Annotated in this window: 98 protein-coding genes and 3 tRNA genes (2 of these 101 only partly in view); 40 read left to right on the plus strand and 61 right to left on the minus strand. The window is 70.7% G+C overall.

Translation table 11 applies throughout. From position 1 onward, the window contains the following. Nucleotides 1-4,272, plus strand: partial view of a non-ribosomal peptide synthetase gene (locus QRN49_RS00190; RefSeq protein ID WP_284753180.1) — the 3' portion only. Its footprint begins 2,055 nt before the window's first position; the window shows 4,272 of its 6,327 coding nt (coding positions 2,056-6,327); the start codon falls outside the window, past its left edge; the stop codon is at nt 4,270-4,272. Nucleotides 4,273-4,297: 25 nt separating this feature from the next. After that, nucleotides 4,298-16,693: a non-ribosomal peptide synthetase gene (locus QRN49_RS00195; RefSeq protein WP_284753181.1), complete on the plus strand. Its 12,396-nt coding sequence runs from the start codon at nt 4,298-4,300 to the stop codon at nt 16,691-16,693. Nucleotides 16,694-17,265: 572 nt separating this feature from the next. Here QRN49_RS00195 and QRN49_RS00200 read toward each other — a convergent pair. Next, entirely contained in the window at nt 17,266-18,627 is a 1,362-nt protein-coding gene (locus tag QRN49_RS00200; protein WP_246552853.1) for a pyridoxal phosphate-dependent decarboxylase family protein, read from the minus strand. A gap of 105 nt (nt 18,628-18,732) precedes the next feature. Here QRN49_RS00200 and QRN49_RS00205 point away from each other — a divergent pair, with 105 nt between their 5' ends. Together QRN49_RS00205 and QRN49_RS00210 are read left to right on the plus strand one after the other, a co-directional pair. Next, the gene (locus tag QRN49_RS00205) at nt 18,733-19,569 is read left to right on the plus strand and encodes a metallophosphoesterase family protein (protein WP_111032386.1); all 837 of its coding nucleotides are present in this window, start codon (nt 18,733-18,735) and stop codon (nt 19,567-19,569) included. Continuing rightward, nucleotides 19,566-20,231 carry a 4'-phosphopantetheinyl transferase family protein gene (locus tag QRN49_RS00210; protein WP_220035337.1) on the plus strand — a complete coding sequence of 222 codons (666 nt, stop codon included), beginning with the start codon at nt 19,566-19,568 and terminating at the stop codon, nt 20,229-20,231. Before QRN49_RS00205 ends, QRN49_RS00210 begins: the two co-directional genes overlap by 4 nt. A 94-nt stretch (nt 20,232-20,325) precedes the next feature. Here the strand turns inward: QRN49_RS00210 and QRN49_RS00215 are convergent. The 4 genes from QRN49_RS00215 to galU all read right to left on the minus strand — a co-directional run bounded on the left by QRN49_RS00215 (nt 20,326) and on the right by galU (nt 23,346). Beyond that, nucleotides 20,326-20,401, minus strand: a tRNA-Ala gene (locus tag QRN49_RS00215). Nucleotides 20,402-20,474: 73 nt separating this feature from the next. Beyond that, on the minus strand, nt 20,475-21,590 hold the full coding sequence (locus tag QRN49_RS00220; RefSeq protein ID WP_284753190.1) for a hypothetical protein: 1,116 nt from the start codon (nt 21,588-21,590) through the stop codon (nt 20,475-20,477). Nucleotides 21,591-21,708: 118 nt separating this feature from the next. Further along, nucleotides 21,709-22,368 carry a GNAT family N-acetyltransferase gene (locus tag QRN49_RS00225; RefSeq protein WP_110865431.1) on the minus strand — a complete coding sequence of 220 codons (660 nt, stop codon included), beginning with the start codon at nt 22,366-22,368 and terminating at the stop codon, nt 21,709-21,711. A gap of 87 nt (nt 22,369-22,455) precedes the next feature. Continuing rightward, a complete protein-coding gene (galU, locus tag QRN49_RS00230; RefSeq protein WP_027466560.1) occupies nt 22,456-23,346 on the minus strand; it encodes a UTP--glucose-1-phosphate uridylyltransferase GalU in 891 nt (296 codons plus the stop codon). 114 nt (nt 23,347-23,460) lie between these two features. On the opposite strand from galU, the gene QRN49_RS00235 reads away from it, so the two are divergent. The 3 genes from QRN49_RS00235 (at nt 23,461) to mscL (ending at nt 24,909) form a co-directional block, all read left to right on the plus strand. After that, complete coding sequence (locus tag QRN49_RS00235; RefSeq protein WP_111024332.1) at nt 23,461-24,045, plus strand: 5-formyltetrahydrofolate cyclo-ligase; 585 nt, start codon at nt 23,461-23,463, stop codon at nt 24,043-24,045. A 1-nt stretch (nt 24,046) separates the two neighbouring features. Beyond that, nucleotides 24,047-24,337 carry an FmdB family zinc ribbon protein gene (locus QRN49_RS00240; protein WP_027466562.1) on the plus strand — a complete coding sequence of 97 codons (291 nt, stop codon included), beginning with the start codon at nt 24,047-24,049 and terminating at the stop codon, nt 24,335-24,337. A gap of 77 nt (nt 24,338-24,414) precedes the next feature. Further along, the gene (gene mscL / locus QRN49_RS00245; RefSeq protein WP_194654442.1) at nt 24,415-24,909 is read left to right on the plus strand and encodes a large conductance mechanosensitive channel protein MscL; all 495 of its coding nucleotides are present in this window, start codon (nt 24,415-24,417) and stop codon (nt 24,907-24,909) included. A gap of 87 nt (nt 24,910-24,996) precedes the next feature. Here the strand turns inward: mscL and QRN49_RS00250 are convergent, their stop codons facing one another. Continuing rightward, nucleotides 24,997-25,581 carry a CDP-alcohol phosphatidyltransferase family protein gene (locus QRN49_RS00250; RefSeq protein WP_071244104.1) on the minus strand — a complete coding sequence of 195 codons (585 nt, stop codon included), beginning with the start codon at nt 25,579-25,581 and terminating at the stop codon, nt 24,997-24,999. Between the two features lie 302 nt (nt 25,582-25,883). After that, nucleotides 25,884-29,708, minus strand: coding sequence for an AAA family ATPase (locus tag QRN49_RS00255; protein ID WP_502868946.1), 3,825 nt, complete (start codon nt 29,706-29,708; stop codon nt 25,884-25,886). A gap of 185 nt (nt 29,709-29,893) precedes the next feature. On the opposite strand from QRN49_RS00255, the gene QRN49_RS00260 reads away from it, so the two are divergent. The 4 genes from QRN49_RS00260 (at nt 29,894) to QRN49_RS00275 (ending at nt 33,580) form a co-directional block, all read left to right on the plus strand. Continuing rightward, on the plus strand, nt 29,894-30,766 hold the full coding sequence (locus tag QRN49_RS00260) for an HpcH/HpaI aldolase/citrate lyase family protein (protein ID WP_017887994.1): 873 nt from the start codon (nt 29,894-29,896) through the stop codon (nt 30,764-30,766). Nucleotides 30,767-30,776: 10 nt separating this feature from the next. Continuing rightward, nucleotides 30,777-31,244, plus strand: a complete 468-nt coding sequence (locus QRN49_RS00265) for a DUF6264 family protein (RefSeq protein WP_284753204.1) — start codon at nt 30,777-30,779, stop codon at nt 31,242-31,244. 142 nt (nt 31,245-31,386) lie between these two features. After that, entirely contained in the window at nt 31,387-32,634 is a 1,248-nt protein-coding gene (locus QRN49_RS00270) for an FAD-dependent oxidoreductase (protein ID WP_284753205.1), read from the plus strand. Between the two features lie 67 nt (nt 32,635-32,701). Continuing rightward, on the plus strand, nt 32,702-33,580 hold the full coding sequence (locus QRN49_RS00275; RefSeq protein ID WP_194624078.1) for an aldo/keto reductase: 879 nt from the start codon (nt 32,702-32,704) through the stop codon (nt 33,578-33,580). A gap of 93 nt (nt 33,581-33,673) precedes the next feature. Here the strand turns inward: QRN49_RS00275 and QRN49_RS00280 are convergent, their stop codons facing one another. After that, complete coding sequence (locus tag QRN49_RS00280; protein ID WP_111089059.1) at nt 33,674-34,162, minus strand: hypothetical protein; 489 nt, start codon at nt 34,160-34,162, stop codon at nt 33,674-33,676. Further along, entirely contained in the window at nt 34,162-34,569 is a 408-nt protein-coding gene (locus QRN49_RS00285; protein WP_071404030.1) for a hypothetical protein, read from the minus strand. The genes QRN49_RS00280 and QRN49_RS00285 overlap by 1 nt, the downstream gene beginning before the upstream one ends. A 148-nt stretch (nt 34,570-34,717) precedes the next feature. Between QRN49_RS00285 and QRN49_RS00290 the strand changes: the two genes are divergently transcribed. Beyond that, complete coding sequence (locus QRN49_RS00290) at nt 34,718-35,683, plus strand: NAD(P)H-quinone oxidoreductase (protein ID WP_284753213.1); 966 nt, start codon at nt 34,718-34,720, stop codon at nt 35,681-35,683. On the opposite strand, the gene QRN49_RS00295 is transcribed toward QRN49_RS00290, so the two are convergent. The 7 genes from QRN49_RS00295 to QRN49_RS00325 all read right to left on the minus strand — a co-directional run bounded on the left by QRN49_RS00295 (nt 35,680) and on the right by QRN49_RS00325 (nt 42,829). Further along, entirely contained in the window at nt 35,680-36,456 is a 777-nt protein-coding gene (locus QRN49_RS00295; protein WP_284753215.1) for an amino acid ABC transporter ATP-binding protein, read from the minus strand. The two genes, QRN49_RS00290 and QRN49_RS00295, sit on opposite strands and share 4 nt — an antisense overlap. Continuing rightward, a complete protein-coding gene (locus QRN49_RS00300; protein WP_110862374.1) occupies nt 36,453-37,331 on the minus strand; it encodes an amino acid ABC transporter permease in 879 nt (292 codons plus the stop codon). The genes QRN49_RS00295 and QRN49_RS00300 overlap by 4 nt, the downstream gene beginning before the upstream one ends. 4 nt (nt 37,332-37,335) lie before the next feature. Next, a complete protein-coding gene (locus tag QRN49_RS00305; RefSeq protein ID WP_110865420.1) occupies nt 37,336-38,157 on the minus strand; it encodes an ABC transporter substrate-binding protein in 822 nt (273 codons plus the stop codon). Nucleotides 38,158-38,459: 302 nt separating this feature from the next. Then, on the minus strand, nt 38,460-39,191 hold the full coding sequence (locus QRN49_RS00310) for a DUF3800 domain-containing protein (RefSeq protein ID WP_284753219.1): 732 nt from the start codon (nt 39,189-39,191) through the stop codon (nt 38,460-38,462). Between the two features lie 25 nt (nt 39,192-39,216). Then, nucleotides 39,217-39,714 (minus strand): cupin domain-containing protein, encoded by a 498-nt coding sequence (locus QRN49_RS00315; RefSeq protein WP_253183664.1) that lies wholly within the window; start codon nt 39,712-39,714, stop codon nt 39,217-39,219. Continuing rightward, on the minus strand, nt 39,711-41,096 hold the full coding sequence (locus QRN49_RS00320; RefSeq protein WP_284753225.1) for an amidohydrolase family protein: 1,386 nt from the start codon (nt 41,094-41,096) through the stop codon (nt 39,711-39,713). Before QRN49_RS00320 ends, QRN49_RS00315 begins: the two co-directional genes overlap by 4 nt. Then, nucleotides 41,093-42,829, minus strand: a complete 1,737-nt coding sequence (locus QRN49_RS00325; RefSeq protein ID WP_284753227.1) for an adenosylhomocysteinase — start codon at nt 42,827-42,829, stop codon at nt 41,093-41,095. Before QRN49_RS00325 ends, QRN49_RS00320 begins: the two co-directional genes overlap by 4 nt. An 81-nt stretch (nt 42,830-42,910) precedes the next feature. Here QRN49_RS00325 and QRN49_RS00330 point away from each other — a divergent pair, with 81 nt between their 5' ends. The 6 genes from QRN49_RS00330 (at nt 42,911) to QRN49_RS00355 (ending at nt 47,146) form a co-directional block, all read left to right on the plus strand. After that, on the plus strand, nt 42,911-43,180 hold the full coding sequence (locus tag QRN49_RS00330) for a glutaredoxin family protein (RefSeq protein WP_017888006.1): 270 nt from the start codon (nt 42,911-42,913) through the stop codon (nt 43,178-43,180). A gap of 135 nt (nt 43,181-43,315) precedes the next feature. Then, on the plus strand, nt 43,316-44,320 hold the full coding sequence (locus QRN49_RS00335) for an amidohydrolase family protein (protein WP_284753231.1): 1,005 nt from the start codon (nt 43,316-43,318) through the stop codon (nt 44,318-44,320). Between the two features lie 42 nt (nt 44,321-44,362). Further along, the gene (locus QRN49_RS00340) at nt 44,363-45,211 is read left to right on the plus strand and encodes a fumarylacetoacetate hydrolase family protein (protein WP_111054059.1); all 849 of its coding nucleotides are present in this window, start codon (nt 44,363-44,365) and stop codon (nt 45,209-45,211) included. Then, nucleotides 45,211-45,996 (plus strand): SDR family NAD(P)-dependent oxidoreductase, encoded by a 786-nt coding sequence (locus QRN49_RS00345; RefSeq protein WP_284753234.1) that lies wholly within the window; start codon nt 45,211-45,213, stop codon nt 45,994-45,996. The genes QRN49_RS00340 and QRN49_RS00345 overlap by 1 nt, the downstream gene beginning before the upstream one ends. 100 nt (nt 45,997-46,096) lie before the next feature. Beyond that, complete coding sequence (locus tag QRN49_RS00350) at nt 46,097-46,774, plus strand: FadR/GntR family transcriptional regulator (RefSeq protein WP_110862381.1); 678 nt, start codon at nt 46,097-46,099, stop codon at nt 46,772-46,774. Between the two features lie 96 nt (nt 46,775-46,870). Beyond that, on the plus strand, nt 46,871-47,146 hold the full coding sequence (locus QRN49_RS00355) for a GlsB/YeaQ/YmgE family stress response membrane protein (RefSeq protein WP_284753238.1): 276 nt from the start codon (nt 46,871-46,873) through the stop codon (nt 47,144-47,146). 91 nt (nt 47,147-47,237) lie between these two features. On the opposite strand, the gene QRN49_RS00360 is transcribed toward QRN49_RS00355, so the two are convergent. From QRN49_RS00360 to QRN49_RS00400, 9 genes are all read right to left on the minus strand, one after another. Then, complete coding sequence (locus tag QRN49_RS00360) at nt 47,238-48,200, minus strand: aldo/keto reductase (RefSeq protein ID WP_284753240.1); 963 nt, start codon at nt 48,198-48,200, stop codon at nt 47,238-47,240. Next, entirely contained in the window at nt 48,197-48,559 is a 363-nt protein-coding gene (locus QRN49_RS00365; RefSeq protein WP_284753242.1) for an L-rhamnose mutarotase, read from the minus strand. Before QRN49_RS00365 ends, QRN49_RS00360 begins: the two co-directional genes overlap by 4 nt. Then, complete coding sequence (locus QRN49_RS00370) at nt 48,559-49,884, minus strand: alpha-L-fucosidase (RefSeq protein WP_111030695.1); 1,326 nt, start codon at nt 49,882-49,884, stop codon at nt 48,559-48,561. The genes QRN49_RS00365 and QRN49_RS00370 overlap by 1 nt, the downstream gene beginning before the upstream one ends. A 50-nt stretch (nt 49,885-49,934) precedes the next feature. After that, on the minus strand, nt 49,935-50,825 hold the full coding sequence (locus QRN49_RS00375) for a carbohydrate ABC transporter permease (protein ID WP_111092779.1): 891 nt from the start codon (nt 50,823-50,825) through the stop codon (nt 49,935-49,937). Next, a complete protein-coding gene (locus tag QRN49_RS00380) occupies nt 50,818-51,792 on the minus strand; it encodes a carbohydrate ABC transporter permease (RefSeq protein ID WP_111032368.1) in 975 nt (324 codons plus the stop codon). Before QRN49_RS00380 ends, QRN49_RS00375 begins: the two co-directional genes overlap by 8 nt. A 108-nt stretch (nt 51,793-51,900) precedes the next feature. Further along, nucleotides 51,901-53,136: an ABC transporter substrate-binding protein gene (locus QRN49_RS00385; protein WP_246521235.1), complete on the minus strand. Its 1,236-nt coding sequence runs from the start codon at nt 53,134-53,136 to the stop codon at nt 51,901-51,903. Nucleotides 53,137-53,180: 44 nt separating this feature from the next. Then, a complete protein-coding gene (locus tag QRN49_RS00390) occupies nt 53,181-54,518 on the minus strand; it encodes an enolase C-terminal domain-like protein (RefSeq protein ID WP_284753250.1) in 1,338 nt (445 codons plus the stop codon). Between the two features lie 240 nt (nt 54,519-54,758). Next, nucleotides 54,759-55,352 (minus strand): TetR/AcrR family transcriptional regulator, encoded by a 594-nt coding sequence (locus QRN49_RS00395; RefSeq protein WP_284753252.1) that lies wholly within the window; start codon nt 55,350-55,352, stop codon nt 54,759-54,761. Between the two features lie 77 nt (nt 55,353-55,429). Beyond that, on the minus strand, nt 55,430-57,490 hold the full coding sequence (locus QRN49_RS00400) for an MDR family MFS transporter (RefSeq protein ID WP_502868947.1): 2,061 nt from the start codon (nt 57,488-57,490) through the stop codon (nt 55,430-55,432). Between the two features lie 217 nt (nt 57,491-57,707). On the opposite strand from QRN49_RS00400, the gene QRN49_RS00405 reads away from it, so the two are divergent. Then, a complete protein-coding gene (locus tag QRN49_RS00405) occupies nt 57,708-58,097 on the plus strand; it encodes a hypothetical protein (RefSeq protein WP_110893574.1) in 390 nt (129 codons plus the stop codon). A 34-nt stretch (nt 58,098-58,131) separates the two neighbouring features. On the opposite strand, the gene QRN49_RS00410 is transcribed toward QRN49_RS00405, so the two are convergent. Then, complete coding sequence (locus QRN49_RS00410; RefSeq protein ID WP_284753256.1) at nt 58,132-59,589, minus strand: SPFH domain-containing protein; 1,458 nt, start codon at nt 59,587-59,589, stop codon at nt 58,132-58,134. Nucleotides 59,590-59,764: 175 nt separating this feature from the next. Continuing rightward, a complete protein-coding gene (gene nadE, locus QRN49_RS00415) occupies nt 59,765-60,592 on the minus strand; it encodes an NAD(+) synthase (protein ID WP_284753258.1) in 828 nt (275 codons plus the stop codon). Nucleotides 60,593-61,047: 455 nt separating this feature from the next. On the opposite strand from nadE, the gene QRN49_RS00420 reads away from it, so the two are divergent. After that, a complete protein-coding gene (locus QRN49_RS00420; RefSeq protein WP_284753260.1) occupies nt 61,048-61,485 on the plus strand; it encodes a MarR family winged helix-turn-helix transcriptional regulator in 438 nt (145 codons plus the stop codon). A 213-nt stretch (nt 61,486-61,698) separates the two neighbouring features. Continuing rightward, the gene (locus QRN49_RS00425; protein WP_284753263.1) at nt 61,699-63,126 is read left to right on the plus strand and encodes an MATE family efflux transporter; all 1,428 of its coding nucleotides are present in this window, start codon (nt 61,699-61,701) and stop codon (nt 63,124-63,126) included. Between the two features lie 214 nt (nt 63,127-63,340). Here QRN49_RS00425 and QRN49_RS00430 read toward each other — a convergent pair whose 3' ends face one another. The 3 genes from QRN49_RS00430 to argG form a co-directional block, all read right to left on the minus strand. After that, nucleotides 63,341-63,940 (minus strand): copper resistance CopC family protein, encoded by a 600-nt coding sequence (locus QRN49_RS00430; RefSeq protein ID WP_284753266.1) that lies wholly within the window; start codon nt 63,938-63,940, stop codon nt 63,341-63,343. Between the two features lie 41 nt (nt 63,941-63,981). Next, a complete protein-coding gene (locus QRN49_RS00435; protein ID WP_155896891.1) occupies nt 63,982-64,149 on the minus strand; it encodes a hypothetical protein in 168 nt (55 codons plus the stop codon). Between the two features lie 255 nt (nt 64,150-64,404). Next, nucleotides 64,405-65,847 (minus strand): argininosuccinate synthase, encoded by a 1,443-nt coding sequence (argG, locus tag QRN49_RS00440; RefSeq protein WP_042540079.1) that lies wholly within the window; start codon nt 65,845-65,847, stop codon nt 64,405-64,407. A gap of 506 nt (nt 65,848-66,353) precedes the next feature. Here argG and QRN49_RS00445 point away from each other — a divergent pair. Next, nucleotides 66,354-66,707, plus strand: a complete 354-nt coding sequence (locus QRN49_RS00445; RefSeq protein ID WP_284753272.1) for a hypothetical protein — start codon at nt 66,354-66,356, stop codon at nt 66,705-66,707. A gap of 217 nt (nt 66,708-66,924) precedes the next feature. Continuing rightward, complete coding sequence (locus QRN49_RS00450; RefSeq protein ID WP_284753274.1) at nt 66,925-69,393, plus strand: AAA family ATPase; 2,469 nt, start codon at nt 66,925-66,927, stop codon at nt 69,391-69,393. 134 nt (nt 69,394-69,527) lie between these two features. Here the strand turns inward: QRN49_RS00450 and QRN49_RS00455 are convergent. Beyond that, nucleotides 69,528-69,602, minus strand: a tRNA-Arg gene (locus tag QRN49_RS00455). Between the two features lie 13 nt (nt 69,603-69,615). Then, nucleotides 69,616-70,719 (minus strand): epoxide hydrolase family protein, encoded by a 1,104-nt coding sequence (locus QRN49_RS00460; RefSeq protein WP_284753276.1) that lies wholly within the window; start codon nt 70,717-70,719, stop codon nt 69,616-69,618. A 215-nt stretch (nt 70,720-70,934) separates the two neighbouring features. Between QRN49_RS00460 and QRN49_RS00465 the strand changes: the two genes are divergently transcribed. After that, entirely contained in the window at nt 70,935-71,627 is a 693-nt protein-coding gene (locus QRN49_RS00465; RefSeq protein ID WP_284753278.1) for an HAD family hydrolase, read from the plus strand. Between the two features lie 90 nt (nt 71,628-71,717). Here QRN49_RS00465 and QRN49_RS00470 read toward each other — a convergent pair whose 3' ends face one another. The 6 genes from QRN49_RS00470 to QRN49_RS00495 all read right to left on the minus strand — a co-directional run bounded on the left by QRN49_RS00470 (nt 71,718) and on the right by QRN49_RS00495 (nt 77,665). After that, on the minus strand, nt 71,718-72,863 hold the full coding sequence (locus tag QRN49_RS00470; RefSeq protein ID WP_284753281.1) for a TIGR03364 family FAD-dependent oxidoreductase: 1,146 nt from the start codon (nt 72,861-72,863) through the stop codon (nt 71,718-71,720). Between the two features lie 147 nt (nt 72,864-73,010). Beyond that, the gene (locus QRN49_RS00475) at nt 73,011-73,847 is read right to left on the minus strand and encodes a CPBP family intramembrane glutamic endopeptidase (RefSeq protein WP_284753283.1); all 837 of its coding nucleotides are present in this window, start codon (nt 73,845-73,847) and stop codon (nt 73,011-73,013) included. Continuing rightward, nucleotides 73,844-74,746, minus strand: coding sequence for a CPBP family intramembrane glutamic endopeptidase (locus tag QRN49_RS00480; protein WP_284753286.1), 903 nt, complete (start codon nt 74,744-74,746; stop codon nt 73,844-73,846). Before QRN49_RS00480 ends, QRN49_RS00475 begins: the two co-directional genes overlap by 4 nt. 170 nt (nt 74,747-74,916) lie before the next feature. After that, nucleotides 74,917-75,411, minus strand: a complete 495-nt coding sequence (locus QRN49_RS00485; protein WP_027466591.1) for an HNH endonuclease — start codon at nt 75,409-75,411, stop codon at nt 74,917-74,919. Nucleotides 75,412-75,764: 353 nt separating this feature from the next. Next, complete coding sequence (locus QRN49_RS00490; protein WP_284753290.1) at nt 75,765-76,727, minus strand: C40 family peptidase; 963 nt, start codon at nt 76,725-76,727, stop codon at nt 75,765-75,767. A gap of 242 nt (nt 76,728-76,969) precedes the next feature. Then, entirely contained in the window at nt 76,970-77,665 is a 696-nt protein-coding gene (locus tag QRN49_RS00495; protein ID WP_284753292.1) for an iron-dependent transcriptional repressor DtxR, read from the minus strand. Nucleotides 77,666-77,849: 184 nt separating this feature from the next. Between QRN49_RS00495 and serC the strand changes: the two genes are divergently transcribed. Further along, nucleotides 77,850-78,965, plus strand: a complete 1,116-nt coding sequence (serC, locus tag QRN49_RS00500) for a phosphoserine transaminase (protein WP_209129886.1) — start codon at nt 77,850-77,852, stop codon at nt 78,963-78,965. 82 nt (nt 78,966-79,047) lie between these two features. On the opposite strand, the gene QRN49_RS00505 is transcribed toward serC, so the two are convergent. Both QRN49_RS00505 and QRN49_RS00510 read right to left on the minus strand, forming a co-directional pair. Then, nucleotides 79,048-79,803: a DUF3027 domain-containing protein gene (locus QRN49_RS00505; protein WP_284753296.1), complete on the minus strand. Its 756-nt coding sequence runs from the start codon at nt 79,801-79,803 to the stop codon at nt 79,048-79,050. Nucleotides 79,804-79,807: 4 nt separating this feature from the next. Next, complete coding sequence (locus tag QRN49_RS00510) at nt 79,808-80,185, minus strand: cold-shock protein (protein ID WP_017888041.1); 378 nt, start codon at nt 80,183-80,185, stop codon at nt 79,808-79,810. A gap of 55 nt (nt 80,186-80,240) precedes the next feature. On the opposite strand from QRN49_RS00510, the gene QRN49_RS00515 reads away from it, so the two are divergent. From QRN49_RS00515 to QRN49_RS00535, 5 genes are all read left to right on the plus strand, one after another. After that, nucleotides 80,241-80,540 carry a hypothetical protein gene (locus QRN49_RS00515; RefSeq protein WP_128780559.1) on the plus strand — a complete coding sequence of 100 codons (300 nt, stop codon included), beginning with the start codon at nt 80,241-80,243 and terminating at the stop codon, nt 80,538-80,540. 28 nt (nt 80,541-80,568) lie between these two features. Beyond that, nucleotides 80,569-82,335 (plus strand): helicase-associated domain-containing protein, encoded by a 1,767-nt coding sequence (locus QRN49_RS00520; RefSeq protein WP_282818704.1) that lies wholly within the window; start codon nt 80,569-80,571, stop codon nt 82,333-82,335. Between the two features lie 48 nt (nt 82,336-82,383). After that, a complete protein-coding gene (locus QRN49_RS00525) occupies nt 82,384-84,081 on the plus strand; it encodes a DNA repair helicase XPB (protein ID WP_284753303.1) in 1,698 nt (565 codons plus the stop codon). A gap of 51 nt (nt 84,082-84,132) precedes the next feature. Further along, nucleotides 84,133-84,828 carry a response regulator transcription factor gene (locus QRN49_RS00530; RefSeq protein ID WP_017888045.1) on the plus strand — a complete coding sequence of 232 codons (696 nt, stop codon included), beginning with the start codon at nt 84,133-84,135 and terminating at the stop codon, nt 84,826-84,828. 66 nt (nt 84,829-84,894) lie between these two features. Next, complete coding sequence (locus QRN49_RS00535; RefSeq protein ID WP_284753304.1) at nt 84,895-86,592, plus strand: sensor histidine kinase; 1,698 nt, start codon at nt 84,895-84,897, stop codon at nt 86,590-86,592. Nucleotides 86,593-86,750: 158 nt separating this feature from the next. Here the strand turns inward: QRN49_RS00535 and QRN49_RS00540 are convergent, their stop codons facing one another. The 7 genes from QRN49_RS00540 to QRN49_RS00570 all read right to left on the minus strand — a co-directional run bounded on the left by QRN49_RS00540 (nt 86,751) and on the right by QRN49_RS00570 (nt 92,661). Then, nucleotides 86,751-87,623 (minus strand): endonuclease domain-containing protein, encoded by an 873-nt coding sequence (locus QRN49_RS00540; protein ID WP_284753305.1) that lies wholly within the window; start codon nt 87,621-87,623, stop codon nt 86,751-86,753. 270 nt (nt 87,624-87,893) lie between these two features. After that, a complete protein-coding gene (groL, locus tag QRN49_RS00545) occupies nt 87,894-89,516 on the minus strand; it encodes a chaperonin GroEL (RefSeq protein ID WP_017888048.1) in 1,623 nt (540 codons plus the stop codon). A gap of 257 nt (nt 89,517-89,773) precedes the next feature. Beyond that, nucleotides 89,774-89,977: a cold-shock protein gene (locus QRN49_RS00550; protein WP_017888049.1), complete on the minus strand. Its 204-nt coding sequence runs from the start codon at nt 89,975-89,977 to the stop codon at nt 89,774-89,776. A 193-nt stretch (nt 89,978-90,170) separates the two neighbouring features. Then, a complete protein-coding gene (locus QRN49_RS00555; RefSeq protein WP_111224438.1) occupies nt 90,171-90,782 on the minus strand; it encodes a LytR C-terminal domain-containing protein in 612 nt (203 codons plus the stop codon). After that, complete coding sequence (locus QRN49_RS00560) at nt 90,779-91,090, minus strand: DUF3263 domain-containing protein (RefSeq protein ID WP_241660403.1); 312 nt, start codon at nt 91,088-91,090, stop codon at nt 90,779-90,781. The genes QRN49_RS00555 and QRN49_RS00560 overlap by 4 nt, the downstream gene beginning before the upstream one ends. Nucleotides 91,091-91,186: 96 nt before the next feature. Continuing rightward, the gene (locus QRN49_RS00565) at nt 91,187-92,188 is read right to left on the minus strand and encodes a DUF2332 family protein (protein ID WP_284753308.1); all 1,002 of its coding nucleotides are present in this window, start codon (nt 92,186-92,188) and stop codon (nt 91,187-91,189) included. Next, entirely contained in the window at nt 92,188-92,661 is a 474-nt protein-coding gene (locus tag QRN49_RS00570) for a GNAT family N-acetyltransferase (protein ID WP_284753309.1), read from the minus strand. The genes QRN49_RS00565 and QRN49_RS00570 overlap by 1 nt, the downstream gene beginning before the upstream one ends. A 65-nt stretch (nt 92,662-92,726) precedes the next feature. On the opposite strand from QRN49_RS00570, the gene msrB reads away from it, so the two are divergent. Continuing rightward, the gene (gene msrB / locus QRN49_RS00575) at nt 92,727-93,134 is read left to right on the plus strand and encodes a peptide-methionine (R)-S-oxide reductase MsrB (protein WP_027466599.1); all 408 of its coding nucleotides are present in this window, start codon (nt 92,727-92,729) and stop codon (nt 93,132-93,134) included. A 37-nt stretch (nt 93,135-93,171) separates the two neighbouring features. Next, nucleotides 93,172-93,247: transfer RNA gene (locus QRN49_RS00580), tRNA-Thr, on the plus strand. Between the two features lie 106 nt (nt 93,248-93,353). Here QRN49_RS00580 and QRN49_RS00585 read toward each other — a convergent pair. The 3 genes from QRN49_RS00585 to QRN49_RS00595 all read right to left on the minus strand — a co-directional run bounded on the left by QRN49_RS00585 (nt 93,354) and on the right by QRN49_RS00595 (nt 96,185). Then, nucleotides 93,354-94,061, minus strand: a complete 708-nt coding sequence (locus tag QRN49_RS00585) for a DUF3800 domain-containing protein (protein ID WP_284753312.1) — start codon at nt 94,059-94,061, stop codon at nt 93,354-93,356. 253 nt (nt 94,062-94,314) lie between these two features. Beyond that, nucleotides 94,315-95,346 (minus strand): aldo/keto reductase, encoded by a 1,032-nt coding sequence (locus tag QRN49_RS00590; protein ID WP_111032335.1) that lies wholly within the window; start codon nt 95,344-95,346, stop codon nt 94,315-94,317. A gap of 53 nt (nt 95,347-95,399) precedes the next feature. Beyond that, nucleotides 95,400-96,185: an alpha/beta fold hydrolase gene (locus QRN49_RS00595; RefSeq protein WP_111029066.1), complete on the minus strand. Its 786-nt coding sequence runs from the start codon at nt 96,183-96,185 to the stop codon at nt 95,400-95,402. Here QRN49_RS00595 and QRN49_RS00600 point away from each other — a divergent pair. Next, a complete protein-coding gene (locus QRN49_RS00600; RefSeq protein WP_284753315.1) occupies nt 96,184-96,987 on the plus strand; it encodes an NAD(P)H-hydrate epimerase in 804 nt (267 codons plus the stop codon). The genes QRN49_RS00595 and QRN49_RS00600 overlap by 2 nt on opposite strands. A 19-nt stretch (nt 96,988-97,006) precedes the next feature. On the opposite strand, the gene QRN49_RS00605 is transcribed toward QRN49_RS00600, so the two are convergent. Continuing rightward, nucleotides 97,007-98,149 (minus strand): glycerol dehydrogenase, encoded by a 1,143-nt coding sequence (locus tag QRN49_RS00605; protein WP_284753317.1) that lies wholly within the window; start codon nt 98,147-98,149, stop codon nt 97,007-97,009. Nucleotides 98,150-98,263: 114 nt separating this feature from the next. Between QRN49_RS00605 and ypfJ the strand changes: the two genes are divergently transcribed. Further along, complete coding sequence (gene ypfJ, locus QRN49_RS00610) at nt 98,264-99,157, plus strand: KPN_02809 family neutral zinc metallopeptidase (RefSeq protein WP_284753320.1); 894 nt, start codon at nt 98,264-98,266, stop codon at nt 99,155-99,157. A gap of 103 nt (nt 99,158-99,260) precedes the next feature. Here the strand turns inward: ypfJ and QRN49_RS00615 are convergent, their stop codons facing one another. Next, nucleotides 99,261-100,193, minus strand: coding sequence for a DsbA family protein (locus tag QRN49_RS00615; RefSeq protein WP_284753322.1), 933 nt, complete (start codon nt 100,191-100,193; stop codon nt 99,261-99,263). A gap of 243 nt (nt 100,194-100,436) precedes the next feature. Here QRN49_RS00615 and QRN49_RS00620 point away from each other — a divergent pair, with 243 nt between their 5' ends. After that, nucleotides 100,437-101,537, plus strand: a complete 1,101-nt coding sequence (locus QRN49_RS00620; protein WP_071244017.1) for an ABC transporter ATP-binding protein — start codon at nt 100,437-100,439, stop codon at nt 101,535-101,537. 84 nt (nt 101,538-101,621) lie between these two features. Continuing rightward, nucleotides 101,622-102,932 (plus strand): DUF4032 domain-containing protein, encoded by a 1,311-nt coding sequence (locus tag QRN49_RS00625; protein ID WP_262131242.1) that lies wholly within the window; start codon nt 101,622-101,624, stop codon nt 102,930-102,932. A gap of 190 nt (nt 102,933-103,122) precedes the next feature. Here the strand turns inward: QRN49_RS00625 and rlmB are convergent, their stop codons facing one another. The 4 genes from rlmB to QRN49_RS00645 all read right to left on the minus strand — a co-directional run bounded on the left by rlmB (nt 103,123) and on the right by QRN49_RS00645 (nt 107,338). After that, on the minus strand, nt 103,123-104,133 hold the full coding sequence (gene rlmB / locus QRN49_RS00630) for a 23S rRNA (guanosine(2251)-2'-O)-methyltransferase RlmB (RefSeq protein WP_027466607.1): 1,011 nt from the start codon (nt 104,131-104,133) through the stop codon (nt 103,123-103,125). Nucleotides 104,134-104,161: 28 nt separating this feature from the next. After that, the gene (cysS, locus tag QRN49_RS00635; RefSeq protein WP_284753327.1) at nt 104,162-105,571 is read right to left on the minus strand and encodes a cysteine--tRNA ligase; all 1,410 of its coding nucleotides are present in this window, start codon (nt 105,569-105,571) and stop codon (nt 104,162-104,164) included. A 32-nt stretch (nt 105,572-105,603) separates the two neighbouring features. Further along, nucleotides 105,604-106,794, minus strand: a complete 1,191-nt coding sequence (ispD, locus tag QRN49_RS00640; RefSeq protein WP_259589032.1) for a 2-C-methyl-D-erythritol 4-phosphate cytidylyltransferase — start codon at nt 106,792-106,794, stop codon at nt 105,604-105,606. A 61-nt stretch (nt 106,795-106,855) separates the two neighbouring features. Continuing rightward, the gene (locus tag QRN49_RS00645; RefSeq protein ID WP_017888066.1) at nt 106,856-107,338 is read right to left on the minus strand and encodes a CarD family transcriptional regulator; all 483 of its coding nucleotides are present in this window, start codon (nt 107,336-107,338) and stop codon (nt 106,856-106,858) included. 141 nt (nt 107,339-107,479) lie between these two features. On the opposite strand from QRN49_RS00645, the gene QRN49_RS00650 reads away from it, so the two are divergent. Further along, the gene (locus tag QRN49_RS00650) at nt 107,480-108,136 is read left to right on the plus strand and encodes a hypothetical protein (protein WP_128780543.1); all 657 of its coding nucleotides are present in this window, start codon (nt 107,480-107,482) and stop codon (nt 108,134-108,136) included. 96 nt (nt 108,137-108,232) lie between these two features. On the opposite strand, the gene QRN49_RS00655 is transcribed toward QRN49_RS00650, so the two are convergent. Then, nucleotides 108,233-108,913, minus strand: coding sequence for a response regulator (locus QRN49_RS00655; protein ID WP_027466611.1), 681 nt, complete (start codon nt 108,911-108,913; stop codon nt 108,233-108,235). Further along, entirely contained in the window at nt 108,910-110,076 is a 1,167-nt protein-coding gene (locus QRN49_RS00660) for a sensor histidine kinase (protein ID WP_071404724.1), read from the minus strand. Before QRN49_RS00660 ends, QRN49_RS00655 begins: the two co-directional genes overlap by 4 nt. Nucleotides 110,077-110,222: 146 nt before the next feature. Between QRN49_RS00660 and phoU the strand changes: the two genes are divergently transcribed. Together phoU and QRN49_RS00670 are read left to right on the plus strand one after the other, a co-directional pair. Continuing rightward, complete coding sequence (gene phoU, locus QRN49_RS00665) at nt 110,223-110,891, plus strand: phosphate signaling complex protein PhoU (RefSeq protein ID WP_027466613.1); 669 nt, start codon at nt 110,223-110,225, stop codon at nt 110,889-110,891. A gap of 50 nt (nt 110,892-110,941) precedes the next feature. Next, nucleotides 110,942-111,490 carry a P-loop nucleotide/nucleoside kinase family protein gene (locus QRN49_RS00670; protein WP_284753334.1) on the plus strand — a complete coding sequence of 183 codons (549 nt, stop codon included), beginning with the start codon at nt 110,942-110,944 and terminating at the stop codon, nt 111,488-111,490. A gap of 181 nt (nt 111,491-111,671) precedes the next feature. Here the strand turns inward: QRN49_RS00670 and QRN49_RS00675 are convergent, their stop codons facing one another. Continuing rightward, a complete protein-coding gene (locus tag QRN49_RS00675; RefSeq protein ID WP_111029059.1) occupies nt 111,672-112,418 on the minus strand; it encodes a phosphoglyceromutase in 747 nt (248 codons plus the stop codon). 44 nt (nt 112,419-112,462) lie between these two features. Here QRN49_RS00675 and QRN49_RS00680 point away from each other — a divergent pair, with 44 nt between their 5' ends. After that, a complete protein-coding gene (locus QRN49_RS00680; RefSeq protein WP_214518640.1) occupies nt 112,463-113,236 on the plus strand; it encodes a class I SAM-dependent methyltransferase in 774 nt (257 codons plus the stop codon). Nucleotides 113,237-113,251: 15 nt separating this feature from the next. On the opposite strand, the gene ygfZ is transcribed toward QRN49_RS00680, so the two are convergent. After that, on the minus strand, nt 113,252-114,334 hold the full coding sequence (gene ygfZ, locus QRN49_RS00685) for a CAF17-like 4Fe-4S cluster assembly/insertion protein YgfZ (protein ID WP_284753339.1): 1,083 nt from the start codon (nt 114,332-114,334) through the stop codon (nt 113,252-113,254). Further along, nucleotides 114,334-114,904: the 3' portion of a heme-binding beta-barrel domain-containing protein gene (locus QRN49_RS00690; RefSeq protein ID WP_027466617.1), read on the minus strand. The gene runs 32 nt beyond the window's last position; only the last 571 of its 603 coding nucleotides appear in the window; its start codon lies beyond the right edge, outside the window; its stop codon occupies nt 114,334-114,336. Before QRN49_RS00690 ends, ygfZ begins: the two co-directional genes overlap by 1 nt.

Genomic DNA, 114,904 nt, shown 5'->3' on the forward strand with positions numbered 1-114,904 from the left:
CGGACCAGCATCAGGGCCACCACGGACGGGTACGAGCAGGTCATCCACAGCGCCCCCACGACGTCGTTCGCTTCGTACGACATCGCGCGCCCCGGGCTCGCCGACGACGTCATCGCGGCGGACCGGTCGAGCCTGTTCGACCTGGGGACCGCTCCACTCGCCAGACTGACCTGGATCACGGGAGTCGACGGCACGGCCCTCGTGCTCACGTACCACCACGTGATCCTCGACGGACCAGCGCAGGACGCTCTCGTCGCCGAACTCGTGGCCGAGCACGACAGGATCGCCGCCGGGGTGGTGGCGCCCGACGCGGACGCGACGAACGCAGCCGTGCGCGAGGACGTCCTCGCCCACACGTCCCGGTTGCGGGCACTCGCCCACGCAGCCAGGACCGGCACCGAAGCCGCGTCCTCGTACTTCCGCGACCTGCTCACCGGCCTCGAACCCGATCGTTCGCTCGCGCTCTTCCGCTCACGCACCCCGGACGGCGCTCCGATCGGTTCCGTCAGCGTCGCGGTGCCGCCCGCGGTGGGCGGCGCAGCGGAAGCACTCGCCCGAGCAACGGGGGTCACGGTCTCGAGCGTCGTCGAGGCGGCCTGGGGTGTCCTCCTCCGCCAATTCTCGGGCGTCGACGACGTGGCCTACGCAAAGGTCGTGACACGCCGGGACCTGCCGATCGCCGGCACGCCCGGGGCAATCGGTCCGTTGTTCGCGACCATCCCGGCGCGTGCCCGGGGCATCACGGACGAGAGCGTGCACGACCTCGTGCGCCGGACCCACGCGCAGTCGATCGCGTCGACCGAGCACGCGACGTTGCGACTCGAGGACGCGATGCGGGCGGCCGACCAGCCAGCCGGCCAGCTGCAGACGCTCTACCTCTTCGAGAACCACTCGGCCTCACGCCGTCGCAGCGGGGAGGCGGGCGTCGTCCTGCGCCCCGGGAGCACGGAGCAGACGGGTTTCGACCTGACCCTCGTCGCTTCACGGTCGTCGGACGGGCTGCGCCTCACCGGCCTCCACGACGGCATGATCATGGGGTCGTCCGACGTCGCGTCGCTCCTGCGGCGGATGGTCGCGGTGCTCGACGCCATGACGGCCGCGGGGTCCTCACCGGCGCGACTCCTCCCGGTCACCACGCCCGGCGACGAGGACGTCCTCGCCCGGGACACGTTCGTCCTGTCTCCCAGCCCACATCCGCGCATCGAGGAGGTGTTCGACCAGGTCGCGTCGCGGCACGCCGACCGGTGCGCCCTGCGGCACGGCGACAGGACGCTGAGCTACTGCGAACTCGATGCCGCCGCGCATCGTTGCGCCGAGGCCCTCCGCCGAGCCGGAGCGTCAGCCGGGGACGTCGTCGGCGTCGCGGCTCGGCGCGGGATCGAGCCGATCGTCGCGATGCTCGGCATCCTGCGCCTCGGTGCCGCCTACGTCCCCGTGGACCTCGACGCTCCGCTCGACCGCCTCGAGCACGTCGTGCGCGGCAGTGGCCTCCACGTCCTCGTCACCGACCCCGTGACCGCCTCGCACACCGGTGCCGCCCACGTCAGGACGCTGGGCATCGACCTCGTCACCATCCGGCTCGACGCCGGTGTCAGCGAAGGAACCGACGAGGAGGGCCGCGAACCGCTCGCCCGCGAACCGGGACCGTCCGTCGATGCGCCCGCCTACATCATCCACACCTCCGGGACGACCGGGCTGCCCAAAGCCGTGAGCGTGCCCCACCGCGGTGTCACCCGCCTCGTCATGGACCCGGCCTACAGCCGGCTGCACGGGGACCAGACGGTGCTCCAGACCGTGGCCCTCACCTTCGACGTGTCGACCCTCGAGATCTGGGGAGCACTGCTCACGGGTGCGACCCTCGTCGTCGCCGACAAGGAAACGCTCGTCGATGCGGTGGCGCTGCGGGCGGCGGTGCGTCGCGAGCGGATCTCGTGGATGTGGCTGACGACCTCGTTGTTCAACCTCCACGCCGACGCCGACCCACACCTCTGGGACGGGATGGACGCGGTGGTCGTCGGCGGCGAGAAGCTCTCCGAACGGCACGTCCGCGCGTTCTTCGCCGCGAACGACACGACGGTGCTCATCGACGGGTACGGGCCGACCGAGGCCACCACACTCGCGACCAGTCACGTCGTCGAGCGCGACTTCGTGACGATCCCGATCGGACGGCCGATCCCCCGGACGGGCGCGCACGTCGTGTCGAGCGGCCGTGTCGTCGGTTGCCTCCTGCCCGGGGAACTCTGGATCACCGGTGACGGAGTCGCGCTCGGGTACGTGGGTGATGCCGCCCGGACCGCTGCGTCCTTCGTCCCCTCGCCCGCCGGCGACGGGACGGCCTACCGGACCGGCGACGTCGTCCGGCGCAACCTCGACGGCACCCTGGAGTACCTCGGCCGCGTCGACGACCAGGTGAAGATCCACGGCCACCGTGTCGAGACGGACGAGGTCGCCGCAGCCCTGCTCACCGGCAGGGAGGTGACGCAGGCGGCAGTCCTCGTGCGGACCGGGGCCACCGGTCGCTCCGAGCTCGTCGGCTTCGTCGTCGCCACGGACGTGGCGGAGTCGACGCTGCGGGGGCGACTCGTCGCAGCCCTGCCACCCCACGCGGTACCCGCACGCATCCACCTCCTCACGGACCTGCCACGGACGTCGTCCGGGAAGACCGATCGGTCGAGGCTGCTCGCCACGGCGGCGGAACGCGACGCGGTGCCGGCGAGCCCCGACGGTGCCGACGGTACCGACGGTGCGGGGATCGAGCGCCTGTACTCCGTTGCGACCGGCGCAGTCGCGGTCGGTCCTGACAGTGACTTCTTCTCGCTCGGCGGCGACTCGCTCACCGCCATGCGACTCGTGCACCTGCTGCGGAGCGGGGGCGCCGACGTGCGACTGCGCGACGTGCTCGCGGCCCCGACCCCGCGCCTGCTGTCGGAGCTGCTCGACGCCCGTGCGTCGACCGTCCGGACGCCCACCGACGACGGCGCGACCACGTCGACCGCAGTGGACTCGAAGCCGTGGGCGACGGCCAGGGGCGCCGTCGCTGCCCACCTGCGGGACCCGGACTCACGCGCCCACAACGTGCCGTTCGCGCTCCTCGTCGACGGCCAGGTCGACCTCGCGGCGCTCCGCAGGCGGGTCAACGCCCTGATCCGTCACCAGCCGATGCTGCGGACCAGGTTCACACTCGAGCGACGAACAGACCGTGCCACGGAGTGGCTGCGTCAGGAGACGCTCCCGGCGAACGGTGCCACCGCGGTCGACGTCTCCCGTCGCACGGTCACCGAGCCGTCTGCGTGGACCACCGAGTCGATCCACGATCACCTCCGCCGTGCCGCCGTGCCGTTCGACCTCGCTCGCGGCCCGCTCGTCCGTGTCGAGGTCGTGTCCGCCTGCGGTAGCGACCTCGTGGTCGTCGACGTCCACCACAGTGTCTTCGACGGTACGAGCCTCGACGTCTTCCTCGCAGCGGTGAGTGCGGATGCAGATCGAGGGGTGCGCCGCACTGTGACGGCGCGCCCGTCCGATCCGGACACGACCGATCTCGAACACTGGCGGGCACGGTTCGCCTCGCTCCCCGCTCCGGTGGACCTCGACCTCGCGTGGGAGCGGTCGGACAGCAGCCTCGGGACCACGAGCACGACGCTGGCGCCGGAGACCTCGGATGCCGTCCGCACCAGGTGCGCAGCGCTCGGTATCACCGAGTACGCACTGTTCGCGAGCGCGGCCGCAGTCGTCCTGCAGCGGTACACGCTCGCCGAGGACCTGGTCGTCGGCATGCCCGTCGACCTCCGTCGTGGGCCATCGGACGCCGAGAGCATCGGCATGTGGGTGTCGACGCTCCCCGTGCGGATCCGGGTGTCCGACGACCACACGGTGAGGCACCTGCTGACGACGGCAGGGGCCGAGGTCCTCGACGCGCTCGACCACGCGAGTACTCCGCTGGACGTGATCCAGACCGCGATCCAGGCCGAGCACCCCGGCGAGCGCGTCGACCTCCTGCACGCGATCGTCGCGGTACGTCGAGCCGGTCTGACGTCAGTCGACCTGGGTGGGGTGTCCGCACGGCTCTTCGGCCCCGTCAGCATCGAGGCGAAGACCGATCTCGAGTTCACGGTCGAACTGGACGGGGCCACGCACCTGGTCGGCATCGAGCACCGTCGCAGCGCGGTGGACGACGACACGGCAGCCGGGATGCTGGAGCAGCTCCTGACGCTCATCGCAGACCTCGCATCAGCGGACCCCGGCTCCGACATCGGCGCACTGGCCGGCGCGTGACGCGTCGAGCACCACGAAGGAGATCATGAGCACCATCGAACGCATCTGCTCGCACATCGCGGCCACGCCTGCGAGCACGGCGATCTCGCAGGGGACGACGAAGATCACCTACGGCGAGCTCGGTGCCGCGGCGAGCGCCCTCGCGCGTGCCATGCGAGAGCGCGGCGTCGGTGCGGGGTCTCGTGTCGCGATCACCGGTTCCCGGTCGCCGCGGCTCGTCGTCGCCCAGGTCGCCTGTCTGCTCGTCGGCGCGGCGTTCGTGCCGATCGACGCTGCCGCGCCGGCGGCCCGGCGGGCCGACCTGGTGCGGCTCGCTCGACCGGATGCGATCGTCGATGCCGACGCCACGCTCTCGGCGGACGAGTACGACGCCCCGGTGATCACCTTCCCCGCCAGCACGTCCAGGGGTGGCACGGTGCGCCCGCCCCGTACGGATCCTGATCGACCCGTCTACGTGATCTTCACCTCGGGTTCGACCGGACGACCGAAGGCGGTCGTGGTCTCCGACCGGGGGCTGGACAACCTCGTGTCCGCCTTCGTCGGTCCCCTCTTCGACGCGCACGGGGTCTCGACCGTCGGTGTCGTCTCCCCGTTCACGTTCGACGCGTCCATCAAGATGACCTACGGTGCGCTGACGACCGGTCGGACGCTCCACATCATCACCGAGGACGAACGCGACGACGTCGCCACGATGGGTGGGCGGCTCACCGCTGCCGGCGTGGACGCGTTGGACGGCACACCGTCCTACCTCGCCGTCCTCGCCGCGCAGGACCCCGCGACTGCACCTGCGTTGGCCTGCATCCTCGTCGGTGGGGAGCCGCTGTCGGCCGAGCTCGCCGATGCCCTCGCTGGGTGGTCCGGCGCGCAGGTCGTGAACGTCTACGGTCCGACCGAGGCGACGGTCGACGCGACCTCCCACACGCACGTCGTCGGCGCCGCCCGCGTGCCGATCGGGGCACCGATCGCCGGCGTCGACGTCCGCATCGCACGGGGCGGGCGGCTCGTCGCGGTCGGGCAGCCCGGCGAGATCCACATCGGCGGTGCCGGAGTCGCGCTGGGGTACCTCGACGACGCGGACCTGACCGCGGAGCGCTTCGTCGTCGACCCGTTCGGCCCTGGCAGCGGACGCTTCTACCGGACGGGGGACCTCGGGCGGAAGCTGCGCGACGGCACCATCGAGTACCTGGGTCGGATGGACGAGCAGCTCAAGGTCCGGGGCCACCGCGTCGAGCCCGTGGAGATCGAACGCGTGCTCGCCGGCATCGGTCCGATCGTGTCAGCCGGCGTCGTCGTCGTGAAGCACCGTGGGACACGGCTCGTCGCGGTCTGCACGGCACCGGTGGAGCTCGACGGCGAGGCCGTCATGGCCGCCGCGGCCGACCTGCTGCCGACCTACATGCTCCCCACATCGGTCGTGCAGGTCGACGCCCTCCCGCTCAGCGCGAACGGCAAGCTCGACCGCAGGACCCTCGCGGCCGTCGCCGTCGACCGCCTCGGGTCGGATGACGACTCCGCACCCGCCGTGGAACCCGTCACCGATGCCGACCGAGCCGTGCTCGCTGCCCTCCGTGAGGTGCTGCCCGCCGATGCCGTCGACGGCGCCCACCTCGGCTCGTCGCTCGTCGCCCTGGGCGGGGACTCCATCTCGGCGATCCGCCTCGTCGCGGCCCTGGCTCGCTCCGGGTACCGCACGTCCGTCCGCAATGCCCTCGCGGCGCCGTCGCTCGTCGCCCTGGCTGCCGAGTGCGTCCGGATCCCACGTACTGCTGCTGCCGCCACGATCGACCAGGCCGGCCCGGTCCACCCGACGCCCGTCATCACGGACTTCTTCTCGCGCGGCCTCGCTGAGCCGCGGCACCACCACCAGTCGATCCTCGTTCCCCTCTCGGACGACGAGCACGAACGCGTGCCCGCCGCACTCGACGCGTTGCTCGACCGACACCGTGTGCTGGCGGCGGCGGTGACGGACGGACGCCTCGTCGTGCCCGCCGACGGCGAGGTCCCACCGATCGTGGTGGCCGGGTGGGACCTGACCGGCCGGACGCCTGCCGACGTTGCGACCGAGGCGGCGCGTCGAGCCACGGAGCTCATGGCCGGCCATGCGTGGACCCGTGGACCGCAGCTCCAGGCCGCGGTCCTCGTGTCCGACGACGTCCGGGCCGGTCACCGCCGGCGCGAGCTCTTCGTCGCAGCGCACCACCTCGTCGTCGATGCCATCTCCTGGAGCACGATCGAGCGCGACCTCCGTGCGGCGCTCGCGGATCCGGCTGCTCGAGCGGTCGAGCGGACGGGCACACCGTTCCGCGCCTGGGCGGAACGCCTGGCAGCGTTCGGACGCTCGCCGGAGGCCGAACGTGACCGCGCACTGTGGCAGGCGACCATGCAGCGCGCCGCGGGTTCCGGAGCCGCTGCGGCGATCGAGGCGGCGCGCGGGAGCACGATCGACCAGCCGGAGACCACGACACCTCGGCGGAGTGAACGGCTGTCGTTCGACGTGGCTCAGGTCCCCGCCCTGGCGCCCGGTCGCCGGGACCGCGGCACGGCACGGCCGGAGGAGGTCCTCATCGCCGCGGTCGCCCGAGCGGCGGAAGCGACGTGGGGCGTCGCCGAGGTGCCCCTGCTGATCGAGTCCCACGGGCGACCCGACGACATCGACGCGTTGGCGGACTGCGACGTCACGTCGACGGTCGGGTGGTTCACGACCGTCTACCCGGTCGTGGTGTCGGCCGGCCCCCGGACCAGCGCACTCCGAAGTGCGCGCTCCGCACTCCGCCGCGTCCCCCGCGGAGGACTGACGGCCGAACTGCTCTTCCCGGGGGCGGTACGAGGTTCAGGCGTCGGCGTCGTGAACTACCTCGGTTCCCTCGTCGGGGGCTCCGGCCTGAACCCCCTCGGCAGCGTCTCCGACCCCGGCAACGCCGAGACGCACCCCTTCGTCGTTGATGCGTGGCGGCAGGGAGACGAGTTCGTCGTGGACGTCTCCCTCCGCATCGACGCCCTCGGAACAGCTCCGGCAGAGCGATTCGTGACCGAGCTCCGTTCGGCTGTCGTGTCGACCGGGACGGACCGGACGAGGACCGAAGACCTGGGCGCCGTGCCCGCGGACCACGGTGAGAACGACCTGACCATCGCCGAGTTCGACACCCTGCCAGGGGACGCCGGGGAGATCCTGCCCGTCAGCAACCTGCAGGCAGGCCTGCTGTTCGAGCACCTCGCCAGCGCCGACGAGGCGCACCGCGAACACGTCGTGCAGGTGTCCTACCGGCTCGATGCGCCCTTCGACGCCGATCGTCTCACCCGCACCGTGCAAGCGCTGTTCGACGACGTCCCCGCGCTGCGCACGACCTTCCACTGGGAGGGACTCCGCGAGCCGCACCAGGTCGTCCGGCGGCACGTCGAACCGATCGTCCGCATCACCGACCTGACCGGGGTCGACGAGGCGACGTGCGCCGACCGGATCGCCGCGATCTCGGCGGAACGACGTGCCCAGACCTTCGACCTCGGCACCCCGACGCTCTTCGTGACGGATGTCTTCGCGACCGACAACTGCGTCCGCGTGACGTTCACGCACCACCACATCATCCTCGACGGATGGTCACTGGCCGAGGTCGTGCGTCGGTTCACCGCGCACCACCACGGTGCCGGTGCCCTCGAGCCCGTCCCGAGTACGAGCGACCACCTCGCGTGGACGCGCACCCGGGACGCCGACGTCGCGCGTGAGTACTGGGGGCAGATCTTCTCCGGTCTCACCGCGGGGACGACGGTCCAGAGCGCACGTGGGCTGGAGACCGCCATCGCCGGGCGATCGCGGAGCGGAGCCGGAGCGACGCCGGCGGCGGGCGACCCGACGCGGATCGAGGTCCGGTCCGACACCGCGCTCGCGGTCCGGGTGTCCCGTGCCTTCGCTCCGCTCGGCGTGAGCACCTCCAACGTCGTCGAAGCGGCACTCGCGACGGTCCTGGCCCGGATGAACGGCAGCCGTGACGCGGTGTTCGGGGTCGTGCTGTCCGGTCGCGACGCGCCCGTCCGCGACGTCGAACGCATGGTGGGGCTCTTCATCAACACCGTGCCACGACGTGTGCGGGTCGACGGGTGCGCACCGGTGTCGAGCCTGGCGCTCTCGGTGCGCGACCAGGCGCTCGCGTCGGCCGAGTTCTCGACGGGTCCGTTGTCCGCGGCGCTCGCGGAGGCCGGACCGGACAGCGCATTCGACTGCCTGTTCACGTTCGAGAACTACGAGGGCTCCGATGCCCGCGACGCCGACGTCCTCCGGTTCGACGGCGCCGTCGAGCAGACGAACTACCCGCTCACGGTGACGGCTGAGATCGACGGCGACGAACTGCTGCTCACCGCGATCCGGGACCCGCGCGTGCTCGATGACGCCGACGCCCACAGGATCTTGCGCGCGCTCCGCCGGGTCTTGGAATCGTTCGCCGACGCGCCGGACCGCCCCGTGTCGTCCGTCTCGTCGGTACCCGTCGTTCTTGGACCAGGCGGACCAGAAGGAACCAGCGGAACCAGCGAGACCAGCGAGACCAGCGAGACCAGCGAGACCGGACGTATCGACCGCACCGACCGCCCGCGGGACACGCTCGCGACGGCGTTCGCCGACAGCGCGCGCACACACGCACGCTCGATCGCCCTCGTCGACGCGACGCGGACGCTCACCTACGAGGACGTGATGGCCCGCGCCACCAGGGTCGCCCGGCTCCTCCGCGCGAGCGGGGTCAGCAGTGGCAACGCCGTCGGTGTGGCGGACCTCGGGGTCGACGGCATCGTCGCGATCATCGGCACCGTGCTTGCCGGGGCGGTCTACGTCCCGCTCGACGCACGGACGCCGACGGCGCGGGCCCGGCTCATGTTCGAGCAGGCCGATGTCCACGTCGTCCTCGCCTCCCAGCCAGGAGCACACGAACGGGTAGCAGGACTCTCGTCGGCCGGCCTGGTCGTGGTCGATGCGAGCGACGACGCGCGGCGCGATGCGGACGAAGACGAAGACGCAAGCAACGCGAGTGACGGCGAGCACGCCCCAGTCGACGACGTCGCCCGGCAGCCCGAAGCGGACACGACCGACAGCGACGGTCCCGCTTACGTCATGTACACGTCGGGCACGACGGGGACACCCAAGGGCGTCGTCGTCCCGCACCGAGCGGTCCTGCGGCTCGCAGTCGGGAACACGCACCTTCCGTTCGACTCGTCCGACGTGGTCATCATGACCAGCTCGCTCGCCTTCGACGCGTCGACCCTCGAGATCTGGAGCACGCTCCTCAACGGCGGGTCGCTCATCGTCGGGGACCGCGACGAGGTCCTCGACCCGGATCGCGTGCGTGGGGCCATCGCACGTCACGGCGCGACGACCATGTGGCTGACGGTGTCGCTGTTCAACCAGTTCGTCGCGGAGGACGCGACCGTCCTCCGCGGACTGCGGCGGCTCGTGACCGGCGGTGAGCGGGTGAGCGCCGACCACGTGGCACGCGCCTACGCCGCCTGCCCCGACCTCGTCGTCCTCAACGGCTACGGTCCAACCGAGAACACGACCTTCACGACGGTGCACGCGGTTCCGCGCGGCGTGCGGGCCCGCGACGAAGTACCGATCGGCACGCCCCTGCAGGGCACCTCCGTGATCATCCGGGACGTCGACGGACGCACCTGCGGCGTCGGTGAGCCAGGAGAGCTCGTCGCCGCCGGGGCAGGGGTCGCCCTCGGCTACGTCGGCGACCCCGACGGGACCGCCGCGGCCTTCGAACCCGATCCGGACCGTGCAGGACTCCGCTACCGGACGGGAGACCGCGCCCGCTGGCTGGACGACGGCACCGTCGAGTACCTCGGTCGGACCACGTCGGACTCGCAGGTGAAGGTCCGGGGCTTCCGCGTCGAGATCAGGGAGGTCGAACGCGTCCTCCGCGCCGTCGACGACGTCCGCGACGCGGTCGTGCGGCCGCACGTCGAGTCGAACCTGTCGACGGCGCTCGTGGCGTACGTGGTGGTGCACGGTGCGCTCGACCAGGCACGGATCCGTGCAGACCTCGCGGAACGCCTCCCCGAGTACATGGTGCCGGCCTACCTCGTGGCGCTCGAGGCACTCCCCCTCACCACGAACGGCAAGATCGACGAGACGGCGCTGCCGGAACCCGTCGTCCCGGTCGCCGGGCAGACCGGAGGCACGGCCCGGGTCTGCGCGGGCCGTGAGGACCCGGCGCTCACCACCACCCTCGACGCCTTCGGTGCGGCGCTCGGCCGGCCGGTGTCGCCGGACGAGAACTTCTTCGAGCTGGGGGGCGACTCGATCAAGGCGATCCGTGTCGTGTCCGTGATCCGCCAGCGTGGGTTCACGGTCTCGGTGAGCGCAGTCATGCGGGCGATGACGGCGCGGCGACTCGCGACCGGGCTCAGGACACACGTCGTCGACGCCCGAGCGGACGTCGCCGAGGGCCGGGTGATCCCGACGCCGATCGTGACGGAGTTCGAGCGGTGGGACCTCGCCGACCCGAGCCACTTCAACCAGGACGTCACGGTGGAACTGACCGGGGCGACCACGGCGCAGATCCGTGCCGCGTCGGACGAGCTGTGGACACGACACGGCGCGCTCCGGGCGGTGTTCACCGCCGGCGCGCTCGTCGTCCGGCCGGGTACGGCGACGTACCCGTTCGCCGAGTACGCCGTGGACGACGTCGATGCGGACGACGCGCTCCACGAGCGCGCCTCGGCACTGCACAGCAGCTTCTCGCTGGCGGACGGACCCCTCTTCGGCGTCGTCGTGATCCGGTCGGAGGTCAGGGTCCGCGTCGTGCTCGCCGCCCACCACCTCGTGGTCGACGCCGTCTCGTGGGGGATCCTGACGGACGAGCTCGTCGGCTCGGTCCGCGAGCGGATGTCCGGGGTCGCCGGCGGCTCCCGACGCTCCACGACGACCCTGCGGTCCTTCGCGGACAGCCTCGCCGAGATCGGCCGGCACCCGTCGCCTCGCGCGGACCGGTTCTGGCAGGAGGTCGACCGTGCCGCCGCGGCAGCACTCCCGCGGTTCTCGCCCCGAGCTGACGCCGAGGCGCAGGCCCAGGTACGTGGTCGAGCCCGAGCCACGGTCCAGCTGGAGCGCACGCTCGCCCCCGGTCCGACGCAGGATTCGGTCCGTGCCGTCATGCGGGCCTACGGCGCGTCCGGTGAGGACCTGCTGCTCGCGGCGCTCGCCCGGGCGTTCGAGCGGATCACCGGGCAGACGCAGATCGCGGTCCGTCTCGAACGCCACGGCCGCTCCGAGACTCGAGGACTCCCCGCAACCGACCGCACGGTCGGCTGGTTCACCACGATGTACCCGCTGGTCGTGACGGCGGTCGCCGATCCGGGTGACGCCGTCGCCGCGGTCAAGGACGCCGTGCGCGCCGTCCCCGAGGACGGCGTCACCTACGGCCTGCGCCCAGCTGGGTACGCCGACATCACCACGCCGCTCACCGTCAATTACCTCGGTGACCTCGGCCGATCGACGGTCGACGGCTTCGGCAGCACGGTCTTCAACAGCGCCGGGACCTCCGTCTCGCCGACGAACGCCTTCCTGCCCGGGGTTCGTGCGAACGCGATGATCCTCGACTCGCGCCTCGTGCTGCGCATCTCCCACGAGACCACGGTCGCGTCCGAGGCCCAGGTCGAGCGACTCGCCGACGCCTGGCTGCGAGAGGTGGAGGCGATCGGCGAGCACTGCGCCGGGATCGGTCCCCGCATCCGCACCGCAGCCGACTTCCCCGACGCAGTCGAACTGACGCGCCACGACATCGACGTCATCGAGCGCTTCCCGGAGCACGTCGAGGACGCCGTGGAGCTGACGCCGCTGCAGGAGGGGATGCTCGTGCACAGCCTCGCGGGCGGAACCGACTACGTCGTCCAGCAGAGCTACCTCGTCGCCGACCCTCTGCGTTCCCTGCTCACACCGTCGCGGTTGGCGACCGCCGCTCTGGCGGTCGCTGCTCGGCACGATGCCCTGCGTTCGGCGTTCGTGACCGACTCGTTGTCCCGTCCGCTCCAATTCGTCCTCGCCGAGCGCGACGTCCCGGTGGCGTGGGACGACCTCCGCGGCCGGTCCGCGACGTCAGCGGACATCGACGGGCTGCTCGCGTCCGACGTGGCGCACGGGTTCGACCCCGCGACGGACCCGCTGCTGCGCATCCGGGTCGTGCGGTCCGACGCCACCGACTCGACCGGGAGCGCGGTCGGCGAGGAGACGCGGCTCGTGCTGATGATGCACCACCTCGCCGTCGACGGCTGGTCGCTCTCGCACATCCTCAGCGAGCTGGTGGACGGGTGCCGCAGCCTGGCAGCCGGTGCGTCAGCGGCGACGGTGCTCGACCGCGCACGGGAGCGCCGGTCCGCCACGGCCCAGCCGCGTGACCAGGTGCGGTGGATCCGCGACCAGGACGACGGTGCGTTCACGGCGTTCTGGGCGGACACCCTGGCCGGCTACGAAGCGACAGCAGAGTTCACCTCGGCTGGCCGGTCACCCGTGCTCGACGCCGGCGCCGCCCCCAACTCCACCACCGACCCCTCGGTCGATGCGCACGGTGTCGGTCGTCTCGAATCCGCGACGGCCTCCGATCTCCGGCGGCGCCTCGACGCGGCGCACGCCTCGTCCGGCATCACCGTGTCGAACCTGGTGCACGCCGCGTTCGCGCTCGTCCTCGGGCGGGAGAGCGGCTCCGACGACGTCGTCTTCGGCTCGGTCGTCTCGGGCCGCGACCACGACGTCAGCGGACTCGCCGACGCCGTCGGACTCTTCATCAACACGATCCCGGTCCGGGTGCAGCTCGCACCGCACCTGTCGACGGACGACCTGCTCCGGTCCGTCCGGGACCAGGCCCTGGGGAGCGCAGACCACGCGTACGGTTCCCTCCGCACCGTCGAGGACGCCGCCGACCTGCACGGCTCGGTGCGGTGCCTGCTCGCCTTCGAGAACCACGAGGACCGGGACCCGGCGGCCCTCGGCCTGCGCTTCGACCAGTCACGTGAGCAGACGAACTACCCGGTGACGGTCGCTGTCCGACCGGTGGGTGACGATCTCGCGATCACGGTGCTGTACAACAGCGGCACCATCACACACAGCGATGCGGAGCGGATCCGGGGACGGCTCGAACTCGTGCTCGAACAGTTCGCGACGGACACGACCCGCCCGGTCAGCGCGATCCGCACCCTCGACGATCTCCACGAGCACGAGGTGCTGTGGTGCTTCGGGGCGAACGAGGCGCCCTACGACCGTGACCAGACCGTCGTCGACGCCTTCCTCGCCCACGCTCGGGTGCACCCGACCGACGTCGCGATCGTGATGGGCGAGGCGGAGTACGACTTCGCGACGGTGGCCGACGCGGCACGCGCGGTCGCCGTCGCGGTGGCCGCGCGGGTGCCCCGTGGCGGACGGGTCGGGCTCCTCACGACACGCGGACCGCGAACGGCCGTCGCGATGATCGGCACCATGATGGCCGGCTGCGCCTTCGTTGCGCTGGACGTCGATTCGCCGGACGCGAGGCTCCTCGACGTGTTGGCGGATGCCGCGCCCGCCGTGGTCCTGACGGACGGGGACGTCGCGCACGACACCGCGCTGCGCGTCACCGCGGAGACACGCGTCATCCGCCTGGACGGTGTCCTCGAGGACGGACCGGGCGGCGGAGCACTGGATCCCGACCGCCTCCCCGCTCCGGACGACGTCGCCTACTGCGTCTACACGTCGGGCTCCACGGGCAGGCCGAAGGGCGTCGTGCTCACGCACCGGGGGCTTGCGAACCTCCGCGCGCACCTCCGGCAGACGTACGCACCGCAGTCGTCCGACCGCGTCCTGCAGTTCGCGAACAGCGTCTTCGACGCCTCGGTGTGGGAACTCACCCTCTCAGTGCTCAGCGGTGCGGCGCTCGTCGTCGTGCCGAAGGAGATGCTCTACGAGACCGATCTCCTGGAAGCGGAACTCCGACGGACCGGGGTGACGCTCGGGCTCCTGCCGCCGCACTACTACGTGCACCTCGACTCGGTGCCGATGCGGATCCTGACGACCGGCGGCGGCGCGTCGAGCCCCGCCGTCGTCGAGAAGGCTCGCAACGCCGGAGTCCGCTACGTGAACGCATTCGGTCCGAGCGAGACCACCGTGCTCGCGACGGGGTGGGAAGACCCGGGCGACGGACCCGTCCCGTCGCGCATCCCGATCGGGCGACCAGTGGCGAACACCCACGTCGTCGTCGTCGTCCACGAGGGCTCACACGTGCGTCTCTGCGGCGTCGGCGAGGTCGGCGAACTCTGTGTCGCCGGGGACGGCGTCGCCCAGGGGTACCTCGGCCTGCCGGAGGAGACGGCCCGTGCGTTCGTGCCGAACCCGTTCTCGGACGGGCCCCTGTACCGCACCGGAGACCGTGTGCGGTGGCTGCACGACGGCACGCTCGACTTCCTCGGCCGGATCGCGGACAGTGGCCAGGTGAAGGTCCGCGGGCACCGGGTCGAGGTCGCGGAGGTGGAAGCGGGGGTCCGCCGCGTCCCGGGTGTCCGCGACGCCGTCGTGGTGGCGTCCCCGACCGAGGACGGCGCGACGCTGACGGCCTACGCCGTGTTCGACGACGCACGGGAACCGGTCCTCGTCCAACGTGCGCTGCGTGACCTGCTGCCCGGGTACATGATCCCCCAGGCCGTCGTGCCCATCGACGTGATCCCGTTGAACCGTTCCGGCAAAGTCGACCGCTCGGCCCTGACGACGGCCGACACGAGCCGCACGAGCCGCACGAGCCGCACGACACCACAGCCGACCGACATCGACGGGTCCGGCGCCGGACACGCCCGCGGCGACGACGCACGCCGGACGTCGGTCACGACCACCGCGGAACAGGCCGTGATCCAGGTGTTCCGCCAGGTGCTCGTCCGCCAGGACGTCACGCTCGACGACAACGTCTTCGAGATCGGTGGCGATTCGATCAAGGCGATCCGGATCGTCTCGGCGCTGCGCGCGGCTGGTTTCACGACCACAGCACGGGACGTGATGGGTGCCATGACCCCCCGGGCGATCGCACCGTTGCTCCGGACCGCTGCCGGTCCTCGCGCATCGCAGGGCGTGGTGACCGGGGTGGTGGGCGGAACGGCGATGGTCGAACAGTTCTTCGCCTGGGACCTCGCCGTGCCGGACCACTTCAACCAGGACCTGCTGATGGAGATCGGTGTCGGTGCGCGGCGCGCGACGATCGAGCAGGTCGCGGCGGCTCTGTCCGCTGTCTGGTACCACCACGACGCGCTCCGGGCGGTCGTCCGGGCGGACCGGCTCCACCTCCGCGACGTGGCCGAGGCCGGTGCCTTCCCACTCGAGTGCGTGGAGACGTCCGCCGACGGCCTCGACGGGGTGCTGCAGCAGGGCGGTGACCGTCTGCACCGGGGCCTGGACCTCGTCGCCGGCCCGCTCGCCCGCGCGCTGCTCGTGTCCACGCCGCACCGGCAGTGTCTGGTGATCGTGGCGCACCACCTCGTCGTCGACCTGGTCTCGTGGCAGGTCATCGCCGAGGACCTCCGTACGGCGCTCGACCAGGCGGTGGCCGGCGAGGACATCACGCTGCCCGCCAAGACGGCGTCGTTGCGCGAGTGGGCGGATGCGCTGGAGGTCTTCACCACCCACCGCGCCACCGAGACCGACACCCACTGGTCGGCGGTGCACCGTGCCCTCCCAGGAGCGGACCTGCGTGTCGAGGTGCCGACCCCGGAGACTCCGGCGGCATCGGCCCGGACGGAGGCGTTCGTGCTCGATGCGGCGGCGACGACCGCCATCGTCGACGACGGCACCCGGGCGTACTCGTGCTCCGTGGAGGACCTGGCGCTCACGGCCCTCGGGGAGGCTGCGAGGCGTCTGACCGCGCAGGAGCGACTCAGCGTGCGGTTGGAGAGCCACGGTCGGCTCGAGCACGACATGCTGCCTCCTGTGGACCGGACCGTCGGGTGGTTCACGTCGGCGTACCCCGTCGTGCTCGAGACGACGGGGGACCTGACGCAACGCGTGCTGCAGACGAAGGAACTCGTCCGCGCGGTCCCCGACCTCGGTGTCGGCTACTCGGCGGCAGCTCGTGTTGTCGACCGAGCCGACGTGACGCTCACGCTGAACTACATCGGGTCGGTCGGGGGCCGGGATGCCGCGCGGGGCAGCACGGTCGGCACGCCGTCGGCGGAGGGCAACCGGGCGTTCGGCGGGGTCTCGGTCGTCGTCGGCGTCGAGGGTGACGTCCTGCGCGTGGTGACGGCGGTCGACACCACGGTGACGACCGACCGGTGGTTCGAGGCGTTCGTCGGCGCGCTCCGGGCAGGCCTCGAGGACCTGGCCGCTCACTGTCGACGGCAGGACGGGGTCCACCGCACCACGTCGGACCTCACGAGCACCGACCTCGACGACGACGATCTGGAGGCCCTCAACGCGCTCTTCGGCTGAGGGCGATGCCGACACCGCGGCCGGAGCACGGCTCCGGCCACGACGCCCCGGCCGCCGCCCGCCAGCCGGGGGCGCGCAGCCACTGGCGAGCAGCCAGCGGCCGGCCCCTACCGGCGAGCGCTCACCGCCCACCAGCCAGCGGCCACGCCGACCGGCCGACACGCACCGCCCCGACACGCACCGCGCAGCGCTCACCGCCCACCGCCCACCGCCCACCGCTCACCGGCCGACCTCCCACGGGTCCGGATCACCACTGACCGCCGACCGCCGGATCGCGACCGCCGCTCACCGGCCGACCCCCCACGAGCCCGGAGCACCGCCGACCGCCCACCCCCGACCGCCGACCGGCCGCCAACCGCCAACCGACGACCGCCAACCGACGACCTCGAACGGCCTTCCGCAAACCGCCCACGGCCCACGACCCCGGCCCACGACCCCGACCACCGCGCACTGCGCTCCACTCGCCACTCGCCGGCCGACAGCGCCCGGCCGCCTGACAACCGCCCGGTCAGCCACGGCGCAAGAGTCAACGGCCAACGGTCAACGGCCCCCGACCGCCACCGCCACCGCCCTCACCTGGAACGCGGCTCGTCCAACGTGTCCAGGATCCGCAACAGCAGCTCGACCGTCGTCCGCGGGTTGATGATCGCGAAGCGGAGGTGCGGACGTCCGTCGGTGGAGGTGGGCGCGACGAACCCGACCTGCTCGGCGAGCAGCGTCGCGCTCCACGCCGCGTAGTCGCCGTGGCCCCACCCGGCCCGCTCGAACGCGACGATGGAGAGCTGCGGATGCCGGATCAGGCGGAGGTGGGGCCGTCGCTCGATCTCCTCGGCGATCGTGCGCGCGGTGGTGATCGTGGAGGTGATGGCGGCACGGTACGCCGCGGCTCCGTGCGAGGCGAGGGAGTACCAGAGGGCGAGACCGCGTGCGCGCCTGGTGAGGTGCACGGCGTAGTCGGCGGGGCTGGGCTCGACGTGTTCCGCCGTCACGTCGAGGTAGGGGGCTCGCTGCGTGTGGCTGCGGCGGGCTCCTTCGGGATCCCGGTAGATGAGCGCGCAGGCGTCGTGCGGGGCGAAGAGCCACTTGTGCGGGTCGACGATCACCGAGTCGGCGTCCGCCACCCCGTCGAACAGGGGTCGGGTCAGGGGCGACAGCATCCCGGCGAGTCCGTAGGCGCCGTCGACGTGGAGCCAGAAGTCGTGTCCGGGGCGGAGGCCCGCGATCCCGGCGATGTCGTCGACGGTCCCGCAGTTGGTGGATCCCGCGGTCGCGACGACGGCGAAGACGGAGTCGCCGTGAGCGTCGAGCGCTGCCCGGACGGCGGGGCCGCGCATCGATCCGTCGGTGTCGCAGTCGACCAGCACGACGTCGACGTCCATGACGTGTGCGGCGCTGACGATGGAGGAGTGCGCCTCCCTGCTGCACACGACGCGCCACCGGTCCGGGGCGACGGGGGTCCGGCGGCGTGCCCGGTCCCGGGCGGCGACGAGAGCGGAGAGGTTCCCGAGGGTGCCACCCTGCACGAACGTCCCCCCGGAGCTCGTGGGGAGGCCGAACTCGTGGGCGAGCCAACGGATGGCCTCGTCCTCGGCGAAGACCGCACCGGATGACGTCTGCCGGAACCCGGCGAAGATCGACGACGCCGTGACCGCCAGGTCGAACGCGATGGCGGCACTGGTCGGGGCTGCGGGGATGAACGACAGGTAGCGGGGGTCGTCGGCGGCGATGCACGCTGGAGCGAGCACGCGCGTGAAGTGGTCGAGGACGGCACTCGTCCCGTGTCCGTCCTCGTCGATGGTGACCTCGCTCCGCTCGGCGAGGTCGCGGGAGGACAGGACGGCACCGAGCGGCAGGTCGTCGTCGAGGAGCCGGTGGCGGACGAGATCGAGGATCTCGTCGACCGTCCGGACCGAATCGTCGCTGATCGTGTGCATCCCCGCCCCACCCGCCGTTGATCGCTGTCCTGAGAGACTACTCATCAAGTCCGCACCCTACCGGAGCGGTGTGGCGGGTCGGGTCGCGCACTACTGTGGATCCGTATGGCCGACATCCTCGCGATCAGCGACCTGCACGTCGGCTACGCCGGCAACCACGACTTCGTGTCCCGGATCGCGCCACGATCAGCCGGCGACTGGCTGATCGTCGCCGGGGACGTCGCGGACCGTCTGGACCAGGTGGTCTCGACGATGCGGACGCTGCGGGAGCGCTTCGAGACGGTGATCTGGGTCCCCGGCAACCACGAACTGTGGTCGCTCCCGGGTGACGTCGGGGGTCTCCGAGGAGTCGCACGCTACGACGCCCTCGTGGCGGCCCTGCGGTCGGTGGGTGTCGTCACGCCGGAAGACCCGTACCCGGTGTGGCCGGGACCGGACGGGCCGCTCGTCGTGGTCCCGCTGTTCCTGCTGTACGACTCCTCGTTCCGCCCTCCGGGAGCACGCTCCGCCGCCGAGGCACTGACCATCGCGGAGCAGGCGGGGGTCGTGTGCTCGGACGAGTTCCTCCTGCATCCCGACCCGTACCCGAGCCGTGCCGCGTGGTGCGCCGCACGCGTCGCGGCCACGCGTGCGCGGCTCGACGCACTGCCCCCGGGCAGCCGCACGGTCCTCGTGAACCACTTCCCGCTCGTGCGGGCGCCCACGGACCGGTTGCGCTACCCGGAGTTCGCCCTGTGGTGCGGCACCGAGGAGACGGCGGACTGGCCGATCCGGTACCGCGCCGAGGCGGTCGTCTACGGGCACCTGCACATCCCCGTGACGGACCGCATCGACGGCATCCCCCACCACGAGGTGTCCCTCGGCTACCCGGACGAGTGGGGAAGCCCCGGGGCGTCGGCGCGTCGGGTCGTGCGGGTCGTCGGTCCCGGAGCGGGCGCGTGACCGGGGCGCTGCGCGGTCTCCTGCCGCACGAGGTCGAGGTCGAGGTGACGACGACGGACGAGGGCGCCGAGTCGCCGTTCGCCGAGGAGCGCGTCGTCGTGTCGCGTGCGGTCGCGGCGCGGCGGGCCGAGTTCGCGACCGTGCGCGCGTGCGCGAGGCGGGCACTGGGCCGGTTGGGGGCCCCGGTGGGCCCGATCCTCCCCGGCGCCGACCGGGCACCCCGCTGGCCCGAGGGCTTCGTCGGCAGTCTGACCCACTGCGACGGGTTCCGGGCCGCGGCGGTCGCACGGGCGTCCGACGTCGTGTCGCTCGGCATCGACGCCGAACCGCACGGCCCGCTGCCGGACGGTGTCGAGGAACTGGTCGCCCTGCGGCAGGAACGCGACCGGCTGACGTCCCTGGCTGCCGGGTCTCCGGACGTCGCGTGGGGTCGGGTGCTCTTCAGCGCGAAGGAGAGCGTCTTCAAGGCGTGGTCCCCGTTGACCGGTCGGTGGCTGGACTTCTCGGAGTGCGAGCTCGTGATCCAGCCGACGGGTACGTTCGACGCGTCGTTCCTCGTCCCCGGGCCGGTCGTCCGCGGCCGGCGCGTCGACGGGTTCGACGGCCGCTGGGCCGTGCAGGACGGACTCGTCGTCACCGCGGTCTGCCTGATCACCGGGTGACCGCGGAGCACGCGAGAACGCGGGTCGACGCTGGGCGAGCAGGTCCGGGAACGACGACGGCCCCGGGAGACCCGGGGCCGTCGTCTGGACCACTTGGTGGAGCTAAGGGGATTCGAACCCCTGACCTTCTCATTGCGAACGAGACGCGCTACCAACTGCGCCATAGCCCCAAGTGCTCGACCACACTAGCACCCTCGTTCGGCCCAGCCGAAATCGCAGGTGGGCCTTCGGGCGTGCCGCGGGTCAGACCGCGCGGCGCCGTCGCATGATCGCGTCGAGGTCGGCCTGCTGGTAGGCGTCGTCGTCGAGAACACCCATGCCGGCCCACTTGCTCGGCGGCCCGGCGGGCTCGTCGGCGGGAGCAGGAGCAGGAGCAGGAGCGCCAGGAGCAATGCCGGCCGACGCAGCAGGGGCCGCGGGGGCCCGGAGCCCGAGCCGTTCGGCCAGACGCCCCTGGTCGTGCGCGGACAGCGACGCCGCAGCCTCTTCGAGCTCGGGTCGCATCCGCGACACCCGCGCCAGCGACGGGTCGGACTCCCCGGCGCGGATCGCGGCAGCTTCGGCCTCGGCTTCCGCCTTGGCCGCGGCGACGCGCTCCTTCAGACGGGCAGCGAGTTCCGCCGACGACTCGGGCGACGCGGCCGGAGCGGCCGGCCGCTCCACGTAGAGGGGTTTCGGAACGTGGTTCGGGGTCCAGGAGCGGTCTGCTGCAGGCTCGGCGGGCTGCTCGGTCGACAGGGGCGGCGCCGGGTCCGTCCAGGCGGTGGCCGGCCGGGAGGCGCGGGTCGCGCCCGTCTCGGCGGCCGCGAGACGCTGCTTCCGCGCCGTCGCCACCTGGTGCAGCTGGGCCAGGACCGCTGCGGACCCACCGGCGGCGACGAGTCCGGCGACACCGACGAGCCAGAGTGACGGTGCCGCGACGAAGACCACGAGGGCGATGACGACGCCGAGCGTGCCGAACAGGGTCGCCCCAAGCCGGGAACGGCGCATGCGCATCGCGGTCAGGGCCGGCACGGCGGACGCCCGCTCGAGCACCGGAGCCTGCTCGGCCAGGCGGCGGGTGATCTCACGCTGCCGCGCGGCTTCGTGGGCTCGGACGATGGCGGTGCGCTTGGCCTCTTCGGACCGGGCGACGCGCTGCGCCTGGGCGAGGGACTTCGCGTTCATCTCGATGCGGACCTCGTCCGGCAGCTCGGCGGTCTGCGCGAGGATCCGGAGGGTCTGCTGCAGCCGGATGGCGTTCCGCTCCGTGGCCAGGTACTGGCGGCGGGCGGCCCACGACGGCATCAGGTAGACGAGCCAGAGGACGGCCGCGACGAGCAGGACGATGCCGCCACCCCACGAGCCGATTCCTGCCATGCGAACACGGTAGGGGCGGCGGTTCCCGAGTCGCGTCATTGCCGGACGCGTGTTGCGCGTGTCGGGGCGGAATCCGTGGGAGGCGAGCCGCGCCTCCAGGCCCGTCAGACGTGGGACGTCAGATGCGGGGCGTCGTGTCCAGCGGCATCGCCGCCTCGTCGCGTGCGGCGAGCGGCACGGCCCCCACGCCGGGCGGCACCTGCCCCTGCACCCAGCGCTCGAGGACGCCCCCGCGGACCTCTTCGGCCACCAGCGCGAAGCAGAAGTGGTCGCGCCAGTCCCCGTTGATGTGGATGTAGCGGCGACGGAGTCCCTCGTACCGGAAGCCGAGCTTCTCGACGACGCGCAGACTCGGAGCGTTCTCCGGCCGGATGCAGATCTCGATCCGGTGCACGCCGAGCGAGCGGAAGCAGTGGTCGACGGCGAGGGCGACGGAGATCGGCGTCACATTGTGGCCGGCGGCGTCCTCGACGACCCAGTAGCCGATGGAGGCGCTCGCGAGCGAGCCGTAGGAGATGCCGGAGACGTTGAGCTGCCCGACGAAACGGCCGTCGAGTTCCATCGCGAACGGGAGTCCGAGTCCCGCGCGGGCGTTGGCCTGGAGCGCGCGGATGCTGCCCCGGACGTCGGTGGAGACGTGTCCGGAGGGGTTCGTGGCCTCCCAGGTGCGGAGCCACGAGCGGTTCGTCGCGAGTGCCGCGTCGAGGTCGCGGGTGTCGCGGAGCCGGAGGGGCCGGATGGTGACCCGCCCGTGGGACAGGGTCGGGATCGTCGTCATCGCTGGGTTCCTCCGGGGTCCCGCCCCGGTGCGGGACGGGGTGTCCCGCCCGGGTCCGTGATCACCGGACCCGAGCGGGATGGCCGACTATTCGCCCGCGTTGAACTCCTTCAGCCACGACTTGAGGTCGGGGCCGAGGTCATCGCGGTCCGAGGCGAGCTGCACGATCGCCTTGATGTAGTCGAGTTTGTCACCCGTGTCGTACCGGCGTCCACGGAACACGACGCCGTACACGCCGCCGGTCCACTCTTCGGCGCTCGCCATCTTCATGAGCGCGTCGGTCAGCTGGATCTCGCCGCCCTTGCCCGGCTCCTGCTTCTCGAGGACGTCGAAGACCTCGGGACGGATGACGTAACGGCCGATGATGGCCAGGTTCGAGGGCGCCTCGCCCTGCGGGGGCTTCTCGACGAGGCCGGTGATCTTCACCACGTCGTCGGTGTCGGTCGGCTCGACCGTGGCGATGCCGTACAGGTGGGTCTGCGACTCGGGCACCTCGAGCAGGGCCACGATGGTGGCGTTCTTCTCGCCCTGGACCTCGATCATGCGCTGGAGCAGCGGGTCACGAGCGTCGATGATGTCGTCACCGAGGAGCACGGCGAACGGCTCGCGGCCGACGTGCATCTTCGCGCGGAGCACCGCGTGGCCGAGGCCGAGCGGGTCACCCTGTCGCACGTAGTGCATGTCGGCGAGGTCCGTCGACTGGTTCACCTTCTGCAGCTTCTCGTGGTCGCCCTTCTTGCGGAGGGTCTCCTCGAGCTCCGACACGTGGTCGAAGTGGTTCTCGAGCGCGTTCTTGTTGCGCCCGGTGATCATCAGCACGTCGGTCAGCCCGGCACCGACAGCCTCTTCCACCACGTACTGGATGGCCGGCTTGTCGACGACGGGGAGCATCTCCTTCGGCATCGCCTTGGTTGCGGGGAGGAAGCGGGTACCCAGCCCTGCGGCCGGGATCACCGCCTTCGAAATCTGGAAGCCCATGCTCAGACCGTATCCGATCCCCCTTTCGAGGGCATGTCGTCGCTCCGGGGGACACGGGACCCCGCGTGTTCCCGGCGGGAAGCCGCAACGGCTCCCCTCGGTAGACTCCTGCGCATGATCGCCGATCTCGGGAACGAGAAGCGCGCCCTGCGAGCCGAACTCCGGCAGCGGCGGCGCACCCGGACCACGACCGAACGCGACGCGGACACCGAGACCCTGACCGCGACCCTGCAGCGCTTCGTCGAGGAGCGCCAGGTGACGTCCCTGGCCCTGTACCTGTCCGCACCGGACGAGCCGAACGTCCGGCCGTTCCTGAACTGGGCGTTCGGGCAGGGCATCCGCGTGCTGCTGCCGATCACCCGCGAGGACGGGCTGCTCGACTGGGCCGTGGGCGACGGCGAGAGCGAGACCGAGAGCCTGCTCGGCCTGCCCGAGGTCGTCGGCGAGGTCCTGTCCCCGCTCGCGATCAACGACGTCGACGCGATCCTCGCCCCGGCGGCGGCGGTCGGGCACGACGGCGTCCGCATGGGCTGGGGGCGCGGCTACTACGACAAGACCCTCGGGTCAATGGCGAACCGTCCGCCCGTCTATGCTGTGATCTTCGACGCGGAGTACCTCGACGAGGTCCCGCGCGAACCCCACGACGAACCCGTTGACGGCATCATCACGCCGTCGCGCATCATCACGTTCCGGAGCTGACGTGCCCACCTACTCGTACCGTTGCACCGAGTGCGACAACGCGTTCGACATCAAGCAGTCCTTCTCCGACGCCACCCTGACGGAGTGCCCGGTCTGCGGCGGCGTCCTGCGCAAGGTGTTCTCCCCCGTCGGCGTGACCTTCAACGGCGGCGGCTTCTACCGCACCGACTCCCGCCCGGCCCCGAAGTCCGAGGGCTCGTCGAGCACCCCGGCGAAGTCCGAGCCGAAGAAGTCCGAGCCGGCGAAGAAGGCCGAGTCGAAGCCCAGCGGCTCGAAGCCCGCCGCGTCCTGACGCGGTCTGCGCTCTCCGGATAGGTTGGGGCGCGTCGCCACTCGGCGGCCGTCCTCGACCCGGAAGGAGACCCTCGCATGAAGGGCTTCAAGGAGTTCCTGCTCCGCGGCAACGTCATCGACCTGGCCGTCGCAGTCGTCATCGGTGCGGCGTTCACCGCGATCGTGACCACGATCGTCAACGCGCTCATCAACCCGCTCATCGGTGCGGTGTTCAACGCTTCGAGCCTGGACACGGCGCTCGTCTGGAGAATTCCGACGGTGTCCGGCGGCAGCGCCAAGATCCTGTTCGGCGCGATCATCGGCGCCGTCATCAACTTCGTCATCGTCGCCGCGGTCGTGTACTTCGCGCTCGTCGTGCCCGTCAACCACCTGAAGAAGGTGGCGTTCGAGCGCGTCAAGAACGACGAGCAGCAGACCCCGCAGGACGTCCCCCCGACCGACGTCGAGGTGCTGCTCGAGATCCGCGACCTGCTCCGCCCGCAGAACGGCGGCGCGACCAGCACGGGGGCGCACATCGCCCCGTCGAACGCTCCCGAGGGGCCCGGCATCGGCGGCTCGACGAAGCTCTAGCGCGCGACGGAACCAGGTTCCGGGCACAACACCGCGGAGATCCGCGGTGCTGTGTCCGGAACCTGGTTTCGTTTGCGAGGGGGCCCGTCAGGCGGCGGGCACCGCGCGGCGCTTCGCGAACATCGCGACGGCGTACTGCGCACCGGCGAGCACGTGCCCCGCGGTGCCGAGGTACACGAACACCAGGGCCACGACCCGGACCCACGGCGCGTTCTCGTCGACGGTGTGCACCGCGGAGAACAGCAGCACCGGCAGCCCGACGAACAGCAGGGCCGAGCGGATCTTGCCCGTCCACGTGACGTCGAGGTCCGGGTTGCCGTGGAACAGCACGCTCGACAGGACGACGAGGACCAGGTCGACGAGCACGACGACGGCCACCACCCACCAGGGCAGCAGGCCGACGAGCACCAGGGACAGCACGATCGCGATGATCGCCAGGCGGTCGGCGACGGGGTCGATCGCCTTGCCGAGCTTGGATCCCTGGTCGAACCTGCGGGCGATGAAGCCGTCCGCCCAGTCGCTCACGCCGATCACGACGAGGGCGACGAGCGCCCACCCCGGGTGGCCGGCGACGACGAGGCCGATGAACACCGGGATCAGCACGAGGCGGAACAGCGTGATCAGGTTCGGCCAGGTCTGCCAGTCGGGGCGCTGTCGCGCGGTGTCAGTCATCACGGGCCAGGCTACCGGTTACCAGTGCGGGGGGACGTCGCGCCGGAGCTGGTCGTCGTTCTCACCGTCGCGGTGCCGCGCCGGTTCCGGCGGCGGCGTCGGGTCGTAGCCCGCCACCGGCTGGGTGGTGACGCGTCTGCGGCGCCGCACCGGGCCTCCCGGCTGGTCCGCCGTCTCGCCTCCGTCAGCGGCGGGACGGACGGGAGGCGCGGCTGACGACGCGTCGTCGACCCGCGTCCACGTGCCCACCAGCTGGTCCGTCTCCGGCGTCACCGGACCGGCGGGCCGCGAGGCCCGGCGGCTCATCGGCGCGCGGGGATCGGCGGGATCGAGATCTCCTGCGTGGCGCCGCGGTCGACCCCGAGCACGGACGCGACGGTGTCGGCGACGCGGTCCGGGTCGGAGAACAGCTGGAACGCGTGCACGCGCACGTAGTGCCAGCCGAGTCGGCGGAGCACCTCGGGACGCAGGCGCAGGGACTCGCGCAGTGATCCCTTGACCAGCGACGCATCGGTCTCGATCGTGACGCAGACCCCGCCGTGCGCGGCGACGAGGCCGAGCTTGCCGCGGTGTCCGAGCGCGACCGGGATGCCGCGCATCTCGAGGCGACGTGCGAGGTCGACGAGCAGGGGGTCGGAGTCGTCCGGCACGTACTCGGCGGTGGTGCGGGCACGCACCTCGGCCAGGATCTCGGCGAGGGCGACGGTGCCGTGGCCCATGCGCTCGGCCTCGATGTCCGACGGCTGGAAGCAGGTGACGATGACCATCGAGCGACGCGCACGGGTCATGGCGACGGCCAGCAGCCGCTCGCCTCCGGGCTTGCCGAGCGGACCGAAGTCGCGGAGCACGCGGCCGTGCGGGGTCCGGCCGTAGCCGATGGAGAACACGACGCGGTCGCGGCTCTGCGCCACCGACTGCTCGAGCGTCGCCACGATGAACGGCTCGGCGCGGTCGCCGATGACGAACTCGGTCAGGTCCTTGTGGCCCTGGGCGGCGGTCAGCACGGCCTGCTCGACGCGCACGGCGTGCTTCGCCGACGCGGTGATGACCATGAGCGACTCGGTCGGACGGGTGCGGGCGTGGTCGATGACGAGCCGGACCACGCGGTCCACCTCGGCGTCGACGCTCTCGACGGCACCGGACTCGGGGTCGGGCACGGCCTTGCCGTCGCTGACGTAGTCGAGCGCGATCGAGCCGTGGCCGAGGAACGAGCCGGCCCACGGCAGGGACTCGATCTTGCCGCCGTAGAAGCGACGGTTCACGAGCTCGGCCAGGTCCTCGCCGCCGGCACGGTACGACCGCGACAGCGACAGGGTCGGCAGCAGGGTGGACAGCTTCGCCAGGGCGGAGTCCGCGTGGAACGCGTCGAGCGTGCCCTCGTCGACCTGCAGCGCCCGGTGCTCGGGGTCCACGGCGATGCGGAACGGCGACGGCGTCTGGGTGACCGGGTCACCGAAGACGACGGTCTGGCGGGCACGGCGGACGGCACCGACGGTCTCGGCGATGGTCACGGCGCCGGCGTCGACCAGGATCACGGTGTCGAACGGCATGGTGTCGGCGATCTGCGGCACCTCGTACGGGCTGGCGAGCCAGACGGGTGCGATCGACCGGGACAGGTGCGGTGCGGAGTCCTGCAGCAGGCGCGAGGTGATCGCGCCGTCGCGGAGCTGGGTCTTGAGCGCCGTCGCTTCTTCGGGCCAGTCGACGAGACCGACCTTCCAGTTCTCGGCGAGCTGCCACGCCAGGCCCTGGGAGACCCCGGCCGCGTGGGCGTCGTCCACCAGGCGGAAGTCGGCCTCGACCCGGTCGAGCATGTCGGTGTTGGCACCGAGCAGGGCACGGTCGGACTCGAGCATGGTCTCGAGGGCGGACTGCCACCAGGCGAGCTCGAGCTCGGCCGGCACCTGCACGTCCGGCACGTGCCGGTTCGCCAGATCGGTGATGAGCGGCTCGAGCTGCAGGTCGCGCAGGGTCTGCATGAGCTCGGTGCGCTCCTGCAGGTTGTGCAGGACGTCGGACTCGGCGGCGAGCTCGGCGATGGTCGGGACGAGCTGGTCGACCGGGGTGTTCGCGAGCTGGCGGTCACGCTCGGTGCGGCCCAGCGGCTCGTCGAGGCGCGCGAGGTCCTCGGCGACGTTCGAGAACAGCACCTGGACGTCGGCGATGCCGGTGGGCACCTCGGGGTTCACGCCGGCGGCGACGTAGCGCTGCCAGAGCACCCGCTGCTGCTGGACGCGGGTCAGGGCCTCGTGCAGGTCGGACACGTGCACGCCCGGACGGACGTACTCGCGGGCGAGCTTCTTGAGCCGGCGACGGTTCGTCGACGACATCGGGGCACCCTCGCCGCGGGGCGCGGTGGCGGCCACGAGCTCGGACACCGAGCGGTCGAAGACCACCGGCAGGAAGCGGTCGAGCGTGTCACGGATCTCGGTGAGCAGGCGCAGGTAGATGCCGAGCTCGTTGATGGTCGTGAACTGGCGCATGTGCGTCGAGCTCACCAGGTCGTGGGCGCGGCGGAGCAGGGTCGGCAGGCCGTCGGCGTCGAGGTCCTTCGCGATGCGGTGCGCGCGCTGGGCACCGTCGCTCGAACCGAACTTCGCGCCGTACCAGGGCGAGTCGTCGGGGCCGTAGCGGAACTCACCGAGGTTCGCGGCGCTGACCATCGTCTCGGCGACGCGCGAGCGGCCCTCGACCATCGAGGCGACGGACTGCTTCGACAGGCGCGCGGTGGTCGACGGGGCGACGGGCAGCAGCGACAGGCGCGACAGCTCCACCAGGCAGTCGAGCACCGAGACGCCGAAGTCGGGGTCCTTGCGGGTGAGCGAGCCCCGGTAGTCCTTGAGCACCTTGCGCAGGCGGACCAGGGCGTCGTCGACCTCGCGGAGGTTCGGACGCGCGGCCTTCTCGTTCCGGGCGATGGCACGGACGACGTCACGGCGCAGGGTCGACGGCGTGACCGCGACCCCGGGCAGCTGGACCTCGCCGAAGCGGGCGGCGATGCCCCGCAGGGTGGCGCGGCGCGGGCTCACGACGAGCACGCGCTTGTTCGCGGCGACCAGGCCGCCCAGGGCGTTCACGATGGTCTGCGTGCCACCGGTGCCTGGAAGGGTCTTCACGACGATGGAGTTGCCGGCCGTGATCTGCGCGATCACGTTCTCCTGCTCGTCGTCGGCGTCGAGCAGGAGCGTGTCGGTCTCCGGGCTGCGCTCGTCCGACGGGGTCTGCTCGACCGGGTGGTAGGACTGCTCGACCTGCCACTTCGCGCTCGGGTTGCCGGCGAGGGCGTCGAGCACGGGGTGCGACAGGTCGCCGGTGTCCTCGACCATGCCGGTCGCGACCTCGGCGAAGGTGGACACCACGAGGCGTGCGTGCACCGAGAAGCCGGGGATGTGCGCGGTCAGGCCACGCAGGCGGTCGATGACGGGGTTCGGCGTGAAGGAGCCGTCCTGCTGCGCGAGGGCCACGAAGGACTGCGCGTCGAGGATGACCCCGAACTGCTCGTGCAGGGCGTCGGCGAGGCCCGGGTTGAGCACCGGTTCGCCGAGCAGGCGCACCTCGAAGTCGCGTCCGTGCCGGCGGATCGCCAGCGGGCGCAGGAGCACCGGGCCGCGGAACTGCTCGTCGCCGTGCTTCCAGTCGGCCATGCCGATGCCGAGCTTCACGGCGTCGATGCCGCGCACGGTGGCCAGCTCGGTGCCCTTCGCCTCGACGTGTCCGGCGGCCACGCGGGCGGCACGGAGCGCCACCTCGTCGCGGATCAGGCTGGACAGCAGGGTCGTCTTGCCGGTGATGAACTGCGCGAGACCGCCCGGGTGGGTGGTCGAGAGTTCGATGCGGGCGCGCGGGTGGTCGCTGAAGTGCGTGAGCGGGCTCGTGCCGCCGACACCGGTCAGCTGGGTGCGCCAGCCGTCCCACGTCGGTTCGGCCGCGTTGCCGGCCTGCAGCCGCGGGTCGCCGAGGCTGATCGCCTGCGGGCTCGTCATCTGCAGCTCCGGGCGGAGCGTGCGGTCCGGCTCGTCGGTCCGTTCCTGGTCCACGTCCTGCTGCTCGTCTCGGTCGTCGTCGGGGCGCGCGCGGGCACCCTCGACGGGGACGTCGTCGTTCACGTCGTCCTCACCGTCGGTCACCCTGTCCGCTCGCCACACATCCGACACTGTAGGCGGAACCGGACGGCCTCTCTGGCAATGAACCGAGGTTTCGGGGTTTCCGCACGGACGTGACCGCCGTGCGGCCCGACGTGCGCCACCGTCCGACCCGACGTGCGGCGCGCCCGATCCGACGGCAGCCCCGTCCGGTGTGGTACCAACGGGGCATGGCCATCGACGACCGCACCGCTCCGTCCGCCCCCACGCCGAACCGGCGTCGATCGGTCCCCGCCGAGATCTCACGGTCGTGGCTGCTGGTGTCCGGCACTGCCACCGACCGGTTCGACAAGTCCCAGCGCTCCCGCGCCGACCAGATCATCCTGGACATCGAGGACGCCGTCGATCCCGCCGCGAAGCCCTCGGCCCGGCAGGGCGTCGCCGCCTGGCTGGCCGGCGGTGGCGAGGCCTGGGTGCGCATCAACGACGTCACGACGGACTTCTGGGCGGACGACGTCGAGGAGCTCCGCGGCCTGCCCGGGCTGCAGGGCGTCATGCTCGCCAAGACCGAGTCCCCCGCCCAGGTCACCGACACCTGGCACCGGCTCGGTGGCCAGACGCCGGTGATCGCCCTGGTCGAGTCGGCCCTGGGCATCGAGGAGTCCGTGTCGATCGCCAAGGCGCAGGGCGCGTTCCGCCTGGCCTTCGGTTCCGGCGACTACCGCCGCGACACCGGGACCAGCGCCGACACGCTCGCGATGGCGTACCCGCGGTCGAAGCTGGTCGTCGCCTCGCGCGTCGGCGACCTGCCGGGCCCGATCGACGGCCCCACGGTCGGGTCGTCGCACCCGATCCTCCGCGAGCAGTCGCAGGTGGCCGTGTCGCTCGGCCTCACCGGCAAGCTCTGCCTGGACACCGAGCAGCTCCCCGTCATCAACGAGGTCATCTCCCCCACCCCGACCGACGTCGCCTGGGCGCAGGACTTCCTGGACGACTTCGAGGCCCGCGGCCGGGTCATCCGCGACGGTTCCGACCTGCCGCGGCTCGGTCGGGCGCAGAAGATCCAGCGGCTCGCACAGGCGTTCGGGGTCGAGGCGCGGTAGGACTGCACGCATGACCTGGTCCAACGTCCCCGGCCCTCCGCCGCAGCCCTCCTCCGGCCCCACGGACGCGCAGCGCGCGGCGTGGGAGCGCGGTGGCACCACGTTGTTCCCGCCGGCGAAGCTCGCCGACCGGATCTCGACGGTGCTGCTCCTGGTGTTCGGTGCCGTCATGACCGCGATCACGGCGGTCGTCGGCATCGTCGCGATCGCCTCGGCCACGGCGGAGTGCGACGCCTCGTCGGGCTGCACGCCCGGCGGGTACTTCGGTGGCGCGGCCATCGCGGTCGGTGGCGCCTTCGTCATCGGGGTCGCCACGATCGTGCTGTCGATCGGCGCGTGGATCCGACGGAAGCCGTCGTGGTGGATCGCCGCGATCGGCTTCGTGCTCGCGATCGTCGTCATCGTGTGGGGCGGGGTCGTGTTCGCGAACGCCGTCGACAGCGGTTCTGCCTCGTCGTCGGTGTCCGCCAGCGCCTGACCGGCGCACCGACACCGCCCTTGCGACCGGACACCGTCGTCCGACGCGTGTCGGGTCGGAGAACGCGTGTGCGTTCCGGACTGGAGGCGCGGGGCGGGGGCCGCCACGCGCCTCCAGTCCGGAGCGGGGTAGCGTCCCGGGCATGGTGACGGTGTCGCGGACGACGGTCGCGGTGGTCGGTGGCGGCCCCGCAGGGGTCGTCCTCGGGCTGCTGCTCGCCCGTGCCGGCGTCGACGTGCGTGTGCTCGAGCGGCACGACGACTTCAACCGGGACTTCCGGGGCGACACGGTGCACGCCTCGACCATCCGGCTGCTCGACGAACTCGGCCTCGGTGCACCGTTCCGGGCGCTGCCGCAGTCACGCCTCGACGACTTCTCGCTGCCGATGCCGGACGGGTCACGACTGCTGCTCGGTGACTTCTCGCGTCTCGCACCGCCGTACGACCACGTGGCGATGGTGCCGCAGTGGGACCTGCTCGACCTGCTCGTGACCGCCGCCCGTCGGGAACCGTCGTTCCGCATCTCGATGGGCCTCGCCGCGACCGGGCTCATCGAGGAGAACGGGGTCGTGACCGGAGTCCACCTGCGGCCGCGGGACGGGACCGGCGAACCCGAGGAACTCCGCGCCGACGTCGTGATCGCCTGCGACGGGCGGAACTCGGTGCTGCGTCGCGCCGCCGGGCTCGTGCCGCGAGCGTTCCGGGTGCCGTTCGACACCTGGTGGTTCCGGTTGCCCCGGCACCCCGGGGACGCGGCGAGCGCCCTCACCCCCGCGTTCTCGGACCGGGACGTGCTGCTGAGCTTCCCGCGACCGGACTACCACCAGGTCGCGTACTTCGCGCCGAAGGGCTCGGACGCGGCCCTGCGCGCCGCGGGGGTGAAGGCCTTCCGGGCCCGGGTGGCGCGGCTCCGACCGGACTTCGCGGACCGGGTCGACGCGATCGCCTCGATGGACGAGGTGCACGTGCTCGACGTCCGGATGAACCGCCTGCGCCGGTGGTGGCACCCGGGGCTGCTCTGCATCGGGGACGCCGCACATGCGATGTCGCCCGCCGGCGGGGTCGGCATCAACCTCGCGGTGCAGGACGCGGTGGCGACCGCGACGATCCTGGTACCGGCGCTCCGACGGGGGCTCCGCGGTGGTGGCCTCGACCGGGCGCTCGCAGCCGTCCAGCGTCGCCGGACCCCGCCCGCAGCCCTGGTGCAGGCCGCGCAGGCGGTGCTGCACCGGGTCGTGTTCGAGCGGGCCTTCGCCGGGCACCTGCAGGACGGTCCGCCGCTGCTCCCGGTGCTGCTCGCGCGCTGGGTCCCGCCGGTCCGGGGCCTCTACGCCCGCGGCATCGCGTTCGGCCCGCTGCCGGAACACGCGCCGTCGTGGGCTCGTCGGTGACGAAGGCTCGTGGCGCGTCGGTGCGGGAACTGGGCGTCGGCGTCGGGGGCGGGCGCATGCTGGGCCGATGAAGCAACGAGTCATCGGAGACGTGTCCGTCAGTGCCGTCGGTCTGGGCGGCATGCCCATGTCGATCGAGGGCCGACCGGACGAGCGTCAGTCCATCGCCACGATCCATGCAGCGCTCGAGAACGGTGTCACGCTCATCGACACCGCCGACGCCTACCACCTGGGCGGCCACGACGAGGTGGGGCACAACGAGGAGCTCATCGCGCGGGCCGTCCGGGAGTTCCACGACGACACCTCGGACGTGCTCATCGCGACGAAGGGCGGACACCTGCGTCCCGAAGCCGGCAACTGGGCGCAGAACGGGCACCCGGAGTACCTGAAGGAGGCGGCGAAGGCCTCGGCGAAGCGGCTCGGCGTCGAGCAGATCGGCCTGTACCAGTTCCACCGCCCCGACCCGGCGGTGCCGTACGCCGACTCGATCGGGGCGCTCGCCGAGCTGCTCGACGAGGGCGTCATCCGGATGGCGGGCATCTCGAACGCCGACCCGGACCAGATCCGCACCGCGAACGAGGTCCTCGGCGGACGCCTGGCGTCGGTGCAGAACCAGTACTCGCCGAAGTTCAGGTCGAGCGAGCCGGAACTCGAGCTGTGCGACGAGCTCGGCATCGCGTTCCTGCCGTGGAGCCCCCTCGGTGGCATCGGGAGCGCGGCGGACCTCGGCACGGCGTTCGAGGACTTCGCGTACATCGCCCGCGACCGTGGGGTCACCCCGCAGGTCATCGCCCTGGCGTGGGAGCTGCAGAAGAGCGACGTCGTCGTGCCGATCCCCGGTGCGTCGCGGCCGCAGTCCATCCTGAACTCGATCACGGCGCCGACCGTGCGGCTGCGGCCGGAGGATGTCGCACGCCTCGACGCCTCGCAGCCCGCGGCCGTCTGACGCCCGTTCCCCCGACGGGGGAAGCACGACGCCCCGCCGCTCCTGGTCCAGGAGCGGCGGGGCGTCGTCGTGCGTGGCCGGGCGTGCGCCCGCTCAGCTCTTGGCGGGGCAGACCGCCGAGACCTGGTCGAGCGTGGTCTGCACCTCGGACTGGGCCTTCGTGACCTCGGTGGAGTCCTCGGCCGCGCCGGAGCGGATGGCCGAGCTGTAGCCCTTGGCCGCGCCGGAGAAGTCCTCGAACGTGTCGTGCACCTGGTCGTTCGAGACCTTCGTCAGCGCCGAGTCGATGCGCTGGACGAACTCGTCGACGAGCGCCGCACGGGCCTTCGGCTCGGCCGGGGCAGAGCTGGAACCCTGCTCCTTGAGGAACGACGCGAGTTCGTTCTCGAGCAGCGAGCAGGCTTCCTGCTTGGTCTGGGCGGGTGCTGCTGCGGCGGTCTTCGAGGCCGACGGTGCGCTGGACGAGCCCGAGTCGCCCCCGGAGGAGCCGCCGTCGGACGAACCGCCGTCGCCGCCCGAGCAGCCGGCGAGCAGCGTGAGCGCGAGGCCGGCGGTGGCGAGCGCGGTGAGGGTACGGCGCATCAGGAGTTGCACTCCTTCTGGAACGCGTTGCCGGCGTCCTGGACCTTGGTGCTGGACTTCGTCAGGGCCGAGACGTCGGCCGACTGCGGGTCGTCGGCGATGTCCTCGATGTCGTCGACCAGGTCGCCGTAGGCCTCTTCGAAGGCGTCGCCCTTGGCCTTCAGGTCGTCGTCCGACAGGTCGTCGACGCCGTCGGAGATCTTCTCGTCGAGCTCCTTGAGCTTCGTGACGGCGGCGTCCGGGTCGGACTGCAGGTTCGCGGCCTCGGACTGGACGCCCTGGGCGGCCGACTTGACGGTCTTCTCGAACTGCGTGCACTGCTCGGCCTTGGACGGTCCGGTCGAGCAACCGGCGAGCAGCGTGAGTGCGAGGCCGGCGGTGGCCAGCGCGATGAGCTTCTTGGGCATGGTGGAGAGTCCCCCTCGATCTGTCCGCACTCCCCCGGATGAGGTGCAGATCCGTCATCGAGCGTACAGGGAACATCCACAGGGAGACCGGCCGGGTTGTGGGAGCCCGGCAGCCGGCCGGAGGCGGGTGGCGCGTACCGTCGAGGGCATGCGAGCCATCACGTTCGACGACGCTTCCATGTCCGTCACCAACCTGCCCGACCCGGAACCCGGTCCGGACGAGGTCCTGATCGAGGTCGCCGCGGCCGGCGTCAACAACGCCGACCTGCAGCAGCGCGCGGGGAACTACCCGCCGCCGCCCGGGGCCTCGGAGGTCCTCGGGCTCGAGGTCTCCGGCACCGTGCGGGCCGTCGGTGCGGGCGTCACGACCGTGGCGGTGGGCGACCGGGTGTGCGCGCTGCTCTCCGGCGGCGGGTACGCGTCGCTCGTCGTCGCGCCGGTCACCCAGGTGCTGCCGGTGCCTGAGGGCGTCGACCTGGTCGAGGCGGCCGGGCTGCCCGAGGCCGCCTGCACCGTCTATTCCAACATCGGCATGCTCGCCGGGCTCCGGCCGGGGCAGACGCTCCTGGTGCACGGCGGTACCGGCGGTATGGGGTCACACGCGGTGCTGTGGGCGAAGGCCCTCGGTGCGACGGTGATCGCGACGAGCGGCGGCGACCGCAAGGTCGCCGCGTCCCGTGAGCTCGGCGCCGACCTGGTGGTCGACCACCGCACCGAGGACTTCGTGGAGCGCGTCATGGCGTTCACCGACGGTGTCGGCGTCGACGTGGTGCTCGACGTCGTCGGTCCGTCCTACCTGGAGCGGAACCTGCAGGCCCTCGCCCCGAACGGGCACATCGCGGTCATCGCCTCGGGCAGCGGCCGCACCGCCGAGCTCGACTTCGGGGTGCTGATGCGGAAGCGCGCGACGATCAGCGGCACGACCCTGCGTGCACGGCCGCTCGCCGAGAAGGCCGCGATCGTCGAGGCGGTCCGCTACAACGTCTGGCCGCTGGTCGCCGACGGCCGGGTGCGCCCGGTCATCGACTCGGTGCTGCCCCTGGCCGAGGTCGAGGAGGCCCACCGCCGCGTGCGCGACGGCGAGGTGATCGGCAAGGTGCTGCTGACGCCCTAGGCGTGCACGCGGGCGAGGAACTCGACGAGCGCCGGGTGCTGCGGGTGGTCGAGGACGTCGGCGGGGGATCCCTGCTCGACGACCTCGCCGCGGTGCAGGAACACGATCCGGTCGGCGACGTTCCGCGCGAAGTGCATCTCGTGCGTCGTCATCAGGATCGTCGAACCCTGCCGCTTCAGCTCGGTGACCAGGTCGAGCACCTCGCCGACGAGCTGCGGGTCGAGGGCACTCGTGACCTCGTCGAGCAGCAGGAGTTCCGGGTCCGACGCGATCGCCCGGACGATGGCGACGCGCTGCTGCTGTCCGCCGGACAGGCGGTCGGGGTACGCATCGGCGAACGAGCCGAGACCGATCCGGTCGAGCAGCCGGCGCGCGGTCTCCTCGGCCTGGGCCCGTCCGATGCCGTGCACCTGGCGGGAGGCGAGCGTGACGTTGTCGAGCACGCTCATGTGCGGGAACAGGTTGAACTGCTGGAACACCACGCCGATGCGCGCCCGCACGGCGTCGACGGCGACGCGCGGGTCGGCGATGTCCGTGTCCTGCAGCAGGATCTCGCCGTCGTCGATGCCCTCGAGCAGGTTGACCGTCTTGAGCAGCGTCGACTTGCCGGAGCCGGAGGCCCCGATGACGCAGATGACCTGGTGCCGGTGGACCGTCAGGTCGATCCCGCGCAGGACCTCGTGCTCGCCGAAGGCCTTGCGCAACCCGCGCAGTTCGAGCACCGCGGCGTCCGTACCGGACGCACCACGGGCCTCCTGGCCGGCCTCGCTCATACGGTCCCTCCGATCTGCTCGCGCCGCTGCTGGCGACGCGCGATCGCGTCCGTGACGCGGATCAGCGGCAGGCTGATCACCACGAACAGCAGCCCGGCGACGAAGTACGGCGTGAAGTTGTAGGTCTCGGCCTGCGCGATCTGGGCGGAGCGGACCGCGTCGACGGCCCCGAGGATCGACACCAGACCGACGTCCTTCTGCATCGACACGAAGTCGTTCATCAGCGCCGGGGTGACCTTGCGGATCGCCTGCGGCAGCACCACGAGCCGCAGGGTCTTCGCGTGCGAGAGTCCGAGCGACCGGGCGGCCAGGCGCTGGGAGGGGTGCACGGCCTCCATGCCGGCCCGGAGCACCTCGGCGATGTACGACGAGTAGGTCAGGGTGATCGCGATCGTGCCCCAGACCTCGGCGGGGAGCCGCGGGAACACCCCGAGCCCGGGGATGCCGTAGCCGACCAGGTAGAGCACGATGATGAGCGGCAGGCCACGGAACAGGTCCGTGTAGCCGGTCGCGAGCATCCGCAGCGGGAAGAACACCGGGTTGCGCAGGCCGCGGACGACCGCGAGCAGCGTGCCGAACACGGCGACGCCGATGGCGCTGAAGAACAGGATCCGGACGTTCAGCCAGAGGCCCAGCAGGATGTCCGGGAACGTGTCGACCGCGGTCTCCGGGTCGAAGAACGACTGCTGCACCGCTGCCCAGCCGGGGGTGTTCACGACGCCGAAGTACACGACGGCGAGCACGACCAGGGTGGAGACGACCGACACCACGACCGAGCGACGGCCACGCTGGCGGCGGTAGAGCCGACGCTCGAGCTCGACCTGGCTCGGCGCGGGTGCGGCGACCGGGGTGCCGGCCCCTGCTGGCAGGGTCATCCGGTTACTTCAGGACCGGCGTGCCGGTCTCCGACGACAGCCACTTGGTCTGCAGGTCCTGCAGGGTGCCGTCGTCGTCGAGGGTCTTCAGGGCCTTGTCGACCTTGCTCGTCAGCTCCGAGTCCTTCGGCAGGACGAAGCCGAACTGGTCGCCCTTGCCATCGTCGGGGAACTGCGCGGACACGGTGCCGTCGTCGACCTGGGCCGAGGCCATGTAGAACGCCGTCGGCAGGTCGGTGACGATCGCGTCGATCTGCCCGGACTTGAGCGCGAGCACGGCGTCGTCGTTGGAGTTGAACACCTGCGGCGTGACACCGAGGACGTCCTTGACGCTCGCGATGCTCGTCGAACCGGTCGCGACGCCGATCGCGTCCTGCTTGAGCGCAGCGATCGTGGTGTCGCCGGCGGCCTTCGACCCGGAGGTCGTCACGACCGCCTGGGTCGTCGTGTAGTAGGCGCTCGACATGTCGACGGCCTTCTTGCGCTTCGCGTCGATCGAGAACTGCTGGACGTTGAGGTCCCAGTCCTTCGGGCCCGGCGCGATGGCGCTGTCGAAGGTGCTGCGCTTCCAGACGACGTCGGACTTGCCGTAGCCCATCTCCTTCGCGACCGCGTAGGCCACGGCGGACTCGAAGCCCTTGCCGGACTGGGGCTTGTTGTCCTCGACCCAGGGCGAGTACGCGGGGTCACCGGTGGCGATCGTGAGCTTGCCGTCGGTCACGGTGCCGTCGGCGTTGCTGCTGCCGCCGGCGGAGCAGGCCGACAGGGCGAGGGCGGCGACCGCGGCGGTGGCGACGGCGAGGGTGAAGCGGAGGTGACGGGTCACGGTCGGGCCTTCGTGCGAGGGGGTGGGGGCAGGTCGAAGTGTACTTCGCAGTGGGATACCAACGCGACTCCGGGCGGCCCCGGTGACCTGGTCTCGTGTCACACACCAGTCGACGGGTCGGGACCGGGCTGGTAATCTGGCGACGCAGGCTGAACCGGGCGCATGCTCGGCTGAGGTCTGAGATCAAGGGGCGTCCCAGCACGGGGCGCCCCCTTTCTGTTTCCAGACGCCCCCGAACGCCGTCACGGCCAGACGACGACGGCGTCGCGCCGTGCGTTCGTCACCTCGGTGCGCCAGACGGGTCACAGCTCGTCCCACATCGTCTCGTCGCAGACGCTGCCGGTCTTCGTGCCGGGCGCCTGGAACCGCCGGAACCCTGCGTACGCGATCAGGTCGGCCGCCTGGACGAAGTACGACGACCCCGAGTCACGAGGGACCGGATCCTCGACGAGCAGCGGCGCACTGACGCGAGAACCGCCCGGCGCGAAGCTGTGCCGACGGAAGCGCCGGTGGATCGCGCGGACCGTCGCGTCGTCGCCCGCGTCGTGCACCAGGATTATCGGCTTGCCGGATTGCTCGGACCGGATCCGCAGACGCTGGAGCAGGTAGGTCCACGCTCGGTCCTCGGGCCGGTAGTCCATCGGCCGGGCTTCCTTGTCGATCACCACCGCGAAGACCCCCGATGCCACGACGGTCAGCGCACCGAGCGACCTCCGGAACACGTCACGCCGCTGGCCGTCTCCGAGCCCGAGGTCACGCAGGTCTCCTCGCCCACGCAGCAGCACGTTCGCCTTGAGCTCATGGCGCAGGAGGATGCCGTAGGTGTCACGTATCTCACGACGGACCCCCGTCAGCCAGTCGAGCCGATCGGTCCAGTCACCGCCCGGGACGAGCACGCACCCCAGTGTGTAGGTACGAGTCGCGCCCGGAGACGCAGCCGGGTCACCCTTGTCTCCGGTCTCGTCCACGTATGCGAACTCGAACGGCGCGTCGAGCGCCGCGCGAGCGAGGGCAGGGACGCGACCGGACTCCATCCAGCCAACATACCAATGTGGTACGTCAGTCGGCCATCGTGAAGTCGTCGAACGAGAAGCCCGGCGACACCAGGCAGCTCAGCAGCACCTCGCCGTCGCCCGGGATCGTCCGCTGCCACACCCCGCCGCGCACGAACGCCTGCGCGTCGTTCACCCGGTCGCGGCCGGCGTCCGGGCCGAGCGTGATCGTCGCGCCGGGCTCGGGCACGTCGCCGTCGCCCCCGAGCTGCAGGTCGACGGTGTCCGGCCCGTGCCACATCCAGATCTCGTCGCTCGTGACCCGGTGCCAGGCGGAGGCCTCGCCCGGGGGCAGCAGGAAGTGGATCAGGGTGGCGGCGGGACGGTCCCCCGCGGGGGTGGTGACCGTCGCCGGCGAGGTCCAGGTGCGGACGTACCAGCCGCCCTCGGGGTGCGGTTCCATGCCGAGGGCGATCGCGCGCTTCGGCACGTCGAGCCACTCGATCAGCTCACCGGTGACGGTTCGGCGTGCGGCCATTCCGGGGTGGGGTGCGGACTCGGTCATCGTTCCTCCTGGTGCGGTGTGGGGATGTCCATGTGCGGGGAAGCCGGTTCGGTGACGACGCCCGCCGCGGCGCGGACGACCCCACGGATCACGGTGGCGGCAGCCCGCCCGGCACCGTCCTCGACGAGTTCGGCGAGCGCGTCCGGCACGGTGCGGGCGTCGACGTCGAAGACCGCCAGGTCGGCGCGCGCCCCGACGGCGAGGTGCCCGATGCGGTCCGGCCCGACAGCGAGTCCCATCGCGTGCGCACCACCGAGGGTCGCCGCCGCGAGCAGCCGCTCGTGCAGGTCACGGTGCCCGTAGCCCTGGGCACGGGCGATGCGGTGCAGCGCGGTGACGTCGGCCATCAGGTCGAGGGACGGCGACGACGACAGGGAGTCGGTGCCGATCGCGATCGGGCTGCCCTCGCGCAGGTAGTCGGCGACGGGCGGCGGGTCGAGGCCGATGACGGCGTTGGAGCGGGGGCACAGCGCCACCGCGGTGCCCCGAGCACGCAGGAGCGCCCGGTCGGCCGCGGTCATGTAGACGCCGTGGGCGATGTGGCAGTCCGGGCCGAGCACCCCGAGCCGGTCGACGAACGCGGTCGCGCTCGCACCGAAGCCCAGGGCTCGCAGCGCCCGGAACGACGGCACGTTCGCCAGGTGCCAGTCGTTCCCGTGGCCGACGCCGTCGACCCCGTCGAGTCCGGGGACCGGACCGAGGGCGGTGCGCTCCCCCTCGAATGCCGCTTCACCGAGGTGCAGGTGCAGTCGCAGACCGCGCTGCCGCACGATGTCGGGGAGCTCGAGCAGCGGGGCGACCTCGAGCGAGTACGGCGCGTGCGGGGACAGGCCGGCTCCGGGCGTCGTGGGGATCCGGTCGAGTTCGTCGAGCACCTGGTCGCGTCCGTGCGACTGCCAGGCGTCGTTCTCCCAGTCCATCACCTCCCAGTACGCGATGCCGCCGAGCCCGGCGTCCTGCAGGGCGGTCGAGGCCTCGATGTCGGTGACGATGTCCGCGATGCTCGTGACGCCGGCCAGGATCGACGCCCGTGCACCGTCCGCGGCTTCGGCCCGCCAGTCGTGCGGTTCGGCGTAGTCGACGTTGAACGCTGCGGCCCAGTCCTCGAACCCGCTGTACTGCCGTTGGCCGACACTGGCCATGCCGGTGTACTGGAGGTGCGAGTGCGCGTTCACGAGTCCGGGCAGGAGCGCGCCACGCCACTGCCGCTCGGTGAAGGTCGCGCCGGAACCGGTGAGCTGGTCGATGACCCATGACCGGTCGCCGACGTGCAGGATCCGACCGTCCTGCACGGCGACCGCGCCGTCCGCGATCGGTGGCGCCGTCATCGGGACGACGACGCGCGCCGAGTGCACCGTGACCGGGTGCTGTCGGGCGCTCACGCCGGGTCTCCGAAACGGTGCGTCCGGACGTCCGGCTCGCGGTCCGCCGGGTGCTCAGCGGGGAGGCAGGGAGGCACGGGTCGGCTCCCGAAGGCGGCGAGCGCCGCGCGGGCGGTCACGTCGTCGACCGCGGGCTCGATCGGCACGACGGCACGCTCCAGTTCGTCGCCGCGTTCCAGGAGCATCCGGACGGCGCCGAGCTGCACGGCGAACGACAGGTCCATGATCTCGACCGGGTTGCCCTCGGCCGCGGTGATGTTGATGCAGCCACCGTCGTCGAGCACGATCGGCCCACCGTCGGACCCGGGGAACACGAACCGCTCGGCCTTCGGCCCCACGTCCTGGCGTCGGGCCCCGGCGGCGAGCGCGTCGTCGACGGCGATCTCCTGGTCGACCCCACCGGCGACGGCGAGGACTGCACCGTCCGCGCAGGCACGGAGCACCTCGAGGTCGATCGTGTCCGGCACCCCGGTGGCGCTCATCACGAGGTCGGCGTCACGCACCGCCTCGACGAGCGGGGCCACGGCGTACCCGGCGAAGCGCGCCTGCAGGGCGCGGACCGGGTCGGTCTCGGCGACCGTCACCCGGAACCCGAGGGCGGTGAGCACCAGGGCGACCCCCTCGCCGACGTGCCCGAACCCGGCGACGACCGCCGCGCCTCCCGGCATCGCCCGGTGTGTGCCGGACGCGAGCCCGTCGACCAGGTCGAACACCGCGAACACCGTCGACTGCCCGGTGCCGTACCGGTTGTCGAAGAACGTCTTGGTGCGGGCGTCGTTCACCGCGATCACCGGGATGCCGAGCTCGCCGCGCGCTGCCAGGACACGCAGGGGTCGCAGGCCGCTCGTGGTCTCCTCGGCGGCGCCGAGCATCGTCGGCAGCAGGTCGGGGCGTTCCTGGTGGGCGAGCCGGATGACGTGCGAGCCGTCGTCGAGCAGGATGTGCGGCGCGGTGTCGAGCATCGCGAGGGCCAGCTGCTTCTGCTCGGGGAGCGTCGCCGTGCTGCTCGCGAAGACCGTCAGTCCGGCCGACCGCAGTGCGTCGGCGACGGCGTCGTCGGTCTCGTCGGCGTGGGCGTAGACGACGACCTCGGCACCGGCGTCACGGAGCAGCAGGCTCAGCACGGCCGTCTTGGGCTCGAGGAACATCGCGACGCCAATGCGGGTGCCGCGCAGGAGTCCACCGTCGCGGAGTTCCGCGGCGACCGACCGGGCGACCGGCATGGAACGCCGTGCCCAGCGCAGGCGGGCGTCCGCTGCGGGGTCGTCCTCGGGGTCGCGGCCGGTGGACACCAGGAAGACGTCGTCGGAGAGCATCGGGACGGCGAGGACGCCGGGGCGGGCGGGCGTGACAGGGCCGAAGGCGTCCTCGTCGACGGCGGGCAGGTACCGGCCGGCGTCGATGACGACCAGGGTGGTGCCGCGGGGGCGGTCGGCGGCCTGCTCGACGGCGGGGGTCGACTCCTCGGGCGTACCGAGGCACCAGAGCTGGTCGACGAGGTCGGACGGCTGGCGCTGTTGGTGCGACTGGTCCGACTGGTCCGGCTGGTCCGGCTGATCGGCCTCGTGCGCGCCGAGTGCGGTCAGCAGGTGCCGCAGTGTCGCGGCGTCCCGGGGGTCACCGCCGACGATGCGGAACCGGCGTGCGGCGACGAGCAGGTTGGTCGCTGCGGCGAAGCGCCGCACGGCCCCCGAGGCCCAGGCCAGCGTCGCGGGGTCGGGTGCTGGCGGCATGTGCCAATCGTAGGGCGAGCGGGGCGCAGGTTCGGCGGCGCTGCGGGAATGCCCGGGGGCGCTCCGACGTACTCTCTGCACATGAGCGATGCGACGACTGCCCCCGACCGCGTGACCATGTTCGGTGCCGACTGGTGCCGCGACTGCCGTCGGTCCAAGGCGCTGCTCGACACCCTCGGCGTGGACTACGAGTACGTCGACGTGGAGCAGGACCTGTCCGCGGCCGACCGTGCCGAGGCGATCAGCGGCCGGAAGAACATCCCGGTCGTGGTGTTGCCCAACGGCAAGCACTTCGTCGAGCCGTCGGACGCCGAGCTGCGGGCCGAGCTCGAGGCCTCCGGCGTCGTCTGATCGCCACTGGCCGCAGCGACTCCACGCACCCAGCGACACCTCACGGGCACTGTGGCGCGTGAGGTGTCGCTGAGCGCGAGAGATCGCCGCACCGCCCCCCGGGCGGACATCGGATGAATCGGGCATCATGAGCGCGTGATCATCGACGCTCACCACCACCTCTGGGATCCCGCCGACCGGCCGTACCCCTGGATGGACGACTCGGTCGCTCCGATCCGCCGCCGGTTCGACGTGGACGACCTCCGCGCCGCCGCCCGGAGCACCGACGTCACCCGGACGATCGTCGTGCAGGCCGTGCACGACCCCGGCGAGACCGCCTGGCTCCTCGAGCAGCCCGAGCCGGTCGCCGGGGTCGTCGGCTGGGTGGACCTGACCGCCCCGGACGTCGTCGACCGGATCGCCGCACTGATCGCGGGGTCCGGCGGAGACCGGGCGGCCAGCAGCCGGCTGGCGGGCAATCGGCCGGCCAGCAGCCGGCTGGTGGGCAATCGGCCGGCCAGCAGCCGGCTGGCGGGCAATCGGCCGGCCGGCAGCCAGCTGGTGGGCAATTGGCCGGCCAGCACCCTCCTGGTCGGCATCCGCCACCAGGCGCACGACGAACCGGACCCGGACTGGCTCGCCCGCCCCGAGGTCGTCCGCGGGGTCCGTGCGGTGGCCGCCGCCGGTCTGGTGTTCGACGTGCTCGTCCGAGCGCGTGAGCACCGCGCTGCCCTCGCGCTGCTCGACGCCGTGCCCGAGGGATCGTTCGTCCTCGACCACGCCGGCAAACCCGACATCGCGGGCGGGGACCCCGGGTGGGCGGCCCGGATCGACGACTTCGCCGCGCGGCCGAACGTGGCCTGCAAGGTGTCCGGACTGTTCACCGAGGCCGGACCGGAGTGGCGACGGCAGCCCGTCGACCGGTACGTGCGCGCCGTGGTCGAGCGGTTCGGCCCGGATCGGTCGCTGTTCGGGTCGGACTGGCCCGTCTCGACGCTCGCCACGACCTACGACGACGTGGTGCGGCGGACCACCGACGCGCTGGCCGACCTGACCGCGGACGAACGGCAGTCGGTGCTGAGCGGGACGGCGGAGCGCACGTACCTGCATGGGAGGACCCTCAGCACCGACGACCTTGTCGGCAACTCGGAGCAGACATAGGATGTCTCTGGTTGCGCCGGTGCAGCCGGAGAGCGAGGAACGATGCAGTTCGCACGACTCGGCCCCGCGGGCGGCGAGATCCCCGTCGCGGTCGACACCGACGGCGAGGTCCTCGACCTCCGCCCGATCACGACCGACATCGGCGGGGCCTTCCTGGCGTCCGACCCGGTCGCCCGCGTCCGGCACGCGCGCAGCGCCGGGGACCTCCGAGCGCTGCCCGACGCCGAGGGTCTCCGCCGCGGTGCACCGGTGGCCCGCCCCGGCAAGGTCGTCTGCATCGGCCTGAACTACCGCGACCACGCCGCCGAGACCGGCGCCGAGATCCCGACCGAGCCGATCGTGTTCATGAAGGACCCGATGACGGTGATCGGCCCGGACGACGAGGTCCTGATCCCACGCGGTAGCGAGAAGACCGACTGGGAGATCGAACTCGCCGTCGTCATCGGGCAGACCGCCCGCTACTGCGACTCCGACGAGGCCGCGAGCGCCTGCATCGCCGGCTACGCCATCGCGAACGACGTCTCCGAACGGGCCTTCCAGCTCGAGCGCGGCGGGCAGTGGGACAAGGGGAAGTCCTGCGAGACGTTCAACCCGCTCGGCCCGTGGCTGGTCACCCCCGACCAGGTCGACCCGGCGGCGCTCGCACTCCGGCTCACCGTCAACGGCGAGGTGCGGCAGGACGGCACCACCGCCGACATGATCTTCCGACCCGTCGAGATCGTCCGGTACCTGTCGCAGTTCATGGTGCTGTACCCGGGCGACGTCATCAGCACCGGCACCCCGGCCGGGGTCGCCCTGGCTGGGCACGCGCCGTACCTGCAGCCCGGCGACGTGGTCGAACTCACCGCCGACGGGCTCGGCTCGCAGCGCCAGACAGTGGGAGCAGCCTGATGGACGACACGACCGCCCAGACCGGCACGACGGGGACGCCCGGCACCCACGCGGGTCTCAGCGCGATCGTCACCGGTGGTGCCTCCGGCATCGGCGCGGCCATCGCGGCCGCCCTGCACGAGCGGGGCGCAGCGGTCGCCGTGCTCGACCTGCAACCGTCCGCCGCCGAGGGACTCGTCTCCGTCACCTGCGACGTGTCGTCCGACGAGTCCGTCCGTGCCGCCGTCGCGTCGGCCGTCGACCAGCTCGGCGGTCTCGACGTGCTCGTCAACAACGCCGGCATCGGCGCCCAGGGAACGGTCGAGGACAACTCCGACGACGAGTGGCGCCGCGTGTACGAGGTCAACGTGCTCGGCGCCGTGCGCCTGTCCCGCGCCGCGCTCCCCCACCTCCGAGCGTCGGACAGCGCGAGCATCGTCAACACGTGCTCCGTCGCGGCCACGGCCGGACTGCCCCAGCGGGCGCTCTACTCCGCCACGAAGGGGGCGATCTCCGCACTCACCCGCGCGATGGCCGCCGACCACGTCCGCGAGGGCATCCGCGTCAACGCCGTCAACCCCGGCACCGCCGACACCCCGTGGATCGCGCGACTCCTGTCGTCCGCGGACGACCCGGCCGCCGAACGCGCCGCGCTCGAGGCACGTCAGCCGCACGGACGCCTGGTGCAGGCAGCGGAGGTCGCCGAGGCGGTCGCCTACCTGACGAGCCCGCTCGCCCGGTCGACGACGGGCGCCGAGCTGGCGGTCGACGGCGGGATGCAGGCACTCCGGCTGCGGCCGGCCTGATGGTCGTCCCGCGGCTCCGCCGCACCGGCCTGGAGGCCCGTCCCGGGTATCGTCGGGACGTCCCGTCGCGCACGCGGCCGGGTCCACAGGAGGTGGTGACGTGGCGTCGTTGACCGACGATGCGATCGCACGCATCCAGCAGATGATCGTGAGCGGCGAGCTCCAACCCGGCCAGCGCCTCCCGCCCGAGAAGGAACTGAGCGAGTCGCTCGGGCTGTCCCGCAACAGTCTCCGCGAAGCCGTGAAGGCGCTCGAGCTGATCCGCGTGCTCGACGTCCGACGGGGCGACGGCACCTACGTGACGTCGCTCGAACCGGGCGTCCTGCTCGAGGCGGTGTCGTTCGTCGTCGACATGCACCACGACCGGTCGCTCGTCGACCTGCTCGAGGTGCGCCGCATCCTGGAACCGGCGTCCGCCGTCCTGGCGACGGCCCGTGCCACGGAGCAGCAGATCGACGAACTCGCGACCCTGATGCAGTCCGTCGGCGAGGACACCGGCGTCGAGGACCTCGTCGCCCACGACCTGCTGTTCCACTCGACCATCGCGGGCATCGGCGGCAACCAGTACCTGTCCGGGCTGCTCGACGCCCTGTCGAGCAAGACGGTACGGGTGCGGGTGTGGCGCGGACTGACGCAGAACGGCTCGGTGCAGCGGACCCTCGACGAGCACGCGGCCATCGTCGACGCCATCCGCCGCCGGGATCCGCAGCTCGTGCAGGCCCTCGTCGTGTCCCACGTCGAAGGTGTCGAGCGCTGGTTGCGGCGCTCCCTCGACTGAACCCGACAATCCTCCCAGGAACCTCGGAGTTGTGTCGGTCCTCGGCCCTGACTCCGGCAACCATGCCGCGGCAACCGCACCCACGAGGAGGACACCGTGCTCGGTCTCATCATCAGCTTGATCATCATCGGACTCATCGCCGGCGCTCTCGCCCGGCTCATCATCCCCGGCAAGCAGAACATCGGCATCCTCATGACGATCGTCCTGGGCATCGTCGGCTCGTTCGTCGGCGGGTTCCTCGGCTACCTGATCTTCAACCACGACGGGAACGACGGCTTCTTCCAGCCCGCCGGCATCATCGGCTCGATCATCGGCTCCATCATCGTGCTGTTCATCTACACGCGCGTCGCCGGCCGCGGTTCGCGCCGCTAGGCACCACGCTGCCGGTCCGACCGGCGCACCACCGAAGTCACCCCGAACCACGCAACGACGTGGTTCGGGGTGACTTTCGTCGTACGTGGCGTCACATCGCGAGCAGGCCCGCTGCACGCAGGTCGTCCCAGAGCGCCTCGGGCACGTCGGCCGCAGCCCGAGCGACGTTCGAGCGCACCTGGTCGGCGGACTGCACCCCGAGCGCGATCGCCGCGACCGCCGGGGCCCGACGCGGGAACGCCAGCGCGGCTTCGGGCAGCGTGACCCCGTGGCGCTCGCAGACGTCGGCGATGGAATTCGCCCGCGCGAGCAGCTGCGCGGAGGCCTCGGCGTAGTCGTAGGTCGCCCCCGCCGAAGGGCGCTCCTGCCCGAGCAACCCCGAGTTGTAGACCCCGACCGCCACGACCGCGACGCCCAGGGACGCGCACCGGTCGACGAGCGCCGCCGCCGGTTGCTCGAGCAGGGTGTACCGCCCGGCGAGCATGACGACGTCGCAGAGCCCGGTGTCGACGGCCGCCGACAGCGCCTCGACGGAGTTCGACCCGACGCCGACCGCCCGCACGACGCCCTCGTCGCGGAGCTCGGCGAGCGTCGGCAGCGCCTGGGTCAGACCGTCGGTGAGTGAGTACACGTCCGGGTCGTGCAGGTAGGCGACGTCGACGTGGTCGAGCCCGAGGCGGCCGAGCGACTCGTCGAGCGAGCGCCGCACGCCCGACGGCGACGGGTCCCACTGCCGCACGGTGTCGTCCGGCACCGCGAAGCCCCCGGACGCCAGGTCGTCGCCGTCACCGCGCCCGGGCACGAGCACCCGCCCGACCTTCGTCGACACGAGGAAGTCCTGCCGGGGGCGCCCGGCGAGCGCCGCCCCGAGCCGCCGTTCGGACAGGCCCAGGCCGTAGTGCGGGGCGGTGTCGAACCCGCGCACCCCGGCGTCCCACGCGGCGTCGACCGTGGCGCGGGCGTCGTCGTCGGACACCGGACGGAGCAGGTTGCCGATGCCGGCCCCGCCGAACCAGAACGGACCGCGGTCCAGGTCCAGGTCGAGGGCCGTCACGGGTCCACCTGGTCCGCGTGGTGCACCTGGTCCGCGTGGTGCACCTGGTCCGCCAGCGACCAGACCCGCGGGACCCCGTCGTCGTCGCCCGAGTAGTCGTCGTCCGCCTCGAGCAGCGGGTTGATCGTCTCCTGCCACTCGGCGTTGACCGGGTCCTCGGCGAGCGCCCGGCGCATCGCCCGGTGGTCCTCGACCTCGATCAGGTGGACCAGGTCGAGCCCGTCCCGCCAGATCGTCCAGTCGTGCACGCCGGCCTCGCGCAGTCGCGCCGCGAGCGCGGGCGGGACCGAGGTGTGCACGGTGTCGTACGCCGCCTCGTTCCCGGCCCGCAGTCGCGTCCGCGTCAGGATCCGCTGCATCAGTCGCGCAGGAACAGCTCGACGACGGGCACGGCGACGTCGGGCCGCACGATCGGCAGCGTCAGGGTGAGCGTGCCGGCGGGCTGACCGCCGAGCCCGGTGTTCTGCGCCCGGGTGCCCGGCGGGATCTCGCGGAAGTGGATCTCCGATGCGTCGTTGAGCAGCTGCGCGTACGCCACCCGGCCGGCGAGGTCGGGCAGGTGCACGTGCTCGAACGGCCACGCGAACAGGTGCAGGTACAGGCGGTTGCCGTTCTGCGTGTAGACGGTGTTCCGCGGGGCGACGAACCGCGACGGCCCCGCCCCGTACACCGAGCGAGCGTGCTGGTGCATCCACGTCCCGATGCCGTCGAGCGTCTGCCGCGAGACCCCGTCGAACTCACCGCGACCGGTCGGGCCGATGTTGAGCAGCATGTTCCCGTTGTTCGAGACGCCGTCGACGAGCATGCGGACGAGCAGGTCGACCGGCTTCAGGTTCAGGTTGTCGCGGTCGTAGCCCCACGAGCCGTTCAGCGTCTGGCAGGCCTCCCACGGCACCGGGACGCCGTCGACCTCCATCGGCTTGTCGGGCTGGTACTGCTCGGGGGTGACCAGGTCACCGGGGATGTCGAGCCGGTCGTTCACGATGATGCCGGGCTGCAGCCGCTTCGTCAGCGCCATGAGCTCCTCGGACCCCCACTCGTCCCGGCCCTTGCCGCCCCAGATGTCCTCGTGGTCGTTGTCCCGGTACGAGAAGTCGTAGAACAGGTAGTCGATCTGCCCGTAGTCGGTGAGCAGCTCCTCGACCTGACCGTGGAGGTACTCGCGGTAGCGCGACATGTCGCGGCCCTCGTTGAACGCCTCGATCTCCTCCGGCGAGTCGTCGCGCCGGGGGTGCACGCCGTCGACGGTGAAGTCCGGGTGGTGCCAGTCGATGAGCGAGTGGTAGAAGCCGACCCGCAGCCCCTCGGCACGGACGGCGTCGACGAACTCGCGCACGATGTCACGGCCGAACGGGGTGTTCGTGGACTTGTAGTCGGTCAGGGCGGTGTCCCACAGGCAGAAGCCCTCGTGGTGCTTCGTGGTGAGGACGACGTACTTCATCCCCGCCTGCCGTGCCCGACGTGCCCAGTCCGCGGCGTCGAACAGGTCCGGATCGAAGTGGTCGAAGTACTTCTGGTAGTCCTCGTCGGTGATCCGTTCGCGGTTCTTCACCCACTCGTGCCGTGCCGGCAGGGCGTACAGCCCCCAGTGGATGAACATGCCGAACCGGTCGTGGGAGAACCACGCGGGGAACCCCGCGGAGTCGGTCGCGGTCTGCGGCTCGGCAGGTGCGGTGATGGTCATGAGGCCAGTGTTCCTTTCAGTGGAGGACGAGAGGGGGACGGTCGGCGGTGTCACCGGCCGCCGAGACCGCTGGTGACGATCCCCTTGACGAGGTGCTTCTGGAGCAGGATCAGCAGGACCACCGTGGGCAGCATCGAGATCACCGACGCCGCCATCACGAGGTTCCACTCGGAGCCCTGCTGCCCGAAGAACTGCTGCAGGCCGAGCGGGATGGTGCCACGGGCCTCGACGTCGTTGACGATGACGAGCGGCCAGAGGAACGAGTTCCAGTACGCGATGAACGAGAAGACGGCGAGGACCGCCATCGTCGGTCGGGCCAGCGGGAGCATCACCGAGAAGAACGTCCGGATCGCTCCGGCACCGTCCACCCGGGCGGCGTCATCGAGCTCCTGCGGCACGGTGAGGAAGAACTGCCGCACCAGGAACGCGCCGAGTGCCGTGAACGCCCACGGGATGATGAGCGCCTGGAACGTGTCGACCCACCCGAAGCCCTGCATCATCACGTACATCGGGATGACGAGGACGTCCTGCGGGATCATCAGCGTCGCCAGGAACAGGACGAACACCGTGTTCCGGCCGCGCCACCGCAGTCGCGAGAACGCGTAGCCGGACAGCACCGCGACGGCGACGTTGATCGCCGTGCCGGCCGCGGCGACGAAGACGCCGTTCAGGATGAACCGGGCGAACGGCAGGTACGTGAACGCCTGTGCGTAGTTGCCCCACTCGATGGACGAGCCCCAGAGCGTCGGCGGGGTCGTGAACACGTCGGCCGACGGCTTCAGGCTCGTCGCCACCATGTAGATGAGCGGCGAGACGAACAGCAGGGCCACCAGGCAGAGCAGCACGTAGCCCACCGCGTGGCGCACCCGGCCGGTCTGCCGGTGCGTGCGGGGCAGTGCCCGCGGGTTGATCGTCCGGTTGGACGAGGTCAGCTCACTCATAGTGCACCCACCGCTTCTGTCCGAGGAACTGGATGGCCGTGATCCCGAGGATGATGACGAACAGCACCCACGCCCCGGCCGATGCGAGTCCGAGCTGCTGGGTCTGGAACCCCGTGTTGTAGATGTACTGCACCAGGGTCTCGGTCGCGGTGCCGGGGCCGCCCTTCGTCAGGACGAACGGCTGCACGAACACCTGGAACGAGGTGATCAGGGTCATCATCGTCGCGAAGAAGATCGACGGCGAGATGAGCGGGAACTTGATCCGCCAGAACATCTGCCAGGCGTTCGCCCCGTCGAGCTGCGCAGCCTCGATCTGGTTCTCCGGCACCGAGTCGAGCGCCGCCGAGAAGATCAGCATGTTGTAGCCGAACCCCTGCCAGACGCTCATCGCGACGACGGCGAGCATGGCCCAGTTGTCGTCGGCCAGGAAGTTCGGGGCGTTCACGCCGACGGTCGACTGCAGCGTCGCGTCGATGGCACCACCCGGCTGGTACAGCATCCGCCAGACGACGACGTTCGCGACGATCGGCGTGATGGTCGGGATGAAGAACAGCACGCGGAAGACGTGGCGGTGGCGGATCTTCGGCGTGAGCCAGGCCGCGAGCCCGAGGGACACGACCAGGTTGAGCGGCACGTAGAGCACGACGAACAGCACGGTGTTCAGCGTCACGGTGCGGAAGATCGGGTCGGAGAACAGCTGCGCGTAGTTCGACAGGCCGGCCCACGAGCGTTCTCCGAGCATCGGCCAGTTCATGAAGCTCACGACGAGCGACGCGAGGATCGGGAACGCCGTGAACACGACGAGGCCGATCGAGTGCGGAGCGGCGAAGGCGGCGCCCCACCAGGAGCGGCGGCCGAGCTCGGCGTCGGCGCCGCTGTCCTTCCGGCGCGGGGCCGCGCCGGTCGCGACCGCGACCGCGGGGGCGGGCAGCGCCGCCTCGGCGGGTGGGTCCTGGATGGTGGTCATGCGACGACCTCCTCGTCGTTCGCGCGGTCCTGGTCAGGGGATGGGACAGGCCGGGAGGCGCGGGGCGGGGTCCACCCGCGCCTTCCGTCCGTCAGGGGGTGACGCCCGTCACTGCGAGCCGAGCTGGCTCGCGATGGACGACATCGTCTCCTTGCCGGAGGTCTGTCCGTTCACCGCCTGCAGGGCGTACTGCGCGAAGAGCTGGTTGAGCTGGTCGCTCTGCTTGTTGCCGGGCAACGGGGTGGCGTTCTCGAGTCCGGTCTTCAGGGCGTCCTCGACCCCGTCGATGCCGGCGTTGTCGTACCAGGCCTGCTGCGCCGCGGTGCGTGCCGGGAAGGCGCGACCCTGCTCGGCGAGTGAGGTGAGCGTGGCCTCGTTCGTCATCGTGGTGATGGCCTTGAACGCCTGCTCGGGGTACTTGCACTGCTTCGAGATGCCGAAGCCCGACCCGGCGGCGAACGAGCTGGGGCCGTCCGTGCCCGAGGGGATCGTCGTGATGCCGAGGTCGAACTTGACCTTGGCCTTCTGGCTGATGATCGACCAGGGGCCGTCGCTGTACATGGCGACGTCACCGGACACGAACGCGTTGTCGTCGGTGGAGCCGTCGGTGCTCGCCTGTGTGGCGTAGCCGTCCTTGACGAGGCCGCCGATCCAGTCGAGCCCCTCGGCGAACTCCGCGTTCGAGGCGTCGAGCGTGCCGTCGGCATCGATCACCCGGCCGCCGTTGTAGCCGAGGATCATCGACTCCAGGGGGATGTCCTCGACGCTCGTGCCCCAGATCGGCGTGCCCGCGGCCTTGAGCTCCTTCGCGGCGTCCTCGAACTCGTCGACCGTCCAGCCCGGCTTCGGCTCGTCGACGCCCGCCTTCTCGAAGATGTCCTTGTTGTAGAACATGACCATGGGGCCGGTGTCGTACGGCAGCCCGTAGAGCTTGCCGTCGACCTTCATGCCGTCGAGCCCGGTCTGGTCGTACTCGCCCAGGTCGAGGTCGGCCTGCTTCGCCATGTCGTCGATCGGCACGAGCACGTCCGTGTAGTTCGCGGCGCGGAGCGACTGGATGCTCACGATGCAGGGTGCGGTGCCGGTGGACAGCTGGGTGCGGAGCTTGGTCCAGTAGTCGTTGAAGGGTGAGCCCTGGATCGAGACGTCCACGTCGTCGTCGGTCTTCACCGTGTCGGCGACCTTCTGCCACGCGGCCTTGTCCTCCTTCCCGGCGATCCACATGGCCCAGGTGAGGGAGTCCTCGGACTGGCCGTCGCTGGCGTTGCTGCCAGCGGAACAGCCGGTGAGCACGAGCACGGCAGCTGCTGCTGCCGCCAGCCCGGCGGTGCGTCGTCGTTGCATCGGTGTCTCCACTTCGTCGTGGTGATGGGGTGTGCGGTGGGGTTTCAGGCGACCCGGACGGCGTCCGGGACCCGATCGGGATCGGCCTCGGCCCAGACCGGGCCGTCCGGGAACGCGTGGGTGGTCAGGGTGTCGGCGAGCATCTCGGTGCCGGCGCCGGGCATGGTCGGCGGCCAGTAGCGGCCGTCGTGGACGTCGACCGGTGTCACGAAGTGCTCGTGCAGGTGGTCGACGAACTCGATGCACCGGGTGTCGAGGTCACCGGTCAGGGCGACCGCGTCGAACATCGACAGGTGCTGCACCGCCTCGCACAGGCCCACGCCGCCGGCGTGTGGGCACACACGGACGCCGTGCTTGGCGGCGAGGAGCAGGATCGCCAGGTTCTCGTTCACCCCGGCGACCCGGGTGGCGTCGATCTGCAGCACCGACATCGACCCGGCTTGGATCAGCTGCTTCGCGATCACCCGGTTCGCCATGTGCTCCCCCGTCGCGACCGGGATCGGGGCGATGCGCCGGGCGATCTCGGCGTGGGCGAGGATGTCGTCCGGGCTCGTCGGCTCCTCGACCCACGCGACGTCGAAGGGGCGGAGCCGGTCGATCCACGTCACGGCCTCGTCGACGTCCCAGCGCTGGTTCGCGTCGATCGCGATCCGGACGTCCGGGCCGACGGTGGCGCGGGCGATGCCCATCCGTCGGACGTCCTCGTCGACGTCGCCGCCGACCTTCAGCTTGATCTGGGTGAACCCGTCGTCCACGGCTTCCCGGCACAGCCGCGCGAGCTTCTCGTCGTCGTAGCCGAGCCAGCCCGGGGTCGTCGTGTAGGCACGGTAGCCATCACGCTCCAGGCGCGCTCGACGTTCGGCACGCATCGGTTCGGCGGCGCGGAACAGTTCGAGCGCCTCGGCCGGGGTGATCGCGTCGGTCAGGTACCGGAAGTCCACCAGGTCGACGAGCTCCTCGGGGCGCAGGTCGGCGAGCAGGGCCCACAGCGGCTGCCCCGCACGTTTCGCACGGAGGTCCCACAGGGCGTTGACGACGGCGCCGATCGCCATGTGCATGACGCCCTTCTCCGGCCCGAGCCACCGCAGCTGCGAGTCGTGCACCATCGCGCGCCAGGTACCGCCCATGTCGGCCAGGACCGCCTCGGCATCGGCGCCGACGACGTGCCCACGGAGGGCTGCGATCGCCGACTCCTGCACCTCGTTGCCGCGGCCGATGGTGAAGACGAAGCCGGTGCCGACCAGGCCGTCGAGCGCGTCGGTGGTGAGCTCGACGTAGGCGGCGGAGTAGTCGGGTGCGGGGTTCATGGCGTCGGACCCGTCGTGCTCCCGCGAGGTCGGGAACCGGATGTCGTGCACGTGCAGACCGGTGATGCGGCTCATCTGTGTCTCCTGCCGTCCGGTCTCCGTCGACCGAACGGTGCAATCAAAACATCCGATGTCTCGTGCGTCAAGAGCCTTGTTCTTGCGGTTCTGGCGAAAGTGGCCGCCCAACCGTCCGATGACTGCGCGACCGACGGTGTGGACGCGACCACGGCCTGGAGGCGCGGTGCGGGTCCGACCCGCACCGCGCCTCCAGGCCGTGGTCGCCCCGCGCCGGGGGCGACGCGATGGTCACGCTGGTCAGGCGGTGGCGAGCCGCCCCATCTCGGCGACGACCGCGCGCAGCCGCGCCGCGAGCTCGTCGCGCGAGCCGTCCGCCGACCGGTGGGCGGACTCGATGACGGCGGCCATCACGAGGGTGGTCGCGGTCCGCGCGGTGTCCTCGTCGACGCGCTCGGCGGCGACCGCCAGCACGGTCTGCCGCGCGTGCGCCATCCACTGCATCATCGCCGGGACCATCTCCGGGCGGGCTCGGACAAGCTCCTTCATGCGCCGGCGGTCTTGCGGCAGGGTGACCGTGTGCGCGACGAGGTCGCAGAGGTCGGCCACGAGCGGACCCGTGGAACCGAGGAACGCTGCGCGCGCCGTTTCCGGGACCGTCGTCGCCGGCAATCCGAGGGCTGCCTCGGCCTTCGACGGGAAGTAGTTGAAGAACGTCCGCGGGGAGACCCCGGCGTCCGCGCAGATCTGCTCGACGGTCACCCCGGCGAGCCCGTGGTCGGTGACCAGGGCGAGTGCCGACCGGTGGATGGCGGACCGGGTCTGCTGCTTCTTGCGCTCCCGTAGGCCGCAGTCGCTCGCGACGAGGTCCTCGGTGGTGGTGGGCTGGTGCACGTGCTGCGCTCCGTCCTGTTCTCGGGTCCGTGCGACGCCGGGCCTCCGCGTCGTGTGACGGGGAGGCCCGGCGTGGTTCAGACCTGCGACCGACCGCCCTGGACGGGAATCGAACCGGTGACCGGAGCGGTGGGCGAGCCCATCGTGTCCGCGGCCCGCACGGCCTGCGCCTCGAGGTCGTCGGCGGTGCCCGCGTCGTCCGCCTGCTCCTGCAGGGCCGAGCTCTTGCGGAGCGGCGGTGCCTTGAAGAAGAAGCTCAGGACGAACGCGAGCAGGATCACCGCGAAGCCGACCCAGTAGACGGTCACGGCCGAGGCGTTGAACCCGGACATGAACGGCCGGGTCAGGGCTGCGTCCGCACCGTTGAGGTACGACGTGTCGCTCGTCTCGGCGTTCGAGTCGCTCGAGTCGTTCGCGCCCTTGTCGATCTGCTTCGACAGCTCCGGTGCGAGCTGGTCCGCCCAGTAGGTGCGCTGCGACGAGTCGGACCAGTCGACGACGAGCCGGCCGTCCTGCACGCTGGCGTGCGCCTTGTCGGCGGCGGCGGTGAGCGCCTGCTGCTGCACGGCGTCGGGAGCCCCGGCGGTGGCCTGGGCCACCTGGTCGGTGGCGGTGTCGAGGCCGGACTGCACCTGCTGCTGGAGCGGGGTGACGATCGGGTTCCAGATCTGGTCCATGACGCCCTGGTTCGCCTTCGCGCTGGCGATCTCCGGGTCGAGCGCCGCACTGAGGGCGGGCTTCAGGTTCGACTCGTCCGCCGTGGCGTGCAGGATGTTCGTCGGCATGAGCGAGAACAGGACGGACAGCAGGACGGCGGTGCCGAGCGTGCCACCGATCTGGCGGAAGAACGTGGCGGACGACGTCGCCACACCCATGTCGCGCGGCTCCACCGAGTTCTGCGATGCCAGGGTGATGCTCTGCATGAGCTGGCCGAGCCCGAGGCCGATCAGGAACATGCCGATCATCAGGAACCACAGCGGCTTGTCGATCGTCATGAACGTCAGGACGACGTAGCCGAGCGACACCAGGGCCGTGCCGATGACCGGGAAGATCCGGTACCGGCCCGTGCGGGCGACGATCTGCCCCGAGGCGATCGAGGCGATCATCAGGCCACCGATCATCGGCAGCGTCGCGAACCCGGACTCGGTCGGCGTCAGGCCGGTGACGATCTGCAGGTAGAGCGGGATGGTGAGCATCGCACCGAACATCGCGAAGCCGACCAGGAAGCCCAGGATGGTCGCCATCGAGAACGTGCTCGAGCGGAAGAGCTTGAGCGGGATGATCGCGTCGTCCTGCATGCGGGTCTCGATCACCAGGAAGGCGACGAGGCCGAGCGCACCGATGACGTAGCAGGCGATCGCGCTGGCCGAACCCCAGCCCCACGTGCGGCCCTGTTCCGCGACGAGGAGCAGCGGGGCGAGCGTGACGATGACCGAGGTCGCGCCCCACCAGTCGATGCGCGGCTTGGCCTTGGCCTCGCCGAACTTCGGCAGGTGCAGGAACGCGATCACCATGAGGAGCGCGGCGACGCCGATCGGCACGTTGATCAGGAAGACCCAGCGCCAGCCGGTGATGCCGACGATCGAGCTCGCACCGGCGAACAGGCCACCGATGAGCGGGCCGATCACGGACGAGATGCCGAAGACCGCGAGGAAGTAGCCCTGGTACTTCGCGCGCTCACGGGGCGCGAGGATGTCGCCCATGATCGCGAGCGGCAGCGACATCAGCGCACCGGCACCGATGCCCTGGAACGCACGGAAGGCCGCGAGCATGGTCATCGACGTCGACAGGGTCGAGAGCAGCGACCCGAGGATGAAGACCGCGATGCCGAAGATGTAGAGCGGGCGACGGCCGAAGACGTCGGAGAGCTTGCCGTAGATCGGCGTGGTGATGGTCGACGCGATCAGGTAGGCCGTCGTGACCCAGGCCTGCTGGTCGAGGCCGTGCAGGTCGTCGCCGATCGTGCGGATCGCCGTGCCGACGATGGTCTGGTCGAGCGACGACAGGAACATGCCCGCCATCAGGCCGTAGATGACGAGCAGGATCTGGCGGTGCGACATGATCGGCTTGCCCGGCGTGCTCGCCGGGGAGTCCTGTCGTCCGCGCGACACCTCGACGGGTGCGGTGGCAGTGGACATGCGGAGTTCCTCACAGGGGATGTGGCGTGGTGGTCGTCGGCCTGGTCGGGACCCCGAACGGGTGTCAACATTGCAGGCTCTGCAACTTTACACCGCAAGCACATTTGCTGCCAACGCAAAGTTGCCGAGCATGCACGTTCGTGTACGGGTTCTCAGGATGCCTCGGGGGACGCATCTGTCCAGGGAGCGCAGCGCACCGGAGCGTACGGTCCACCGCATGACTGACGAGCACCGCACCCCGCGTCCCGAAGACGACGCCGCGCGCCTCGGTCTCGTCGTCGTCGGCGAAGCAGCAGCCCTGCAGTCCGGCGACGAGGCGGCACTGGACGCGAGCGAGCAGAACATCCGCGACACGATCGACGAACTGGTCGACGAGCCCCTGACCCCGCGGCAGGAGGAGGTCGTCGAGCGACTCGCCTCGGCCGGCGGCACCCTGACCGCCGGACTCAGCGGCGCCCTCGCCGCCCAGAGCGGTCGCAGTGTCGACGACGTGCTCGAAGGTGCGGCTCGCAGCGTCGTCTGGCAGCAGCGGCTCGCCGACGAGCGTGAGGACGCCGGCGCACAGCAGCGCGACCCGCAGAACGAGAACGGGCGCGACGAGGGCTGATCCCCCGTCGCGCCCGCTGCAGGCGTCCGCCCGGCTACTCGGTCGGCTCGGCCGGTGGCACCGACTGCTCGCGCACGACGGCACGGGCAGCCGCCTGACCCGTCGTGGTGCTCTTCACGATGTCGCTCAGGGTGAACCCGGCGGTGGCACCGAGCAGCGCATCGACCTCGCTGAACTGGCTGACGACGCTCTTCGACAGTGCACCGGCGCCGTCGGATGACACCACGGTGAGCGTGTCGATGTTGCTCATCGGAGCAGCGAGCTCGCGGGCGATGCTCGGCAGTGCCTCGATGGCCTTGACCCGCAGGACGGCCTCGGAGTGCTGTGCGAGCGCGTCGGCCTGCGCCTTGGTCGCATCGGCCTCGGCCTGACCCTTCGCACGGATCGCGTCGGCGGCGGCTTCACCCTCGGCGCGTGAGGCGTCCGCGGCGAGCTTGCGGGCGTCCGCCTCGGCCTTCGCCTCGGCCGCGACAGCCTCGGCGGAGATCCGGCGGGCCTCGGCCTGGGCGCGGGCGGTCTCGACCTGGGCACCGGCGGCGGCTTCGGCCTCGACGCGGGTCTTGCGCGCCTGGGCCTCGGCGACGGCGGACACCTCGGACTCGAGCTCGGCACGGCGCAGTTCGGCACGCTTCTGCGCGGTGATCTGCTCCTGCTCGACGACGCCCTGGGACGCACGCGCCTGGGCGAGCGGGCCGGCGGCAGCAGCTTCGGCGGATGCACGGTCGGCGTCGAGCTGCAGCGCGGCACGACGGATGGCCAGCGTGTTCTCGGCCTCGGCGATCGCCTGGTCGGCGGTGGCGCGGGCTTCTCGCGCTTCGCGGTCGGCCTGGGCCTCGGCGTTCTCGGCCTCGAGTCGCACGCGTGCACGCTCGGCACGACCGAGGTCGCTGATGTACTCGTTGCGGTCCGAGATGCCCTTGATCTCGAACGAGTCGACGTCGAGCCCCTGGCTGTGCAGGGCGTCCTGCGCGACGGTGAGGACCGCGACGGTGAGCTGGTCGCGGTTCCGGATGATCGTCGAGACGTCGGTCGCGCCGATCGAGGCACGGAGCGAGCCGGACAGGACCTCGCGCGCGAAGTCGTCGATCTTCTTCTCCTGACCGAGGAACCGCTGCGCTGCCGCCCGGATGGACGCGTCGGCCTCGCCCACCTTGACGAGCGCCACGGCCTCGACGTCGATGGTGACGCCACGGGAGTCCTGCGCGTTGACGTTGATGTCGATCGCACGCGAGCTGAGCGACAGCTTCGCGACCTTCTCGAAGAAGGGGCGGACGAGCACACCGGCGCCGAGCACGACCTTGATGCCGGACTCGACGGTCTCGGTGCCGTCGGCGTTCTTGACCTTGCGAGAGCGCTTGCCGGTGATGATGAGCGCTTCGTCGGCACCGGCGTTGCGGTACACGACCTTGGCGTAGATCAGCGCGATCACGGCGAGGACGATGATCCCCACGATGACCAGCGGGACGGCTCCGAGCGCGAACAGGACTTCCATGACTCCCCCTCCGGACCAGGCGCCAGCCTGGATTCCGCATCTGTTGTTCCGTTGGCTCCCATCCTAGGAGCGCACGCGGACAGCCGGGGCGCGCAGGGAAGGGTTGGGGACAACAGACGGGAGGCGCGGTGCAGGATCACCTGCACCGCGCCTCCCGGCCGTGTCGCGTCAGCGCCTACGCGCCCGCACGCCACCAGTCGTCGAAGGGCGTCGCCGGCACCTGGCGCTTGTGCTCGGTCGCGCGGTAGCGCGACTCGATCGCCTCGGCGACCTCGACCGGCACGTCGTGGCCCTGCAGGTAGGCGTCGATCTCGGCGTAGGTGAGACCGAGGTTCGCCTCGTCGGTCTGCCCGGGCAGTTCGTCGAGCAGGTCGGCGGTGGGTGCCTTCTCGTACAGGCGGGCCGGTGCGCCGAGGTGCTCGAGCAGCTGCCGCCCCTGGCTCTTCGAGAGCCCGGTGAGCGGGGTGAGGTCGACGCCGCCGTCGCCGTACTTGGTGAAGAAGCCCGTCACCGCCTCTGCCGCGTGGTCCGTGCCGACCACCAGCAGGCCGCGCTGCCCGGCGATCGCGTACTGGGCGACCATGCGCATGCGCGCTTTGACGTTGCCCTTCACGAAGTCGCTCAGCTCGACGCCCGAGGCCGCGGTGTCCTGCATGACCCCGTCGACCCCGTGCTCGATGTTCACGGTGACGCCCGGGTCGGCCGCGATGAACTGCAGGGCGAGTTGGGCGTCGTCCTCGTCGGCCTGCACGCGGTAGGGCATGCGGACGGTCGTGAACTCGGCCGGGTGCCCCTCGGCGCGGAGCGACTCGACCGCGAGCTGGGTCAGGCGGCCGGCCAGGGTGGAGTCCTGCCCGCCGCTGATGGCGAGGAGGTACCCCTTCGCCCCGGTCGTCAGCAGGTAGTCGCGCAGGAACCCGACACGACGGGCGACCTCCTGCTCCGGGTCGATGGTCGACTGGACGTTGAGGTCCGCTGCGATGGCGGCTTGGAGTTCACGCACCACCCCAGTATCACGCCGATCCGGCTCCGTGGACCGGCGGGTTCCCGAAGACGTCCATCGGATCGACCGGGAGGTCCCGGGGCGGCGGCGACCCGATCACCACCGCCCCGGGGATCCGCGACGACCCGAACGCGTCGCGGACCCGGTGAGGCGGACGCCGGTACCCGCCGGCGTCCGCCCTGGTCAGGCGCGACGAACTCGTCGCGCCGGGATCGCGGTGGGTGGTCCGTGGTGTGGCACGGTGCCTCCTCCCCCGACGGGCTCTCCGCCGCTGATCCGCCCCCGGTGGTGAGCCCGGGGGATGTGGGGCCCGTCGAACGGGCCGAGGGCGGTTGGTGAGGCCGCTTGCTGTGGAAGGTATCAGGGTCCGGGCGGGACTCGACACCCCCGTTGTGGGGTCACGACTCGTAGTGCCTTTGTTGACAGTTCGATGGCTAACAGTTAGAGTCCTGATCATGCAGGCATCGGACTTCACGACACCGCTCCAGCTCATGCGGTGGATCGGATGGGCACAGCGCAAGGGCGCCGAGGAGTGGGTCCGTGAACGCGACCTCACCCACGAGCAGTCCTTCGTGCTCGGGTACCTGCAGGAACACCCCGGCGCCATCCAGCGGGACGTCGCCGAGGCCACCCGGACCAGCGCGGCCAGCGTCTCGAGTCTCCTGCAGGGGCTCGAGCGGCGTGGCCTGATCGAACGACGACCGGACGCCACGAACGGGCGGACGAAGACGGTGCACGCCACCAAGGCGGGCATCGACCTCATCGCCGGGTTCACCGACGCGATGGTCGCCCTCGACGACTCCCTGCTCGCACCCCTCGACGAGGACGAACGCGACACCCTGCGGCGACTGCTGCAGAAGGTGACCGCGGAACTCGCGCCGCCGACCCGCTAGCCGCACCACCGGCGCCACGCGCGCCACCGCACCGACCCGCTCACGCACCACGCGCCTCCCGGCCGGATCCGCCGGCGCGCCCTCGCGACCCCGCGATCCCGCGCCTTCCCGACCCGCGACCCTGCGATCCCGCGACCCCACCGGTCGCGCGCTCCCCCCTGCCGTGCCGGCGTCCGTCGGCGCGCCCACCGCCATGCCCGGAAGGGAACCGTCATGTCCTCCACCACCACCGCTGCGGCGACGAACCGCTGGTACCTCTCCGCTGCCCCGATCGCCCGAGCCCTGGTGCACCTGTGCGTGCCGATGGCCGCCGCGATGGTCGTCAGCGCCCTGTACAACGTCATCAACGCGGGCTTCATCGGCGCGCAGCACGACACGTCCCTGCTCGCCGCGATCACCTTCGGCACGCCGCTGCTCGGCCTGGTGATGGCCGTGGGCGGGGTGTTCGGCGTCGGCGGCAGCGCGTTGATGTCCCGGTTGCTCGGCGCCTCGGAACACGATCCCGACAAGGCGCGGGACATCAAGCACGTCGCCTCGTTCGCCCTCTGGGGAGCCGTCGTGACCGGCGCCGTGCTCGGCGTCGTCGGTCTCCTGCTGCTCCGCCCGCTCGTCGCCGTCCTCGGTGCCGACGCGGCAGCGGTCCCCGCCACGAGCGAGTACGTCGCCGTGATGCTCGCGTTCGTCCCCGTCCTCGCCGCGTCCTTCGCGCTCGAGCAGATCGTCCGCTCCGAGGGTGCCGCGCGGCAGGCGATGATCGGCCTGGTCCTGTCCACGGTCGGCAACCTGGTGTTCGACGTCCTGTTCATCCTGGGGCTGCACTGGGGTGTCGGCGGCGCCGCACTCGCGGTGGGCCTGGCCAACGTGGTCTCGATCGCCTACTGGGTGACGTGGCTGCAGCGGAACAGCGAGAACGTCAGCTTCGCGCCGAAGTGGTTCACCCTGCGGGCGGACATCCTGAAGCCCGTGTTCGGCATCGGCGTCGGCGAGCTGCTGCAGTCCGCGTTCCTCATCGTCACGACACTCGTCCTCAACAACCTCGCCGCCGCCTACGGTGACGACCCGCTGGCAGCGATGGGCGTCGCGGTCCGCATCGCCCAGGTGCCGGAGTTCCTGGTGATGGGCGTGACCATCGGCGTGCTGCCGCTGCTGGCCTACGCGTTCGGAGCGGGTGACGCAGCTCGACTCCGTTCCGGCCTGCGCGCCGCGGCCCTGACCGTCGGCGGCATCGTGCTCGTCTTCTCCGGCACCGTGTTCGTGTTCCGCGAGCAGGTCTTCACGATCTTCTCCGGTGACCACTCGGTACTCGCGATCGGCATGACGATCCTGACGGCACAGCTCGTCGCCGCCGTCGTCAACGGGTTCACGGGGCTGCTCACCTCGCTGTTCCAGGCGACCGGGATGGTCATGCCCGCGATGGTGCTGTCGATGGCGCAGGGCGTGCTGTTCATCCCGATCGTGATCGCCGGCAACGTCTGGTTCGGACTCGCCGGCATCATCTGGGCACTCACCGCCACCGAGGGCATCGTGTTCGTCGCCGCGGTCGTCCTCTGGCTGGCGACGCGGGGCCGCATCGCCCGAGGCCTGGCCGAGGGCAGCGCGGCACGCGCCGACGCCGCGCTGGAGACCGCCCCCGTGGCGTGAGGCGCGTCGCCCCCGGCGTCACGCACCACGTGCGGACGGGAGGCCCGGTGCCGGTCCGGCGCCGGGCCTCCCGTCCGTCGCGTGGTCGCGTGACGTGCGCCGCGTGCGCTTGGCGTGCGTGCGCTGCGTGTTTGCGCTTCGTGAGCAGGAATGGTCGGGTGCGCGCGTGCGACCCGACCGTTCCTGCTCACGAAGTGGGCTGGCGCCGCGCGCGCTACGCGCTGCGGCCGCGCCGCAGCAGCAGCACGACGACCGCGCCGGCCACCAGGACGGCTCCGGCGCCGAGGCCGATCCACACGCCCGGCGCGATGCCCGGCGACGAGGACGGAGCACCGTCCGAGGCTCCGGTGGCCGTCGCGGTGGCACTCGACGTCGGAGCGGTGCTCGCCGTCGGGGTCGGGGTGACACTCGTGCTCGGGGTCGACACGGGCGCTGCGGCCCGGTACTCGAACGCGAGCGTGCCCTCGATCGGGTGGCCGTCCGGCGACACGTACCGCCAGAGCACGGAGTAGCTGCCCTGGTCGAGGTCGACTGCGCGGCGCATGGTCGTTCCGGAGACCGTCACGTCACCCGTGGCGACGTCGGTGCCGGAGGCGTCCGTCACCTGGATCCGGAGTCCGGCGTCGAGGCCGGCGAGCGGCGCTTCCGAGAAGGTCAGGTCGACGGACTCGAGCGGTTCGGTGACGACCGCCCCGTCCGCCGGGGTACTGCTGGTCAGGGCCGAGTGGGCCGACGCGGGCTGGACACCGACGAGCGTCAGCAGTCCCGCCGCGACGATCGCCAGTGCCGCCGCCGTGGTTCGGGCTGTGCGCATGCGCAGACTCTACCGACGGTCGAGCGGCAGCCCGCTGGGGGTCAGAGCTGCTCGCCGAGGAAGTCCGCGTAGGTGGGCTCGTAGCGCGCTTCGCTGACGCTGACGAGCTGGTGGCCGGTTCCTTCGAGGCGTTCGGCGACGAGGGCGGCGAGGTCTTCGGGCGAGCGGAGGCCGTGGCGGTGCCAGGCGTTCTGGATGGTGGCGGTCATGGCGACCAGCCCTTCGTCGAGATGATGCGCATCTCGGATCCGTCCGGGCCGACCCGCTGTGCCAGACCTCACAGATCGTGAGGAGCATCGTGACGACGAGTCCCTGATGACTGACCCGGTACCGCAACGATACGGTCGCGCCCGATCGCCGTCGAGGCGGATGCGTTTCGCGGCTGACGGACGGGAGGCCCGGTGCCAGCTGGCACCGGGCCTCCCGTCATCAGGGGGTCGCGCCCAGGGCGCGGGTCCGCTCGATCAGTCGGTGCCGGAGTCGAAGGCCGCGCCCTCGGAGGCGAGGTCCGTGCGACGACCCATCGCGTCCTCGGCGTCGGAGGCGACGATCGCGCCGCCGAGGATCTCCTCGGCCTCGCCCGCCTCGAGCTCGCCGACGAGCTCGGCAGTCGCGCCACCGATGAGGCCGGCGGCGGCGTACTGCTCGAGCCGCGATCGGGAGTCCGCGATGTCGAGGTTGCGCATGGTGAGCTGGCCGATGCGGTCGTCCGGGCCGAAGGCCGCGTCGCCGACGCGCTCCATCGACAGCTTGTCCGGGTGGTACGACAGCGCGGGGCCCGTGGTGTCGAGGATCGTGTAGTCGTCACCGCGACGCAGGCGCAGCGTGACCTCGCCGGTGACGGCGGACGCGACCCAGCGCTGCAGTGACTCGCGGAGCATGAGGGACTGCGGGTCCAGCCAGCGGCCCTCGTACATCAGGCGACCGAGACGGCGGCCCTCGTTGTGGTACGAGGCGACCGTGTCCTCGTTGTGGATCGCGTTGAGCAGGCGCTCGTAGGCGATGTGCAGCAGCGCCATGCCCGGAGCCTCGTAGATGCCGCGGCTCTTCGCCTCGATGATGCGGTTCTCGATCTGGTCGGACGCACCCAGGCCGTGGCGGCCACCGATGGCGTTCGCCTCGTAGACCAGGGCGACCGCGTCGGTGTACTCGACGCCGTTGATCGCGACGGGGCGACCGGCCTCGAACCGGACGCTGACGATCTCGGTCGCGACCTCGACGTCGTCACGCCAGGCGGCGACGCCCATGATCGGCTCGACGATGTCCAGGCCGCTCGACAGCTCTTCGAGGCTCTTCGCCTCGTGCGTCGCGCCCCAGATGTTCGCGTCGGTCGAGTACGCCTTCTCGGTGGAGTCGCGGTACGGGAACCCGCGGGCGACGAGCCACTCGCTCATCTCCTTGCGGCCGCCGAGCTCCTCGACGAACTCGGAGTCGAGCCACGGCTTGTAGACGCGCAGACGCGGGTTGGCCATCAGGCCGTAGCGGTAGAACCGCTCGATGTCGTTGCCCTTGTAGGTGGAGCCGTCGCCCCAGATGTCGACGCCGTCTTCCTTCATCGCACGGACGAGCATCGTGCCCGTCACCGCGCGGCCGAGCGGCGTCGTGTTGAAGTACGTCTTGCCGCCGGAGCGGATGTGGAACGCACCGGTCTGCAGGGCGACCAGGCCTTCTTCGACCAGGGCGCTCTTCGCGTCGACCAGTCGGGCGATCTCGGCGCCGTACTCGTGGGCGCGGCTCGGGACGGCGTCGATGTCGGGCTCGTCGTACTGGCCGATGTCGGCCGTGTACGTGCAAGGGATCGCTCCCTTCTCGCGCATCCAGGCAACGGCGCAGGAGGTGTCGAGACCCCCTGAGAACGCGATGCCGACTCGTTCGCCGACGGGGAGACTGCTCAGGACCTTGGACACGGGGTCAATCGTACGGGGCCAGCGGGGTCGACTACCGTCCGGGGCGACGGTTGTGGAGAACTGATCTTCGCTGACGAACGCCAGGCGGGAAAGCACGAGCCCGAGGCACGCCGGAGCGCCCTCCCGATACATCCAGCCAACCACCCCAAGCCACCGCCGCGCTGGATCAAGCATGTCGCGCTAGAGGGCACCCCCGTTTGGGTCACTCCCCGAAGCCGATTGGATCTCATATTGTCGAGCTTGAGCGCCAAGTTCGAATTTACTCCGATCAAATGTGCCACAAAAAGCGCGCCCACCAGACTGACCTCGTTCCGCAAGGCCTTTGCTCACCCGTTTTCGCGGGACCACCAAGCGGTCTCGGCAACCACTCGCTCCACACATCAATCAGGAAAATGTTCTCAAACACACAACCCAATTGGGCCGAGGGCTTAACTGCACTCATCTCGCTTGCAACACTTCTGGCAGTCCTCCTCGCAATGATTCAGATTCGGCACATAAATCGTCAAATGCATCGTGAGCTTGAAATGCAGTATCTCTTGCGATTTTGGCAACTGATGGACCGGCAATCTGCCGGCTGGAAGACCAAGGGTCAGCTTAATCGTCACGACAAGGCGGTAGTCAAGGACTACCTCACCCTCAGCGAAGATCAGATTCAGCTACGCGCCCTGGGCCGCGTAACAGACCAGACCTGGTCCTATTGGAAGCAAGATATCCGCGCGATGTGCGGCACCGGACCGGTGGGAAACATCCTTGCAACGTCAGCACCGCTTCAATACGCATATCTGCGAAACCTTCTTCTTTCCGAGTCATACGACCCTCTCACGCGGAATCGACTGCGGCGCCTCTGGGATGGCCTATGACCGCGGGCCGCCCGAGCGCACCGCCGAATGACTTGTCGCGCCTTTCACTGCCTCGGCACTCGATTGAGCCATCGGGTTGCACCCACCTTTAGCACCTACCGAATGAGGGACCATGTCTTTAAATGAAGACCTTGCCGCTTGGGTTAATACGCGCCCCGCTTGGCAAAAAGACGCATTCGCGCAGCTTTGCAGCAAGGACGCCTTGTCTGATAAAGATGTGACCGAGATCGCAGGCAAGCTCCTTTCAGGGGAATACCCTGCCGTGCCGGATATAGAAGCCGCAGCTATACCTGGAGCGACGGACACCGCAGATGCTGTGCATCTTACAGAAGTCTCAGAAGTCGAGGGGGTAAATGCCCTCATTCCCGATCAAGTTCTCTCATTTGGACACAGCGGCCTCACGATCGCTTTTGGGAACAATGGCAGCGGAAAGTCCGGGTACGCGAGAATCATTCGCGAAGCTGTGACCGCGCGAGTCCGTTCAAGTCATCTTCTCGGCGACGTTTTCGGGCAGACCAGCACTCCACAAAGCGCTCAGCTCGTTTACCGCACCGGAACGAAAAGCTTAAACTGGAATCTTGGCGACCCGCAAGATACAAACCTAGCCCGCGTACGGTTCTACGACGAGGACTGCGGTGATGCTTACGTAAGTATGGCCTCGACGATCAGCTATCGTCCTTCTGCGCTCACCATCTTAGACAAACTTTCAGATACATGCGAAAGGCTTTCTAAAGAGCTAGTCAGGCAACTGAACGAAGGAGATGCGGGACGTCCGAAGCTTCCAACGCTTCATCCTGGCACGACCGCGTTCAATTTCGTAGAGTCACTCTCGGCCACCACCACCGACCAAGAGGTGACCGAGGCGATAGCCGTTCCCGCCAACCTGGGCGAGGAGCTCGCAAGATACCTTGGGGAGGAAGCCCGGCTCAAGGGCAGCGACCCGACCAAGGAGAAGGCCAGACTTATCGGTATCGCACGCAATTGGGCGAAGCTGGCCACCCATGCCAACACGCTCGAGACTTTACTCTCCGTCGAATCAATGGAGAGTCTTCGCCAATCGAGAGACCACAGCTTGCAGCTGCAGGAGGCCGCCCGCATCGCTTCCGCACTAACGTTCGAGTCAGAGCCTCTTCCCGATGTTGGTTCCGGAACGTGGCGTGCACTCTGGGAAGCAGCACGCGAATACTCCCGCACTGAGGCTTACCATCCGCACGCCTACCCATTCGTCGGCGAGAACGCGGTGTGTGTACTATGCCAACAGCCTTTGACCGAGTCGGCCGCTCAGCGCTTGTCGAACTTCGAAAAGTTTGTTTCCGACACAACAGCCCGCGATTCCGAAGCCGCTGCGAAGCAACTCTCAGTACGTCGCGAAGCACTACGAGCTCTTGCCGCACTACCGTTAGATATCTCCGCAGCGATCGATCGCCTCAGCGGTGAGGGCGAGGATGCGGCGCGCGCGCTAACCCGCTTGGAAGAAGCGACATCGGCGTCGAACTCTGCCGTCGAGTGGCTCGATGGGCTCGTTGAGCACACTCCCGCGCCAATCGATGCAAGCCTCAGCTCTTGGATGACAGCCAGAGAAAGAGAACTCACATCTCAGGCCGACCAGCTAGACGCCAAAACGTTCGCGGCCGTCCTTCAACAAACAAGTGACAAAGTGGTCGAGTACGAAGATGCAAAAGCACTCGGTGAGGCTTCAGTGGAAATCACTGAGGAAATCACGTGGCTGGCTATACGTTCACGTATCGAGGCCGCTCGTCGTCAGACTACTACGAATGCCCTAACTTCCAAGAGGGGCGAGCTCACAGATAAATACGTCACGGAGGAAGTCCGGGACCGCTTTACCCGAGAAACCGAGCGACTGGAGTTGCGCCGCATCACCTTGAATCGCACCGGCCGGGGCAGGAGCGCGACGCTCGAGCACCAACCCACGTTGCTCGGTTCGCTCCGCGATGCAGACGTTGATCAGGTGCTAAGCGAAGGGGAACAGACTGCCCTGGGCCTAGCTGGCTTCCTCACCGAGGTCGAACTTGACGCCTCGCGCTCTGCAGTTGTCTTCGATGACCCGGTCTCCTCGCTTGACGCGGGAAGGCGGTCGAAGGTCGCGAAGCGCCTCGTTGAACTTGCCGGTCACCGACAGGTGATCGTGTTGACGCACGAGATTACGTTCGTCCATGCGCTCAACAGAGAAGCGGCACGGCAGTCGGTAGATGTCACCATGCGATCAATTCAGCGGATGGGAGACACCAAGCCAGGCTTGATTACTGAAGCGCTGCCTTGGGCAGTCCGGGACATACCGCAACGCATCAATAAGCTCAGCGGTGATATAGCTCGGGTGAAAAGTGGGCGCGGCGCTTTGTCTGAGGAGGAGTACGCGGAAAGGGCCGCTAAGATTGCTGGCCAACTTTCTGAGACGCTGGAAAGAGCCGTGAACCTCCACGTAGTCAACGAACTTGTCGACCGCGGGACCAACGAGGTGAGACCTAGGATGCTGAAGATTCTTCCGAAGTTCTCGCAGACGGATCACGATGAATTCCAATCGTCCTACGAGAGAATTTCTGGGTGGGCGGCACGTCACGATAACGCCCCTGAAGAAAATTATGTGCCACCAACACCGGACGAGCTTGCAGCTGAAGTCACCTGGTTCAACGACTGGCAGGCCCGTGTGAAGCACTATCGGGACTGAGGCTTCGCATTGAGAGCGATGATCGCTTTGCCAGCACCGCATGCCAAAGTTGTTGGTCCACCTTCGTGGGCTTGTGGGCTCCTCGCGCGGAGCACATCCGACGAGGAGCCCACAAAGACCGAGCCACGTGGCGCTGGTGCCCCTGGAGGGACTCGAACCCCCAACCGTTTCCTTAGGACGGAACTGCTCTTCCATTGAGCTACAGAGGCTGGCCCGTCCACTCTAGCGGCGGAAGGGCCCCAGGAACGCGTGCAGTTCGTCGACGAACAGGTCGGGCTGCTCGAACGGCGCGAAGTGCCCGCCGCGGTCGAGTTCGTGGTGGAACACGAGGTTCGTGGTGCGCTCGAGCCACTCGCGCGGCGCGCGCACGATGTCGCCGGGGAAGATCGAGAACCCGGACGGCACCTCGACCCGTCGCTCCAGCTGCTCCGCCGGGATCGCCGCGTTCGCGTGGTACATCCGCATCGCTGAGCCGATCGTGGCGGTGGCCCAGTACTCGGTGAGCAGCGCCAGGACCTCGTCGCGCGTGTAGACCGACCACAGGTCCCCGCCGCAGTCGCTCCACGCCCGGAGCTTCTCGACGATCCAGGCCGCGAGACCCGCGGGTGAGTCGTTCAGCCCGACGGCGGCGGTCTGCGGCTTCGTCCGGTGCAGCATCGCGTAGGCACCCTCGGCTGTGCGCCACCGATCGGTCGCGGCGACGAACTCCCGCTCGGCGGCGGACAACGTCGACGGATCGAGGCCCGGCCAGGCGAGCCCGCCGTCGATGCGGTGCACCGCGACGACCCGGTCGGGGTGGTCGAGTGCCAGGTAGCGGGCGACGTGCGTGCCGATGTCACCGCCGGACACCGCGAACCGCTCGTACCCCAGGTCCGTCATCAGCGTCGCCCACATGCCGGCCACCTGCCGGGCATCGAGGACCTGCGGCGGTGCGTCCGAGAAGCCGTACCCGGGCATGTCCGGCACGACGACGTCGTACCCGGCGTCGACGAGCATCGGCAGCACCTTGCGGTACCGCCACCCGGAGTCCGGCCAGCCGTGCGCGAGCAGGACCGGCAGGGCGTCGGGCTGCGGAGCGCGAGCGTGCAGGACGTGGACGCCGATGCCGTCGACGACGACACGGCGCGAGGGCAGCGCAGCGAGCTCGGCACGGTGCGCGTCGAAGTCGAACCCGTCGGCCCAGTACTCGACGAGCGGGCGCAGGACGTCGAGGTCCACGCCGAGCGACCAGCCGACCCCGGCGGGTGCGTCCGGCCAGCGCGTGGCGCGCAGCCGCGCGCGCAGGTCGTCGATGGTCGCGTCGTCGATGTGCGGTGTCTCGCCCATGCGGCCGACGCTACTCAGCGCCACCGACGCAGATGGGCGAGCGGGGACTGGGCCGCTCCCCCTGGCGGACCGACTGCGTGTCCGCACAGGCCGTGACGAGCCTCCCGGCGGCGTTCACCTGGCGGACACCCGCGCATCCTCTGCCCGCAACGGGGTGCGTCGACGCTGGTCGGACCGCGCCGGTCCCGGCGTGACGGCACGTACCCAGGAGTCCCATGATCTCGCTCGTCTGCCTCGACATGGCAGGAACCACCGTCGACGACGGTGGCGTCGTCCTCGACGCCTTCCGCACCGCGCTCACCGACGTCGGCCTCGAGCACGGGAGCTCGGAGCACGACCGCGCGGTGCAGTACGCGGTCGATACCATGGGCCAGTCGAAGATCGCCGTGTTCACGGCGCTGTTCGACGGTGACGGGGTCCGCGCCGAGGCGGCCAACACCGCCTTCGAGCGCGCCTACTCAATGACCCTCGACCGCGGCGTGCGGCCGGTGGACGGCGCCGTCGAGACGCTCGTCGCCCTCCGCGCAGCGGGGCGACGGATCGCGCTGACCACCGGGTTCTCGCCCACGACGCGCGACGCGGTGCTCGACCTGCTCGGCTGGCGGCCGCTGATCGACCTCGCGCTCTCCCCCGCCGACGCCGGACGCGGGCGCCCGTACCCGGACATGGTGCTCACCGCCGTGCTCCGGACCGGCACCGACGACGTCCGTGACGTGGCGGTCGTCGGGGACACCGTCGCCGACCTGCTCACGGGACACCGCGCCGGCGCCTCCGTCGTGGCGGGCGTGCGGACCGGGACGCACCAGGACGCCGACTTCGCGACCGTCGCGCACACCCACGTCCTCGACTCGGTCGCCGAGCTGCCGTCGGTACTTGCCGAGGTCGACGACGCAGCTGCCACGGTGTGACGACCGCGTGACGACCTCGCCGGTGCCGGAGGCCGCCGGGGTCGCACCGTTCGCCGGCGTGGTCGGATGCTCCGCGACTGACGGTCCCCCTCAGCCGAGGACCATCGGCGCGATGCCGAGGCCGGTCGTCATGCCGATGCCCGTGGTGACCGTCACGACGTCGACCCCGGGGACCGGCCGGTCGATGAGGAACTCCCGTCCCGGGGCCGAGGCGTAGACGCCCTGCCACCGGTCGACCACGGAGACCGGCGCACCGAACAGCCGCTCGGTCTCGGTGACGAGCAGCCGGAAGCCGTCCTCGTCCTGGAACGGCGGCGCGTCGACCCCGCGCTCGTGGGTGTCCCCGACGATGACGCTGCCGTCCGGCGGCGACGTGTACATCTGGTTGAGGTCCCACCGGATCCCCTCGGGCAGGTCGGCGGCGAGCCGGTCCCGCAGGGCAGCCGCTCCGGGCACCGCGGCGAACCCCGAGTAGCGCAGCAGCGACCATCCCGTCAGCAGCGGTGTGGCGAGCGGGAAGGCGAGGGGGATCGTCGCACGCAGCATGTGGAGCCGGCAGCGGACCAGGCCGATCGACTCGGCGAGCACCGGGAAGAGCTGGTCGAGGTCGTGGTTGGTGCAGACGACGATCCGGGTGCCCTCCACGACGCCGCGACCGGTGCGGACGGCGCCGGTGGTGACCTCGAGCGCGGGGGTGCGCCAGTGGAAGGTGACCCCCTGCCCGGCGAGCCAGCGCGCGATCGCGGGAGCTGCCTCGCGGGGGTCGACCTGCAGGTCGTGCGCCAGATGCGCGCCGCCGAGGGCCGAGCCGGGGTCGACCGGCACCGCCGCTGTGATCTCGGCCGCGTCGGCCAGCCGCAGGTCCGCGCCGGAGTCGCGGTACTCCTCGAGCACCGCCAGCTCCTCGGGACGACGGGCGACGACGTGGGCACCGCGTTCGCTGGCCGTGAACCCGGCGAGCTGCGCGAGTGCGAGCCAGCGGCGGCGTGCTTCCTGGGCGTACCCGGCCGCCTCGCCGGTCTGCGGGGTGACGCAGGCGTGACCGAAGTTCCGGACGCTCGCCCCCACGACCGCGCCTGCACGATCGACCACCGCGACCCGCGCGCCCTGCAGGAGCGCCTCGTAGGCCATACCGAGCCCGACGATGCCCGCGCCGACCACGACGACGTCGTACCGTTCGGTCAGCGGCTGGTGGTCCGTCTCGGTGTCGAGTGCGGTGCGTGCGGAGCGGGGCATGAAGACCTTTCGGGCGCCGCGGAGCACCGGTCCGGTGCGGATGCCGCAACTGTCGCAGGTCAGCGGTGGGGCGGGGTTCCGTCCCGGTGCACACGGCGTGGACGGCAGGTGAAATCGATCGGCACCCGTCCCGACAGCCCGGCCGGGTCAGCTGGCCTCGGTGCCGCCCGGCGTGGCGCGGTGGTCACGGCGACTGCGGAGTGTCTCACGCCCCACGCTGATCGCGATCGCGACCGAGAGCGCGATGAGGATGATCTCGATGACTCCGGTGGTTGCCGGGGGCTCGGCGCCCTCGTGGTCGCGGCCCGCGGTCTGCAGGAACAGCGCGGCGTCGTTGAGCCCGTGCAGGAGCATCGGCACCCACAGCTTCCCGGTGGCGCGGCGGGCCGCGTAGAAGAGGGCTCCGTCCATGCTGAGGAACGCCACCTGGAACAGGACCAGGCCGAGCGGGAGTCCGGCGATCACGAAGCCGACCACGTGGGCGAGGCCGAACATCACCGAGGAGACGATGAGGACGACGAACTCGGAGTGGTGTGCGCGGAGCGCGGTGACGAGGATCCCGCGGAAGAACAGCTCCTCGCCGACGCCGACGCCGAGCGCACCGATGAGCACGACGACGATGATCCCGACCGACGCCTCGGACCACGGCACGAGGCTGTACAGGATCACTGTCGAGACGAGGGACAGCACCGGAGCGGCGAGCCACCACCAGCGCCGGGGTCGACCGACGGCGACGGCCGGTTCTCGCCAGATGTTGTTCCACCAACCCGAGCGCCGGGCGAAGAACACTCCGGCGGCGATCATGATGCCGACCGGGATCCAGGTGCCGGCGAGCCAGTCCGCGATCGGGTGGTTCTCCCCGTCGACGACCACACTGAGCAGGTTCCCCACCCCGGCGGCCATGAGGACGTAGACCACACAGGCGACGAGGGCGATCCAGAACAGCCTCGGGACCTCGCGACGACCATCGACTTCGGCGGTCATGCGGCCACTCCCTGCTGGTCGGTCTCGGTCTCGGTCCCGGTCCCGGTCTCGGGGCTGCTGACTCGGCCCTTGATGAAGAAGAGCACCAGGAGTGCGAGCACCGGGTAGGCGAAGTTGAAGATCCCCGCGAAGCCGATCAGCCCCGCGTCACCGGCAGCCGCAGCGGTGGTGTCGATGCCACCGGTCGCCAGGATCGTGGTCGGGTCGGTCGCCGCGTGCAGGAGCATCGCGGGGACGATGCTGCCCGTGACCCGCATCGACAGGTAGAACATCATGCCGGCGCCGAACGTGTACACGACCGTGACGGCCACCGTGACGAGCGGTGTCCCTCCGATGGCGTTCGAGGCGTGCATCAACCCGAACAGCAGCGACGACAGCAGCGCGACGGTGCGTTCGGTGTGGTGACCGCGTCGGAGGAGGTTCACGGCGACGCCACGGGCGATGAGCTCCTCGGCGAACCCGATGCACAGACCGAGGAACAGCACCGCGAAGACCACGGAGACCGAGTACGACGACCAGTTCGTCGCGACGAGCCGGATCACGATCGGGACGAGCAGCAGGACGACGGCGATCCACATCCACCCGCGTCCGGGCAGTGGCTGGCGGCCGAAGACCTCGCGCCCCCATCCGAGCGTGCGGACGAAGACCAGGGTGAGCAGCCCCATCACGATGATCGGCAGGGCGACGCCCACGACGGCTCCGCGGGGTGAGGCGAACAGCTCGTCCGCGGTGATGCCACTGGCGAGGGTGTGGGCGTTCAGCCAGCCGAGCCCCTCGTAGACGGCGAGGTAGAGGATGACGGCCAGCACCGCGCGCCACCAGCCGCCGCGGTTCCAGAACCGCTGCCAGGGGTTCCGTCCCGCTGCCGTCTCGGTCGACTGCCGTGCTCCTGCGGCCATGCTGTCCTCGTGGGTCTCGGTCGTCGGGGCGTCTGGTGACTGGTCCTCACGTCAGCGTAGTGCGAGCCCGGAACGCTCCGGGGGCCCTGGACGCGCGACGGACGGACTGGAGGCCCGTGGCGGCGTCGCCACGGGCCTCCAGTCCGTCTCCTGGTGCGTACCGACAGCCGCTACGCGGCCACGAGGTACTCGTCCCACTCCGCCTGCGGGCGCTCGATGCCGCGCACGACCCACGAGGACCCGTGCGGCACCTTCGGCGGGAACCGGAGGCGCCACCCCATCTCCTGCGGGGTGCGGTCACCCTTGGTGTTGTTGCAGGCCAGGCAGCAGGCGACGAGGTTCTCCCACGAGTCCTGCCCACCGCGCGACCGCGGCTGCACGTGGTCGATGGTGGTGGCGTGCCGGCCGCAGTAGGCACAGTGGTTGCCGTCCCGACGCAGCACACCGCGACGGGACACCGGCACGAGCCTGGAGTGCGGGATGCGCACGTAGCGGGTGAGGATGATGACGGACGGACGGTCGTAGCTCGACGTCGACCCGGTGACCGGGTGTTCGACGTCGGCGGCGACGATGGCGGCCTTCTGGTTCATGACCAGCACGAGGGCTCGTCGGAACGAGATCACCGCGAGGGGCTCGTAACCGGCGTTGAGGACGAGAGTGCGCATGGGTTCCCTTCCGACGTGCCTGGACGGCTTCCAGGCGCTGCGGGTGCGTCGGACCGACGACGCGAACGGGTGAGGACGACCTGTTCACACCCCTGGAACCACGAAGAGCACCACCCGGATGGGCAGTGCTCTCGTCATGCAGGGGCGTGCTCGTGCACGCAGGCTGTACTCGACCATATGTCGACGCGCGCGCGCCGACCCATGGTGCGGGTCGTGCGGAACATCGACATGAGGGTCTCCTGTTCGCGCCGGTGCGGACCGGTGCAGCGTCAGGTTAACCCAGAAACCGGCCCGGCACGAGGGTGTGCGGGCCGGTTCTGGAGAAGTTCACACTCCCCCGGCGGCAGTGTTCGCTAGATGCCGAAGCGGACGATGTGGTAGTCGCTCGTCCAGATCGGACGGATCTGCACGGTGCCACCGGGCTTCGGGGCGTCCATGATCATGCCGTTCCCCATGTAGAAGCCGTCGTGCGCCTCGTTGTTGAAGATGACGACGTCGCCGGGCTGCGCCTCGGACTCGGGGATCGTGGTGCCGGCCTGGTCCTGCAGCGGCACGGAGTGCGCAAGGTTGATGCCGTACTGGGCGTACACGAACATGATGAAGCCGGAGCAGTCGAAGCCCGACGGGTCCGCGCCACCGAAGACGTACGGGGTGCCGATGTACTGCTTGCCCGTGGCGACCACGGCCGGCAGCGAGAACGGGGTGTCGGCGGCGGACGAGCTGGCCGCGTACTCGGCGGCGGTGGGCCCGGTGTACGAGGAGTACTGCTTCGCGGTCGCGGCGCGGGCGGTCTGGGTCTGCTCGGCGGCTTCCTTCGCAGCGGCAGCCTGGTCGGCGGCGGCCTGCTTCGCGGCCTTCTCGGCGTCGAGCGTCGCGGTGGACGTCGCGCCGAAGCCGTCACGGCTCGTGTCGGCGAGCGCCACGGCGTCGGAGACCGCCAGTTCCTGGCTCTGCGTGGCACGGACCTGACGCTGGGCATCGGCGACGGCGGTCGAGTTGCTCGAGGTCGTCGCGGCGAAGGCCGGGGCGACCGCGACCGTGCCGAACATGCCGGCGGCCACGGTGAGGACGACCGGTGCGAGGAACTTGCGCTTGCGCGACGACGAGCTGGCCTTCGCGGTGCTCGCGGCTGCCGCGGCCTGCGCGGCACGACGACCACCGGGCAGTGGGGCGGAGCGCACCGGCACGACCTTGCGGACCGGGCGGCCCTCGGTCTCGCGCACGGCCCGCCGGGTGAGCGGGGCGGTGGTGGCGTTCTCGGTGTTCGTCGGGTTCGCGGACGTCTGGTCGTCCGCGGCGGTACCGGTCTGCGTCAAGAGGTGTGTCTCCAACGTCTCGTCATCACGCCGCCGTGGGTGTCCGGCGGTGTGCAACCCCATCCGTTCGTCATCGTTTCCGATCGAGGCAGGAGACGGGTTCGAGACGTCCTGCCACGGGTCTCCGGCTCAGGGGCAGCGCGGCGACTCGGACGAGTGTACGGAAGCGTCGTTACCGAGTCGAGACCAAACGCCCCGCAGGTAACGAAACGGTAAAGACTCTCAGGAACGACCAGGAACGGTCAGCTGCGTTCGATGTAGACGTGCTGCGCGACCTCGATCGGCAACTCGATGCCCGAGTCCTCACCCTCGACGCGGACCGCGACGTAGGCACCAGCACGCTGCACGCTCGCCACGCGCCCGGGCATGACGCCGGCGGTGCGGAGCTGGTGCAGGAGCTCCGGTTCGAACTGCACGGGCTCGCCCAGGCGTCGAACGACCCCGGTCGTGACGGCGTCGGTGCCCTCGGTCGCGGCGACGATGTTCTGGACGCCATCGAGGAACCCGGCGGCCGCGGGGCCACCGATCTCGGCCAGTCCGGGGATCGGGTTGCCGTACGGGGACTCCGTCGGGTTGCCGAGCATCTCGAGCAGGCGGACCTCGACCTGCTCGCTCATGACGTGCTCCCACCGGCAGGCCTCGTCATGCACGAAGGCCCAGTCGAGTCCGATGACGTCGGCCAGCAGGCGTTCGGCCAGACGGTGCTTGCGCATCACGTGCGTGGCGCGGGAACGACCCTCGTCGGTGAGCTCCAGGTGCCGGTCGCCGGAGACGACGACCAGGCCGTCGCGCTCCATGCGGGCGATGGTCTGCGAGACCGTCGGGCCCGAGTGTCCGAGGCGCTCGGAGATGCGCGCGCGCAGCGGCACGATCGCCTCTTCCTCGAGGTCGAGGATGGTGCGAAGGTACATCTCCGTGGTGTCGACGAGATCGGTCACGGTCCGCCTCTCATGTCTGGGCCCAGCGCCGACCACACTACTTGTTCGCACCGACGAACACCGACCGGCGCCCGGGTGCACGTGAGAAAGGGTCATCCGACGCGGTGGACAGGTGGGTCGAACCCTCCCCGTCCGGCCGGTACACGGGCTCGGGCAGGCGGATCGGCGTCGGTAGGATCGGTGCATGGCAGACATCGTCATCCCGGCCGAACTCCTCCCCACCGACGGTCGCTTCGGCTGCGGTCCGTCGAAGATCCGCGGCGCCCAGCTCGAGTCCCTCGTGACGCGCGGCGCCACGATCCTCGGCACCTCGCACCGCCAGAAGCCCGTGAAGGACCTGGTCGGCAGCGTCCGCTCCGGCCTCGCAGACCTGTTCCAGATCCCCGAGGGCTACGAGGTCGTCCTCGGCAACGGCGGCTCGACCGCGTTCTGGGACGCCGCCGCGTTCGGCCTCATCGAGCGCCGTGCCGAGAACCTGTCCTTCGGCGAGTTCGGGTCGAAGTTCGCCAAGGCCGCAGCGGCCCCGTGGCTCGAGGCTCCGCACGTCGTCGAGGCGCCGGGTGGCTCCCTCGCCGCACTCGAGCCGGTGGAGGGCGTGGACGTCTACGCCTACCCGCACAACGAGACCTCGACGGGCGTCATGGCCCCGGTCGTCCGCGCGACCGGTGACGCCGGTGCCCTGACCGTCGTCGACGCGACCAGCGCCGCCGGTGGCGCCCTGTTCGACGTCAGCGCCACCGACGTCTACTACTTCGCCCCGCAGAAGAACTTCGCCTCGGACGGCGGCCTGTGGCTCGCGCTGCTCTCCCCCGCCGCGATCGAGCGGATCGAGCGGATCGCCGCCTCCGACCGGTACATCCCGGAGTTCCTGTCGCTCAAGAACGCCGTCGACAACTCGCGCCTGAACCAGACCCTGAACACCCCGGCGATCTCCACGCTGCTGCTCCTGGACGAGCAGGTGCGGTGGATGAACGAGTCCGGCGGCCTGGCGTGGGCGGACCTCCGCACGAAGACCTCGTCGTCGACGATCTACGACTGGGCCGAGGCCAGCGACGCCGCGACCCCGTTCGTCTCCGACCCCGCCGCTCGGTCCCAGGTCGTCGCGACGATCGACCTCGACGACTCGATCGACGCCAAGGCCGTGGCCGCGACCCTGCGCGCGAACGGCATCGTCGACACCGAGCCGTACCGGAAGCTCGGCCGCAACCAGCTGCGCGTCGCGACGTTCACCGCGATCGACCCGGACGACGTCGCGAAGCTCGTGCGCGCGATCGACTTCACGATCGACGCCCTGCGCTGACCTCGGGGACACCCGCCGGAACGAGGACGGGCCCGGCACCACCGGATCGGTGGTGCCGGGCCCGTTCGTCGGTCCGGGTGGGTCAGGCGCGGTGGAAGCCCGGGTCGGCTTCGCCGGCGTCGAGCTGGTCGACGTCGAGATCGGCGTCGGGCTCGAACGGCTGCACGCGGCGGGCACGGCGGCGACGGGGCGGCTGCGGGGCCTGGTCCTCGCTGTCGGTGTCGCTCACATCGGCGAGCGCATCGACGTCCACGCCTTCGATGTCGTCGTCGTCCGACTCGTCGAGGTCGTCCTCGTCGGCGTCGAACTCGTCGTCATCGTCATCGTCCGACTCGTCGTCGTCCTCGTCGTCATCCGAGTCGTCGTAGTCGTCGTCCTCGTCCGAGTCCTCGTCGTCGTCGTCCTCATCCGACTCGTCGTCGTAGTCCTCGTCGTCGGAGTCCTCATCGTCCGAGTCCTCGTCCGCCGCGTCCTCACCCTCGTGCTCCTGCGCAGCCCGGTACTCGGCGAGTCGCTCGGACCACGGCACCCACTCGGGCGCGACGAGCGAGCCGTCCCCGGGCATCAGCTCGACCTCGAGCACGGTCGGTTCGTCGTCGCCGACCTTGGCGACGCTGACGGTCCACCGCCACCCGGGGTAGCCGGGCAGCCGGTTGGCGAACAGGACGGACACGACGCCGTCACCTTCGTCCACCGTGCCGACGGGTGCACCGACGGTCGACTCCGGGGTGACCTCAAGCAACGCCTCGCGCGCCAGGTCGGTGTAGTCAACGGATGCTGCGTCGATGGACGCTGCGTCGGGAGCCGTCTCGGCCCCTGCTGTCTCGGACTCGGTCATGGGGTCACGCCTCCAACTGGTCTGCGACGTGCCGCAGGATGGCGGCGATGCGATCGCCGTTCTTCGGGTAGCGGCCGTGGCGGAGGTCTCCGCTGATCCGGTCGAGTTCCTTCACCAGGTCCTCGACGATCACGGCCATGTCGTCCGCGGAGCGACGGGTCATCCGCGACAGCGACGGCTGGGGCTCGAGCAGCCGCACGGACAACGCCTGCGACCCCTTCTTGCCCTGGACGACGCCGTACTCGAGCCGCGTGCCGGCCTTGACGGTCACGACGCCGTCGGGCAGCGAGGACGCGTGCAGGAACACCTGGTCGCCGTCGTCTCCGGTGATGAAGCCGAAGCCCTTGTCGTCGTCGTAGAACTTGACCTTGCCGGTGGGCATGCGTGGACTCCTCGAGGTCGTGGTACGGCCGTGGTGCGTCGGATATCCTGGGTCGATGGCCAAGCCGACCCGATCAACCGGGAACCCGCAGGACTCCGCAGAACCCCCGGTGACGTTCAATCGTACCGAACGCGCTCTGGCGTTCATGATCGGTGGGATCATCATCCTCGGCCTGCTCTGCTTCGTCGCGATGATCATCATGTGGCTCACCGCTCCCAGCGCCCAGGGTGCGATGCCGTGGCCGGTGGTCATGGCGATCCCGCTCTACGGCTTCCCGATCGCCATGGTGCTGGTCTTCACGCTCCTCGGCATCACCTGGACACGTCGCGCACGAGCGAACCGGACGGCTCGCTGACGTCCGCCCCGGACGCTGGCACCGGACGATGACGACCACCGCCGACCTCGCCGCCCGACTCCGGGCGATGCCGGACGATGCGCTCGAGCGCCTCGTCGCGGCGAGGCGACTCCCCACCGCTGCACTCGCCGAGACCGGCCCGCAGCGCATCACCGACTTCTTCGACCTCGCCGAGGCGCTCCGGAGCGACGACGCGGTGGACGCCGCCGTCGAGCACCTGCCGCGCGCCACGATCCTCGCGCTGCGTGACGGCGGCGCCGTCGACGCACTCGGCCCCGCGATCGAGCTCGGCCTCGCCGACGAGGACGGCGCCGTCGACGACGCGGTCGCCGCACGCGTGGCCGCCCACCCCGACCTCACCTCGCTCGACGAGCAGCCGGGAGGCCCGGAGCAGGTCCGCCCCGCCGCTCCCGCCCTCGACGACGCGGCCCTCGAGCGTGCGCGCACCACCGGCGCGGAGCAGGCGTTCGCGACGATGACGGTGCTCGCCGAGCTGCTGCGGGCGGTCGACGCCGGCGCGGTCCGCGAACTCGTCAAGGGCGGGATCGGCATGCCGCTCGCCCGCACCCTCGCCGAGCGCATCGGCACCGACGCCGAGCTCGTCGCCGGTCGCCTTGCCTTGCTCGACGACATCGGGTTCGCCGACCCCGACACCGGGCGGTGGATCGTCACCGACCCCGGGCACGCGTGGTTGCTCGCCGGCTGGCCGGAGCGCTGGGTGTCGCTGGTGGCCGCGTGGTCGGACACGCTCCCGCCCGCCGTCCACCAGGTGCTCGAGCTGGCCGACGGGGACCTGCGCGACCTCGTGCCGCTCGGGCGGTGGGCGTACCCGGCGGGGTCCCGTTGGCTCGACGCCCTGCTGCTCGACGTCGCCGGCACCGCGGCGTCGCTCGGCCTGGCCGTCGACGGCATCGTGACGAGCACCGGCCGGGCACTCCTCGACGGCGACGCCGACCAGGCCTCCGACGACCTGCCGGGCACCGTCGAACGGGTCTACCTGCAGCACGACCTCACCGTCATCGCACCGGGGCCGCTCGCGCCGGTGGACGACGACGCCCTGCGCACCGTCGCCGTGCTCGAGGCACCGGGACTCGCGGCGCGCTACCGCATCTCCGAGGACACCCTGCGCGCGGCGTTCCGGGCCGGACACTCCCGCGACGACCTGCTGTCCCTGCTCGGACGACTGTCGGCCACCGGGATCCCGCAGCCCCTCGCCTACCTGATCGACCAGGTGGCCGGACGCGACGGCAGCATCGTCGTCGACCGGGGGCCGGGCGGCGTCGGGACCGAGGTCCGCGGCACCGCCGACCAGCTCGACCTCGTCGGGGTGGACGCCGAGCTCCGGCAGCTCGCGTGGGAGCGGCCCGACCTGACGACGCTGACCACGCGCTACCCGCCGCACGTCGTGCACACCGCGCTCGAGGACCAGCGCTACCCGGCCGTCCTGACGACCGCAGCCCGCCCCGAGGCGCACCACGGGCCTCCCGGCCGGCGCAGCCCCACCGGACGCTCGCCGGAGCAGTCGGCGCACGCACTCGTCGAACGGCTCCGCCTGACGACGCAGCGCGGCGACGCGGAGCCGGAGCAGGAGTGGCTCGGTCGGCAGATCGACCTGGCCGTGCGCGGACGCACGCCGATCCGTGTGACCGTCCGGATGCCGGACGGCTCGGAGCGGCCGTTCTCGATCGTGCCGACCTCGGTCGCGGCCGGACGCGTCCGCGGGCGGGACACGGCCGTCGACGTCGAGCGCACCCTGCCGCTGTCGCTCGTCGTGTCGGTCGAGAGCGACGCCTGAGCCGCGCGGTCACCCGCACGCAGGTGCCGACGGCTAGGCTGGCAGGTCATGAACGGACCGCTGATCGTGCAGAGCGACCGCACCGTGCTCCTCGAGGTCGCGCACCCCGATGCCGAGGACGCGCGCCACGAGCTCGCGGCCTTCGCCGAGCTCGAACGCGCTCCCGAGCACGTGCACACCTACCGGATCACCCGCCTCGGACTCTGGAACGCGCGCGCCGCGGGCCACGACGCCGAGGCGATGATCGACACGCTGGAACGCTTCGCGAAGTTCCCCGTGCCGCAGAGCGTCACGGTCGACATCCGCGACACGGTCTCGCGCTACGGACGGCTCGTGATCCGTCGCGAGGAACGGCCCGACGCGCCCGTGATCGCGAACTCCCCCACCGAAGAACTCGAGCGGTTGCCGCTCCTGCTCCTCACCGCCGAGGACCCGTCGGTGCTGGCCGAGGTCATCCGGTCGAAGCGCATCAAGCCGTTGCTCGGCGACATGCGGTCCTCGACCGAGGTCGAGCTGCAGCCGTGGGCGCGGGGGCAGATCAAGCAGGAGCTCGTCAAGCTCGGCTGGCCGGCGGAGGACCTGGCGGGCTACACCCCGGGCCAGCCGCACCCGATCGACCTGGACACGGCCGAGTGGCACATGCGGCCGTACCAGGAGCAGGCGGTCGACACGTTCTTCGCCCAGGGCTCCGGCGTCGTCGTGCTGCCCTGTGGCGCGGGCAAGACGCTCGTCGGCGCGGGCGCGATGGCGACCGTCAAGGCGACCACGCTCATCCTCGTGACGAACACCGTCTCGGCGCGGCAGTGGCGCACCGAGCTCCTCAAGCGCACGACCCTGACGCCGGAGGACATCGGCGAGTACTCGGGCAGCGTCAAGGAGATCCGGCCGGTCACGATCGCGACCTACCAGATCCTCACCGCCCGCCGGAAGGGCGAGTACACGCACCTGTCGCTCCTCGACGCCCTCGACTGGGGGCTCATCGTCTACGACGAGGTGCACCTGCTGCCCGCGCCGGTGTTCAAGCTGACCGCCGACCTGCAGGCCCGCCGACGCCTGGGTCTCACCGCGACGCTCGTGCGCGAGGACGGCCGCGAGGGCGACGTCTTCTCACTCATCGGGCCGAAGCGGTACGACGCCCCGTGGAAGGAGATCGAGGCGCAGGGCTACATCTCGCCGGCCTCCTGCTACGAGGTCCGCATCGACCTGCCGCACCAGGACCGCCTGGAGTACGCGGCGTCGAGCGACGACGAGCGCTACCGGCTCGCCGCGACGTCCCCGGCCAAGACCCCGGTGGTGCGGGAACTCATCGAGAAGCACCGCGGTGAGCAGATCCTGGTGATCGGGCAGTACATCGACCAGCTCGACGAACTGGCCGCGTCGCTCGACGCCGCGGAGATCACGGGGGCGACCCCGGTCGACGAACGGGAGCGGCTGTACGACGCGTTCCGGTCCGGCGAGGTCGACGTGCTCGTCGTCTCGAAGGTCGCGAACTTCTCGATCGACCTGCCCGACGCGACCGTCGCCATCCAGGTCTCCGGCTCGTTCGGATCGCGGCAGGAAGAGGCACAGCGGCTCGGCCGGCTCCTCCGCCCGAACAAGGACGGCCTGCCCGCGTCGTTCTACACGCTCGTGGCCCGGGACACCGTCGACCAGGACTTCGCGCAGAACCGGCAGCGGTTCCTGGCGGAGCAGGGCTACTCGTACACGATCCTCGACGCCGACCAGGTCCAGACGCCCATGGGCTGACGCACGAACCGCTCTCAGGAAACCCCGAGGGAACAGTCAGAAGATAAGACCATGAGCGATGGCCCCAAGATCCTGATCGTCGACGACGAGCCGAACATCCGCGACCTCCTGACGACCTCGTTGCGCTTCGCCGGCTTCGCCGTGCGTGCGGTGGGCAACGGAGCACAGGCGATCTCCGCCGTGCTGGAAGAAGAGCCGGACCTCATCATCCTCGACGTGATGCTGCCCGACATGAACGGCTTCGGCGTCACCAAGCGCCTGCGTTCCTCGGGCTACACCTCGCCGATCCTGTTCCTGACGGCGAAGGACGACACCGAGGACAAGATCACCGGCCTCACCGTCGGCGGCGACGACTACGTCACCAAGCCGTTCTCGCTCGACGAGATCGTCGCCCGCATCAAGGCCATCCTCCGTCGCACCATGAACGACGAGGAAGACGCGATCATCCGCGCCGGCGAGCTCACGATGGACCAGGACACGCACGAGGTCACGATCGGCGACGCGCAGATCGAGCTCTCGCCCACCGAGTTCAAGCTGCTCCGCTACCTCATGCTCAACCCGAACCGCGTGCTGTCGAAGGCGCAGATCCTCGACCACGTCTGGGAGTACGACTTCAACGGCGACGCCGGCATCGTCGAGAGCTACATCTCGTACCTGCGCCGCAAGCTCGACCAGTACTCCGCCGAGCCGATCATCCAGACCAAGCGCGGCTTCGGGTACATGCTGAAGGCGTCCAAGGCCTCGTAGCACCATCACCTCTTCACGGCGGTCGTCCGGTTTCACCGGGCGGCCGCTGTCTATCGTTGGGGCAGCATGCACACGCGAATGAACCACTGGTGGGACGGGATCTCCCTGCGCACCAAGATCACCGGGATCACGGTGCTGCTCGTCGCGCTCGGATTGCTCGTCGCCGGACTCGGCACGATGACCGTGCTGTCCACCTACCTCATGCAGCAGCTCGACAACACGGTCAAGCAGACGACCGAGCAGCTCGAGGGCCAGAACATCAGCGACGGCGAGCAGTACTGCAAGCTGTCCGTCGTCGTCTCGCAGAGCGCTTACGTCGCCGCGTACGACGCCGACGGTGACCGGATCTGCCAGACGAAGGCGTCGAGCCGGCCCGACGTCCGCGAAGCCACCCTGGTCGAGGCCTCGCAGGCGAACCAGCGCATCTCGCTCTACGACAGCCAGCACAACCACGAGTGGCGCGCGCAGATCATCCCGGCATCGCTGCAGAACCAGTCCGACGGCACCACCGAGACCGGCTACGTGCTCATCGCGGTCTCCAGTGCCGGTACCGACGAGACCATCGGCAAGTTCACCGCGATCTTCCTCGGGTTCGGTGCCTCGGTCATCCTGCTCGGCGCCATGCTCACCCGGCTGCTCGTCACCGCGACCTTCGACCCGCTGCGCGACGTCGAGGACACCGCCGCACGGTTCGCCGCGGGCGACTTCAACCAGCGCCTCGAGGCCGACACCCCGAACACCGAGGTCGGCCGCCTCAACCGCTCCCTCAACGTCATGCTCGAGCGGATCGACTCCGCGTTCGAGGACCGCGAGCGCACCATCGCCCAGATGCGGCGATTCGTCGGGGACGCCTCGCACGAGCTCCGCACGCCGCTGGTGTCCCTGCGCGGGTACGCCGAGCTGTACCGGATGGGCGCCCTGCGCAAGGAAGAGGACGTCGCCCAGGCGATGGAGCGCATCGAGAAGGAAGCGCAGCGGATGGGTCTGCTCGTGCAGGACCTGCTGCAGCTCGCCCGCATCGACGAGTCGAAGCCCCTCGAGCTCGGCCCGGTCGACCTCGTCGCCATCGCCCGTGACTCGGCGCTCGACACGATGGCCTCCAACCCCGACCGCGAGATCCAGGTCCTCGTCGAGGACTCCCTGACCGGCGAGAGCGTGCCCCAGGCCGTGCGCCCATCGGCGTCGTCGTCGTCCATCGGCTCTCCGGACTCCGGCGAAGCACCGCCCGTGTCGCCCACCTCGGCGAACACCACCGGGCCGATCGCGTTCTCGCGCCAGACCATCGCGCGCCTGCGGGCCCGTCGGACCCGCGCCATGAACATCGACGCCGGTGCCGCCCCGGCGGACGAGACCACGCCGCTGCCCACCGTCGTGCTGCCGAAGCGCCCGCCGATCGTCCTGGCGGAAGAGAACAAGATCCGCCAGATCGTCACGAACCTGATGGGCAACGCCATGCGGTTCACGGCGAACGACGACCCGATCGAGATCGGCATCGGCGTGGACGACGAGCGCGGCATGGCACACCTCGACGTGATCGACCACGGTGAGGGCATCCCGCCGCAGCTGCGCGAGAAGATCTTCCAGCGCTTCTGGCGTGCAGACACCTCGCGCGCCCGGGACACCGGCGGCTCGGGCCTCGGGCTCGCCATCGTGTCCGGCATCGTCGCGGCGCACCACGGCTCCGTCGAGGTCTTCGACACCGAGGGCGGCGGCGCCACCTTCCGCGTCTGGCTCCCCCTGCTCCCCCGCGACTTCTCCGCCTGACCCGCGTGACCCACGCGGGCCGCTGCTCGAGGTAGCGCGAACTGCCGCCCATCCCGCGCTCTCACGGCGCAATGTGCGACCTGGGTGACGCACACACGGCGTGTTGTGCGACCGCCGCGTGCGAGCATCCGACCCTTCGGAGGGATAACCCGCCGACGTCACGACGGGCCCGAGACGAAGGCCTGGCGCAGACGCTCGAACAGCACAGCAGGGCGAGCGGCATCAGCCCGCGTCGCATGCAGGACGAGCCAGCCGTTGACCGCCATCCCGTTGTCCCGCCGCTGGTCGTACTGGAAGACATCCTGTTCGCGGTGGTGATCGCCGTCGTACTCCAACGCGATCCGACGGTCCGGCCAGGCCATGTCCACGCGTCCGAGGAACCGGCCGTGGTGATCCGACACCTCGACCTGCAGTTCCGGCTCCGGGAACCCCGCGTCGACCACGGCGAGTCGAAGCCAGGTCTCCATCGGTGACTCAGCACCGACGCGTACCCGCGCGATCGCGGCACGAGCGACCGCGATCCACCGAGATCCGGGCACGATGCTCTTGGCGAGCGTGTCGATCGTGCAGAGTCCGCTCTTGCCCACCAGGAAATCGCCCACCGCGACGAGTTGCTCCACGCTGAGCAGACCGGCGCACTCCCGCCATGCAAGCTCCGGGGTGCTGAGCTGCATCCCCTGCCACTCGCAGCTGGCGGCTCCGGACCGGCGCCGGTGTCCCTTGACCTGTGGACGTCGCATCACCGGGCCGGTGCCGTCGGTGGTGACGTGGACGGGGACTTCGGCACCGCGCGGGAGCGGTGCGCCCCACAGCGCGGCGGCCGTCGTGTGGCTGAGGTACTGGTCCGGACGGAGCACCAGGCCGACGGCCGCGACGATCGACATCGTGGCGTCGGTCGACCGGACGCCATGCACGGGACGGACGAGATCACGTCGACGGAGACGACCCGGATCGACGCCGTACCCGATGGCCTCACGGACCAGGAAGCCGGCGGAGTCGAGCGTCTCGGGGAGCGGACGAGGCTTCGGCATGTCCTGAGTGTCGCGACCCGGTTGCCCACGCAAGCGCCTGGGGAACGCATCTGTGGAGAACGACCGGTGCCGGGCCTCCTGTGCGCTTCATGCTGATCGCGCAACATGCCGTCTCCAGCACGCCGTGGTCGCACAAACTGCCGGAATGCCCCCCGCGAAGCGGCAGTTCGCGCGATCTCGGCCCAACCGCCCCGCCCAACCGCCCCGCGCGACCGCACACACAGAAGGGCCCCACACGCGCAGCGTGCGGGGCCCTTCTGTCAGGCGGACTTAGAAGTCCATGCCACCCGTCGGGTCGCCAGCCGGAGCAGCAGGGGTGCGCTCGGGCTTCTCGGCGACGACGACCTCGGTCGTCAGGAACAGACCGGCGATCGACGCAGCGTTCTGCAGCGCCGAACGCGTGACCTTGGCGGGGTCGATGATGCCGGCGGCGATCAGGTCGACGTACTCGCCGGTCGCGGCGTTGAGGCCCCAACCCGACTCGAGCTCGCGGACCTTGGCGGCGACGACACCCGGCTCGAGACCGGCGTTCAGCGCGATCTGCTTGAGCGGCGCGTCGATGGCCACGCGGACGATGTTCGCACCGGTCGCCTCGTCACCCTCGAGCTCGAGGGCCTCGAGTGCGACGGCACCGGCCTGGATGAGGGCGACGCCACCACCGGCGACGATGCCCTCTTCGACGGCAGCCTTCGCGTTGCGGACGGCGTCCTCGATGCGGTGCTTGCGCTCCTTGAGCTCGACCTCGGTCGCGGCACCCGCCTTGATGACGGCGACGCCACCGGCGAGCTTCGCGAGGCGCTCCTGGAGCTTCTCGCGGTCGTAGTCGGAGTCGGTCGCCTCGATCTCGGCACGGATCTGGCGGACACGGCCGGCGATCTGCTCGGCGTCGCCGGCACCCTCGACGATCGTGGTCTCGTCCTTGGTGATGACGACCTTGCGGGCACGACCGAGCAGGTCGAGCGTCGCGTTCTCGAGCTTGAGGCCGACCTCTTCCGAGATGACCTGGCCACCGGTCAGGATCGCGATGTCCTGCAGCATGGCCTTGCGGCGGTCGCCGAAGCCCGGAGCCTTGACGGCGACGGACTTGAAGATGCCGCGGATCTTGTTCACGACGAGCGTGGCCAGGGCCTCGCCGTCGACGTCCTCGGCGATGATCAGGAGCTGCTTGCCCGCCTGGATCACCTTGTCGACGACCGGCAGGAGGTCCTTGATGTTCGAGATCTTCGAGTTGACGATCAGGATGTAGGCGTCCTCGAAGACGGCTTCCTGACGCTCGGGGTCGGTGACGAAGTACTGCGACAGGTAGCCCTTGTCGAAGCGCATGCCCTCGGTGAGCTCGAGCTCGGTGCCGAAGGTGTTCGACTCCTCGACGGTGACGACGCCTTCCTTGCCGACCTTGTCGATGGCCTCGGCGATGAGCGCGCCGATGGTCGGGTCAGCGGCCGAGATCGACGCGGTCGCGGCGATCTGGTCCTTGGTCTCGATGTCCTTCGCGTTGGCGAGGAGCTGGTCGGAGACGGCGGCGACGGCCTTCTCGATGCCGCGCTTGAGCGACACGGGGTCGGCTCCGGCGGCGACGTTGCGGAGGCCTTCGCGGACGAGCGCCTGGGCGAGGACGGTCGCGGTGGTCGTTCCGTCACCGGCGACGTCGTCGGTCTTCTTGGCGACCTCCTTGACGAGCTCCGCGCCGATCTTCTCGTACGGGTCGTCGAGCTCGATCTCCTTGGCGATGGAGACACCGTCGTTCGTGATCGTGGGGGCGCCCCACTTCTTCTCGAGGACGACGTTGCGGCCGCGCGGGCCGAGCGTCACCTTCACGGCGTCGGCCAGCTGGTTCAGGCCGCGCTCGAGGCCACGGCGGGCCTCCTCGTCGAAAGCAATGATCTTAGCCATGTGGTTTTTCGTCCCTCCCGGACGTCGTCTTGGGGGTCGTGCTGGCACTCAGCGTGAGCGAGTGCCAACGCCGATTCTGGCACTCGCCGGGTGTGAGTGCAACACAGTCGGGAGGCTCGTGACGACTTCCCAGGACACGTCGCGTCCGGTGGACCCCGGACCACCGCCGCGGTCGCGCTCCGCGCGCCGGTCACCGCCCCCGCACACGACGAACGCGCCGCCCCTGACGGGACGGCGCGTTCTGGAAGTGGTGCTGCTCAGGCGGGGCGGACGGACTCTGCCTGCGGGCCCTTCGACCCGGTGCCGACGTCGAACACGACGGCCTGGCCCTCCTCGAGGACCTTGTAACCCGACATGTCGATGGCCGAGTAGTGCACGAACACGTCCTGGCCCCCTCCATCCACGGTGATGAAGCCGAAGCCCTTTTCAGCGTTGAACCACTTCACGGTTCCGTTGGCCATGATCTCTTGCTCCCTGGTACTGCAGTGCGGAACGACGTGATCGTCGTCTGCATGGGACTCTGACCGAACCCGTCCGATCAGGCAAGAGGTGTGACGTTGTTTCACGTCGATTCCGTCAGAAATCAACGTGCCCGAAACACGGCCGTCACACAATGCGCGGAAAACGCGGCGCGACGACCCGCAGAACGACCGATCAGCCGGTGTAGTCGGCGCCGAGGACGACGCTCACGTCGGCGTTCGGGAACGCCGCCGACTGCTGCACGGCCGTGACGCCGAGCTGCTTCGCGATGCCCTGCGCGACCGCCGCCTGCGACGCCTGCTGGTAGTAGACGATCGTCGACGTGGAGCCCGTCGTGCCGGCGTCTCCGGTGGAGGCGACCTGCCAACCGGCGCCGGTCAGCGCCGCACTCGCCCGGCTTGCGAGGCCCGTGGTGGTCGTGCCGTTCAGCACGACGACGGTGGTGGTGCCCTGCTGTGCCGGCGTCGCTGCCGCCGCACTGCCCGATCCCGACCCTGCCGAGCCGGAACCGGCCGACGAGGACGCGGACGGCTTGGACGTCGCCGAGGGCTTCGCGGTGGCGGACGCCGACGTGGAGGCCGATGGGGAATCCGAGCTGTTGAAGGAGTAGCTGCCGTTCAGCAGCGCGAGGACGAGCACCCCGACGCCGACGAGCACACCGGTGGCGAGCGCCGCCCAGGCGAAGGCGATCCAGCCACGGCCGCGACGCTGGGCACCGCGGTGCGCACCGACCCGCGGGCCGTCGGCGACGTCGTCGAACCGGTCTCGGGGGAATCTCGTGCTCATCGTTCCTCTTCACGTCCTTCGGGAGCTGCACCGGGCGCGACGAAGCTGCGTGTCGCCCGGGCGCTGGTGCGCGCGTGCCGGAGCCGCTGCAGCCGGCTGACGAGCTGCGGGTCGTACGCGAGTGCCGCGGGCGAGTCGATCACGCGGTTCAGCACCTGGTAGTAGCGCGCCGCCGACATCTCGAACTCGACCCGGATCTCCGCTTCCTTCGTGCGGTCGTGCCGTGCCCGGTCCTGCTCGAACGACAGCACGCGCTGGGCGAGCTCGCTGAGCTGCTCAGTGCTGCGTTCGTCGGTGGGGCTGGTCACGGCGGTTCCGATCACGGTCGGGTAACGGGTCTCGCACATCGTAGGGGTGGAGTCGATCCGGACCCTGGCACGGCGCTGGACTGTCGCGAACACCGGTCACAGGTTCGGCGCACGGAACCAGCGCACTCGCCGACCGAACGGGTCGGAGACGGCCACCGCGACCCCGTCGAGCGAGACCGTCGCGAACGCGTCCGGGTCAGCGGCGTCGAGGTCATCGGGGAGCGTCGCCGCCACCCCGCGCAGGATCCCGGTGCGCTCGAGGGCGATCCAGTGCACCCCCCGCTCACGGATCCGGTCCACGAACCGTTGCCGGTCCGCGCCCGGCACGTAGACAAGGGTCCCGGTGGTCAGGACGACCGGTTCGACGTCGTCCGGCAGGGCGTCCAGTGCACGGTCGAGGTCACCTGGCAGCGTGCCGACGAGCCGGTCTGGAGGCACGGCGAGCGTCGCGCGCGCCGCCTCGCGCATCAGGGCGATCCGGTCCGTCGCCTCGGGCGGGACGGCCTCGACCAGCCGGTCGAACGCACCGGGGACCGACAGGTCGATCGGGTTCGGGTCGAGGGCCACCCGGGCGCCGACCCTGATCGGGACGGTCGCGGGAGTGGGGACGGCCCCGGTTGCGTCCGCGACGAGCCGGACCGAGGGCTCGGCGACCGCCGTGTGCATCCGGAGGACCGCGGCACCGGAACCGACGCGGTAGTCCAGGGTCACCCGGTCCGGAACCGAGCACAGCCCGGCGGCGGCCCCGGCGTCGACCAGGCCGAGCGGCCGAGCGGACCGTTCGGCGAGCGCCGCGAACAGCGGGACGACCGGGGCGAGCCGCTGCGGGTCGTTGGCCTGCACCGTGGCGGAGGCGAGGGCCGTGACCAGCGCGGGGCGGGCCTCCAGGCCGAGCGCGCGCAGCGCACCCGGGTCCGACGGGTCCGCGCCCAGCCGACGCGCGACCGCGAAGAACAGTTCCGGCTGCCGCTGCTGCTCGGGGACCTCGGCGAGGAGCGCGACGAGGGGGTCGTCGAGCGACCGAGCCCAGGCGGCGTACGACGGCGAGACCGCCTGGATGCGATCGGCGTACGCGACGTACCGGGCGCGGGTGTCCATCAGCGTCCGGGCCGGTGCATGCCGACGTGGCGGATGCCGGCCTCGTCGTACGGCTCCCCGAACCGCACGAAGCCGTACCGCTCGTACAGGGCGGCGACGTACTCCTGGGCGTGCAGGACGAACGGGTCGTGTCCGTGTTCGTCGAGGACGGCGGCGACGAGCCGGCCGGCTATCCCCTGCCCGCGGTGTCCGGGGTCGGTCGCGACACGGCCGATCACCCACGCCGGCGACTCCGAGCCGTCGGGGTGGACCTCGTCGGCCGCCGGGCGGATGAGCCGCAGGTACCCAACCGCATCCGTGTCCGTGCCGAACCACCAGTGCTCGGTGTCGGGCTCGCGGTCACGGCCGTCGAAGTCCTCGGCGGTGACCCGCTGCTCGAGCGCGAACACGCGGTTGCGCAGGACGACGATGCCGTACAGTTCGTCCGTCGTCAGACGGGTCCAGCGGGCGTGGTGCACGGAATGCTCGGACATCGTGGCGAGTTTAGTGAAGTGGTCGGGAGTGCCCGGAAGAGCCCGGCCGGAAGCAGGAGGAACCAATGGCATACAACGTCGACAAGTCCGACGCCCAGTGGCGCGAGGAGCTCTCCCCGGACCAGTACGCCGTCCTCCGCCAGGCGGGGACCGAACGACCGTGGACCGGTGAACTCCTCGACGAGGAGCGCGCCGGCGTCTACACCTGTGCGGCCTGCAACGCGGAGCTGTTCAAGAGCGGCACGAAGTTCGACTCTGGCTGCGGCTGGCCGTCGTTCTACGAGTCGGTGAACCCGGACGCCGTGCAGCTCATCGAGGACAACTCCCTCGGCATGGCCCGCACCGAGGTCCGTTGCGCGAACTGCGGTTCGCACCTGGGCCACGTGTTCCCGGACGGGTTCGGCACCCCCACGGGTGACCGGTACTGCATGAACTCGATCTCGCTGAACTTCTCGGAGAAGTCGGGCGAGTGAGCCCCGGACGCCCTCACCGGTAAGATGAGCGGCGTCAGCCGGCATGGCGCAATTGGTAGCGCACCGTACTTGTAATACGGGGGTTGCGGGTTCAAGTCCCGCTGCCGGCCCCATATACTGCATGCGCAGGCCGCGACTCGTTCGCCGCCCGCACCGCCTTCAGCCCCGCCTCGAGCGGGGCTGTCGTGCGTCCGGGGCCCTGGTGCCGGTCGACCAGTTTCAGGGCCAGACGCCGGGCTGGTACGCGCACCGTTCGATGTCGTCGACGAGCGCGGCGAGGACACGCGCCTGCCGCGGATCCCGTTCCTCCACCGTCCGCGAGCGCACCCAGACGAACGCCAGGAGATCGGCGACCTGCAGCATGCGTGAGTGGTGACTCGGCGCGAAGTGAACGGTGTCGAGCAACCGTTCGAGCCGGGTCTGCATGTACGTTCCGGGAGTCCCGTAGGCCTGGTACACCGCGAAGCGCTCACGGTGCCGGTCTCGATCCGACCGTTCGTCCGCGATGACGAGCGCGTGCACACCCATCTCACCGGCCTTCCCGTCGACCCGCTGCAGGAGGTGCTGGAAGGCCACCTGTTCCGGCGAGTGCCGATCACGGAAGCCCCGCGCGTCCTGGTACCGACGCAACCGCCCGGGGCGGCACCCTCGGAGCAGCACGGTTGCTCCGGAAGCCACGACGGAATCGACCACGTCGAGGAACACCTTCACGCGCACGCGTGGCGGGACGGCACTCCAAGCGCCCTTCCCCTGGAAGATCGGGTGGGCGTGGATCTCGGCCTGCGCCTCGACGCCGTACTCCTCGAGCGCCGCGACGATCTCGTGCATGCGGTGCGTGAGCCAGCGGGTCTGTGCCGCGTCCGCCATCACGGCGCCGAAGCCGTAGAGGTCCGGCTTGAAGGATTCGTCGACGAAGCAGAGCAGCACGGTGGAATACTGCCGTACAGAAGGTGTGGAGGGGGTGCGACGCACTGCCCTTGATGAAGCGATGCCCCGGGCGAAGTCTCGCCCGGGGCATCGGCACACGGAACGCGGATCAGGGGGCGTTCCGGGCGCTGGACGCGGTAACCAGCCGGTCGTGCGACGAGGATGACACCTCACCGACCCGCGCGTCCACACCCTGACCCCACATCCGCGGAAATCCGCACGATGTGCACGAACGCGCAGCGGTCCTGTCCGGTCAGCGCCCGCCGGTGATCTTCCGCTCCCGCTGCGCGACGCCGGCCGTGCCGTAGGGGTAGTCGTCGATGCGGGGAGCGCTGGCGTCGGTCAGTCGGGCGAGCTCGTCGTCGGTGAGCACCAGGTCCGCGGCACCGAGGTTGTCCTCGAGCTGCGACAGGGTGCGGACGCCGAGGATCACGCTCGTGACCGCGGGCCGGGCCAGTAGCCAGGCGAGTGCGACCTGTGACTTCGACGCGTCGTGGGCGTCAGCCACCTCGGAGACGGCGTCGAGCACCTCCCACGTGCGCTCGTCACCGTTGCGGGCTTCCCAGGCCTCCATGCCGCGCTGCGGGTTCTCGCCCAGGCGGGTGGCGCCGGACGGGGCCTCGTCGCGCTGGTACTTGCCGGAGAGCCAGCCGCCGGCCAGGGGCGACCAGGGCAGCAGGCCGATGCCGGCGTCGAGGCAGGCGGGCACGACCTCGTGCTCGATGTCGCGGACGAGCAGGTTGTACTGCGGCTGCAGGGTGACGGGCGGCGCCCAGCCGTGGGCCTTCGCCTCGTAGACGGCCTTGGTGACCTGGTAGCCGAGGTAGTTCGAGAACCCGTAGGAGCCGATCTTGCCGGCGGACACGGCGTCGTCGAGGAACCGCAGGGTCTCGTCGATGGGGGTCAGGGCGTCCCACGCGTGCATCTGGTACAGGTCGATGTGGTCGACGCCGAGCCGCTCGAGCGAGGCGTCGAGGGCCACGCGCAGGTGTCGTCGGGACAGGCCGAGGTCGTTCGGGCCGTCGCCCTGCGGGAACCGGCCCTTGGTGGCGAGGACGACCTGCGCGGCCTCGGTGGGGTGTGCTGCGAGCCAGCGGCCGATGATCCGCTCGGACTCGTTGCCGGAGTAGACGTCCGCCGTGTCGACGAGCGTGCCACCGGCGGCCACGAAGGCGTCGAGGATGGCGTGTGAGGTGGGTTCGTCGGCTTCGCTGCCGAACGTCATGGTGCCGAGGGTCAGCGTCGACACCGATGTCCCGCTGTTGCCGAGGAGTCTGTAGTCCATGGCGGGGACGGTACGCCCGGTGCCGGCCGACCGAGGGGACCCACGAGTACCCCTCAGCGCGGGGCGGACAGGAACCGCAGTGCCGCTTCGCGGAACGGCCGCGAGGTCGGGGCGTTGAAGTGGTTGCGCCCGGGGATCTCGAAGAAGGTGGCGTCCGGCGCGGCCTCGGCGAGCCGGACCGCGCTGTCGCGGATGCCGTCCTCGCTGCCGGCGGCGATCAGGAGCGGCTGCGCCGGGGCGTTCTCCGGGGTCGGCTCGATGCTGTTCCGCATCCCCTCGACCATGGCCACGAGCGCGCCGAGGTCGTTGCCCTCGACGTTGCCCGCCATCGTCAGGTAGCCGTTCGTGACGCGGTCCTCGATGGGGGTGCCGTCGGCGATGTACGCCTTCGCCTGGTCGACGCGGACGCGACGCATCGGGTCGGCGTCCGGGATCCCGCCGAACACCGCACGCGAGATCCGGCCGGGCAGGCGTTCGGCGGTGTGCCAGCCGACCCGTGCGCCGAGCGAGTACCCGAGGTACGCGACGTCGTCGAGCAGGTACGTGTCGATGACCGTGGTGACGTCGGCGACGAGCAGGTCCATCGAGTAGGCACCCGGGTCGTGCGGCTTCGCGCTCGCGCCGTGCCCGCGCTGGTCGAGCGCCAGGACCCGGTAGCCGGCACGGACCAGGTGCCGCGTCCAGCCCGAGGCGTGCCAGTTGAGCACCGCACCGGAGGCGAAGCCGTGCACCGCGATCACGGCCGGGGCGTCGGGGTCGCCGAAGTCGTAGGTCGCGAGTCGCAGCCCGTCGGGCGACATCACGAACCGGGGGCGGGGCGCTTCGGGGACGAGTGACATGTCCTCTCAAGCGTACCGGGGCAGTGTGGTGGCCATGGACGGCTACGGCGGCGATCAGATCCGGGCGGCGGAACGCCCCCACCTCGACGCGGGGGAACCCCTGATGCAGCGGGCCGCCGACGGGCTCGCGCGCATCGTCGGCGAGCTGCTGGACGACCCGGCCGTGCGGCCGGTCGACGGACCGGGGTCCGTCCTCGTGCTCGCCGGCAGCGGCGACAACGGTGGCGACGCCCTGTTCGCGGGTGCTCGCCTGGCAGCGGCCGGGAGGCACGTGGCGGTCCTGCGCGTCGGCTCCCGTGTCCACGAGGCCGGCCTGGCAGCGGCGCTGGACGCCGGCGCGCGTCTGCTGGACAGCCCGTCCGGCACCTCGGGACCGAACGCGGGCGGAGCGGCGGACATCCTGCGAGCCGCCGGCCGGAGCGACGGCGAACGCCTGGCGGACGTCGCGACCGAGGCGGCGCTCGAGGCCGACCTGGTGCTCGACGGCATCCTCGGCATCGGGGTGCACGGCGCGAACGCACTGCGGTCCCCCGCTCGGGAGGTCGTGGACGCCATCCGTGAGCTCGCCCGCGACCAGCGTGCGCCGTTCGTCGTCGCGGTGGACGTGCCGAGCGGCATCGACGTGGACACCGGCGGCGTCGCGGACGACCACGTCCTGCACGCCGACGTCACCGTCACCTTCGGCGGGGTGAAGGCCGGCCTGTTGACCGGACCCGCCGCCACCCTCGCCGGGCGGATCGAACTCGTCGACGTCGGGATCGGTGCGGACCTGGCGACGACGGAGCCGCTGATCCGCACCTGACCCCTCGCCCGTCAGTGCGTCAGTGGTGCTCGTACAAAACGGGCTCCGGCAGACCGTGTTCGGCGCGGATGCTGCGTGCGATGCCCTCGATGGCGACCAGGGCGTCGACCACGAGCTCGGGCGTCACCGGGAACGGCATGTTGTGGATGGTCTCCCCCGCCACCGTCGCAGCCTCGGCCACGGCGCGCAGCACGTCACGGTCGTCCACCGTCAGGCCGATCTCGGTCAGGGTGTTCGGCAGGCCGACCTTCGTGGTGAAGACGACGAAGTCCTCGATCTCCTCGGCCGGGGCACCCTCGAGCACCAGCTGGGCGATCGTCCCGATGTTCACCTTCTGCCCGTGCGCCAGGCCGTGCGCCTGCGGAGCCGCGGTCAGCCCGTTGTGGATCGCGTGGGCGGCGGCGAGGCCACCGGACTCGAAGCCCAGGCCGGACAGCAGCGTGTTCGCCTCGACGACCTTCTCGAGCGCCGGGGTGACGACCTTGGCCTTGACGGCCTCGATGGCCTGCAGGGCGTTCTCGTGCAGGAGCTTCCACGACAGTTCGGCGAGCGCGACGCCGGTCTGGGTCTGCAGGCCGCCGGCCATGGTGTCGGCGTTGGCGCGCTTCGCGGCACGGGCCTCGACCCAGGTCGCCAGCGCGTCGCCGATGCCCGCGACCAGGAACTGCACCGGCGCGTTGGCGACGAGCCTGGTGTCGATGAGCACCAGGTCCGGGTTGTGCGGGAAGAAGCGGTACTCGATGAACTCGCCCTCGGCGGTGTAGATGACGGCGAGCGCCGAGGTCGGGGCGTCGGTGGACGCAGCCGTCGGCACGCTGGCCCACCGGATGCCGGCGAGGTGCCCAGCGGCCTTCGCGGCGTCGATGGCGGAGCCGCCGCCGAGCCCCACGATGACGTCGGCGTCCGTCGCGCGGATCTGCTCGACGAGCTCGTCGACGGCTTCTGGGGTGGCGAAGCGGCCGAACCCGACACGCTCCACGGCCAGGTCGGCGGACCGGAAGCTCTCGGAGACGGCGGTCTCGACGATGCCCCAGACCACGTCATCGGCGACGATCAGGGGCCGCTTGCCGATCGGGGCGATGAACTCGCCGACGCGGGTGATCGCGTCCTTGCCCTGGACGTAGCGGGCGGGGCTCATCACGGTGCTGATGGGAGTGGCCATCGTGCGGTTCCTTCCGGTTGTACGACAGGTGTACGACAGGTGTCGGGGTGGCCGACGCCGCCGACGGTACGCGCGGCCGCTGATCGGGAGGTGCTGATCGGTAGGTTCGGGATCATGACGTTCAACGACGACTCGCAACTCCGGGGCGGCAAGGTCAAGCGGCGGGGTCGCACCACGGCGATCGGCGGAGGCGCCGTGGGCGTCGGCGCCATCGTGGTGTTCCTGATCGCACAGTTCACCGACGTCGACCTCAGCGGGATCGTCGGCGGGGGCAACGGCCTGACGACGATCCAGCAGGAGGGCGAGTCCGCCGACGCCGCCCCCGAGTGCCGGACCGGGCGCGACGCCAACCTGCGCGTCGAGTGCCGGATGGAGGGCGCGGCTGAGTCGCTCGACGCCTACTGGACGTCCGAGGCGCGGTCGCTCGGCATCTCGTACACGTCACCGGAGTTCTTCCTGTTCCAGGACTCCACCGACACCTCGTGCGGGCAGGCCTCGGCCGCGACCGGCCCGTTCTACTGCCCACCGGACCGTGCGGTCTTCCTCGACACCGCGTTCTACGACGACCTGCAGTCGCAGTACGGCTCGTCCGGTGGGCCGCTCGCGCAGATGTACGTCGTCGCGCACGAGTGGGGCCACCACATCCAGCAGCTGCAGGGGTCGTTCGCGAACACCGACCGCTCCGGCACGGGGGCGTCGTCGGGCAGTGTCCGCGTCGAGCTGCAGGCGGACTGCTACGCCGGGGCCTGGGTCGGCGACGCCGCCACGACGAAGGACGCGAACGGCGAGACCTTCTTCGAACCGATCACCCGCTCCCAGATCACCGACGCCCTGTCTGCGGCGAGCGCCGTGGGCGACGACAGCGTCCAGGAGCGCGCGACCGGCCGCGTCGACCCGGACTCGTTCACGCACGGGTCGAGCGAGCAGCGACAGCGCTGGTTCCTGCGGGGCTACCAGCAGGGCGCGACGAGCTGCGACACCCTGAGCATCCCGGGTTCGGCCCTGTAGCCGCACCGTCGAACCACGGGAGGCCCGGTGCCAGCTGGCACCGGGCCTCCCGTCCGTGGTCAGCGCGTCAGCGCTCGTTCAGACGTCAGCGCTCGTCCGGCCGTCAGCGCTTGGTCGGCGTGGGCGACGGGGTCGCGCTCGGTGTGGGCGTCGGGGTGGCGTCGGTCGCCCCGGCGGCCGTCACCACGAAGGTGCGGAAGTCGTCGTTCGTCACCGGGGAGGTCAGCTCGTACCGCTGGCCGTTGACGAGCACGAGCGGCGTGCCGGGGAACTCCTTGAGCGTCGACCCGGGGATCGTGCCGTCGGACACCGCCGTCGTCTGCTCGTCCACCCACTTGGCGTAGTCCTGGTCGGCGATGCAGCTCCGGACGGCGCTGCGTTCCTGCAGCCCCTGCACGCCCGTGACGACGTCGGTGAGCTCGGCGTCGGTCAGACCAGGGGTGCCCTCGTCCGGCTGCTTCGCGAAGAGCGCCTGGTTCACCGCGTAGAACTGGTTCGGGGAGTGCTCGGCGACGCAGGCGGCGGCGTTCGCGGCGCGGAGGGAGTACTTCGTGCCCTGCGAGCGGTTCGACAGGACCGCGACCGGGTGGATGTCCACCGTGGCCGCACCGGAGTCGACGAGGTCCTTGATGTAGTCACCGTTCGCCTGCTCGAACTGGCCGCAGCCCGGGCAGAGGTAGTCGACGTACAGGGTGATCCGGACGGTACCGGCGCCGTCGGTCGCGGCGCTGCTCGGCGACGCGGAGGCCGATCCGGACGCGGATGCCGTGACGGGCTTCAGGCCCTGTCCGATGGTGATGCCGCCCTGCGACATGGTCGACGGGCCGGGGCCGGCGGGCTTCACGGAGTCGACCAGCACGAGCGTGACGATCGTCGCGGCGGCGAGGAGCACGACCCCGAGCCCGATCTGCAGGCCGAGCCGGACACCGCGCTGGCGTCGCTTCTGCTGGGTCCGGGCACGCTGGGCTCGCTGGCGGGCGGCTTCACGGCGCTCGTTCCGCGCGGCGCGGGCGGCACCCTCGGGGCGGTTGTTCATCGGTGCGTCGTCCTCCTGATCGGTGTCCGCTCGGCGTTCCCCTGCTCGGCGGACGGACCCGGCGATTGTAGTGGGGCGCTCTGGGAAGCCGCCGACCAAGGGGGAAAACACTGGCGCACCCGGGTGAACTCGTGTTGTATGAACCTCGACAGTCGACGGCGACTGTCCGGGGCCCGTACGGGCACACCGCTTCACTCGGATCGTCCGGCACGTACCTGCCGGTGAAGGAAGGACCGAACGCTCATGGCGTCCGTCACCTATGACAAGGCAACCCGTCTCTACCCCGGAGGCAACCGTCCCGCGGTCGACTCCCTCGACCTGGACGTCGCCGACGGCGAGTTCCTCGTCCTCGTCGGCCCCTCGGGCTGCGGCAAGTCCACCTCGCTCCGCATGCTGGCCGGCCTCGAAGAGGTCAACTCCGGTCAGATCCGCATCGGCGACCGCGACGTCACGGACGTCCCGCCGAAGGACCGCGACATCGCGATGGTGTTCCAGAACTACGCGCTGTACCCGCACATGACCGTCGCCGAGAACATGGGCTTCGCGCTCAAGATCGCCGGCGTCGGCAAGGAAGAGCGCGCCACCCGCGTGCAGGAGGCCGCCAAGCTCCTCGACCTCGAGGACTACCTGGGCCGCAAGCCGAAGGCGCTCTCCGGTGGTCAGCGTCAGCGCGTCGCGATGGGCCGTGCGATCGTCCGTCAGCCGCAGGTGTTCCTCATGGACGAGCCGCTGTCGAACCTCGACGCCAAGCTCCGCGTCCAGACCCGCACGCAGATCGCGTCGCTGCAGCGTCGTCTCGGCGTCACCACGGTCTACGTCACGCACGACCAGACCGAGGCCCTCACCATGGGTGACCGCATCGCGGTGCTCAAGGACGGCATCCTGCAGCAGGTCGGCACCCCGCGTGACCTGTACGAGAAGCCGAACAACGTGTTCGTCGCCGGCTTCATCGGTTCGCCGGCCATGAACCTGCTGCCCGCCGACGTCATCGAGGGCGGCATCAAGTTCGGCACGCTCAACCACGCGATCGACCGCGACACCCTGTCGAACGCCCGTGCCGCACAGATCACGGTCGGCATCCGCCCCGAGGACGTCATCGTGTCGCAGTCCGGCGAGGGCCTGCCCGTCACGGTCGACGTCGTCGAGGAGCTCGGCGCCGACGGCTACCTCTACGGCCACGCCGACGTGAACGGCCAGCGCGCCGACATCGTCGCCCGTGTCGACGGTCGTGCGCACCCGTCGATCGGTGACACGATCGTCATCACGCCGAAGCAGGGTCACGTCCACGCCTTCGACACCGAGTCGGGCGACCGCCTCGACGACAAGGCCGTCGTCAGCGCGTAACCAGCGCACTCCCCCGAGAGCCCGCGCCCGCCTCACAAGGGCGGACGCGGGCTCTCGGCTGTCCCCGACACCAGAGGAACCACCGTGCCCGACTCGATGTCCATCACCGCCGCCACCGTCGACCCCGGCCTGCTCGACCTGCCGTGGGACCTGCCGCTCGCCGACTGGCCCGACGACACGATCGTCGCGCTGCCGAAGGGCATCTCGCGGCACCTCGTGCGGTTCGTGCACCTGAGCGGGTACGTCGCCGCGGTGAAGGAGACCGGCGAAGAGGTCGCCCGGTCCGAGTACGAGATGCTCCGGACCCTGCAGCGGATGGACGTGCCGTGCGTGGACCCCGTCGCGGTCATCACGAACCGCGTCGACGCCGACGGTGAACCACTGCACCCCGTGCTGGTGACCCGCCACCTGCGGTTCTCGCTGCCCTACCGCGCGCTCTACTCGCAGACGCTGCGCCCCGAGACCGCTACCCGTCTGGTCGACGCCCTCGCGCTGCTGCTCGTCCGCCTGCACGTCATCGGCTTCTACTGGGGCGACGTGTCCCTGTCGAACACGCTGTTCCGTCGCGACGCCGGCGCCTTCGCCGCGTACCTGGTCGACGCCGAGACCGGCAAGCTCTACCCCGGCGGGCTGTCGAACGGTCAGCGCGAGAACGACCTCGAGGTCGCCCGGGTGAACATCGCCGGCGAGCTGCTCGACCTCGAGGCCGGCGGTCGACTGGACGAGAACGCCGACCCCGTGGACGTGTCGAACCGCATCGTCGCCCAGTACCGGACGCTCTGGACCGAGCTCACCGGTACCGAGCAGTTCGACATCAAGGAACGCTGGCGCATCAACGACCGCGTCGAGCGCCTGAACGAGCTCGGCTTCGACATCGAAGAACTCTCGATCCACACGACCGAGGGCGGCTCGCAGGTCCGGATCCAGCCGAAGGTCGTCGACGCCGGGCACCACCAGCGCCGACTGCTGCGCCTCACCGGGCTCGACGCCGGCGAGAACCAGGCGCGGCGCCTGCTCAACGACCTCGACTCGTACCGCGCCCGCAACGGCCGTGACGAGCTCGACGAGGAGATGGTGGCGCACGAGTGGGTCTCACGGGTCTTCGAGCCCGTCGTCCGCTCGATCCCCCGTGACCTGCGCGGCCGACTCGAACCCGCCGAGGTGTTCCACGAGCTGCTCGAGCACCGCTGGTTCATGTCCCAGCAAGAGGAACGTTCCGTCTCCCTGCCCGAGGCCACCACCGCCTACATCAACGACGTGCTCCGACACCGTCGCGACGAGCGCCTGCTCATCAACCCGCCGACCTCGTCGATCACCGTGCCGATCCCGGTGCTGGACGACGACGACGAGGCCGACGAGTCCGACGACGTCGACGACTGGCGCGCCACGGTCTGACCGTCTCCGCCGGCCGACGTGTCCTGACCGTTCGGGGGTCGGCAACGCGACCGCCTGGAGGCCCGGCCCGGGTCCCGGGGACCGGCGCCGGGCCTCCAGGCCGTCACGCCCAACCCCGCCTCGCACCGTGAGCAGGAATGGTCGCCTCCCGCTCGGGGAGGCGACCATTCCTGCACACGAAGTGCTGGGGCTACGCGGTGCGACGGCGCCGCGCGACCTCCCACAGGGTGACGCTCGCGGCGATGCCGGCGTTCAGGGACTCGGTGGCGCTCGAGATCGGGATCGACACGATGGCGTCGCAGGTCTCGGTGACCAGGCGCGACAGGCCCTTGCCCTCGGAACCGACGACGATCACGATCGGGCGGTCCGCGAGCTCGAGGCCGTCGAGCTCCACGTCACCGTCGCCGTCCAGGCCGAGGACGAACAGGCCCATCGACTTGAGCGACTTCAGGGTCTGTGTGAGGTTCGGGGCCATCGCGACGGGCGTGCGTGCCGCGGCACCGGCCGAGGTCTTCCACGCCGACGCCGTCACGCCGACCGAACGACGCTGCGGCACGATGACGCCGTGTCCGCCGAAGGCCGCGGTCGAGCGGATGATCGCGCCGAGGTTGCGGGGGTCGGTGATGCCGTCGAGTGCGACGAGCAGCGGGACCTGGTCGCGCGAGAACGCCTGCTCGACGATGTCCTCGGACACGGCGTACTGGTACGCCGGCACCTTGAGGGCGACACCCTGGTGCACGCTGTCGTGTCCGGTGATGCGGTCGAGCTCGGGACGCATGAGCTCGATGATCGGCACACCGCGGTGGTTGGCGAGCGCGAGGATCTCCTTCACGCGGTCGTCGACCTCGATGCGCGACGCGATGTAGAGCGTCGACGACGGGGTCTTCGTCCGCAGGGCCTCGAGCACGGAGTTGCGCCCGGTCACCAGCTCGGAGTCGTCGGTCTTGCGTGCCGGCGGACGGCCCGTGCGACCCTGCGGGGTGCTCGAGGAACCGTGCCGGCCCTTGGCCGCCTCGAAGCGGTCCTTCGCGGCCTTGCGCTTGCCGGCGGGGTGGTACGGGCGGTCCTCGGCCTTCGGGGTCGGCTTGCGACCCTCGAGCGCCTGGGCGCCCTGTCCGCCGGAACCGACCTGCTTGTTGCCCTTGCGACCGGTGCGGACGGCGCCGGGCCGACCCTTCTTGCTTCCCGAGACGTTCTTCATGCGTAGCTCCTGTTCGGCACTGCCGTGTTCAGGCGATGCTCCAGCGTGTTCCGGACGGCGTGTCCTCGATCGTGATGCCCGCGGCGGCGAGGTCGTCGCGCACGCGGTCGGCCGCGGTGAAGTCCCGTGCTGCCCTGGCGTCCGCGCGCTCCTGCACGAGGCGTTCGACGAGGGCGGCGAGCGGGCCTGCCGAGGTGTCGTGGCCGCCGCCCGACCAGTGGGCGGCTCGCGGGTCGATGCCGAGCACCTCCACCATCGCAGCCACCTGATGGTACGCGGTCCCGAGCGTTTCCGCATCGTCGGCGTCCAGGGCAGCGTTGCCGGTGCGCACGGTCTCGTGCAGCACGGCCAGGGCCTGGGGCACGGAGAGGTCGTCGTCCATGGCCGCGGCGAAGGCCTCGGGCACGGCCGGGGCGTCGGCGAGGTGGACACCCTCGAGCCGGGTCTCGGCGCGCTCGAGGAACCCGGCGATGCGGTCGTACGCCGCCTCGGCCTCGGTCAGGGACCCCTCGTGGTGGTCGATCGACGAGCGGTAGTGGGCGGCACCGAGGAAGTAGCGCACCACGGCGGGACGGGCGGATCTGAGGAAGTCCGCCGCGAAGATCGAGTTGCCGAGCGACTTCGACATCTTCTGGCCCTCGACCGTCACCAGGCCGTTGTGCAGCCAGTACGACGCGAACGGGTCCCCGGCGGCCGTGGACTGCGCGAGCTCGTTCTCGTGGTGCGGGAAGCGCAGGTCGAGCCCGCCGCCGTGGATGTCGAACGCGGGGCCGAGGTACCGGCGGGACATCGCCGAGCACTCGATGTGCCAGCCCGGGCGGCCGGCGCCCCACGGGGAGTCCCAGTTGGCGGTCGAGGGCTCGCCGGGCTTCGCACCCTTCCAGAGCGCGAAGTCACGGGCGTCGCGCTTGCCACGCGGATCGGCGTCGGCGGCCTCGACCATGTCCTCGCGCCGCTGCCGGGTGAGCACCCCGTAGTCGGCCCAGCTGCCGGTGTCGAAGTAGACGTCACCCGAGCCGTCGTCGGCGGCGTAGGCGTGCCCGCGGTCGATGAGGCGCTGGATGATCTCGTGCATCTGCGGCACGCTCGCGGTGGCGCGGGGCTCGTAGGTCGGGGGCAGGATGCCGAGGGCGTTGTACGCGGCCGTGAACTCGAGCTCGACCCGGTAGGCGCGGGCGAACCACTCCTCGTCCGTGCCTGCAGCCAGGTCGAGGACCTTGTCGTCGATGTCGGTGACGTTGCGCACCAGGGTCACCCGGTACCCGCGGTGGGTGAGCCACCGACGCCAGATGTCGTAGACGAGCGCGGACCGCAGGTGCCCGATGTGCGGCGACGACTGCACCGTCGGACCACAGACGTAGACGCTCACGTGTCCGTCGACCAGGGGCACGAGGTCGACGACGGCTGCGGCGCGGGAGTCGTAGAGGCGAACGGTCACGCCTCAACCCTAATCGGCGCAGGGCCGCGGTTTCAGGAGGGACGCACGAGTGCCGTGGCGATCGCCGCGAGCCCCTCGCCACGGCCGGTGAACCCGAGCCCGTCGGTCGTCGTGCCGGACACGGCGACGGGCGCACCGACGACCGCGGACAGGGCGTCCTGCATCTCGTCGCGGCGACGACCGATGCGCGGCCGGTTGCCGATGACCTGCACGGTGACGGACACCGGCACGAGCCCGGCGTCGGCGAGCAGCGCGACCGCGCCGCGGACGAACACGTCGCCCGTGGCGCCGGCGTACTGCGGGTCGGCGGTGCCGAAGCGTCCGCCGATGTCGCCGAGGCCCCCGGCGGAGAGCAGGGCGTCGCACACCGCGTGCGCCACCGCGTCGCCGTCGCTGTGGCCGGAGAGGCCGGGTTCGCCGGGGAAGTCGAGCAGCCCCACGCGGCAGGGTGAGGCGTCGTCGAAGGCGTGCACGTCGACCCCGAGCCCGAGTCGGACCGCCACGACGGCGTCGGCCGTCCCCGCACCACCGGCCACTTCTGTCCGCGCCCGCACGATCGACTCGGCCCGGCCGAGGTCCCACGGCGTCGTGATCTTGAAGGCGTCGGCATCACCCGGCACGAACCGGACGGTGCCGCCGACGGCCTGGAACACCCCGGCGTCGTCCGTCTCGGACTGCGACGACACCGCGTACGCCCGCCGCAGTGCCGCGAGCGGGAAGCCCTGTGGCGTCTGCACCCCGACGAGCGCCGCACGGTCGACGGTCTCGACGACGACGTCACCGTCGACCCGCTTCACCGTGTCCGTGACGGGGAGCGCCGGCACGACGCCCGCACCGTCCCCGGCGGCGACGGCGTCGAACACCCGCGAGAACTGTGCCGCCGGCGTGAGGCACCGCGCTGCGTCGTGCACGAGCACCGTGGTGACGGAGTCCGGCAGGACGGCCAGGCCGGCCTCGACCGACCCGTGGCGATCCGCGCCTCCTGGGACGACGGCCGTGTACGCGACCGCGGCACCCGCGACGGAACTGACCACCTGCCGGCACTCGTCCAGGTGCGACGCGGGTGCGACCACGACGACGAGCGTCGGCGACGGCAGCGCGAACAGGGGTTCGAGCGCCCGCGCGAGCATCAGCGCACCGGCCACGGGCACGAACGCCTTCGCGGTCCCGATGCCGAGCCGGGTGCCGGAGCCGGCCGCAACGACGACGACCGCCCGGTCCACCCCTTCGGGGAACCGTGCGGTCGTCGTTCGTGCTGTCGTGTTCAGTGCGCTGTCGTCAGGCTCAGGAAGCCAGGACCTCGTCGAGGACGGTCGATGCCTTGTCCTCGTCGGTCTTCTCGGCCAGCGCGAGCTCGGAGATGAGGATCTGCCGGGCCTTGGCCAGCATCCGCTTCTCACCCGCGGAGAGCCCGCGGTCCTGATCGCGCCGCCAGAGGTCGCGGACGACCTCGGACACCTTGATGACGTCACCGGAAGCGAGCTTCTCGAGGTTCGCCTTGTAGCGGCGTGACCAGTTGGTGGGCTCTTCCGTGAACGGCGCCCGGAGGACCTCGAACACCTTGTCGAGTCCTTCCTTGCCGATCACGTCGCGGACACCGACCAGGTCGACGTTGTCCGCCGGGACCTCGATCGTCAGGTCACCCTGCGTCACCCGCAGTTTCAGGTAGACCTTTTCCTCGCCCTTGATGACGCGAGTCTTGACTTCAGAGATGGTTGCCGCCCCGTGATGGGGGTAGACGACGGTCTCGCCGACCTCGAATTGCATGTATCAGGCTCCGTTCCCAGACATCCAGTTTACCACAAGGGCCGTTCCGGTAAGGGGACCCTCAACGCTCACCCCTCCCGGTGATCGCTAGGATGGGCGCGGGGACCGCCCGGTCTCCATCGTGACTTACGGAGGAATCTCTTGCGACCTCGGGTACTCGTGTCCGTCGCCGTTGCGGCAACCATCGCGCTCGGCGCCACCGGGTGCGAGTTCATGTCGCCGGCCCACACCGTCGACATCAAGCAGATCACCGACGGCGTGGACGTCTCGACCGGCAAGGTCGACGTGCGGAACGCCCTCCTGATCTCGGACGACGGTGAGAGCGCCCGCTTCATCGGCACGCTCGTGAACAACGACGACCAGGACGACTACACCGTCTCGATCGAGATCGGCGGCGACACCCAGACCGTCGACGTGCCGGCGAACACCCACGTCGACCTCGCCATGGCCGCGGGTGCCGGCAGCGACGACGAGTCGAGCGTGCAAGAGGGCGACACCACGCAGGGCACCACCGCCGGTGACGCCGAGCCGATCGTGTTCGACAACGCGGACGCGAAGCCCGGATCGCTCGTGAAGGTCTACTTCAGCTACCCCGACGCTGAGGGCACCTCGGCCAACGTGCCGGTGCTGACGAGCTCGCAGGAGGAGTACCAGACCCTCGCGCCGAGCCCGACCCCGACGCCCACCTCGACGTCCCCGTCCGAGAGCGGCGCACAGTCGACCGGCGAGGCCGTGCCCGGCACGCAGCCGACGGACTCGCAGACGGATTCGTCCGAGGGCGACAACGGCACCAACTGACGCCGACGGGCGCGGCTGACACCGCGCCCGGACCGTTCGCACAGGAGGCCCGGCGCGAGTCCCAGGGACTCGCACCGGGCCTCCTGTCCGTCCGTCTCAGGCCTCGATGCGGTACCCGAGACCGCGGACCGTCACCAGGATCTCGGGGGTCGACGGGACCCGCTCGATCTTCGAGCGGATGCGCTTGATGTGCACGTCGAGGGTCTTGGTGTCACCGAAGTAGTCGGAACCCCACACCCGGTCGATGAGCTGCCCGCGGGTCAGCACACGGCCGGCGTTCCGGAGCAGCAGCTCGAGGAGCTCGAACTCCTTGAGCGGCATCGGGGTCTCGGACCCGTCGACCGACACCGTGTGCCGCTCGACGTCCATCCGGATGCCGCCGACCTGCAGGATGCCGCTGTCCGCCGGGTCGTCCTCGGTGCGGCGACGGAGCACGGCACGGATCCGGGCCAGGAGCTCCCGGGTCGAGTACGGCTTCGTCACGTAGTCGTCGGCGCCGAGCTCGAGCCCGACGACGATGTCCACCTCCGAGTCCTTCGCGGTCAGCATGATGATCGGCGCGTTCGACCGGGTCCGGATCTGCCGGCACACCTCGGTGCCGCTCAGGCCCGGCAGCATGAGGTCGAGGAGCACCAGGTCGGGGTTCTCCGCGTCGAACTTCGACAGCGCGGTCACGCCGTCGGCAGCGACGGAGGTCTCGTACCCCTCACGCTGCAGCAGGAACTCCAGGGGCTCGCTCAGGGCCGGCTCGTCGTCGACGATGAGGATCTTGGTCACGATGGCTGCTCTTCCAGTTGCTCTTCGAGTGCTGTGGTCAGTTCGGGATCTGCCTCGGGCAGACGGATGGTGAAGGTCGAGCCCTTGCCGGGCTGCGACCAGACGCGCACGTCACCACCGTGGTTGCTGACGACGTGCTTGACGATCGCGAGCCCGAGGCCGGTGCCCCCGGTGGCGCGCGACCGTGCGGGATCGACACGGTAGAACCGTTCGAAGACGCGGTCGAGGTCGGCCTCGGGGATGCCGACGCCCTGGTCGGTGATCGCGATCTCGACGAAGCCCTTCGAGGACCGGACGCCCACACCCACGCGGGTGTTGTCCGGCGAGTACTTCACCGCGTTGGCGATGAGGTTCGACACCGCGACCTGCAGCAGCCCGCGGTCGCCCATCACCCGCAGCTTCGACTTCTTGGCGCGGATGATCTCGATCGAGCGTGCGCGGGCGACGACCTCGTTCGCGTCGATCGCGGCCTGCACGATCTTGTCGATGCCGGTCTCCTCGCTGTTCTCGAGGGCGTCGACCGACTGCAGCCTGGACAACTCGATGATGTCCTTCGTCAGCGCCCCGAGCCGCTCGGACTCGGTGATGAGCTGCGCGGCGAACTTCTTCACGTGCACGGGGTCGTCGGCGGCGAGGACGAGGGTCTCGGACAGCAGGCCGATGGCGCCGATCGGCGTCTTCAGCTCGTGCGAGATGTTGGCGACGAAGTCGCGGCGGACCTCGTCGATGCGCCGGCTCTCGGTCAGGTCGTCCGCCGTGAGCAGGACGTACCGGTTGCCGAGTTGGGCGGCACGGAAGCTGAGGTAGCCGATGAGCTCCCCGTGGCGGCCGCGGGGCAGCTCGAGGTCCTCCGACCCCATCTCCCCGCTCTTGCGCACCCGGTCGATGAGCTCGAGCAGTTCGTGGTGCACCAGGCGCCGGCGCACGACGAGCCCCGCCGTGAGGGCCTGGGGGGATGCCGCGACGACGGTGTTCGACGGGTCGATGACGACCGCCGGGTTGTGCATCGTCGCGATGACCGCTGCGACGCCGTCCGGCAGGGTCCGCTCCGCCACGTCGGCAGCACGTGCCGTCCGCTCGGCGGTGATGATCAGCACCACGACGCCCGCGCCGAAGACCCCGCCGAGGAGCATCGACAGTGGCACGAGCCACGCGTTGTCCATGCCGCCAGTGTAGGGATGGTCATGCGGGGTTCCGGTACCGTTCACCGTCTGCGGAAGGCCAGAACGCGAAGCGTTCAGCCCCGCGTCACCGTTCGTTCACCTGGGCTGACGACACTCGTCCGGTACGCAGAGAGAGGTACTCCCCCATGCGCGAAGTCTTCCAGCAGGAACTCCAGGACGTCCAGGAGCGACTGACCGAGATCGCCGGGCTCGTCGAGTCCGCCATCACCCGAGCCACGCAGGCCTTCAGCGACTCCGACGTCGCCCTCGCCGAAGAGGTGATCGCCGACGACGAGAAGATCGACCTCGCTGCGAACAGCCTCGACGAGATCGCGATCGACATCCTCGCTCGCCAGGCCCCGGTCGCCCGCGACCTGCGCGTCGTCGTCACGGCCCTGCGCGTCAGCTCCTCGCTCGAGCGCATGGGCGACATGGCCGAGCACATCGCGCAGCTCGCCCGCCAGCGCTTCCCCGAGAAGGTCGTGCCGAAGGGCCTCCGCAGCACGTTCAAGGAGATGGGCCGGCACGACGTCGCGATGGCGCAGAAGCTCACGCGACTGCTCGCCACCGAGGACATCGCGCTGTCGGCCGAGATCCGCGACGAGGACGACGCCGTCGACGAGCTGCACGCCAGCGTCTTCGACTTCGTGCTCGGCGAGGCCTGGAAGGGCGGGCCGATCGACACCGTCGACGCCACCCTGGCCTCCCGCTACCACGAGCGCTTCGCCGACCACGCGGTCTCGATCGCCAAGAAGGTCGAGTACCTGGCGACCGGCGACTGGACCGGCGCGTCCACCTCGACTGCGGCGGTCTGACCCGACCCGATCGGTCTGACCCGGCCCGATCGGTCTGCGAGGATCGTGGCATGGCCCAGGTCGCGATCATCGTCAACGGCATGCCCGGTTCCGGCAAGAGCAGCATCGGCACGGCACTCGCCGAGGTGCTCGGTTGCCCCTTCCTGTCGAAGGACCGCATCAAGGAGCCCCTCGCCGACGTCGTCGGCCCGATGATCGCCTCGCGGCCGCTCGGCGGCATCGCGATGGACACGATGTGGTCCATGGCGCGGGCCGTCGAGAACGGGGTCGTCCTCGACTCCGTCTGGCTGCCGTCCCGTGACCGCGACCTCCTGGAGGCCGGGCTCGCGTCCGCCGGTTCGCCTCGCGCCGTCGAGGTGTGGTGCGACACGGACCGCACCACCGCCGAAGATCGGCTGCGCGACCGGTACGAACCGGGCACCGTGCCGGTGCGGCACGAGGTGCACGGGGACCTGGCCGACGTGCTGGCCTTCTGGGACGAGCACGGCGACGACGCCCGTCCCGTCGGACTGCCCGGCGTCCCGGTGATCCGGGTCGACACGACGAAGCCCTACGACGTCGGCGCCCTGGTGCAGGAGATCGCGTCGCACTTCGTCTGACCAGCCACGGCTCGTCGGGCCGACCACGCTGTCGAAGCGACAGGTCGTCGACGGGGCGATCCGTTCCTCCTGGCAGAGCGACAGGAGTCGGCGGAACGTCGGCGGCCCACTGTCGCCCTCGCGAAGCCCCGCACACGCAGAACGCCCCGCCCGATACCGGACGGGGCGTTCTGCGTGGGTGCTACTTCTTGGCGCCCTGGGCGGCCACGGCGGCGGCGCCGGCTGCGGCGGCCTCGGGATCCAGGTAGTACGCGGGCTTCGTCGGCGTGAAGTCGTCGTCGAGCTCGTACACCAGCGGGATGCCCGTCGGGATGTTCAGGCCGGCGATGTCGTCGTCGGAGATGCCGTCGAGGTGCTTCACGAGCGCACGCAGCGAGTTGCCGTGGGCCGTCACCAGCACGGTCTTGCCGGCGGCGAGGTCCTTCGTGATGTCGGACTCCCAGTACGGCAGCAGACGGTCGATCACGAGCTTGAGCGACTCGGTGCGGGGCAGCCGGTCGCCGAGCTCGGCGTAGCGACGGTCACCGAACTGCGACCACTCGGCGTCGTCGGCGATGGGGGGCGGCGGGACGTCGAACGAACGGCGCCACTCCATGAACTGCTGCTCGCCGTACTCGGCCAGGGTCTGGGCCTTGTCCTTGCCCTGCAGGTCGCCGTAGTGGCGCTCGTTGAGGCGCCAGTCGCGCTTCACCGGCAGCCAGGCCAGGTCGGCCTGCAGCAGCGCGATGTCCGCCGTCTGGATCGCACGGGTCAGGAGCGAGGTGTACAGGACGTCGGGGACGATGCCGGACTCGGCGATGAGGTCGCCGGCGCGCTTCGCCTCCTTCTCGCCCAGCTCGCTGAGCCGGACGTCGACCCAACCGGTGAACAGGTTCTTCTGGTTCCAGTCACTGTTGCCGTGACGGAGCAGGACGAGCGTGGAGGTCATGCCTCCGAGTCTACCGAGCGGTACCGGCCCCGTACCCTTGACGCATGCCCATCGGGAACGTGACGCGCGGGACGACCGGGTACAACCGGCTCCGCCGCGTCGACCGGTGGATCGCGACCCTGCCGGTGCTGCGCCGGACGGACGACCCGCTCGTCGCCGACGTCGGCTACGGGGCCTCACCGACCACCACCCTCGAGCTGCGCGACCGGCTGGCGGCCGTCCGACCCGACGTCGAGGTGACGGGCATCGAGATCGAGCCCTCGCGGGTCGCGCTCGCGAACGCCGGGACGCGCGACGGTGTGACGTTCCGTCTGGGGGGCTTCGAGACGCCGACGCCCGGGCAGCGTCGGCCCGCCGTCATCCGGGCCTTCAACGTGCTGCGGCAGTACGACGAGTCCGCGGTGGTCGGGTCGTGGCGGATCATGCAGGACCGGCTGCAGCCCGGCGGTGCGCTCGTCGAGGGGACCTGCAACGAGGTCGGTCGGGTCGCATCGTGGGTGACACTCGACGACGTCGCACCGCGGACCTTCACGGTGTCGCTCCGGCTCGCCGGGCTCGACGTGCCCTCGATCGTCGCCGAGCGGCTACCGAAGGCCCTGATCCACCGCAACGTGCCCGGGGAGCGGGTGCACGCGTTCCTGGGCGACCTCGACCTGTCGTGGGCGGTCGCGGCTCCGCTCGGCACGTACGGGCCCCGGCAGCGGTGGATCGCCACGGTGCGCGGGATGCGTGACCGCGGCTGGCCGGTGCTGCACGGGGTGACGCGCTGGCGGCTCGGTGAGCTCAGCGTCCCGTGGTCGGCCGTCGAGCCCGCCTGACACCAGCGGGGAGCTCTACGAGCGCTTGACGGCTCCGAGCCGGGGCAGGCGCGGGACGTTCGCCGTCGCACCGGCCTCGGGCGGGACGATGGTCTCCTGCGCCGCGGTCACCACGACGTCGTCGGCCTCGAGCCGCAGGGTCACGGTGGGGTCGAGGGAGCGCTTCACCACCGCGAGCCCGATCGGACCGAGCTCGTGGTGGATCGCCGAGGCCGAGAGCCGACCGACGGGCTTGTCGTCGAGCAGCACGGGGGTGCCGGGCGCCGGCAGGACGCCGTCGGACCCGTCGAGGTGCAGCAGCACGGCCCGACGCGGCGGGTGCCCGAGGTTGTGGACCTTGGCGACGGTCTCCTGACCGCGGTAGCAGCCCTTCGACAGGTGCACGGCGGAACGCAGCCAGTCGAGCTCGTGCGGGATCGTCCGCTCGTCGACGTCGGACAGGGTCGGGCGCCAGGCGGCGATCCGCAGCGCCTCGTACGCGAGCAGCCCCGCGACGGGCACGTCCGGCGCGGCGATCGCGGCCGCGGTGCCGGGGGTGACCACGGCGATGCGGAGGGTCCAGTCGGAGCCGGGGTGGGCCTCCTGGTCGGCGTAGCCCCATCCGCCCGGCGTGACGGCGCCCCACGGGTCGACCCACTCGGCGACGGGCGGTTCCGGCAGTTCGACGGACGCGAACGGGGCGTCCGCCCCGAACCAGCCGAGGGTCACGAAGTCGTCGGAGCGGTCGGCGACCTCGACCCGGAGCATGAAGCGCATCGAGTCGAGCCACCCGGCGAGCGGTGCAGCGTCAGCGCGCTCGGTGAGCAGCCAGACCGTCGCACCGTCGTCGACGACGCGGGCCGCGTGCTCGACGCGTCCGGCCTGGTCGAGGACGAGTGTCTCGGTGCTGACGCCGGTCGGCAACCCGGTGAGCTGCTGCGAGGTGATCGAGTTGAGCCACGACAGCCGATCCGGTCCGGTGATGGTGACGACACCGAGTCCGAGCTCGACGACGGCACGCCCCCGGGTCAGCAGGCGCTGCTCCCCGATCGGGTTGCCGAAGTGCGCGGCGACCGAGTCGGCCGCGACGAAGCCGTCACGCGCGGCGAACACCGACATCAGTCGACCTTCGCGAGCTGCCCCGAGGCGTGCGAGGTGAGTTCGCGACCGAGCGCGGCGATGTCCCACGCCCAGAAGAGCTTGCCCTCGACCAGCCCGTACAGGCGGGTCGCGGCGGAGTAGTCCTTCGCGTTCGGCGAGCGCAGCACGGCGTCGGTCGACAGGTCGATCCGGCCCTTCAGCACACGGCCGACGTAGAGCTCGTTGACGCCCGTCGGGTGGATGATCGCGGCCTCGACGTCGAAGCCGTCCGTGGTGTTGCGGAGCGCCTCGACGCTCTCCACCGTGCTGAAGGGCGTGGGCCCGTCACCCAGGAGCATCGCGGGGCCGCGGTCGCCGGGCTCGGTGGGACGGTCGATCCGCCAGTAGCCCATCTCGGCGGCGAGCGGGGTGTGGTCGTCGTCGAGCAGCCAGGTGGTCGACGAGTAGTTCAGGTACGGCAGGCCGTCGTGGCTGAAGCTGACGCGCTGGCCGAACTCGTAGTTCCGGACCTCGTCGTCGTCACCGACCGGGTACTCGACCACACCGGTGCCTTCCCACACGCCGACCAGCCACGACAGCGGGACCAGT

Source organism: Curtobacterium sp. ME-Dv--P-122a (assembly GCF_030209645.1).
GTDB lineage: Bacteria > Actinomycetota > Actinomycetes > Actinomycetales > Microbacteriaceae > Curtobacterium > Curtobacterium flaccumfaciens.

Bases quoted from the DNA above. Each gene is read 5' to 3' on its own strand.
- QRN49_RS00195 (WP_284753181.1), top strand. From the start codon at position 4,298: ATGAGCACCATCGAACGCATCTGCTCGCACATCGCGGCCACGCCTGCG.
- QRN49_RS00200 (WP_246552853.1), bottom strand. From the start codon at position 18,627: ATGCACACGATCAGCGACGATTCGGTCCGGACGGTCGACGAGATCCTC.
- QRN49_RS00205 (WP_111032386.1), top strand. From the start codon at position 18,733: ATGGCCGACATCCTCGCGATCAGCGACCTGCACGTCGGCTACGCCGGC.
- QRN49_RS00220 (WP_284753190.1), bottom strand. From the start codon at position 21,590: ATGGCAGGAATCGGCTCGTGGGGTGGCGGCATCGTCCTGCTCGTCGCG.
- QRN49_RS00225 (WP_110865431.1), bottom strand. From the start codon at position 22,368: ATGACGACGATCCCGACCCTGTCCCACGGGCGGGTCACCATCCGGCCC.
- galU (WP_027466560.1), bottom strand. From the start codon at position 23,346: ATGGGCTTCCAGATTTCGAAGGCGGTGATCCCGGCCGCAGGGCTGGGT.
- QRN49_RS00235 (WP_111024332.1), top strand. From the start codon at position 23,461: ATGATCGCCGATCTCGGGAACGAGAAGCGCGCCCTGCGAGCCGAACTC.
- mscL (WP_194654442.1), top strand. From the start codon at position 24,415: ATGAAGGGCTTCAAGGAGTTCCTGCTCCGCGGCAACGTCATCGACCTG.
- QRN49_RS00250 (WP_071244104.1), bottom strand. From the start codon at position 25,581: ATGACTGACACCGCGCGACAGCGCCCCGACTGGCAGACCTGGCCGAAC.
- QRN49_RS00260 (WP_017887994.1), top strand. From the start codon at position 29,894: ATGGCCATCGACGACCGCACCGCTCCGTCCGCCCCCACGCCGAACCGG.
- QRN49_RS00265 (WP_284753204.1), top strand. From the start codon at position 30,777: ATGACCTGGTCCAACGTCCCCGGCCCTCCGCCGCAGCCCTCCTCCGGC.
- QRN49_RS00270 (WP_284753205.1), top strand. From the start codon at position 31,387: ATGGTGACGGTGTCGCGGACGACGGTCGCGGTGGTCGGTGGCGGCCCC.
- QRN49_RS00275 (WP_194624078.1), top strand. From the start codon at position 32,702: ATGAAGCAACGAGTCATCGGAGACGTGTCCGTCAGTGCCGTCGGTCTG.
- QRN49_RS00280 (WP_111089059.1), bottom strand. From the start codon at position 34,162: ATGCGCCGTACCCTCACCGCGCTCGCCACCGCCGGCCTCGCGCTCACG.
- QRN49_RS00285 (WP_071404030.1), bottom strand. From the start codon at position 34,569: ATGCCCAAGAAGCTCATCGCGCTGGCCACCGCCGGCCTCGCACTCACG.
- QRN49_RS00290 (WP_284753213.1), top strand. From the start codon at position 34,718: ATGCGAGCCATCACGTTCGACGACGCTTCCATGTCCGTCACCAACCTG.
- QRN49_RS00295 (WP_284753215.1), bottom strand. From the start codon at position 36,456: ATGAGCGAGGCCGGCCAGGAGGCCCGTGGTGCGTCCGGTACGGACGCC.
- QRN49_RS00300 (WP_110862374.1), bottom strand. From the start codon at position 37,331: ATGACCCTGCCAGCAGGGGCCGGCACCCCGGTCGCCGCACCCGCGCCG.
- QRN49_RS00310 (WP_284753219.1), bottom strand. From the start codon at position 39,191: ATGGAGTCCGGTCGCGTCCCTGCCCTCGCTCGCGCGGCGCTCGACGCG.
- QRN49_RS00315 (WP_253183664.1), bottom strand. From the start codon at position 39,714: ATGACCGAGTCCGCACCCCACCCCGGAATGGCCGCACGCCGAACCGTC.
- QRN49_RS00325 (WP_284753227.1), bottom strand. From the start codon at position 42,829: ATGCCGCCAGCACCCGACCCCGCGACGCTGGCCTGGGCCTCGGGGGCC.
- QRN49_RS00330 (WP_017888006.1), top strand. From the start codon at position 42,911: ATGAGCGATGCGACGACTGCCCCCGACCGCGTGACCATGTTCGGTGCC.
- QRN49_RS00340 (WP_111054059.1), top strand. From the start codon at position 44,363: ATGCAGTTCGCACGACTCGGCCCCGCGGGCGGCGAGATCCCCGTCGCG.
- QRN49_RS00345 (WP_284753234.1), top strand. From the start codon at position 45,211: ATGGACGACACGACCGCCCAGACCGGCACGACGGGGACGCCCGGCACC.
- QRN49_RS00365 (WP_284753242.1), bottom strand. From the start codon at position 48,559: ATGCAGCGGATCCTGACGCGGACGCGACTGCGGGCCGGGAACGAGGCG.
- QRN49_RS00370 (WP_111030695.1), bottom strand. From the start codon at position 49,884: ATGACCATCACCGCACCTGCCGAGCCGCAGACCGCGACCGACTCCGCG.
- QRN49_RS00375 (WP_111092779.1), bottom strand. From the start codon at position 50,825: ATGAGTGAGCTGACCTCGTCCAACCGGACGATCAACCCGCGGGCACTG.
- QRN49_RS00380 (WP_111032368.1), bottom strand. From the start codon at position 51,792: ATGACCACCATCCAGGACCCACCCGCCGAGGCGGCGCTGCCCGCCCCC.
- QRN49_RS00385 (WP_246521235.1), bottom strand. From the start codon at position 53,136: ATGCAACGACGACGCACCGCCGGGCTGGCGGCAGCAGCAGCTGCCGTG.
- QRN49_RS00390 (WP_284753250.1), bottom strand. From the start codon at position 54,518: ATGAGCCGCATCACCGGTCTGCACGTGCACGACATCCGGTTCCCGACC.
- QRN49_RS00400 (WP_502868947.1), bottom strand. From the start codon at position 57,490: ATGTCCACTGCCACCGCACCCGTCGAGGTGTCGCGCGGACGACAGGAC.
- QRN49_RS00405 (WP_110893574.1), top strand. From the start codon at position 57,708: ATGACTGACGAGCACCGCACCCCGCGTCCCGAAGACGACGCCGCGCGC.
- QRN49_RS00410 (WP_284753256.1), bottom strand. From the start codon at position 59,589: ATGGAAGTCCTGTTCGCGCTCGGAGCCGTCCCGCTGGTCATCGTGGGG.
- QRN49_RS00420 (WP_284753260.1), top strand. From the start codon at position 61,048: ATGCAGGCATCGGACTTCACGACACCGCTCCAGCTCATGCGGTGGATC.
- QRN49_RS00425 (WP_284753263.1), top strand. From the start codon at position 61,699: ATGTCCTCCACCACCACCGCTGCGGCGACGAACCGCTGGTACCTCTCC.
- QRN49_RS00430 (WP_284753266.1), bottom strand. From the start codon at position 63,940: ATGCGCACAGCCCGAACCACGGCGGCGGCACTGGCGATCGTCGCGGCG.
- QRN49_RS00435 (WP_155896891.1), bottom strand. From the start codon at position 64,149: ATGACCGCCACCATCCAGAACGCCTGGCACCGCCACGGCCTCCGCTCG.
- QRN49_RS00445 (WP_284753272.1), top strand. From the start codon at position 66,354: ATGCATCGTGAGCTTGAAATGCAGTATCTCTTGCGATTTTGGCAACTG.
- QRN49_RS00460 (WP_284753276.1), bottom strand. From the start codon at position 70,719: ATGGGCGAGACACCGCACATCGACGACGCGACCATCGACGACCTGCGC.
- QRN49_RS00465 (WP_284753278.1), top strand. From the start codon at position 70,935: ATGATCTCGCTCGTCTGCCTCGACATGGCAGGAACCACCGTCGACGAC.
- QRN49_RS00470 (WP_284753281.1), bottom strand. From the start codon at position 72,863: ATGCCCCGCTCCGCACGCACCGCACTCGACACCGAGACGGACCACCAG.
- QRN49_RS00475 (WP_284753283.1), bottom strand. From the start codon at position 73,847: ATGACCGCCGAAGTCGATGGTCGTCGCGAGGTCCCGAGGCTGTTCTGG.
- QRN49_RS00480 (WP_284753286.1), bottom strand. From the start codon at position 74,746: ATGGCCGCAGGAGCACGGCAGTCGACCGAGACGGCAGCGGGACGGAAC.
- QRN49_RS00485 (WP_027466591.1), bottom strand. From the start codon at position 75,411: ATGCGCACTCTCGTCCTCAACGCCGGTTACGAGCCCCTCGCGGTGATC.
- serC (WP_209129886.1), top strand. From the start codon at position 77,850: ATGGCAGACATCGTCATCCCGGCCGAACTCCTCCCCACCGACGGTCGC.
- QRN49_RS00505 (WP_284753296.1), bottom strand. From the start codon at position 79,803: ATGACCGAGTCCGAGACAGCAGGGGCCGAGACGGCTCCCGACGCAGCG.
- QRN49_RS00510 (WP_017888041.1), bottom strand. From the start codon at position 80,185: ATGCCCACCGGCAAGGTCAAGTTCTACGACGACGACAAGGGCTTCGGC.
- QRN49_RS00515 (WP_128780559.1), top strand. From the start codon at position 80,241: ATGGCCAAGCCGACCCGATCAACCGGGAACCCGCAGGACTCCGCAGAA.
- QRN49_RS00520 (WP_282818704.1), top strand. From the start codon at position 80,569: ATGACGACCACCGCCGACCTCGCCGCCCGACTCCGGGCGATGCCGGAC.
- QRN49_RS00525 (WP_284753303.1), top strand. From the start codon at position 82,384: ATGAACGGACCGCTGATCGTGCAGAGCGACCGCACCGTGCTCCTCGAG.
- QRN49_RS00530 (WP_017888045.1), top strand. From the start codon at position 84,133: ATGAGCGATGGCCCCAAGATCCTGATCGTCGACGACGAGCCGAACATC.
- QRN49_RS00535 (WP_284753304.1), top strand. From the start codon at position 84,895: ATGCACACGCGAATGAACCACTGGTGGGACGGGATCTCCCTGCGCACC.
- QRN49_RS00540 (WP_284753305.1), bottom strand. From the start codon at position 87,623: ATGCCGAAGCCTCGTCCGCTCCCCGAGACGCTCGACTCCGCCGGCTTC.
- groL (WP_017888048.1), bottom strand. From the start codon at position 89,516: ATGGCTAAGATCATTGCTTTCGACGAGGAGGCCCGCCGTGGCCTCGAG.
- QRN49_RS00550 (WP_017888049.1), bottom strand. From the start codon at position 89,977: ATGGCCAACGGAACCGTGAAGTGGTTCAACGCTGAAAAGGGCTTCGGC.
- QRN49_RS00555 (WP_111224438.1), bottom strand. From the start codon at position 90,782: ATGAGCACGAGATTCCCCCGAGACCGGTTCGACGACGTCGCCGACGGC.
- QRN49_RS00565 (WP_284753308.1), bottom strand. From the start codon at position 92,188: ATGGACACCCGCGCCCGGTACGTCGCGTACGCCGATCGCATCCAGGCG.
- QRN49_RS00570 (WP_284753309.1), bottom strand. From the start codon at position 92,661: ATGTCCGAGCATTCCGTGCACCACGCCCGCTGGACCCGTCTGACGACG.
- msrB (WP_027466599.1), top strand. From the start codon at position 92,727: ATGGCATACAACGTCGACAAGTCCGACGCCCAGTGGCGCGAGGAGCTC.
- QRN49_RS00590 (WP_111032335.1), bottom strand. From the start codon at position 95,346: ATGGACTACAGACTCCTCGGCAACAGCGGGACATCGGTGTCGACGCTG.
- QRN49_RS00600 (WP_284753315.1), top strand. From the start codon at position 96,184: ATGTCCTCTCAAGCGTACCGGGGCAGTGTGGTGGCCATGGACGGCTAC.
- QRN49_RS00595 (WP_111029066.1), bottom strand. From the start codon at position 96,185: ATGTCACTCGTCCCCGAAGCGCCCCGCCCCCGGTTCGTGATGTCGCCC.
- QRN49_RS00605 (WP_284753317.1), bottom strand. From the start codon at position 98,149: ATGGCCACTCCCATCAGCACCGTGATGAGCCCCGCCCGCTACGTCCAG.
- ypfJ (WP_284753320.1), top strand. From the start codon at position 98,264: ATGACGTTCAACGACGACTCGCAACTCCGGGGCGGCAAGGTCAAGCGG.
- QRN49_RS00615 (WP_284753322.1), bottom strand. From the start codon at position 100,193: ATGAACAACCGCCCCGAGGGTGCCGCCCGCGCCGCGCGGAACGAGCGC.
- QRN49_RS00620 (WP_071244017.1), top strand. From the start codon at position 100,437: ATGGCGTCCGTCACCTATGACAAGGCAACCCGTCTCTACCCCGGAGGC.
- rlmB (WP_027466607.1), bottom strand. From the start codon at position 104,133: ATGAAGAACGTCTCGGGAAGCAAGAAGGGTCGGCCCGGCGCCGTCCGC.
- QRN49_RS00645 (WP_017888066.1), bottom strand. From the start codon at position 107,338: ATGCAATTCGAGGTCGGCGAGACCGTCGTCTACCCCCATCACGGGGCG.
- QRN49_RS00660 (WP_071404724.1), bottom strand. From the start codon at position 110,076: ATGGACAACGCGTGGCTCGTGCCACTGTCGATGCTCCTCGGCGGGGTC.
- phoU (WP_027466613.1), top strand. From the start codon at position 110,223: ATGCGCGAAGTCTTCCAGCAGGAACTCCAGGACGTCCAGGAGCGACTG.
- QRN49_RS00670 (WP_284753334.1), top strand. From the start codon at position 110,942: ATGGCCCAGGTCGCGATCATCGTCAACGGCATGCCCGGTTCCGGCAAG.
- QRN49_RS00675 (WP_111029059.1), bottom strand. From the start codon at position 112,418: ATGACCTCCACGCTCGTCCTGCTCCGTCACGGCAACAGTGACTGGAAC.
- QRN49_RS00680 (WP_214518640.1), top strand. From the start codon at position 112,463: ATGCCCATCGGGAACGTGACGCGCGGGACGACCGGGTACAACCGGCTC.
- ygfZ (WP_284753339.1), bottom strand. From the start codon at position 114,334: ATGTCGGTGTTCGCCGCGCGTGACGGCTTCGTCGCGGCCGACTCGGTC.